The sequence below is a fragment of the Spirillospora sp. CA-128828 genome, assembly GCF_050945415.1.
Lineage (GTDB): Bacteria > Actinomycetota > Actinomycetes > Streptosporangiales > Streptosporangiaceae > Spirillospora.
Genome location: NZ_CP191986.1, coordinates 4,191,909 through 4,305,788, shown reverse-complemented (window position 1 = coordinate 4,305,788; position 113,880 = coordinate 4,191,909). Strand labels below are relative to the sequence as shown.

Below are 113,880 nucleotides of genomic sequence, written 5' to 3'. Positions count from 1 at the left end.
GTCGTCGGACCACGCCGCCACCCAGTCCGCGTACCCCTCCGGGCCTTCCGTCTTGCCGTCGACGGAGATCTTCATCGCTGCGATGAGCTTGCGCATGTCACGCCTCCTGGCGTTCGTTGGTAGGTCACCCCACCGACGAACGGCCGCCGGAGAAATCGACAGCCCACCGGACAGACTTCAGCGGGCCCTGAGCTCGGCTCGCCGGGGACGTGGGCGTCGTGGCAGTGACCGCGGCGCACGACTTCTAACAACCTCCGTGTTTCTCAATATCTGAGTGCCTGGCTCGCGGCGACATCTCGCTCACCCACGAGTGCCTGTAGGAGCCGGCACGCAGGCCGCGCACCTGCGCGACCTGCTCGGGGGCACCGACGTGCGATACCTGCTCGAGCCGGACGGCCTTCGCGGCGAGGCGGTCTCCCTCGCCGACGGCGACCAGGTCGCCGCGCAGGCCGACCACCGCGATGCACGCGCCGGCCAAGCGCGGTTCCGCACTGTTGACTGCGCCAAGTACCACTAACCCGGGCAGAGATTGTCCAGCGGTCGGGAGGCTCGGTGGCGTGTCGGAGCTGCGACGGGCGTTGATGGAGGGCCGGGCGAGTACCCATCGGCTCGGAGGAGGCGACCGAGCACGGCGAGCAGCTCACTCTCGTCGGCGAACGCGTCCTGGACCCGTCCGCTCGTCCTATCAACGACCCGGCTCGCCCGACCCGCTGATCTGCGCAAACGCAGAGCGCTCTTGGGGTCGCCGTGAAAGGCGCCTCCCTAGGCTGGCAGAAGCCGCAGCGTATAAGGGAGGTTCCGATGACAACCGGTGTCGCGTTTCTGAAGTGGACAGAGCAGGGCGTAAAGAACTACCGGGACACGCTCGACCGCTACGAGCAGGCCACGAAGACGGCAGGCGAGCACGGCGTGCAGTTCAAGGACATCTACTGGACTCCGGGCGGTCCCTACGACATCGTCTGCGTCATGGAAGCCGGCGAGGAGAAGGAACTCGCGTCGTTCATCCTGTCCATGGAGTCGATGGGCAACCTGCGCGGCACCTGGTGCGACGCATACGGCCCCGACCAGATGCGAGAGATCATCCAGGCCAACCGCTGACCGACCGGCTCTCCCAGCTCATCCAAGGACGCCCTGATCGAGGTCGGCGACCCGGCAGCGTGCGCCGACCGGCTGCTCGGCTTGGCGCTTGAGCATGCCGGCCGGGACAACGTCACCGTGATCGTCATGGACGCAGTCGACTGAGCTCGACCGAGTGAATGCAGCCCCGGCGCATACCGGGGCCTGCTGCGTTGTGGGGGGAGCCGGAGACCGCCTCACCTGAACGTCGAAGGGCTCACCGAGACCGTGTTCGACCAGGGCCCCACGTCGTAACAGCCAGCAGGCGGACGCCACATCACAGCGCCTGCCTGCCCTTCAACAAGGTAGTCCGGCTATGGCAACGCGTACTTGTGACGGTGCAGAGACGCATCACACGGCATGGGCAGCTGGTGACGTACTGCTGAGCCGCTCGAGCTTGGCGGCGGGGAGTGCGGGTGCGCATGAACGCCTCTAAGACCTGCGTGGCGTGGGTGGCCTGGTCGGGAGCATCTTGGACGATCTGTTCCAGTGCCAGCACTCCGCCAAAGCGGACGTACATCTCGTCTGAGCGCAATCGCTCCAGGCTTTGACGAAACAGTCGGTCACCTGTCCGCGGTGGGTCAGCCGGTAGCTGCGCGCGCTGTAGAGCAGACCAATCAGCACGATGATCCCGCCGCCGACCGACACCACAAGGAGGCGGGCGTTGTGCCGGTCCTTCGGGTCGGTCAGTTGCATCCGGTCGGGCATCTTCCACAACACCACCGTGTACCCCGCCAACCCCAACAGAGCCGTCGCCGCAGCACGCCCCTTTCGTCCTGACGCATGCCGCCACGCCCATCGTGTCGCCTTTCCCGTCCGTGATAGTCCGTGCCGGAGCCGCCTCACGAATCACCCCGTTGTCCTGGTCCCGCTGTTGACGGAGGTTGACGGTAGGTAGTCCCGCCGCCGGCCGCTAGGAGTGTGTGGAGATCGGCCCATTGCGGTCAGGCTTCGGTCAGTGGGAGTCCAGCACGCGCGCATGTGGAGCCGGCCCGCCGAACCATTCCTTTTAGCTGTGAACGCGACCGCTTCTCCATCAACCTGGCCGCACTGCTGGAAGCGACGAAGACCCTCGCCCCTGAGTCCCTGCCGACGGGCCGCTATACCGCCAGCAGATCGACGCACTGGCGCGCTGGGCCAACGACCCGGCCAAGGCAAAGTGAAGCCCACCGGGTTCGGCGGTCTGCCACCAGTGCGGGACACCGACCGCCCGGCGGCACAGCCGATACCCTGGCGGCTTCACGATCTGACCGTTGATGCCTCGCAGGCGCTCCCCCGCAACACGTCAAGATCACCATCCACTCACCCCTGGGATAGCCAACCGTTAGGTATCAGCACGAACTCAGCACGGGGCTGGGTGACAACGGGAACGATCGGGTTTGACGGGCATTCGGGGACGGGGGCGCAGGTCGCAGCCGGGTGCCATTGGTGGGGCCGGGATTGTGGTGGTGGTACCGCTGACCTGCGGGGACGTTAGCGGACGGGCAGAGTCGAGTGGGGCGCCACCGCTTCCCGGGATGATCGGGAGCGCATCGCCGAGTTCGTTGAGACTCTCGCGGACGGAAGTTGGGTGGGGCGCTGGTACCGCGATCCCGCGCAGGAGCGGCTCAGCGTCCAGTCGAACCCGCACCAGTACATGCCAGCGCCAGAGTGGACGCAGGTTGAACCGGCCGAGGGCCTGGTCGTGTCGATGCAGATCGAGGTGCAGCCTGACGCGGCCGAACTGCGCGCGGAGTTGTGGGTCGAGGAGATCCGGATCACGAGGGTCCGAGGAAGGACCGAGGACGGCCTGGGGCTACGGCTGCCGCCTGAGCAGATCCCCTAGCGTGGGACGCCGGTTGGATCACAGCCGGTCGAGGAGGTCTTTCTTCTTGGCCTCGAACTCCTCGTCGGTAACGACGCCCGCTTCGCGGAGTTCCCCGAGCTGTTTCAGCAGAGCCATGACCTGCTCGGGTGTGGTGGCCTGCACCGCAGGGGCGCCATGCAAGGTGCCGGGCTGTTCGGCCGGCAGGGCAGGCTGCGGCTGACCGCCGGTGTTGAACCCGCCCGGGATTTGCGGGAGCTGGGACGGCGCGGTCTGTTCGAACCGGTGAGTGCCGAGGTCGCGGGCCTCATCGACCTGCCGTTGATGTGCGGCGGCCCGGACCTGGTGGACAGTCTGGTTGATCAGGTCCCGGACCTGGACAGGTTCCACGATCGAGTCGAGCACAGCGGTTTCGTGTTGCCCGGTCGGCCGGATGATGTGGACGAGCACGTTCCCGACCTTCTGGGTCTTCTGGATCAGGGTCTGGGAGACGTCGACGTCCTGAATGTTGATCAGAGGGATCTGTTCCTGCCTGGTAGCGCCGATCCCGCCGGTCTCGAAGTACAGGTAGTGGGTGGTGAGCCGGTAGTGGAGAGTGAAACGTCCGCCGGTGGCGCGGGCGGTGACGTTGCGGGACTCGCCTTCCCAGATGATCTGTTCGTGGCCGGAGTGGACGGTCATCGGCTTTGCCTTCGCGGTCGGCGCCCGGCGGGGGTAGGCGGCGTGGACTCGAAGGTAAAGGCTACGAGGAGTGCCCTGCTGGGAGGCGGTGAGTTGCCGGTTGCGGACGGTGGGTTGACAGTTCAACCGGTGGCAGGAGCTGGCGACACTAGAGTGATGGTCCTGCTTGGCTGGTACCCATGAGGTTCTTCTGTCGGCCGCAGCCCTTGCCTGACCGTCCTGAGCAGGAACACGAGTGCAGGTGTTCCTGGACGAGGGGCAGCGGCTCCTGGATTTTCACTGGCGTCGGGGCGACGCGTTTGAACGCAAGTCGCTGGGTGTCCTCGCCTTCACCAGCGTAATTGTCGCGCTCCTCACCACGAACCTGAAGATCGTCCTCGATCTGCCCGGCCACTACCGGATTGCTGGCCTCGTTGTGGGGGCGGCGGTGCTAGTCGCGCTCATTGGGAGCGCCGGCGCGGCGGCCGGTGCGCTGCGTGCCCGCGACACCAAGAGTGTCAACATCGAGGATGTCCGGAAGTTCTGGCAGGAGTACCTGGACCGCGTCGAGCAGGGCGGCGACCACACCGACGCTTGGCATGCCACCGGGCTGAAGCGGAGCTTGGTTGAGATGTTGCTGCACGGCAGGGCAGCCGATATCCAGAGCCCGGTTCAGTCGATGCAGGCCGACGCCGATAGCCGTGGCCGGTGGTTCGTCTGGGCGATCCGGCTGAACCTGGCCTCGCTGGTCTTTATCCTTGCGCTGACCGTGACGACGACCGTTGGGAAACTTTCGTGACCGGCAGCCCTCGCCTTCCTCAGCAGCCCGATCCTGCGCCGAAGATGCCAGCGCAGCCGCATCCGCAGACCGAGAAGAAGGGCGGGGAGCCCGGCGGGGTTGAGCGGCGCGGCTGATCACCCGATCCAGGTGACGCCGTGGATGGTGACGGTGCGGGCCTGGTCGTCGACGCGGACGTGGACGATGCCGTCGCCGTCGTCGAAGAGCACGAACCGGAACGCCTCGTCGTCCACCAGCGGGTCCGGCCTGGTCACGTCCCACGGGGTGCGGGCAACAGCGACGAGCACGTCCCACAGCGTCTTCCCAGCCCGCTCAGGGAGCCCCCGCACCTCGGCTGCGGCCTTAGCGTGGAAGACCGTCTCGAAGGCGCTCACACGTTACGGTGGCCGAGGACCTCATCCATGGAGACATACTCTCCAACGCCGCCGCGGATGTCCTGGTAACGCTGGTGAAAGTCGGGCTTGGCGTAGGCGGTCGCAAGGAGCGCCCATGTCTGCAGCAGCTCGCGGAGCTTCCGGTAGCCGGCGAGGTCATGTGCACCATCGACGGCGGCGTGGTACTCGGTAAGGAACTTGGCGCGCACCTGTTCGGGAAGCCGGTCGTGGATGACCTGCGGGTCCCGCGGGTCCGACGCTTCATGCACGGGCTGCGCGCTCATGGCTCCTCAGCCTTTAGTCCAGGTACTTAGCGAGACACTAACCGTACCCACAACATGCATGGTGTGTGTATGGGTCGTGTACGCCACTCCAGGGCACATTGGCTAGGTGGAGGGCACCTGCACACGGTTGGCCTGGACGGGATCCAGGTCGAAGCCGTGGAGCTCGCGGCGGAGGATCTGGCGTATGCCACGCCGGCGCCATCGTGGGGAACGGGCCCGGCATCTCCAACTCGACCCCGACCCGCCACGGCACCGCGGCGGCCTCACCCGCCTGCGCGCAGGGGCACGCCGCCGGCATCCTCGTGACCCTGCACGCCCGTGTCCTGGCCCATCGAAGCCAGGCCCTGCTCTAGGGAGTAGCGGGCGGAGGCTTCGGGATGCGACCGGTCAGCTTGTGAACTTCTTCAGAGAGCGCCTCTGTCCGGCGCTCAATCTCCGCTAGTCGCTCGTCGAGGTCGTCGGGCAGCTGGTCCATGATGCCCATAGTGAGGTCGTAGACCTGGTCTTCCTGCTCGCCAAGGCCGCCCTGGATGAGGTGCAGTTCTGGTGGCTCGGCGCTCGAGGTCGTCCTCGCCCACAGTGAACCATGCGATGAACCGGCGCGGTAAGGATGTGTTTGCTGTTCTCGGAGTCGTCGTCGGCGTACGTGACACCCGGCGTGACCTTCAGACCCCCCGGGTGCGGGGCTTGGTGGTCGACTGCGTCGGGACCGGGGCGCCGTACCGCTGGATCGCGGACTCCAGCATGACCCGCTGCCAGACGTCCGACGAGTACTCGATCGGGATCCAGTCGTCGATGTCCGCCGCTGCGGCACCGGCCCAGGCGTAGACGGGGGTCCCGTCGGATCGGATGGCGATGAGGAGTTCGCGGGTGCCGGGGGTGTCGTCGTCGATGGCCCACGTCGGCCTGCTGCGCGTGGGGCGCTGGGGTGTGGCAATGCGGGACACGAGAGACCTCCTGGCTGGCCCGCTGGACGGTTGACGTGCCCTCACGGGCTTGCCTGGTGGCCTCTCGGCCCGCCTGCCCTCTCGGGCCGTTCCCTGTCCTCACGGACGTGCCAGCGGTCCCTTGAAGGGGTCCGCGTCGTGTCAACGATAACCGCGTCAGTGCGAGTTGGCGATCACCCTGCGTGTTTCCGGGCCTGTCCGAACAGCTCCTTCATGACGTCGACCGCAGGCTCGTTGAAGCCCTCGGGCCGGATCTTGAACGAGTGGAGCCGGAGCTGACCGCCCTTGCCGTAGTCCTTCACCTTGCCGTCCATGTGGCGGTTTTCGTCCTCCTGGACGTGCAGCAGGCCGAGAGCCTCAAGGGTCTTGTGGGCGCTGCTGTATGCGTCCCGGCCGATCCCGTAGTTCAGAAGCCGGACCGAGCTCTCGATCTTCACCCACTCGCCCTGGGTGCTGAGCTGTGTCACCGCGAGGATCATCATCAGGACGGCCAGCTCGGTGTCGTCCAGCAGGTGAACCCAGCCGTTGCTGAACAGGCCGGTGGGCAGGCTGAACGTTGTTTCGGAAGTCGTCGGTATGACGTAGGGAGGGACGTCCCCCGTCTCTCGAACACCGCCTTCGTCCAGGAGTTGGAAGTCCTCGTACTTGCGGGACCTCATGCCCCTGTTGGGGAGGTGGACCAGCTGTACGCCGGGAGCGGACAGTGACCGGAGAGCTGTGGTGATCTGGCGCAGCTTCTTGTCGGACGGCAGCACGGCGACCTTGCCGGCCATCTGGGCTTCGACGGGGACGGCCACCAGGTCGATCCAGCCCGTGTCGTCCCCGCCTGCCCGCAGGTGCATGTCGTTTCTGGGGGTGCCCGATCTGGTCTGGATCTGGGCCTTGCACAGCGCGATCAGGTAGAAGCGGAGGGCGAGGCCGGACGGGGAGAGGATGCGGGTGGCGGGCGGACGCTCGTGCAAGGGTGGCAGGACGCGGTCTGATGCGTCGGCCGTGGACGGCCCCCGCCGATGGATGAAGCGGAGCCGCACCTTTACGCTCCGTGGCCACCTCTCCCCGGAGAGTTTCAGGCTGGATACGGCCCCGTCGATGTACCGCTCGACGATGAGGAGCCGTCCGTACCGGCGGGCGACGCGCTGGAGCTCCTTCTCCGTGGGCGTGAAGAACAACGAAGGCGGCAGTTGCGGCACGACTTTTGACCCCCTGGCCTGAACGTCTTAACCCGCCTGTAGATGCTTCCTGACATCGATCCATCATGGGTCACGTTCTGGCGGGTTAGCGCGTTCTCGCAGTGTACTCGCCTTCCGGGCGTTCCATCCGAATCATGGTGGAAGAGGCACCGCCGGTCATGAAGGACATGGCGGGCCCGGCCCCCGGATGCCCCCGGAGGACGGGCCCAGTGCGGTGCTGATCACTTCCTGCGAAAGGATCCGCGATGACAACACTAGATGCACCCCCAGGCGAGGCTCCGAAGCCCCCGTTCTCACGCGCACACTGCTGATCACGATCCTGTCCCTGACGGTGGCCGTCATCGTCGGGCTCGGCACCGGCATCTCGACGGCCGTCGCCGCCGTCGAGGTGTGGGGCGTCGAGCCCGCGCCCGCGATCGCGATCGGCTGCGTCCTCGGTGCAGGTGCGGCGATCATGACGGCGCTGAAGGCCGCCGTCGCCCTGAACCAGCTCGTGGCGGACAAGTCCGGCTAACCTCACGGACGGAGCTCGTGCCGCTGTCACGCGTCGAGTGGCCAGCGGCACGCGCCCTTCACCCTGCCGTGCTTCTCGGAGCGCAGAGGCTGGGCTCCGAGAAGGTCCGGCTTCCCGTAGCGTCTGCTCTCGGGCCCGCCTCTCGTGCTCGCCGGGCCGGGCCACCTCGCACAGCCGCACCCTGTCGTCCGGCGTCCGCTTGGCTGCCTCGGCCTCCCGCTCCCGGATCTCCCCCGACGTGCTGACCGCCCGCCCGATCCAGTGCCGTAGGTCGCGGGCAGCAGCGCGGCGAGGATGTTCCCGTGCGCCGAAGTCGTCGATACCGTAGCCGTAGGCATCGTTCGAGCTGGCGGTGATCGCCGCGACCAGCTCATCCGGTACGTCGTAGCGTTTCACCTGCTCCTCCTCGGGGCTCCGTATTCGCCGCGCTCGAGGCGGTCGCAGAGGATCCAGACGTCCCCGTACAGCGAGCCGTCCGAGGTAGCGAAGTACTGCTTGACGTCCCTGGCGATCGTGGCGCGTTCGGCCTCGCCGACTCGCCGCTCGATCTCGGGGACCACGGCGCGGAGCGTGCGGGCCATGGCGTCCCGCTCGTCGCCTGGAGCGGTGGCGTGCCGAGAACTGGTCGCACGCCAGGTTGAGCACCCCGTTCGGCAGGTCCGGGCGGGGCTCGGGCTGTCCGGCGCCCATTGAGGTGGAGAGCGGCGACCCCTGGGCCTTCTGCGCGCCCATGATGCGGACGCCGCCGCGGATCTCGTGCGCGTCGCCGCGGGGCGTCGAGGGCGTCGAGCCAGCCATGGCCGCCCCCGTCCAAAGGCGGTCGCCGGTCCACCGCCCCCGGCCGGCCTGCGTCGTGCCGGTGGCGTGGAGCGCCGACACGAGGATCGAGCGGGGCCGCTTCCCGGTATCGGCGTCGACGACGTCCGCGCTGCCTGCACCCGGCGTGTACGCGGTGACGCGGATCCGCAGCCGGTAGCCCCGCTCCCCGCACCGCTCGTACACCTGGCCGACCTTCACCGGCTGTGCGGAATCGGAGTCCTCGTCTGAGGCGCATTCCCCGGTCTCGTCGGACAACCAGATCAGGCCGCCAGCGCACTCCCACTGGTACTCGTCGCCCTCCCGGCGCTCCTCACCGGTCCACGCCTCACAGCCCTCGTGGTGCGGGCACGCCGCGATCACCGGCACTCTCCCCCGGTCGCGCGCTGGCCGGCCGGTCCGGTGACCGAGTCGACCCAGGTGCGGGCCGCAGAGGCACCCCCAAGGGCCGGGTCGGCCGTCTGAGAATCCTTCATCGTGGCTCCACGGACTTGCAGGGGCTGCTGTGCGGCTCGGGTGTGGCGGCGGGCACGTCCTCGCCCTTCACGGCCCACACCGTCAGCGTGATGATCGTGACCACCACGCAGATGCCGAGGATCCAGAACTCCCACCACGGCCGCCGGTCATCGTCGTCATGGTCGCGCGGCACTGAGGGCGTCTCTGCGGTCTTCGGAGGGTGGTCGCCTTCTCGCGGTGCGTGATCGGCCGTGTTCGTGGCGTGGTGATCGAATCCGGGGCGGCCAGCTCCACCCTCGTTCCGTCGGGCCTCCTCCCCCATCACCGGCCCGCCTGACCGAGCGCCTGGATCGCCTCCGCGATCAACCGCTGCCCTTTGCGCTCCTCCGCGACCTCCATGCGGGTGAGGTAGCCGTCCGCGTCGAACTCGGCGGCGATGTGCCCGGCCTTGGCCAGCGCGGCGAGGAGGTCCCCAGTCCCAGCCGGAGTTCCCGAACGGCCGCTTCCCCGAGAACCCCTCACCCTGGTCCCACACGACGACCAGGAGCGCCGTCAGGTACTCGCGGATCGTGGCCGCGCCGGCGTCGACGCTCTGGGAGACCACGCTGGACGAGCGGATCGCGATCGCGCCGCGCTCCCCCGTCCGGGTCCTGGACGAACTGCTGGTGGCCCGGGCAGCATGATCCGCTCCCAATCGGCTCCCAATCTTGGGTGCAGGCACCATGACGAATGGCAGGGGGGCCAGGTCGCCAGAGGACGCCGCGGCTGGAAGACCCGACTGTTTGTGCAGGTCAGCTACTATCTGACCGGTAGACCCGTGATGGTGCGGCCGATGACGAGGCGCTGGATTTCGGAGGTGCCCTCGAAGATGGTGAAAATCTTGGAGTCGCGGTGCATGCGCTCGACCGGGTACTCGCGGGTGTAGCCGTTGCCGCCGAGGATCTGGATGGCCTCTTCGGTGACGTGCACCGCCATCTCGCTCGCCATCAGCTTGGCCATCGAGCCCTCGGCGTTCGCGAAGTCCTTGCCGGTGCGCGCCATCCACGCGGCCCGCCACACCATGAGCCGGGCGGCGTCCAGGCGGGTCTTCATGTCGGCCAGCTTGAAGGCGATGGCCTGGAAGTCGCCGATCTTCTTGCCGAACTGCTCGCGCTCCCGCGCGTACTGCAGGGCGTAGTCGTAGGCGGCGCGGCCGACGCCGAGCGCCATCGCGCCGACGGACGGGCGGGTGGTCTCGAACGTCTTCATCGCGGCCTGGCCCTTGGCGCTCTTGCCCTCGCGGGACCGCGCGATGCGCTCGTCGAACTTCTCCTTGCCTCCGACGATCAGGTGGGAGGGGACGCGCACGTCGTCCAGGATCACCTCGGCGGTGTGGGAGGCGCGGATGCCGTGCTTCTTGAACTTCTGGCCCTGCCTCAGCCCGGGGGTGTTCGGCGGGATGATGAAGCTGGCCTGGCCGCGGCTGCCCAGTTCGGGGTGCACCGAGGCCACGACGACGTGGACGTCGGCGATGCCGCCGTTGGTCGCCCAGGTCTTGGTGCCGTTCAGCACCCACTCGTCCTTGGCCTCGTCGAAGACGGCGCGGGTGCGGATCGAGCCCACATCGCTGCCCGCGTCGGGCTCGGAGGCGCAGAACGCGCCGAGCTTGATGTCGTCGGCGGTGCCGAACATCTGCGGCACCCACTCGCTGACCTGGTCCGGGGTGCCCACGGCGGCGACGGACGCGGCGGCGAGGCCGGTGCCCACGATGGACAGCGCGATGCCCGCGTCGCCCCAGAACAGCTCCTCGAACGCGACCGGGATGCCGAGGCCGGTCGGCTCCAGCCACTGGGTGGCGAAGAAGTCGAGGGAGTAGATGCCGACCTTGGACGCCTCCTGGATCAGCGGCCAGGGGGTCTGCTCGCGCTCGTCCCACTCCTCGGCCGCGGGACGGATGACGTCCTTGGCGAACTCGTGGACCCAGTCCCTGACCTCGCGAACGTCCTCGCTGGGCTCAAGGGAGAACGGCGTCTGCTCGGCGGTCGTCATGATTAATTGACCCTCTCTCCAATAAACAGCTGTTACCAACGGTAGCACCAAGGTGCGTTACCACGGGTAACACCGTGGCCGGAGTCACAGCGGGAGAGGCGGTCATCCGGCGGCGTGCCGGTCCAGGAATTCGTAGACGTCCGCCTCGTCCACGCCGGGGAACGCCCCGGGCGGCAGCACCGACAGGACGTGCGAGTGCGCGCGCGCCGACGGCCAGGCCATGCCCTCCCACCGGTCGGACAGCGCCTTCGGCGGCCGCTGGCAGCAGTCGCCGTCCGGGCAGGCCGACTTGACCCGCCGGGTGGTCTCCCGGCCGCGGAACCAGCGGGAGTCTTCGAACCGGACGCCCAGCGTGATCGCGAAGTCGCGCTCGTGGCTGGGGTCGATGTGCGACAGGCACCAGTACGTCCCGTTGGGGGTGTCGGTGTACTGGTAGTAGACCGAGAAGCGGTCCGCAGCGCCGAACACGTGCCGGCCGGCCCATTCCCGGCACATCCGCTGCCCCTCGATCGCGCCGTCCTCGTCCTGGGGGAAGGCCAGGCCGTCGTTGGCGTACGCCTTGTAGATCGTGCCGTTCTCGTCGTTCTTGGTGAAGTGCAGCTCAAGGTCGAGGTGATGGGTCGCGACGTTGGTGAAGCGGTGCGCGGCCATCTCGTAGGAGACGGAGAAGACGTCCGCGAGGTCCTCCACCGACAGTTCCCGCGCGGCCTTGGCCTCCTGAAGGAAGGGGACGACGGTTCGCTCGGGCATCAGGATCGCGGCGCCGAAGTAGTTGGCCTCGACGCGCTGGCGCAGGAAGTCGGCGAAGTCGCGCGGCTGGTCGTGGTCGAGCGCGATGTGCCCGAGGGTCTGCAGCAGGATCGTCCGCGGCGTGTGCATGCCGAGCTGCTCGCGCTCCAGATAGATCCGCCGGTTGCGCAGGTCGGTGATGGACCGGACGGAACGCGGCAGGTCCTGGACGTACTGGAGGCTGAAGCCGAAGTGGCCGACCAGCGTCATCAGCAGCCCCTGCGACACCGCGCCGCGCCGGTACCCGACGGCGTCGAGGGTCCGGGACGCGACCTGCTCGATCTCGGCGAAGTGGTTGCCGCGTTCGTGCATCTGGCGGCGCAGCTCGGCGTTGGCCTTGCGCGCCTCCTCCGGGCTCGCGGTGGGCTTGGTGCGGCTGCGCTTCAGCTCCCCGTACAGCGCGAGGATGTGCTCGATGACCTCGTTCGGCATCCGCTTGCCGACCTTGAGGTGCGAGAGGCCGAGCGTCCGGTAGAGCGGGTCGCGCTGCGCCTCCTCCAGCTCGATCTCCAGCTGGGCGCGCCGGCTGGGCGGCTGGCGGCGCAGCAGCTCCTCCACCGGGCACTCCAGCGCGGTGGCGAGGGCCTGCAGCAGCGACAGCTTGGGCTCGCGCCGGCCGTTCTCCAGCAGCGACAGCTGGGACGGGGCGCGCCCGACGCGCTCACCGAGGTCCGCCAGCGTCATGCCGCGGGCGCGCCGCAGATGGCGGAGCCGCTGCCCGAACGTCACGAGATCTACATCACTCGTCAAGTTGAGGGGTTCTTCTGGCCGCAAGGTCGTCACCGCTTCATCATAGCGGAAATTTCGCAGTTCTTTCGTTACCCGCCAGTTCATATTGGGGTTGCGACCCGGGCATAGTCGACCACAAGCACCCAGGGGACGACACGGAAGGGCAAGACGATGAGCGACAGTCGCCTCAAGGGCGCAGCCGAGGAGCTGCAGCGACAGTGGGACACCGACCCGCGATGGAAGGGCGTCGAGCGGACCTACACGGCCGAGGACGTCATCCGGATCCGCGGTTCGGTCCAGGAGGAGCACACCCTCGCGCGCCTAGGCGCCGAGCGGCTCTGGACGCTCCTGCACGAGGAGGACTACGTCCACTCCCTCGGCGCGCTGACCGGGCTGCAGGCCGTCCAGCAGGTCAAGGCCGGCCTCAAGGCCATCTACCTGTCCGGCTGGCAGGTCGCGGCGGACGCCAACCTCGCCGGCCAGACCTACCCGGACCAGAGCATCTACCCGGCGAACTCGGTCCCGGCCGTCGTGCGCCGGATCAACAACGCGCTGCTGCGCGCCGACCAGGTCCAGTGGGCCGAGGGCCAGGGCGACACGCACTTCCTCGCCCCGATCGTGGCCGACGCCGAGGCCGGGTTCGGCGGCGTGCTGAACGCCTTCGAGCTGATGAAGGGCATGATCGCCGCGGGCGCCGCGGGCGTGCACTGGGAGGACCAGCTGGCCTCCGAGAAGAAGTGCGGCCACCTCGGCGGCAAGGTCCTCATCCCGACCTCGCAGCACATCAAGACCCTCAACACCGCCCGCCTCGCCGCGGACATCTCCAATGTGCCGTCACTGATCATCGCGCGGACCGACGCAGAGGCCGCGACCCTGATCACGACGGACGTGGACGAGCGCGACCGCGAGTTCACCACCGGCGAGCGCACCGCGGAGGGCTTCTACCGGGTCCGCAACGGCATCGAGCCCTGCATCGCCCGCGCCAAGGCGTACGCGCCGTACTCCGACCTCATCTGGATGGAGACCGGCACCCCGGACCTGGAGCAGGCCCGCAAGTTCGCCGAGGCGGTCAAGGCGGAGTACCCGGACCAGATGCTGGCCTACAACTGCTCGCCGTCCTTCAACTGGAGGGCGCACCTGGACGACGCGACCATCGCCAAGTTCCAGCGCGAGCTCGGCCACATGGGGTTCAAGTTCCAGTTCATCACGCTGGCCGGCTTCCACGCGCTCAACTACGGCATGTTCGACCTGGCGCACGGCTACGCCCGCGAGGGCATGACGGCCTACGTCGACCTGCAGGAGCGTGAGTTCGCGGCGGCCGAGAAGGGCTTCACCGCAGTGAAGCACCAGCGCGAGGCCGGCACCGGCTACTTCGACATGGTCAGCACCGCGATCAGCCCGGACTCGTCCACCACGGCGCTGAAGGGTTCCACGGAAGAGGGCCAGTTCCACTGACCCTCGGCGGCCGGTTCCACCGGCCCGTCCCTCCGGCCTGATCCCCAGGACCCCGAAAGGCCCCCGCGTCCCTACACCCGCGGGGGCCTTCCGGTATGCCCGGGCCCCCTCCCCTGACCCCTCCCAGGCTCCTCCCACGCCTCATCCACCCCGGCCACATGCGGCGATGGATCTCGACAACTCCCAATAAAAGGAGCATCGTGGGCGCGCTAGATGATCACTCGGAAAGGATCTCTGATGGCGCGTCACCCCCGGTCCATCCGGTCCCGGGCGATCCCCGGCCGGATGCTCCCGCTCGCCGTCGCCGCCGTGAGCGTCGTCGCGCTCGCACCCGCCGCCTCCGCGGACGGGCACAGCCAGAACGGGCGCTTCACCCCCGGCGCCTCCGGTGTCGGCGACTCCTACTTCCCGCTGGAGGGCAACGGCGGCTACGACGTACGCCACTACTCGCTGGATCTGCGCTACGACCCCGACTACGACCAGCTCGACGGCACCGTGACCGTCACCGCCCGGGCCACCCAGAATCTGTCGCGGTTCGACCTGGACCTGTCCGGCATGGACGTCGACAAGGTCTGGGTCGACCGGCACCAGGCCCGCTACACCCGGCGCGGCCAGGAACTGGTCATCACGCCGCGCGAGGGCCTGCGGAAGGGACGGACCTTCACCGCGGTGATCAGGTACGGCGGAGTCCCGCAGACCATCGTGGGCTCGCCGATCGTGTTCGGCTCCCCGTACGGGTTCCTGCACACGCCCGACGGCGCGTTCGTCGGCGGTGAGCCGAACGGCGCCAGCACGTGGTTCCCGGTCAACGACCACCCGAGCGACAAGGCCACCTACGACTACACCCTCACGGTGCCGAAGGGCCTGACGGCCGTCGCCAACGGGCGTCCCACGGGGCACCGTTCCGACGTCGCCTCGTTCAGCCGCCGCAGCGCGAAGACCCGCGCCGAGGTCTTCAAGTGGCGCGAGGACAGCCCCATGGCGAGCTACCTCACCACGATCGACATCGGCAAGTGGGACGTGAAGCAGGGCCGCACACCCGGCGGCGTCCCCAACTACACGGCCGTCGACCCGGTGCTCCTCGCGAACCAGCCGGATGCGGTGAGCTTCTTCTACGACACCACCAGCGAGGTCACCGACCTGTGGTCGAAGACGTTCGGCAAGTACGCGTTCAGCAGCACCGGCGCGATCGCCGACGACGCCCGCTTCAACGGCCAGCCGCTCGGGTTCTCCCTGGAGACGCAGAGCAAGCCGGTCTACTCCGCGGTCCGGAGCACCGGGACGATCGCCCACGAGCTGGCGCACCAGTGGTTCGGCGACGCGGTGTCGCCGGAACGCTGGAAGGACGTCTGGCTGAACGAGAGCTTCGCCACCTGGGCCGCGTGGTACTACACGGAACTGCACGGCGGCCGCAGCGTTCACGACGCGGCCCGCGCCACGTACGCCGCCCGTCCGTTCCCCGACCGTGAGGGCAACCCGTACTGGTCGGTGCTGACCGCCGACCCGCAGCGCGACACCATGTTCAACGACCGCGTCTACAGCGGCGGCGGCATGATGCTGCAGTTCCTCCGGGAGAAGATCGGCGACGAGAAGTTCCTGACCCTTCTCCGGACGTGGTACGCGCAGCACAAGTACCGCAACGGCAACACCGCGCAGTTCACGTCCCTGGCGCAGCAGATCTCCGGGCAGGATCTGAGCGGGTTCTTCAAGGACTGGCTCTACTCCCCCATCAAGCCCGAAATTCCGCAGGGCTGACCCCACCTCGGAAGCGGGGCTCCGGCGCGACGCGCTGGAGCCCCGCTTCTGTGCGAAATTACGTGGTCGCCCTTGCGCTGTCTGGCTAGGCTCCTGGCAAGTGGGCGTTCTTCCGTGGGTGTGGTGGTACGGCCTCCGCCGCCACACCGCGTACCCCCTCGGCTCCCTGACCGAGTCGCTGACCAACACGGCGTTCGGCTTCATGCGCGCCTACGTCCTGCTGGCTCTGTGGGAGGTCCGTCCGTCGCTCGGCGGCTACGAGGCCGCCGACGCCGTCACGTTCTGCTTCATCACCCAGGCCCTGATCGGGCCGGTCCAGATCTTCGGCGGGATGGACCTCACCGAGCGCATCCGCAACGGCGACATCGCGATCGACATGCACCGGCCGGTGGGCCTCCAGGGCTGGTGGCTCGCCGACGACCTGGGCCGCGCCGCCGGTTCGCTGCTGCTGCGCGCCGGTCCCCCGCTGCTGGCAGGGGCACTGGTCTTCCCGTTCCGGTGGCCGGCCCCGCAGGCCCTCGCGGCGTTCGCGGTGGCGCTGGTCCTGGCGGCCGTCGTCGGCTTCGCACTACGGTACCTGGCGGCGATGGGGATGTTCTGGCTGCACGACGACCGGGGCCTGAACGCGGTCACGTTCGTCATGTCGGTGTTCTTCTCCGGGATGATCCTGCCGCTGGTCGTGTTCCCCGGGTGGCTCGGCAAGGTCGCGCGGGCGCTGCCGTGGTCGGCGCAGATCCAGGTGCCGGCGGACGTGTTCCTCGGCCGGTACACCGGCGCCGCGCTGCCGGGGGCGCTGGCGTTCCAGGCGGCCTGGGCTGTGGCCCTGCTCGGGGCCGGAGCCCTGGTCACGCGGGCGGCCCGGCGGAGACTGGTGATCCACGGTGGCTGACCCCGTGCCGGCAGGACCGGCGCGCATGTACGGGCTGCTCGCCTGGACGTGGATCCGGGCGGCGGCGCAGTACCCGGTGTCGATGGCGCTGCTGGCCCTCGTCACGGCGGTCGTCTCCACCCTGGACGCGGCCGCGATCCTGGTGCTGTTCTCGCGGGCGCCGCGCATCGCCGGGTTCGGCTCGTCCGAGGTGCTCTTCCTCTACGGCACGTCGGCCCTGTCGTTCGCGTTCTCCGACATCGCCCTCGGAACGACCGAGCGGCTCGGGTACCACGTGCGGGAAGGGTCGCTCGACGCGATGCTGGTGCGCCCGGTGAGCCCCCTGGTGCAGATCGCGACGGAGGGCTTCACTCCCCGGCGCATCGGCAAGCTGGTCCCGGCGGTGATGGTGCTCGCCTACGCGATCAGCCGGCTGGACGTCGCCTGGACGCCCGGCCGGGTGGCGATGGTCCCGGTCATGGTGCTGTCCGGGACGGCGATCTTCGGCGGGCTGTGGGTGCTGACCGGCGCGGTGCAGGTCGTGCTGGTCGACAGCCACGGGGCGAGCAAGTCGCTGACCTACGGGGGCGCGTTCCTCACCCAGTACCCGATGACCATGTTCGCCCGCGACTTCGTCCGCGGGGTGACGTTCGTCGTCCCGCTGGCGTTCGTCAACTGGCAGCCCGCGCTGTACGTCCTGGACCGTCCCGACCCGCTCGGGCTGCCGGGCGCGGTCCGGTTCGCGTCCCCCGCGGTCGCCGCCGTGCTGGGCGCGGTCGCGGCGCTGGCGTGGCGGGCGGGGCTGCGGCACTACCGGTCGACGGGGAGCTGATGCCGATGGCGATGATCGAGGCCGAGAACGTCGTCAAATCGTTCACCGTCCGGACGCGTGCGGGCCTGCTGCGGCGGACGCGGACGTCCCTGCACGCCGTGGACGGCGTGTCGTTCACCGTCGAGCCGGGCGAGTTCGTCGGGTACCTCGGCCCGAACGGCGCCGGGAAGTCCACGACGATCAAGATGCTGACCGGGATCCTCACCGCGTCGTCCGGCACCCTGCGCGTGTGCGGGCTCGACCCGTCGCGGCGGCGCACGACGCTCGCCCGCCGCATCGGGGTCGTCTTCGGGCAGCGCACGACGCTGTGGTGGGACCTTCCGCTGCGCGACAGCCTGGCCCTCGTCCGCCGGCTCTACCGGGTCGAGGCCGCGGCGCACCAGGCGCGGCTCGCGGAGCTGACCGCGCTGCTGGAGCTGGAGCCGTTCCTCGGCACCCCGGTCCGGCAGCTCAGCCTCGGCCAGCGGATGCGCGGCGACCTGGCCGCCGCGCTCCTGCACGACCCGGAGCTGCTCGTCCTGGACGAGCCGACGATCGGCCTGGACGTGGTGAGCAAGGCGACCGTCCGCGACTTCCTGGAACGCGTCAACGCCGAACGCGGCACCACGATCCTGCTGACCACGCACGACCTCGGCGACATCGAGCGGCTCTGCCGCCGCGTCATGATCATCGACCATGGCCGGCTCGCCTACGACGGCGGCCTGGACGAGCTGCGCCGCACCGTGGACGCCGACCGGCTCCTGGTCGTGGAGCTGGCCCGGCCGGGCCCGCCGATCACGCTGGACGGGATCGTGGCCGAGCGGGTGGAGGGGCCGCGGCAGTGGCTGCGGCTGCCGCGCTCGGCGAACGCGGCGGCGGTCGTGGCCGAGCTGGCACGCGACCATGAGGTCCGCGACATCTCCCTACGGGAGGCCGGCATCGAGGAGGTCCTGGCGGGCCTCTACCGCGGCGACCACGCGTACTGGTGCTCGGGACGCCCGGTCGCGCCGTAGCGGAGCGTCACCACGACCCGCCCGGCCTGGGCGAGGGCGGCGAGGTAGCGCTGGGCCGTGGCGCGGGAGATGCCGACCTGGTCGGCGATCTCGGCGGCGGACCGCGGCTCGTCCGCCCGCCGCAGCGCGTCGGCGATCAGCCGTGTCGTCACCGGCGACTGGCCCTTCGGCGCGGGCGGCTGGCCGTGCAGCGGCGCGTACAGGGCGCGGACCGCGCCGTCCAGGGCCACCTGGGACAGGTCGTTCTCGCCGGACAGCGCCTCACGGTACCGGGCGTAGGCGGTGAGCCGCGCGTTCAGCGCAGCGGCGGTGAACGGCTTGACCAGGTAGTGCAGGGCGCCGTGCCGGAACGCCTCCCGGACGACGGCGGGGTCGGCCGCCGCGGTCGCCATGATGACGTCCGCGTCCAGCTCGGGCAGCAGGGTCAGGCCCGAGGCGTCCGGCAGGTAGACGTCCAGCAGGACGAGCGCGGGCGCCAGCTCGGCGGCCTTGGACCTCGCCTGCGCCGCGGTGTGCGCGAGCCCGGCGACGGAGAACCCGCGCAGCGCCGCCACGAAACCGGCGTGCACCTGCGCGACGCGGAAGTCGTCGTCCACCACCAGCACGTCGATCATGGCCTCGCCTCATTCATGCCCGCCCCCGGTGGGAGGCCGGGCCCCCACACCCCCCGGTTCACTTCGCTCATCGCATCGCCTCCGCACCGAGCACCCCGGGGAGCCGGGCGACCGCGACGGCACCGCTGCCGGCCGACCCGTCCGAGCCGGCCTCCACGAACCGCACGTCGCCCTCGCGGGCGCGGGCGGTGCGGCGCGCCAGCCCGAGCCCGAGCCCGCGCGACCGGCCCGCCGCGATGTCGCGGGTCGAGACGCCGTCGTCGAACACGGCGTCGCGGAGCCCGTCCGGCAGCCCGTCCCCGGAGTCGGTGACGGTGACGTGCAGGTCGCGGCCGTCGCCGAGCAGTTCGACCTCGACGCGTGCGGGCCGCCGCCGCCCGAGCCGTGCCGCCTCGACGGCGTTGTCGACGAGGTTGCCGACCACCGTCGTCACGTCCAGGGGGTCGGCGACGCGGCCGGGGACGAAGCTGCCCGCGCCGATGTCGAGCCGGACGCCCTTCTCCGCGGCGACGGCTGCCTTGGCCGACAGGAACGCCCTCAGGTAGGGGTCCGACAGTGGGTCGGGCAGGTTGTCGGGGGCGGGCGCGCGGCGGGCGGCGTCCTCCATCAGCGTCCCGATGTAGTCGGCGGCCTCCTCGCTGTGGCCCAGCTGGAGCAGGCCGGAGAGGGTGTGCAGGCGGTTGGCGTACTCGTGCCGCTGTGCGCGGAGCGCGTCGAAGAGGGTGCTGACCGAGTCCAGCTCGCGGGCGAGGGTCTCCAGGTCGGTGCGGTCGCGCAGCGTGATCACGGCGCCGAGGTCGCGGCGGTGCCGGCGGACCTCGCGCCGGTTGACGACGAGCACCCGCTCCCCCGCGGTGACGAACAGGTTCGCGGCCTCCCGCTCCCCCGTCAGGACGTCCCGGAGCGTCCCCTCGGGGGCGAGGTCCCCGGCGGGCGTGCCCGCCTCCGGCGTGACGCCGAGCAGCCGGGACGCCTCGTCGTTGCAGACCGCGATCCGGCCGGCGGTGTCCACCGCGACGACGCCCTCGCCGACACCGTGCAGCACCGCCTCCCGCTCATGGACCAGCTCCACCAGCTCGTACGGTTCGAAGCCGAGCGTCTGCCGTTTCAGCCTCCGCCCGATCGCGGCGGACGCGAACACCCCGAGCAGGACGGCCCCGGCCACGAACAGCGACATCTCCCGCAGCAGCTGGCCGAGTTCCTGGTCGATCGCGCGGGCGTCGAACCCGACGCTGACCTCGCCGAGGATCCGCCCGTCCCGCCCGTACAGCGGGACCTTGCCGCGCGCGGACAGGCCGAGGGTGCCGCGCTCGACACGGACGACCTCCCGCCCGGCGAGCGCGTCGGAGGGGTCGGTGCTCACGTGCCGGCCGAGCTCCAGGGGATTGGGGTGGGAGAAGCGGATGCCGCGGTTGTCGGTCACGACGACGAAGAGCGCCCCCGTCCGGACGCGGACCCGCTCGGCGCGGTCCTGGACGATGTGGCCGGGATCGCCGTCGGCGACCGCGTCGGAGATCTCCGGGTCGACGGCGACGGTGCGCGCCACCGTGAGAGCCCGCTGGCCGTACTGGTCGCGGAGCCTGCCGTCGAGCATCCAGGCCACCAGCCCGTATCCGAGGACCGCGACCACGACGACCACGCCCACCTGCAGGATCAGCACCTGGCGGGCGAAGGAGATGCGCGGCCGGACGGACATGTCGTGCACGGTAATCGATGCCGGGCCGCCCGCCCACCCGGGCCGCGAGCAGAACGCGCAAAACTCGGGCTAACGCGCGCAACGTGGGGTTTCGCGACTTGCGAGCACATCGCGGGCAAGGGTTCCGGTGACGCGCGCCACATTCGTACGGTTCCGGCGTGTCCAGAACAGCATCGCCCAAGCGAGACAGCACCGAGCGCACCCCCGGCGCGCCCGTGATCGAGCTGGAGAGCGCCACCAAGCGCTTCCGGTCGGCGGGCGGCGTCCACACGGCCGTCCGGGACCTGAACATGTCCGTGGGTCCCGGCGAGTTCGTCGCCGTGGTCGGCCCGACCGGCTGCGGCAAGTCGACCACCCTCTCCCTGGTCTCCGGCCTGGAGCCGGCGTCCGAGGGCCGTGTCCTCGTCCAGGGCCGGCCCGTCGACGGGATTCCCGACCGCGTCGGCTACATGTTCCAGAACGACGCCGTGCTGCCCTGGCGGTCCGTCCTGGACAACGTGGCGGCAGGCCCCCGCTACCGGGGCGCGTCCAAGCGGGCGGCCCGCGACCGCGCCCGCGACTGGGTCGAGCGGGTCGGCCTCGCCGGCTTCGAGGGCTACTACCCCCACCAGCTGTCCGGCGGGATGCGCAAGCGCGTCGCGCTCGCGCAGACCCTCGTGAACGAGCCGTCCGTGCTGCTCATGGACGAGCCGTTCTCCGCCCTCGACGTCCAGACCCGAGGCCTCATGCAGGACGAGCTGCTGCGCCTCTGGTCGGGATCCGGCGCCGCCGTCGTGTTCGTCACCCACGACCTGGAGGAGGCGCTCGTCCTGTCCGACCGGGTCGTGGTCATGACCGCCGGCCCCGCGACGATCAAGGGCGTGTTCGACGTGCCCCTCGACCGGCCGCGGAACGCCGAGGAGGTCCGGCTCACCGGCGAGTTCCTCGACATCTACCGCGAGGTGTGGGACTCGCTCCGCGAAGAGGTTCAGATCACCCGCGAGAGAGGGGCCGGCCATGCCGCGTGACGCGGAGACGACCACGACCGAGGCCACGGTGACCATCGACAAGGCCGCTCCGGCACCCGGGACCACCGCGTCCGGCGGGGCGGGCGACCGCGGCGAGCTGGCGGCGATCGCGCGGGCGCGCACCGCCGGGCTGCGCCGCGCCCTCGGCATCAACGGCGTCCGGATCGTGCTCGTCCTGGTGTGGCTCGGATCGTGGGAGCTGGCCGCCCGGCACCTGATCGACCCGTTCTACTACTCGATGCCGTCCAAGATCTGGGAGCGGCTCGTCGGATGGTTCACCGAGGGCACCGCGCAGGGGTCGATCTGGGAGCAGATCTCGGTCACCCTGCAGGAGGCCGTCGCGGGCTTCGCGCTCGGCGCGGCCGGCGGCGTCGTCCTCGGCATCGTGCTCGGCCGCAGCCGTTTCCTGTCGGACGTGTGCGCGCCGTTCATCAAGGCCGTCAACGCGATCCCGCGGATCATCCTGGCCTCGCTGTTCATCATCTGGTTCGGCCTCGGCATGCAGTCCAAGATCGCGACGGCGTTCGTGCTGGTGTTCTTCGCGGTGTTCTTCAACGCGTTCCAGGGCGCCCGCGAGGTCGACCGGAACCTCGTGAACAACGCGCGGATCCTCGGCGCCGGCCGGTTCCAGGTGCTCTGGACGATCGTGGTGCCGAGCGCGACCTCCTGGATCCTCGCCTCACTGCACTCGGCGTTCGGGTTCGCCATCATCGGCGCGATCGTCGGCGAGTACACCGGCGCCGACAAGGGCCTCGGTCTGCTCATCAACCACTCGCAGGGCACCTTCGACTCGGCCGGCATCTACGCCGGGATGATCATCATCACGGTGCTGGCCCTGCTCGCCGAGTACCTGCTCACCCTGCTGGAGGGCCGGCTGCTGCGCTGGCGTCCCGCCGCGTCCGGTCACGACGTCCAGATCTGACCCCTCCCCCAAGACGTCCGGACCCGCCCCGGACCCTCCCACCCCGCATTCCGCACGACCAGGAGAAACCGTCATGCCCAGCACACCCTTCCGAGTGGGCGCCGCCGCGCTCGCCGCGCTCACCGCCCTGTCGTCCCTGTCCGCCTGCCGCGACTCCCGTGCCGGATCCGGCGGGGACGGCGGCTCCGGCGGCACCGTCAAGATCATGGTCGGCGGGATCGACAAGGTCATCTACCTGCCCGCGAAGCTGACCGAGCAGCTCGGCTACTTCAAGGAGCAGGGGCTGAACGTCCAGCTTCTCACCGAGCCCGCCGGCGCGCAGGCCGAGAACGTCCTCATCTCCGGGGACGTCCAGGGCGTCGTCGGCTTCTACGACCACTCCATCCAGCTGCAGACCAAGGACAAGTGCGTGCAGAGCGTCGTGCAGATGGCGGACGTGCCCGGCGAGGCGGAGATGGTCTCGACGTCCAAGGCGGGCTCGCTGACGTCGCCGGCCGGGTTCAAGGGCAAGAAGCTCGGAGTCACCAGCCCGGGCTCGTCCACCGACTTCATCACCCGCGCGCTGGCCGTCCGCAACGGCGTGAAGACGTCCGACTACACGACCGTCAAGGCGGGCGCGGGCCAGACGTTCATCTCCACCATGGAGAACGGCGGCATCGACGCGGGCATGACGACCGACCCGACCATCGCCAAGCTGGTCAGCACCAACAAGGCCAAGGTCATGGTCGAGATGCGCACCGAGGAGGGCACCCGCAAGGCGCTCGGCGGGCTGTACCCGTCCACGTCCCTCTACATGGACTGCGCGTGGGTGAAGTCCAACGGCGAGACCGTGCAGAAGCTCGCCAACGCGTTCGTCAAGACGCTCGGCTGGATCAAGCAGCACAAGCCGGCGGAGATCGCGGCGAAGATGCCGAAGGACTACGCGGGCGGCGACCCGGCGCTGTACGAGAAGGCGGTCGGCGACTCGATCAGCATGTTCAACGGGGACGGCGTCATGAAGCCGGACGCCGCCGAGAACGTCCTGAAGGTGCTGGCGCAGTTCTCGCCCGAGGTCGCGGAGAAGAAGGACAAGATCGACCTGAGCAAGACCTACACCACGCAGTTCGTGACCAAGGCGAAGCAGGGATGACCGGACCGGAGAACGCCTGACCGGACGCGGTACGCGGGCCGGGCCTCGCGCGGAGGCCCGGCCCGTCAGCGTGCCCGCCGTCAGCGGGCCATGCGGTCGCGGTGCATGGCACTGTAGAAGTCCCGGTCGGCGGCGTCGTCGTCGCGGTCGGCGCCCCAGCGGCGCGGCGCCCACGAGGGCATCAGCAGCGCGAGCCCCATCATCGCGTAGATCCCGGAGCCGAGCAGCATGCGCAGCCCGAAGTCCAGGTCGCCGGCCGGCGGCACCTTGCCCGGCAGATCGAGGACGCGGCCGGGGTCGACCAGGAAGTAGCCGGACAGTCCCAGCAGCGCCAGCGCCGGGACGAGGGACACCAGCGGCGACGCCCACCGGGCCACGATGATCACCCCCGTCACCAGGCCCACGGCGGCGAGCAGGGCGAACGCGCCGTAGATGCGGGTGCGGTCGGTGATCGCCTGCCCGGTGCCGTCGAAGGACTGGCCGGCCTGGACGTACCCCCAGGCCGCGCCGTACACCAGCGCGGGTGTCAGCAGGACGCCGAGAACGAAGCCGAACGCATGGCGCACCGCGCATCACATCCATTCGAACGCGCCCGCCGCCGGGCGCGCATGGTTCCGGTAGCGCCTCAATCAGAACACGCACGCCAGGGATGGCGCATGCAAATCCGTACCGTTTTGTGGTGGTTCGTTTTGACGGCCGTTACCCGGGCATCGGCGAGTCATCCGATCCGACGCACGTTGGAGGAACGACATGTCGACCGCGATATGGGTCGTCATCGCCCTTGTCATCGCCGCCGTTCTCGTCGCCGCCGCCTACCTGGCCCGGGCCAGGTCGCGCTCCGCGCGGCTCCGGCGGCGGTTCGGTCCCGAGTACGACCGGACCGTGGAGCGCGCGGGCGGCCGCGCCGCCGCCGAGCGGGAGCTGCGCTCCCGCGAGCAGCGCCATGAGCGGCTCGAACTGCACGACCTCGACCCCCGCCGCCGCGAGCAGTACCGCGAGCAGTGGGTCCGCGTCCAGGAGCGGTTCGTCGACACCCCGGAGGCGGCGGTCGAGCAGGCCGGCGGCCTCGTCACGGTGGTGATGGGCGAACGCGGCTACCCGACGCACGGCTTCGAGGACAAGGTCGCCCACCTGTCGGTGGAGCACGGCCGCACGATGGACCACTACCGGAACGCCCACGCGATCAGCGGCAAGGCCTCGTCCAAGGAGGCGTCCACCGAGGAACTGCGGCAGGCCATGGTGCACTACCGCGCCCTCTTCGAGGAACTCCTGGCACCGCACGACGGGCGGCGGCCCGCAGGCCACGCCGCCGAGGAGCGCACCGCAGGAAAGCACACCGCGCGAGAGCACACCGTGGACGAGCCCAACGGCGAGGCGCCCCGCGTGCCTCCCGCCGGGCCGCCTCCTGCCCCTCCCGCCGCGGCGGCCGGCCCTGTGGGCGGTCGCCGGGACGACCGCACGCCGAGGAGCTGATCCCCGATGCAGCACAGGCGAACCGACGAGAGCGCGGCGGAGGCCGGCGAGCGCGGCCGGGCGGCCGGAACGACCGAGCCTGGCGTACCCGGTGACCTGCGCGTCGCAGGTCCTCCCTCCAGGCCCCCGGTGATGGACGCGCCGGAGCCGGTCCCGGACACGATCCCGGACCCGATCCCCGTCCCGGACGCCGGACGCGGCGAGGCGGCCACCGGGTCCCCCGCCCCCTCGGGCGGTCCGGAGAAGCTGATGGACCTCGCCGAGGCCGAGCGGTTCCGCGAGCGCTGGCACGCCGTGCAGTCCGCGTTCGTGGACGACCCGGGCGAGTCGGTCCGCAGGGCGGACGACCTCGCGTCCGAGGCCGTCGACGCCCTCGGACGCGCGATCGCCGCACACCGGCGGAAACTCTCGGAGGCGCTGGGCACGGGTGAACGCGCCGACACCGAGCGGCTCCGCCTGGCGTTGCGCGGCTACCGCGATCTCCTGGACCGCATCTTCGCCGCCTGAGAGCGGCGGACGGGCGCCCACGGATCCGCCGTGGGCGCCCGCCGGTGTCCGGATCAGCCGTTCAGGAACCTGACGACCGCCTCGCGGCCCTGGGTCCCTCGTTCGCGGTTCTGGATGGAGTGGGCGGCGCCCTTGACCACGACGAGCTCGCCGCGCGGGGCGTAGCGGAGTGCTTCGCGCGCCCATTCGAGGGGCGTGGACAGGTCGTGGTCGCCGTTCAGCAGCAGGACGGGAACCGGCAGCCTCGTCCGCCGGGGCTCGGCGGTGTGCCGCGCCCACGGCCAGTGCAGGCATTCCTGGATGAACCCATTGCCGACGGCCGTCTCCGAGGTGAACGGCCAGGTGGCACGGGCGGGGAGGTGCTTGCGCGTCCGGTCCAGCGCGGCCCGGCGGCGAGCGGGAGAGGTCTCGGACGTCCCCCATGGGAACTGCCCGTCCCCGCAGATGGTGGCGATGTGCAGTCCCGAGCTGTACTCCGCTGGGTCGCCGCCGCCCGAGTCGAGCGCCTGGAGGAGCCGGTCCAGGTGTCCGGGGTTCCCGTGCCGCGCGTCGTGGATCGCCGTGACCACGTCGCCCAGGCCCCCGACGGCGCTCGCGTCCCGGTAGGTCGGATCGAGGAACTCGTAGGTCACCAGCATGTCCCAGATGCGGACGGCGTCCTTGCGGGTGCGGGCGAGCCAGGCCAGGTCCTCGGCAGGGTCGAAGGCGCAGGCGGGTGCGGCCCGGCAGGCGTCCCGCAGAACGCGGGCGGTGGCGCGCAGGCCGGTGAGGTAGAGCATGTCGTCGTGCTGCGGGTCCACGTGCGGCAGCACCGAGTCGAGGACGAGCCTGGTCACGTTCTGCGGGTGGGACGCGGTGTAGGTGGCACCGGTCATGGTGCCGTAGGAGACGCCGTCCACCGTCCATTTCCGGATGCCGAGAGCGCGGCGCAGCAGGTCGAGGTCGCCGACGGTCTGCTCGGTGGTGAAGTAGTGGCGCCGGTCGCCGAGCACGCCGGCACATTCCCCGACCGCCGCGGGCGTGGGCGGCTCGATGTCGCTGCCGTCGACCTCCGCCTGCAGCCGCGGGCAGTCGATCGCGCCGGACTCGCCGGTGCCGCGCTGGTCGATCATGACGAACCGGTGGCTCTTCGCCAGCTCCGGCATCCGCTTGGAGATGCCGTCGATGAACGGGACGCCTGGCTGGCCCGGACCGCCGGTCAGGAACAGGAGCACTCCGTTCGGCGCACCGGCGTTGTCGGCGATGGCCACCTGGAGTCTCAGGGTGTCCTTCCTCCCCGGATGGCGGTGGTCGAGGGGAACGGTCAGGAACGAGCAGGTGAAGCCCGGCTTGCCCGCGCACGGGTGCGGATCGGCCAGCCTCGGGGCGGACGTGGGCGCCGTGTGCGGCGACTGGGGTGCAGCGGCCGCCGTCGTCCCGCCGGATGCGGCGAGGGCGAGGGTGAGGGCGAACACCGCTGTGAAACGTGATCGCATGCGGAGATCATCGCCCGCGAGACGCGGGCCGGCCGGGATCTCGCCGGAACCGGCCATGTCTCCGGCCACCGCCGCCCGCGTCCTCCGGCTCGGCCCGCTCGTCACGAAGGGCGGCGAGGGTGAATACTGAATCCCGTTCGGTAACCCCGTGAGCGGAGGATCAAGGTGTCCGAGAACTTCTCGATGACCATCGACGGCCTGGCCGTGACCGCACCCCGCACCTTCGGCGTGATCGACCCGGCGACCGGCGAGGTGGCCGAGCAGGCGCCCGACGCGTCCAGGGAGCAGCTGGACGCGGCGATGGCCTCGGCGCAGGCCGCCTACGCGGAGTGGCGCCGCGACGAGTCCGCGCGCCGCAAGGCGCTGCTCGCGGCGGCCGACGTCATGTTCGCCAAGTCCGAGGAGATCGGCCGGATCCTCACCCTGGAGCAGGGCAAGCCGCTGTCCGACGCGACCATGGAGGTCGTCGGCGCCGGCGTGTGGCTGAAGTACTTCGCGGATCTGGAGCTGCCCCGCGAGGTCATCCAGGACGACGCCAACGCGCTGGTGGAGGTCGTCCGCCGCCCGATGGGCGTCGTCGCCGCGATCACCCCGTGGAACTACCCGCTGCTCCTCGCGGTCTGGAAGCTCGCCCCGGCCCTGCTCGCGGGCAACACGATGGTCCTCAAGCCGTCCCCGTTCACCCCGCTGTCCAGCCTGAAGCTCGGCGAGGTGCTGCGGGACGTCCTGCCGCCCGGCGTCCTGAACGTCGTCACCGGCGGTGACGACCTCGGCGCCTGGATGACCGCGCACGACGTCCCGCGCAAGATCAGCTTCACCGGCAGCGTCGCGACGGGCAAGCGGGTGGCCGCCGCGGCGGCGCCCGACCTGAAGCGCGTCACGCTGGAGCTCGGCGGCAACGACCCGGCGATCCTGCTGGACGACGCCGACCCGGCCGCGGTCGCCGACCGGCTGTTCGGCGCGGCGTTCCAGAACAACGGGCAGGTCTGCTCGGCGATCAAGCGCGTGTACGTCCCGGACGCGCTCTACGGGGACGTGGTGGACGCCCTCGCCGAGCGCGCGAAGGCCGCCAAGGTCGGCAACGGCATGGACGAGGGCGTCCAGTACGGGCCGATCAACAACAGGCCGCAGTACGAGCGGGTCGGCGAGCTGGTCGCCGACGCGATCGCCGGCGGTGCCCGCGCCGCGGCGGGCGGCAGGCCGATCGACGGGCCCGGCTACTTCTTCGAGCCCACCATCCTCGCCGACGTCTCCGACGGCACCCGGATCGTGGACGAGGAGCAGTTCGGCCCGGCGCTGCCGGTCATCAGGTACACCGATGTCGAGGAGGCCCTCGCCCGCGCCAACGGCACCCACTTCGGGCTGTCCGGGTCGGTGTGGGGCGCCGACGCCGACCGGGCCGCCGAGGTGGCCGGGCGGCTGGAGTGCGGCACCGCCTGGGTCAACACCCATCTGGCCCTCGCCCCGAACCAGCCGTTCGGCGGGTTCAAGTGGAGCGGCGTCGGTGTCGAGAACGGGCCGTGGGGCCTGTACGGGTTCACCGAGCTCCAGGTGATCCACCGCTCGAAGAGCTGAGCGAGCGCGCGCACGGGGCCCGGCGGCCGGCCGCCGGGCCCTCCCCGTTTCCGGTGCGTACGACAAGAGCGGAAAGTCACGACTTCGAGTCCGGAAAGTGACATCGCCACTACTGGTGGTCGGTCCCCGGAATGGGACACTTTCTGAACAGGGGCGTGGACCACCGCACCTACCGTGGAGGGCCGGATGCAAACCTGGGACGTCACGCGCCAGGACGACCTCGGCAACACGTTCCACGTAGCGACGCACGACTCGCGCATCTCCGCGCTGGCGCAGGTCATGGTGTTGGAGAGCGGCGTCCCGCACAAGCAGACGTACCGGGTGGACGGCCCGCCGGGGCCCGCCGTCCGCACCAACCGCGACCTGTACCTGGTGTTCCTGCAACTCGGTCAGGAGGCCAGGGCGGCGTCCTGGTCGCTGTCGGCGTTCCTCCGGTCGCTGTGGAAGGTCAGCGTTCCACTCGGCGGCCAGGAGCGGCTGGAGCCCGACGACGTGGCGGCGATGTTCGCGGCGGCGTCCACCACACCGCCCCCCGACTTCGACCCCGCGTGGAGCGGCAAGGACCTCTCCCTGCCCGGCGAGGAGCCGGACGGGTACGCCGACTGGGAGCGGGTCCTGCTCTCCCAGATCGCCGACCTGGAGGACTTCCTGGTCACGCCCCCGGGCCCGCAGGCCCGCTTCGGGGTGGACGCGCCGCGCCTCCCCGGCTCCGGGCCCCGCGCCACCCCGGCCCGCTGGTACAACTTCGATCCGGCGACGTACCTGGAATGCGCGGTCGCCGGCAGCCTCGGCGGCTGGGACGCGGCCGACGGCGCCCGGGTGCCGCTGCCCACCGGCCCGGGTGAGCCCCCGGCCCGCTCCTACGTCCGCACGATCACCACCATGAGCTGGACCGACCTGGCGCGCATCGCGGTGTGCGGGCAGATGTACGAGTAGCGGGTTTCGTCCTTCCCGCGTGGTAGGACTGGGGCATGAGCGGCAGGCCGGTCGAGATCAGCGACCGGGGCGGCTGGTGGCTCGCACTGGGGCGCCCGCACCCGGCGCTGCGGCCGTTCCTGCACTCCTACCACGGCTACTGGGAACCGGAGATCGTCCCGACCCGGATGCGGACGCTGCCCACCCGCACCACCGTCGTGATCATCAACCTGGGTCCGCCGCTTCTCCTGCGGGTCCCTGACCCCGGGGCCCGCGACCGCGAGTACGGGTCGTTCGTCGCCGGGATGCACGACGGGCACGGCATGTACCTCAGCCCGGGCGGGCAGCGCGGCATCCAGCTCGACGTGACCCCGCTCGGCGCCTTCACCCTGCTCGGCGTCCCGATGGGCCGCCTCGCCAACGCCGCCGTCGAGCTGCCCGACCTGATGGGGCGCGAGGCGCGCACGCTGGTCGAACGGCTCGCCGACGCCCCGGGCTGGGGCGCGCGCTTCGACATCCTGGACGGCTTCCTGCTGCGCCGCCTCGACTCCGGCCCCGTCCCCGACCCGGAGGTGACCCGGGCCTGGCGGCTGCTGAACGGCGATCTCACCGTGTCGGTCGCCGACATCGCCGCCGACGTCGGCTGGAGCCGCAAGCACCTGACCAACCGGTTCCGCGACCAGGCGGGCCTGCCGCCCAAGGTGATGGCGCGGGTGCTGCGCTTCCAGCGCGCCGTCGACCTGCTGACCGGCGGCGCCGGGTTCGCCGAGGCGGCGTTCTCCTGCGGCTACTGCGATCAGGCCCATCTCAACCGCGAGTTCCGCGCCCTGTCCGGGTGCACGCCGACCGAGCTGATCGGCGGCCAGCTGGACCAGCAGCGCGTCACCACCCTCGCCGAGATCCCCGCCTGATCCCCGCCCGCCCGGGCTGGACGCGGGACGGGGGCGGGGTGACGATCGGGACATGCCGCGCCTGATCCTGCTCGGCACCGGAACGGCCAGCTCGCCGGCGCACGCCCCGGCAGGGCTGCTGGTCGAGTACGGGCACGCCCACGTCGGGCTGGACGGCGGGCCGGGCTCGGAGCCGCCGGAGATCTCGGTGGCGTGGCTGGTCCGCGACGAGAAGGGCGCCTGCCAGCCCGCCCGCCGCCGGATCGCCAGGGAGTGCGGGATGCCCGAGCCCGTCCTCGCCCCGTTCCGGCATGGCGCGCTGCGCATCGAGCCGCTGCCCGTCCCGCATCGCGGCGGCGCCATGCACGGCTACCGGATCGCCGCCGGGCACCGGACGTGCGTGTGGGCGCCGGAGTTCTCCGAGCCGCCCGGCTGGGCGCGGGACGCCGACCTGATGTTCGCGGGCGTCCCCGGGGACGACGCGGAGGGGACGGCCGGCGCGGTGCGGCGGCTCGGCGTGGCCAGGCTCGTCCTCGTCCGGCCGCCGGCGGCCGGACGCGGCGACCCGCCGCCGTTCGGCGAATGGGGCGTGGCGGGCGCCCTGTACCGGATGTGACGTGCCGGCTCCCGGGACGGCCGCTCAGCCCTGGTGGACGCCGCCGCCGAAGTTCATCACGATGACGCCGATCACGATGATGACGGCGCCCGCGATGGTCACCGGCTTGACCGGCTCGTCGAACAGCAGCACGCCGCCCACGAACGCGCCGATCGTGCCCAGCGCGGACCAGATGGCGTAGACGGGCCCGACGTTCAGCGACGTCAGCGCCCTGGCCATGAAGACGAACGAGATCAGGTACCCCGCCACCACGATGGCGATCGGCACCGGCTTGGTGAACCCGTCGGAGGCGCGCATCGCCAGCGTCGCCGTCACCTCGAAGGCGATGGCGAGCCCGAGCAGCACGAACGGCATCAGCGTGCCTCGCCGTACTCGGCGGCGATCGCCTCGAAGACCTTCATGTCGGCCTCGAACCGGGTGCCCGGACGGGGCCAGTGCAGCGCGATCTCGGTGATGCCGAGTTCGGCGTACCGGCCCGCGAGGTCGGCGAACGACTCGTGCGACTCCAGCCACGGCTCTTCGGAGAAGCCCGTCAGCAGGATGAGGTCGGCGAGTTCGCGTCCCTCCGCCTCGCACGTGGTGCGCAGGGCGCCGAGGCGGGAACGCACGGTGTCCAGCGGCTCGCGGCCGCCGCCGTGGGGGCTCGTCACCCAGCCGGTGCCGTACCGGGCCGCGAGCCGCATGCCCCGCGGCCCGTCCCCCGCGATGACGAACGGCACGCGGGGCCGTTGGACGCAGCCGGGCTCCTGCACCACCTCCCGCGCGGTGTAGTACGTCCCCTCGAAGGACGTCTCCGGGGCGGTGAGCAGACGGTCGAGCAGCCCGACCCATTCGGCGAAGCGGGAGGCGCGCTCGTCCGGGGTCCAGTCGTCCCCGCCGAGGATGCCGGCGTCGGAGTTGCGGCGGGTGCCGCCCGCCCCGATGCCCACGGTCACGCGCCCGCCGCTCACGTGGTCGATCGTCCTGATCGCGTGCGCGGCCGGGACCGGATGCCGGAAGTTCGGCGAGGTCACCAGCGTGCCGATACGGATCCGGGAGGTGACCGCGGCGGCCGCGGCGAGCGTCGTGTACGCGTCGTACCAGGGTGTCGTCCCGCGCCACGCGATGTGGTCGTACAGCCAGGCGTGCCGGAACCCGAGGTCCTCGGCGCGCCGCCACAGCCCGCCGGCCTCCGGCCAGGACTGCATGGGCCACATCAGGGTCCCGATCCTCGGTGTGGTCACCGGTTCCTCCGTTCTGGTGCCGGACGTCCCGTCGCCGGTCGTCCCTAATAGATCATGACGTGGCGTGGGCGAGCCACCGGTGCAGGGCCCACCACCAGTTCGCGGTGCGGGACACCGCCGCGCCTCGCGCCGGGTCGAGCAGCGGGCGTCCGGTCAGCTCCTGGAAGCGGCGGATCCGATACTTCACCGTGTTGCCGTGGACGTGCAGCGCGGCGGCCGTCGCCTCGATCCGGCCGCCGTGGTCGAGGTAGGCGAGCGCCGTCTCCGCCAGCTCCAGGTGGAACGGTTCGTCCGGGTCGAGCCCGGACAGCAGCCCCGCGGCGAGGACGCCGCCCAGCTCCGGCTCGGCCTCGGTGACGGTGAGCAGCGCGAGGTCGGCCAGCTCCCGCATCCCGGTGAGCCCGGCGGCGGCGCCCGCCCGCAGCGCCCGCCGGCCGAGCGCGTACATCGGGGCGACGCCGCCGGGACGGGCGGGCGGCGCGGCCACCAGCAGCGGGCCGGGCGGCGGCGGGTCGGGGAGCCGGGCCACCAGCGCCGCGAGCCGCCCGTCCACCAGCCCGCACAGGCCCGGCCCGGCGGCGGTCAGGCCCGCCTCCAGCCGCGCGGCCACCGCCGGGTCGCTGACGTCGGAGACCACGCAGTGGTAGGCGCCGAGCGGATCGAGCGGGGCGAGGACGGGGACGGTCTCGCCGTGCAGCAGCTGCCGGAGCATCTGGACGCGGCCCTCGTGGACGGTCCGCGCCATCTCCAGCTCGGCGACCCGGTGCGCGTGCACCATCCGCTGGACGAGCGCGGTGGTGATCTCGTCGATGCGGGTCACGCCGTCCAGCAGCGCCGCGTCCGGGACGCCCATCCGGCGGCCGTCGGCGACCAGCGTCCGGACGAGGTGGGCGCGGCCCGCCTGGAAGCCGTCCAGGAACGCCGCGACCGGCACCCCTTGCCGCGCCCGGTCCGACCCGAGCCGCTCCGCCGCCGCGAGGACCTCCTCGCTCGGCCCGCCGTCCTCCAGCGCGGCGAGCACCCCGCGGACCAGCGCGCGGGTGTGCCGCCTGGTCTCCTCCTCGGGCAGCGCCGCCACCAGCTCCGACCTGCTCCGGGCGGCGCGGACCGTCGCCTCCAGGAGCACCGGGTCGTCGCTGTGCTCGATCAGCAACCGCAGGAACCGGTCGCCTGTGCTGGGCTCCATCCCCACATTCTGCGTCCTGGTTGTCCCTTCGGGACAATCCGCTTCTCAGGCGTTGGGTCCGGCCGGTCTAGCCGGGGCCCGGAGAATGGTGTTCGGTGGTGGCAGACGAGTCCAAGGAGTACCCGATGTCCGACGATGAAGAGTTCCTGGAGAAGCTGCCGACCGACCTGATCTTCCGGCTGCCGCCCACGTTCGACGACGTCGCGGACGAGCGCCGGCACCGCAAGGAGCGCCTGGCGGCCGCCCTGCGCATCTTCGGCAAGTTCGGCTTCGAGGAGGGCGTGGCCGGGCACATCACCGCCCGCGACCCCGAGCACACCGACCACTTCTGGGTCAACCCGTTCGGCATGTCCTTCAAGCACATCAAGGTCAGCGACCTGATCCTGGTGAACCACGAGGGCAAGGTCGTCGAGGGCCGCTACCCGGTCAACGAGGCCGCGTTCGCGATCCACTCGCAGGTGCACCAGGCGCGCCCGGATGTGGTGGCCGCCGCGCACAGCCACTCCACCTACGGGCGGGCGATCTCGGCGCTCGGCCAGAAGCTGGAGCCGATCACCCAGGACGTCTGCGCGTTCTACCAGGACCACGGCCTGTTCGACGACTACACCGGCGTCGTGACCGATCTGGAGGAGGGCAAGCGCATCGCCGCCGCCCTCGGCGACAGCAAGGCCGTCATCCTGCGCAACCATGGCCTGCTCACCGTCGGCGACACGGTGGACGCCGCCGCCTGGTGGTTCATCACGATGGAGCGCTCGTGCCAGGTGCAGCTCCTCGCGAAGGCCGCCGGGCAGGTCGTCCCCATCGAGCACGACAACGCCGTCCTCACCCACGGTCAGATCGGCAACGACCTGGTCGGCTGGATCAACTACCAGCCGCTCCACGACCAGATCACCCGCGAGCAGCCCGACCTGTTCGAGTAGGTCCCTCCTCCGCATGTCCCGGCGCCCCCGCGGGCGCCGGGGCGTTCGCGTGTCCGGGATTCGCGTGTCCGGGACGGGCCCGCGGGTCGTGGTGCGCGAGCAGGATGCGGGCGATGCGCTCGAAGGCGGCCCGGTCCTCCGGGGTGAGCGGCGCCAAGAGCTCGGCGTCGAGCTCGGCGGCGCGCCGGGTGACCTCGTCCAGCTCGGCGCGTCCGCCGGGGGTCGGCTCGACCACGTAGCGGCGGCGGTCGGACGGGTCCCGCTCGCGGCGGACGAGCCCGGCGGCCTCCAGCCGCCCGACGACCTCGACGAGGTCGCTCGGGTCGATGCGCAGGCGGACGCCCAGCTCGCGCTGCGAGGCGGGCGCCGAGTCGTCCAGTGCGGCCAGGACGGCGAAGTGCCAGAGCCCGAGGCCGTGCTCGTCCATCATGCGGCCCATCCGCACGCGGCCGGCGCGGCCGACCTGGGCCAGCACGAAGGTGGTGATCCCGAGCAGGCGGGGCGGCAATGGCCCGGCGGTCTCGTCCATCCGCCTATTGTAGGGTTACCCCAATCATTGGTGAGCACCCATGAATAGGGAGACCGCATGGACGCGCTGTATCCGCGCCTTCTGGTGGACGACTTCGGCGCCTGCGCCCGCTTCTACGAGGCGGCGCTGCGCGAGCTGCTCCGCATCGAGCCGGTCAAGCTGATACCCGAGGCCGAATACGCGAACTGGGACCTGAAGGGCGAGGGCGTGCTGGTCCTCATGGGGCGGGCCCGGATCGCGGACGCCGTGGGCACCGCGGATCTGCCCGCCCCGTCCGGCCAGGACGGCTCGATGCTGGTCTTCCGCGTGGACGACGTGGACGCCGCCGCCGTGACGCTCCGCGGGCTCGGCGCCGTGCAGGTCACCGGCCCGCAGGACCGTCCCGACTGGGGTCCGGGGCTGCGCACCGCCCACCTGCGCGACCCCGGCGGCAACCTGCTGGAACTCCAGTCCTACTGATCGGGCTCCTCGGCGGCGGGCTCGGTCAGGGGCAGCAGGACCTGGAAGCGGGTGTCGCCGGGCAGCGACTCCACCCGGATGTCGCCGCCGTGCCGGTCGGCGACGATGCGCCAGGAGATGTCGAGGCCGAGACCCGTGCCCTGCCCGACCGGCTTCGTCGTGAAGAACGGCGTGAAGATCCGGTCGAGGTTCTCCTCGGGGATGCCCGTCCCGGTGTCGGCGATCTCCACGAGCGCGTTGTCGTTCTCGCGGGCGGTGCGGATCGTGAGCGTGCCCGACCCCTGCATCGCGTACAGCGCGTTCACGATCAGGTTCGTCCACACCTGGTTCAGCTCGGCCGCGTAGACCGGGACGGGCGGCAGCGTCTCGTCGTACACGGTCTTCACCGTCACGCCCGGGCCGATCTTGCGCCTGAGCATGGTGAGGGTGCTGTCCAGCAGCTCGCGGAGATCGGTGCGCCCGTAGGGGGCGCGGTCGAGCTGGGAGTACTGGCGGGCGGAGTCCAGCAGCGCGGTGATCCGGCCCGTCGCCTCGGAGATCTCCGCCTGGAGCTGGGTCACCTCCATCACCTCGGCGAGCCACCGCATCGCCGCCGGCAGGTGCTCGCCCGCGGCCCGCGCGACCTCCTCGGCCTGCTCGATCCCGACCCCGCAGGCGACAAGGCCGGGCGCGAGTTCCCAGGCGTCGCCGACGCCGCGCTCCTCCAGCCAGTCGCCCAGTTCGTCCTCGGCGTCGCTGACCTCCAGCGGGCTGCGGCGGGTGCCCGGCCCGGCGGGCAGCGCCGGGCGCAGCGAGACCAGCGCGCTCAGATGGGTGCAGTCGACGCCCTGCGCGGCGAGGTCGGCCAGGCTCTTCTGCGCGCCGAGCAGCCGGTCGCCGAGCTCGGCGCTGGCCCGGGCGGCGGCCGCGGCCGGGTTGTTCAGCTCGTGGGTGAGCCCGGCGGTGATCGTGCCGAGGGCGGTGAGGCGCTCGCGCTGGTCGACGGCCCGGCGCAGGTTGGTCATCCCGAAGAAGATCCCGGCCAGCAGGTGCGTCGCCATCGGGAACCACTTGCGGACGGCCTTGCCGAACTTGCGGGCCGGCAGCACGAACAGCCGCGACGGGCGCGTCGCCCTGAGCGTGTGCTGGTACTTCTGCTCGATCTGGTCGCCCAGGTACGCCTGGACGGCGCCGCCGTAGGTGCCGGGGCGGTCGGTCCGGGTGGCCTCGACCGTGTGGCCCCGGACGTTCTGGCTCATCGCCATCTCGCCGTCGAGCAGCACGTACAGGAACTCGGCGGGATCGCCCTGCGCACAGATGATCCCGTCCACGGGATACTCCTCGACCGTCCCGCACAGCGACAGCCAGCCGAGCTTCTCCTCGTCGAGATCCTCGAAGAGGAACAGCTCCCGCAGTTCTTCCGGTGATGCCGTGTTCATGCCTGCCTCTCGCGGGGGGACGACCCCCCGCACCCCCCGGTTCGCTTCGCTCATGCCTGCTCCAAGTAGCGATGGACCAGCGCGACCGCCATCGCACCGTCGCCGACCGCGGACGCGACGCGCTTCATCGACTCAGAGCGAACGTCGCCCGCCGCGAACACGCCCGGAACGCTGGTCTCCAGGTGGTAGGGCTGGCGGGCGAACGGCCACCCGGCCGGACGGCGGCCGCCGGCGACGAGGTCGGGCCCCGTCACGACGTAACCGCGTCCGTCCCGCTCGACGAAGCCGTCCAGCCATTCCGTGCCCGGTTCGGCGCCGATGAACACGAACAGCCAGTGCGCGTCGATGGTCTTCTTCCCACCGGGCCAGGCGAAGGTGAGCCGCTCCAGCCGGTCGGCGCCCTCCGCCGCGCACACCGTCTTGCCGGTGTGGACCTCGATGTTGGGCGTCGCGGCGATCTGCTCGATCAGATAGTGCGACATCGACTTCTCCAGACCGTCCGCCCGGACGATGATGTGCACCTTCTTGGCGTATCCGGCCAGGTACACGGCGGCCTGCCCGGCGGAGTTGGCGCCGCCGACCACGGCGACCTCCTCGTCCCTGCAGGACGGCGCCTCGGTGAGCGCGGCGCCGTAGAAGACGCCGCGCCCGACGAAGTCCTCCACGCCTTCGGCGTTGAGACGCCGGTAGGAGACGCCGGTGGCGAGGATGACGGCGTGCGCGGCGATCTCCGTGCCGTCCGACAGCCGCGCCACCCGGGCCGTGCCGCGCGACTCCAGCGCGGTGACCTCGCCGGCCTGCAGCAGCTCGGCGCCGAACCGGTCGGCCTGCCGGCGGGCCCGCTCGGCGAGCTGCGCCCCGCTCACCCCGTCGGGGAAGCCCAGGTAGTTCTCGATGCGGGAGCTCTGCCCGGCCTGGCCGCCGAGGGCGCGCCGCTCCACCACGACGGTCTTCAGGCCCTCGGACGCGCCGTACACGGCGGCGCCGAGCCCGGACGGCCCGCCGCCGACGACGATCAGGTCGTAGAAGCCGGTGGACGGGGTACTCGGCAGCCCGATCACGTCCGCCAGCTCGGCGTCGGACGGGGCCGACAGCGTCGCCCCGTCCGAGGTCACCACCAGCGGCAGCTCGGGCGAGCCGGCGGCCGCGACCAGCTCGGCGCCGTCCGGGTCGGCGTCCATCAGCCAGGTGTAGGGCACCTGGTGGCGGGCCAGGAAGTCGCGGACCTCGTAGCAGCGCGACGACCAGCGGTGCCCGACGACGCGCAGCTCGCCGGGCACCCGCCGGTCGGCGCGCGACCACGCGTCCAGCTGCTCGTCGATCACCGGGTAGAACTTCTCCTCCGGCGGGTTCCACGGCTTCAGCATGTAATGGTCGAGGTCGACGTCGTTGATCGCGCGGATCGCCGCGTCGGTGTCGGCGTAGGCGGTGAGCAGCACCCGGCGCGCGAACGGGAACAGGTCCATGGCCTGCTCCAGGAACTCGACGCCGTCCATCCCGGGCATCCGGTAGTCGGCGAGCAGCACCGCCGTGTCGTCGCCGCGCAGCCGCAGCTCGCTCAGCGCGTCCAGCGCGTCCCCGCCGGACTCGGCGCGCACGACCCGGTACGTCTCGGCGTACCTGCGGCGCAGGTCCCGGGCCACGGCCCGGGAGACGCCCGGATCGTCGTCGACCGTCAGCAGCACTGGTTTGGACAACGCGTCCCCCTCGATCCAACAGATCCCGGACGAAAGCCTACGTCGATCCGCGGTGTTCGCGCCTGCGCCGGACCACCGGATCCGGACCCCGCTCCCCGGCCGCCGCCGCGCCATCGGTCATGATCGGGGGATGGATCTGCGTGTTGCGCTCATCGGATACGGCACCGGCGGCTCGGTGTTCCACGCCCCGCTGATCTCGTCCGTCCCGGGGATGCGGCTGGCCGCGGTCGTGACCGGCTCCCCGGAACGGCAGCGGGCCGTGCGGGAGCGGTACCCGGAGGCGGAGGTCGTCGAGAACGCCGACCGCCTCTGGGGTGCGTCGGGCGCCTGCGACCTGGTGGTGATCGCCGCGCCGAACCGGCAGCACGTGCCGCTCGCCCGGGCCGCGCTGACCTCGGGCGTCCCGGTCGTCGTGGACAAGCCGGTCGCGGCCTCGGCGACCGAGGCGCGGTCCCTCGCCGCGCTGAGCGCCGTGCGCGGCCTGCCGGTCTTCCCGTTCCACAACCGGCGCTGGGACGGGGACTACCAGACGGCGTGGCGGCTGGTCACCTCGGGCGCCCTGGGCGACGTCCAGCGCTGGGAGTCCCGGTTCGAGCGCTGGCGGCCCGAGGTCAAGAAGAGCTGGAAGGAGAGCGCCGACCCCCGCGACGCGGGCGGCATCCTCTACGACCTCGGCTCCCATCTCATCGACCAGGCGGTCGCGCTGTTCGGCCGCCCCACCCGCGTCTACGCCGAGATCGACACGCGCCGCCACGGCGCGACCGCCCCCGACGACGCGTTCGTGGCCCTCACCCACCCGGGCGGCACCCGCTCCCACCTCTGGATGAGCGCCACCGCGGCCCAGCTCGGCCCGCGCTTCCGCGTTCTCGGCAGCCACGCGTCCTACACGGCGCCGGGCATGGACGGGCAGGAGGAGCAACTGCGCGCGGGCCTCACCCCGAAGCACCCCGGATACGGCATCGCCCCGCCCGAGTCGTACGGCCTGCTCGGCACGCCCGGACACGAGGCCCCGGAGGCCACCGCCCCGGGCGCCTACCAGGACTTCTACGCGGGCGTCCTGCGCACCCTGCGCGAGGACGCCCCGCCCCCGGTCACGCTCACCGACGCCATCAACGGCCTGGAGGTCATCGAGGCCGCCACCCGCTCCGCCCGCGAGACCACGGTCATCGAACTCGATCAGTAACGCGGGTCAGAGGACTGAGACGTGTACGTGGTCGAAGTGGTTCTGGGTGACGCTGCCGCGGTCTTCCATCTGGCGCCAGCCGCCGCTGCCGCGCATGTCGTAGATGCGCTGCTTCCAGATGACGTACTTGATGCCAAGGCGGGAGGCGTTGTCGATCACGTACTGGGCGACGCGGTCGCCGTGGGCCTGGGCGGAGGCGCTCGGCATCTTGCCGCCGGTGCTCTCCATGAAGTCGCAGGCGGTGCCGGAGCCGTGGTCCTGCGGGTCGCCGGGGCGCGAGCAGCCGATGGTGGGGAACGGGCCGAACTTCCCGTCGATCGCCAGCAGGGCCGTGCGCATCCGCGCGGTCATCGAGTTGCCGACGATCGGGGACTTGGTGCCGCTCACCCCGTCCGGACGGCCGCCGCCCGCCGGGGCGCTCGTCCTGGTCACCTCGGGCTTGTACTTGGCGAGCAGCTTCTTGACCCGGGCGCGCTGGCCCTCCAGGTCGTCCAGCTCCTTCTTGACCTCGTCCAGCTTCTGCTTCGCCGTCGCCTGCGACTGCGTCGCCTTGTCGTTCAGCGCCTGGAGGGTCTGGATGCGGCGGCCGTTGTTGCGGCTGATGTGCTCGACGACCGCGGCGTCGCGGACGGCGGCGCCCGGCTCGGCCGAGGAGATGATCGGGACCACGTCGAGGCGGCCGGTCATGTAGGTGGTGGACGCGATCCGGGCCACGGCGACGCGGGCGGCGTCGTACTCCCGGCCCGCCTTCGTGGCGTCGGCGCCGGCGCGTTCGGCGGCCTTCTTCGCCTCCTCCAGGGAGACGAGCTCGCCCCGGTACTCCTTGGACAGCTTGTCGGAGCGCGCCTTGAGCTTCGCGTACTCCTTCTTCAGGTCCTTCGGCTCCTGCGGGAGGCTCGCGGCGCTCCCGGACACCGGCGGAAGGGCCGCCGAGACGCCCGCCGCGAGGGCCAGCGCCGCGAGGCGCTTCGCCGTCCTGCGCCCGCGCGAGAAGCGGGGCGTCCTGCCGAGTGGATCGAGGGCCGCCACAGATCTCTCCTAGATAACAAAGCTCAAGATTGGCGGCACGCTACCACAATCACCCATTTCGCCTCAGAAGCTTCAGAAAACACACAGAGTCACCCGTAGGCTACCGAAGGGCCACGCGGCACAAAATTCAGGGGCCGGACCGCTCGATGCGGTCCGGCCCCTGTCCCCTGCGCGCCCGGGCGTCCCGGACGTTCGCGTCACGGCCCGACGAGCTCCTCCCAGCGCGGCACCCGCGGCTCCGACAGCAGTCGCAGGCCGGCCTGGGAGACCGTCCGGTCCCCCTTGCGGTTGTTGCACTTCCCGCAGGCCAGGACGGTGTTCTCCCAGGTGTCGCCGCCACCGCGCGACTGCGGGTGGACGTGGTCGATCGTGTTCCCGCGTTTCCCGCAATAGCTGCAGCGGCCACGGTCGCGCAGGTACACGCCGCGCTTGCTCCAGGGCGGGCGCCTGCCGTGCCGCCAGCGCATCGCGACGTACCGGACCAGCCGCAGGACCCGCGGCACCGGGAAGCTGCCGAAGGTGCGCCCTTCCTCCGCCTCCTCGACGACCGCCACCTCGCGCACCAGCATGCGGATGGCGTGCCGCAGGTCCACCCTTTGTAAGGGCTCGTACGACGCGTTCAGGACGAGCACGTTCACCGGGTCACCTCCCTAGCCCGTGTGCCGCTCCCCCGCCAGGATTCGAACCTGGATATCCGCATTAACGGTGCGGCGTTCTGCCGTTGAACCACAGGGAAATGCTTCGGCAATTCTCCGCCTTCCGGGCATTTCCCGGAAGACCTCCATTAGAGTGCCGATCCACGGGCGGCGGGGGCAACGTATTTTCGGCCCGTCCGCTCCGGGACGGGCCGGGAGGCGGGGACGCGGCGGTCCGCGGGCCGGTGCGGGTCAGGCGCCGGACGCGGGCAGGGCGCCGGTGGCGGCCTGGTATTCCAGGGACTCGCGCTCGACGCGGAAGCCGAGCTCCTCGTTGACGGCGAGCATGTGATCGTTGTCGCCGGAATTGTCCGTTTCGATTTCCCGGACCTCCGGGCGTTCCTCCGCCAGCCAGCGCAGCATCTCCGCCTTGACCAGGATGCCGAGGCGCCGGCCGCGGTGCTCGGGCACGACCGCCGTGTCGTACTGGGCCGCGCGGCCCGCGCACCCGGACGGCACCACGACCTCGGTGAACCCGGCGATGGCGGCGCCGGAGAGCGCGGCGACGGTGTACAGGTCGTCCCCGCGTTTGGCGACGATCTCGGCCATCTCGCGGACGCGGAGCGCGTCCCAGAGCGTCCCCTCGTACTCGGAGAAGTCCGCCATGGCGTGCTTGGCCCGGGCGAGGGCGGCGGCGAGCTCGTCGGGCACGACGCCCCGCCAGCGGACGAGGCGGTAACCGGCGGGCGCCTCGGCCAGCAGGCGCGCGACGCGTTCGGCGGGGACGTCGTCCAGCCGCAGCAGCATGCCGCGCAGGGTGAGCACGCACTCGAAGCCGTGCGACTCCAGGAACGGCACGGCGGGGGTGCCCGCGAGCACCTGGGCGATCACGCTGGAACGTCCGTCGGCGCGCAGTCCCTCGGCGGCGACGGCGAGGAGCCGGCCGCCGAGTCCGCGGCGCCGGTGGTCGGGGCGGACCTGGATGTCGATCTCGGCGGGACGGTCCGCGCCGGGCTCGCCGGGCAGCCGGAGCGCGGCCACCGCGAGCAGCCGGGCCCCGTCGCTCGCCGCCCACAGCCGCCGCCGCGCGCCGGGCTCGGCGCCGAGCAGCCCCCGCGCCGTGCGCTCCAGATCCGGCGCGGGGTCGCCGGCCGGGTCGCCGGCGTGGACGGCGGCGACCACGTCGTGCCATTCCCGGATCTGTGCCTCCGTCGGATCGTCGAGCGCGATGACGTCCATCCGACTTTTGTACCTGATCCCCGTCCGCCGCGACCGGGACCCTGGCCAACCCGTGGTTTCGGACACAGGGAAACGGGGTTCAGCGGTCCCGCGAGAACGCCTCCAGGATGCGCTCCGCGGCGAGCGCCGGCGTGAGCACGCCGTCGGCGACCTCCCGCTCCAGCCCGGGCGCCAGCTTCCGCACGGCGGGATGGGAGTGCAGGTCGGACAACAGCCGCTCGCGGACCATCGCCCACGTCCAGCCGACCTGCTGGCGGCGCCGCCTGGTCTCCAGCTCGCCGGACTCGCGGAGTCGTTCCTGATGCTCGACGAGCTTGCCCCACACCTCGTCGAGGCCGGTTCCCTCCTTGGCGCTGCAGGTAAGGACGGGGGTGTCGCGGACGCGTTCGTCGCTGCGCAGCAGCCGCAGCGCCCCCGACAGCTCGCGGGCGGCGCGCCTGGCCTCCATCGTGTGCTCGCCGTCGGCCTTGTTGACGGCGATGACGTCGGCCAGCTCCAGGACGCCCTTCTTGATGCCCTGGAGCTGGTCGCCGGTGCGGGCGAGGGTGAGGAAAAGGAACGAGTCGACCATTTCGGCGACCGTCGTCTCGGACTGCCCGACCCCGACCGTCTCGACCATGACGACGTCGTATCCGGCGGCCTCCATGACCACCATCGCCTCGCGGGTCGCCTTGGCGACGCCGCCGAGCGTCCCCGCGGTGGGCGAGGGCCGGATGAACGCGTGCGGGTCGGCGGCGAGGCGCTGCATGCGGGTCTTGTCGCCGAGGATGCTGCCGCCCGTCCGGGTCGAGGACGGGTCCACGGCCAGGACCGCGACCTTGTGGCCCTCGCCCGTCAGCCGGGTGCCGAGCGCGTCGACGAACGTGGACTTGCCGACGCCGGGCACGCCGGTGATCCCGACGCGGCGGGCGTTCCCGGCGTGCGGGGTGAGCTCGACCAGCAGCTTCTGCGCCAGCTCCCGGTGGTCGGGACGGGTCGACTCCACGAGCGTGATCGCCCGGGCGATCCACGCCCGAGACCCGTCCCGTACCCCGGCCGCGTAGTCGTCGAGGCCCGGTCTCACTTGGCCTGGTGCCCGAGCTTGGCGGTCAGCTCGTCCAGCAGGCCGGCGGCCGCGTCCGCGAGGACGGTGCCGGGCGGGAAGATCGCCGAGGCGCCGGCGGCGCGCAGCTCCTCGAAGTCCCCGGGCGGGATGACCCCGCCGACCACGATCATGATGTCGTCGCGGCCCAGCGCGGCCAGTTCCTCGCGCAGCGCGGGCACCAGCGTGAGGTGGCCGGCGGCGAGGGAGTTGACGCCGACGATGTGCACGTCGGCCTCGACCGCCTGCCGGGCGACCTCGGCCGGGGTCTGGAACAGCGGGCCCACGTCGACGTCGAAGCCGAGGTCGGCGAACCCGGTCGCGATCACCTTCTGGCCGCGGTCGTGGCCGTCCTGCCCCATCTTGGCGACGAGGATGCGGGGGCGGCGGCCCTCGGCGTCCTCGAAGGCGGCGGTGGCGGCGCGCGCCCTCTCGATGCTCGTCACCCGTCCCGCCTCTTCCCGGTACACCCCGGAGATCGTACGGATCTGCGCGGCGTGCCGCCCGTAGGCCTTCTCCAGGGCGCCGGAGATCTCGCCGACGGTGGCCTTGGCGCGGGCGGCGCCGATCGCGAGCGCGAGGAGGTTCCGCTCCAGGCCGGGCGGGCGGGTGCCGTTCTCGGCGGCCTCGGCGGCGCGGGCCAGCGCGTCCAGCGCGGACATCGCCGCGGTCTCGTCCCGCTCCTCCCGCAGGCGGCGCAGCTTCTCGATCTGCTGGGCGCGGACGGCCGCGTTGTCGACCTTCAGGACCTCGATCTCCTGCTCGGTGTCCGGGCGGTACCTGTTGACGCCGATGACCGGCTGCCGCCCGGAGTCGATGCGGGCCTGGGTGCGGGCGGCGGCCTCCTCGATGCGGAGCTTGGGCAGCCCCTCGCCGATCGCCTTCGCCATGCCGCCGGCCTGCTCGACCTCCGTGATGTGGCCCCAGGCCCGCCGGGCGAGGTCGTAGGTGAGCCGCTCGACGTAGGCGCTGCCGCCCCACGGGTCGATGGTCCGGGTCGTCCCGGACTCCTGCTGGAGGACCAGCTGGGTGTTGCGGGCGATGCGGGCCGAGAAGTCGGTCGGCAGGGCCAGCGCCTCGTCCAGCGCGTTGGTGTGCAGCGACTGGGTGTGGCCCTGCGTGGCGGCCATGGCCTCGACGCAGGTGCGGGCGACGTTGTTGAAGGCGTCCTGCGCGGTCAGGGACCAGCCGGACGTCTGCGAGTGCGTCCGCAGCGACAGCGACTTGGGGTTCTGCGGGCCGAACGTCTTCACGAGCCGCGCCCACAGCAGCCGGGCGGCGCGGAGCTTGGCGACCTCCATGAAGAAGTTCATCCCGATCGCCCAGAAGAACGAGAGGCGGGGGGCGAAGGCGTCGATGTCCAGGCCGGCCTCGCGTCCGGCGCGGATGTACTCGACGCCGTCGGCGAGGGTGTAGGCCAGCTCCAGGTCGGCGGTGGCCCCGGCCTCCTGGATGTGGTAGCCGGAGATCGAGATGGAGTTGTACTTCGGCATCCGCTGGGACGTGAAAGCGAAGATGTCGGAGATGATTCGCATCGACGGCTGCGGCGGGTAGATGTAGGTGTTGCGGACCATGAACTCCTTGAGGATGTCGTTCTGGATGGTCCCCGCGAGCGCCTCCGGCTTCACCCCCTGTTCCTCCGCGGCGGCGATGTACAGCGCCAGGACGGGCAGCACGGCGCCGTTCATGGTCATCGACACGCTCATCTCGTCCAGCGGGATGCCGTCGAAGAGCTGCCGCATGTCGTAGATGGAGTCGATCGCCACCCCGGCCATGCCGACGTCGCCCGCCACCCGGGGGTGGTCGGAGTCGTAGCCGCGGTGGGTGGCCAGGTCGAACGCGACGGACAGGCCCTTCTGCCCGGCCGCGAGGTTGCGGCGGTAGAAGGCGTTGGACTCCTCGGCGGTGGAGAACCCGGCGTACTGCCGGATCGTCCACGGCTGCGTCGCGTACATCGCCGGGTAGGGGCCGCGCAGGAACGGCGCGATGCCCGGGTAGGTGTCGAGGAAGTCGAGCCCGGCCAGGTCGTCGCCCGTGTAGAGCGGCTTGACGCCGATGCCCTCCGGGGTGTCCCAGGTCTGGGCGTCGGGGTCGGTGCCGGTGGTGTCGGCGACGGCCGCGCGCCACCGCTTGGCGGCCTCGTCGGCGGGGGGCGCCGTCCCGAGGTCGATCTCGGTGAAGTCGGGGATCATTCGTTCACTCCCAGATCGCGGAGGGTGGTCTCCAGTACCTCGATCGCGTCGCAACCCGCGTACACGTGAGCGTCGACTCCCTCATAGGTTCCTTTACCCGCCAGCCAAACCTTCACAGCACCCGCGTCATGGAGAACTCGCGCGGCCTCCGCGGCCCGCTCCTCGTACAGCCTGTCGCTGGAGCAGACGCAGGCGACGGTGGCGCCGGACGTCCCGAACTCCTCGGGGGCGCCGCCGACCGTCTCGATCCCGCCCGCCTGGAACAGGTTGGCGGCGAACGATGCGCGCGCCGTGTGGGCCGCGATGGGCCCGAGCGTCGCGAGGAAGACCTTGGGACGGGCGCCCGTCGCCTCGGCGTGGGCGTCGGACCGGTCGCGGAGCGCCTCGAAGTCCTGTGCGTACGTGACGACCGGCAGACCGCCGCCGGGCAGGCGCGGCGCCGGGTCGCGCCGGGGCGGCGATTCGGCGAGGTTGGGGAACTCGCTGACGCCGGTGATCGGGGCCTTGCGACGCGCGATGTCCTTGCGGCGGCGCGCCCAGGTCGTGGCGAGCCGGTCCGCGACGAGGCCGGATTCGAGGGCGGCGGCGAGGCCCCCGGCCTTCTCGATCTCGGTGAACCAGGCCCAGGCGGCCTGGGCGAGGCCCTCGGTGAGGCTTTCGGCGTACCACGAACCTCCGGCCGGGTCGACGACGCGGGCGAGGCTCGACTCCTCCAGGAGCAGCGTCTGGGTGTTGCGGGCGATGCGGCGGGCGAAGTCGTCCGGCAGCCCGAGCCGGGCGTCGAACGGCTGCACGGTCACCGCGTCGGCCCCGCCGACCCCGGCCGCGAACGTCGCGATGGTGGTGCGGAGCATGTTCACCCACGGGTCGCGGCGCGTCATCATCGCCGACGACGTGACGGCGTGGATGCGAGCGGCCGTGCCGTCCGCGGCGCCGCTGACCTCGGCCACACGGGCCCAGAGGCGGCGGGCGGCGCGCAGCTTGGCGATCGAGGCGAACTGGCCGGCGTTGACGGCGACGCGGAACTCGATCTGCCCGAACGCCTCGTCGACGCTCAGCCCGGCGCCGGTCAGGGCGCGCAGGTAGGCGACACCGGCGGCGACGACCGCGCCGAGTTCCTCGGCGTCGCCGCCGCCCGCGTCGTGGTACGGGGTGCCGTCGGCGACGATCGCGCGCAGCTTCGGGAACTCGCGGGCGCAGCGGACGGCCAGCGCGGCGGCCTCGTCCATCGATCCGGGCGTTCCGGTGCGTGCCGCGAGCCCCAGCGGGTCGGCGCCGAGGTTGCCGGCGGCGTCGGCCGCGTTCTCCCGCTCGATGATCAGGGAGAGGAAGGCGTCCGCCGCCTCGCCCGTCGCCGTGCCCGCATCCAGCACGACGGGCGCCAGGTCGAGCAGGACTCCGCGCAGCGCTTCGGTCAGCCCGGTGACCGGCAGGCCGCCCTCGCCGAGCAGCAGCCAGACCGATGTCGCGCCGTTCTCCAGGTCGGCCAGGACGGCCGCGCGGGTGACGGCGGGGTCGGGGTGCGCGTGCCGCTGCCGGACGTCCCAGCCGGCGATGCCCTCGCCCTCGGGGCGCACCTCCCGGACGTACGGCGCCAGCCCCGGACGCCCCGCCGGGGCGTCGTCCCGCGTGTAGAGCGCGGCGACCGGCACTCCGTCGTAGGACGCGCGGGTCAGCAGACCCTCGACCTCTTCGAGGGGGGTGTCCTCGCCCGCCGCGCCGGACTTGCGCAGCACCCCCTTCACCATCTCCCGCCACCGGTCGCGCTCGGCCGGGGGGAAGGCGGCGGCCAGTTCGAGTTCCTCAGGCGGCACCGTCATGTCCTGGATCGTAGGTGAGCGACCGAATCCCGCTCGAAACCGGGTCCCGCTGACCAGAACCCAGGGTGCGGAACCGGCCGCCGGCCGGCCCCCTGCCAGCAGGCACCCCGGAAGCCCCTGTGGCAAAGGGCGTTGCTAGAGTTCGGCGTCGTAGGCCCCCAACCCGAACCTGTGAAGAGGGAAGACGAACGCATGTCGAGTGGCAGCCACGCCGGGCGCCCGAAGTCCTGGGTCGCCGTGGCCATCATCTTCATCGGTTTCGCCATCGGCGGCGTCGGCATCACCTTGGGCCCCGACTGGGTCGTGTTCGGAGTGGGCGCCGCGGTCACCGTGATCGGCGGCATCATCGCGCTCGCCGTGGACATCATGACCGACGTCGTCGTCGACGATCCCCGCCAGTAGCGATGTTCGGCCGTCCTCCGATCGAGGAGCGGATCGCCGCGCGGCAGCGCGAGCGCGGCCCCCTCAAGCCGGGGAGGGTCTTCCCGCACGGCCCCGCGAAGATGCTGTTCTTCTTCGGCATCGGCGTGGTCGTGGTCACGCACATCATCGCGCTGTCGATGTACTTCGTGGATCCCGGGCCCTGACCGCGGACGAGCGAGCACGAGGACGGGTTTTCGGGCCGTCCGGCAGGTGCGAACAACGCGTCGGCCACGTACGGTCGAAGTGACCGTGGCCGCCTGCGTCGCCCCCGAGCCCGAGGTGGTGGGATGGCCCTGCGATTCGGAATCGAGGAAGAGTACTTCGTCGTCGATCCCGTCTCCCGGGAGGTCGTCCCAGGCGCCGGTGCCGTGGTGCGGCGGGCGAGCGCGGCGCTGGGCGAGCGAACCTCCACGGAACTGGTCGAGTTCCTCGCCGAGGCCAAGACGCCGCCGTGCGACGACCTCGACAAGCTCGGCGAGCAGATCCACGCGATGCGGACGGCGATGGCGGCCGCCGCGGCGGCGGAGGGCGTCCGGCTCGCCGCGACTGGAACCCCGGTGCTGGGCGAGGTGGTGCCCGCGCCCATCGCCGCCGGCGCCCGCTACGCCGAGAGCCGCGCCGTGTACCGGGGCCTGGACGACGAGCAGAGCATCTGCTCGTGCCACGTGCACGTCGAGATGCCGGACCGGGAGCGCGCCGTCCAGGTCAGCAACCACCTGCGGCCCTGGTTGCCGACGCTGCTGGCCCTGACGGCGAACTCGCCGTACTGGGCGGGACGCGACACCGGGCACGCCTGCTGGCGCGTGCTGGCCTGGTCGCGGTGGCCCGTGGCGGGGCCGCCGCCGTTCTTCGAATCGGCCGCCCACTACGACGACCTCGTCGGGACGCTGCTGGGCTGCGGCGCCCTGATGGACACCGGGACGATCTTCTGGGACGTCCGGCCGTCCGCGCGGCTGCCCACGGTGGAGATCCGGCTCGCGGACGTGGCCACCACCGCCGCCGACGCCACGGTGTTCGCCGCGCTGGTCCGGGCCCTGGTCCAGGTCTCGTCCGACGCCGTTGAGGCGGGCGAGCGGGCGCCCGACCCGTCCCCGGAGACGCTGCGCGCCGCGTACTGGCTGGCGGCGCGGGACGGCCTCACCGGGCGGGGCATGGACGTGCGCACCGGCCGTCCCGCGGGCTTCGGAGCCTTGGCGGGCGACCTGCTGGCGCACGTGCTGCCCGCGCTGCGCGAGGCCGGCGACCTCGACGTGGTCGCCCGCGGCGTCCGCCGGCTGCTGGCGGGCGGGACGGGCGCGGAACGGCAGCGCCGCGCCTACCGCAGGCGCGGGCGGTTGACCGACGTGGTCGACGCCGCACTCCTGCACGACCGGTGAGGGTGGTGGCCGGGCCGGGGGACGCGGTTCGACGGCTCGAAACCGGTTCTTCCGGATTTCATCCGTTTCGTCGCGTGCGACGCGGGTAGCGGAAGGGCTGGACGGCAGTTCAGCCGACCTCGGGGGATGTCCGGACGGGTCCGTCTCACACGGCGACCGTCCTGCGCGTACCCTCGATCGGATGCAGGTGACGGCAGTACCGGACGGAGCGACCGCGCGATGAGCCTCAGGCCGGGCGGACCGGAGGTCGCGCCACGGGACGCGTTCGTCCACCCGGCGCTCTTCTACCACGGCGACGAGGAGTATCTCGCCGGGACCGTGCCGTTCATCCGGGTCGGCCTGGACGCGGGCGAACCCGTCGCGGTGGCCGTGCCGGGCGCCCGCCTCACTGTGCTGCGGGACGCCCTGGGCACTGCCGCCGGCGGGGTGACGTGGCTGGACATGTCCGAGGCGGGACGCAACCCCGGGCGCATCATCCCCGGCGTGCTGCGGCGGTTCGCCGACCGGCACACCGCCGGACGGGTGCGGATCATCGGCGAGCCGATCTGGCCCGGCCGCTCGGCGGCCGAGTACCCCGCGTGCGCCCAGCACGAGGCGCTGATCAACCTCGCCTTCGAGGGACGCGAGGCCACGATCCTGTGCCCCTACGACCTCGCGGGGCTGGACGCCGTGGTGATCGAGGACGCCCACGCCACCCATCCCGTCGTGATCGACCGGAACGGCGAGCGCGCGAGCGGCGACTACGCGCCCCACCGCGTCATCCGCGACTACAACCGCCCGCTGCCGGAGCCGTCCGGCGCGGTGACGATGAGCTTCGACCTCGACGCGCTCCCGCTCGTCCGCGAGTTCGCCTGCCGCTGGGGCGCGCGGTTCGGCCTCGGCGCCGACGCGGTGGGCGACCTGGAACTCGCCGTGAACGAACTGGCCGCCAACTCGTGCCTGCACGGCGGCGGCACCGGTACCGCGCGGCTCTGGACCGAGGGCGGCCAGGTCGTCTGCGAGGTCCGGGACACCGGGACGATCACCGACCCGCTCGCCGGCCGCCGTCCGGCGGGCATGAGCCCGTTCGGCGGCCGCGGCATCCTCATGGTCAACCACCTGGCCGACCTCGTCCGCGTCCACACCGGCCCCGGCGGCACGACCATCCGCGTCTACCTTCGCACCTGACGCGCTCCGTCACTCTCCGACGGCGCGGCGGAGCCCGGCGAGCGACTCGGCCAGCAGCCCGTCCCGCCCGGTGGACGCCGCGTACTCGGCCAGCGTCGCGCTGAGGTTCAGCGCCAGCGTCCGCGCGGCCGCCGTCCGCTCCGCCGGGACCTGCCCGTACTCGCCCAGGAACGCCGCCCGCGCGGCGCCGGTGAACCCGGCGTAGGCGAGCGAGAGGTCCACGGCCGGGTCGGCGAGGCACACGTCGCCCCAGTCGATCACTCCGGCGGCCCGGCCGCCCGGGTCGAGCAGGAGATGCCGGACGTGCAGATCCCCGTGCACGATCACCGGATCGCCGCCCGGCGGGCGCCAGCCCTGCGCGGCGGCGACGAACTCCTCCACCGCCGGGTCGCGCTCCCACACCCCGAGCGCGGCGAGCGCGTCGAGGCGGCCGACCGTCCGGGAGGCCCGCACCGCCGGGTCGGCGCGTCCCATCGGGTCGACCGGCAGCCCCTCCCCCGCCGCGGGGACGAGCGCCGGATCATGGAGGGCCCGCAGGAAGGCCCCGGCCTCGGCGGCGAGGGCGACCCTCCGGTCCTCCGGGGGCCGGACGTCGGCGAGCTCCCTGCCAGGGAGCCGTCGCGCACCCCAGAACGGCCACGGGAAGTCGTCCGACGGCTCGCCGGCGAAGCACGGCACGGGCACCGGCAGCGGCAGCCGCGGCGCCAGGACGGGCAGGACCGCGAGTTCGCGCTCGACCCCGGCGACCGCGATGCGGCGGCGCGGGAAGCGGAACACCCACTCGCCTCCGACGAGGAACACGGTGTTGTCCCAGCCGGTGGCGAGCCGCTCCACCGGCACGCCGCGAAGCTCGGGGAAGCTCCGCCCGATCAGGGTGGCCGCCAGCTCCGCCCCGACCTCGTGTTCGGGGGCCCATTCCGGGACCGCCGGCGGCCCGTCCGGTGGAATCGTCACGCGGACGAACGCTACCCGGCAGGCCGAGACCGGAGGAGCCCATGCGGCCGCGTGCCGAACGCCGCGGCCGCTGCTGACATGCCTCCTTGATTTCCACAGCGGATCGGTCCCTTCGGTCAGATCCCTGTCATGGCCGGAAACGGTCACGTGTTCGAAGGGGTGGAGCGGCGCGACTCGCACGCGGCGACCACCCGTTTCCTTGCCGCGTTCCTGATATCCGCAACCTGCGGCGTCCGATGCCGGCGTGCGCCGCCAAACGCGATTGGCCCCATGCGGCCATACGGGAGGCGGGTTTCGGTCGGTCCACCGCCCCCATCCGAGCCACGGCGGCCCAGGCGGCCTAACGTCGGGAGGGAGCCATTGCACCACTCCCCTCCGGTGGAAGGCGATAGGTGAAGGACCATGACCAGGGCCGGCATGAGGGCGCCGGAGACGCCGCTCGCCCTGCACAGGCCGGGTCCGGCGCGCGTCCAGGACTTCCTCCTCGGAGGCAAGGACAACTACGCCTCCGACCGCGATCTCGCGCAGCGCGTCCTGCGGGTCCTCCCGCAGGCTGCGGGCACCGCCCGCGCCGCCCGCGGCTTCCTCGCCCGGTCCATCGCGCTCCTCGCGGAACGCGGCGTCCGGCAGTTCCTCGACCTCGGCTGCGGGCTGCCCCGGGCCGACAACGTGCACGAGATGGCGGCACGCCATACCGACGGCACGCGCGTCGTCTACGTCGACCATGACCCGCTCGTCATCGCGCATGCCCGCGCGCTCCTCATCGACGGCGGCAACATCGCGGCGCTCCTGGCCGACCTCCGCGACCCGGACACGGTCCTGCGCAGCCCCGAAGTGCGGCGGCTGATCGACCCGGCCGAGCCGGTGGCACTGGTGTTCTCCTCCGTCCTGCACTTCCTGCCCGGAGCCGGCGAACTCGTCGCCGCTCTCGCCGCGACGGCCGTGCCGGGCAGCGCCATGGTCGTCTCGCATGCCACCGCCGACTTCGCGCCGCGAGCGGTCGCCGAGGCCGCGCGCCTGTACCGCGAGGGGAGTTCCGTGCCGATCCACCCGCGCGGCGGCGCCGAGATCGCGCGGCTCCTCGGACCGTTCCGCCCCCTGCCGCCCGGCCTGACGCCGATCGCCGCCGAGGGCTCCGCCGGCCCCCCGGGCGATCCGATCATGTACGGCGTGGTCGGCGTCCGCTGACCCCGCCCCAGGCGCAATGTGGGGTTGATCACATTCGTCCGTCCCGGACCGGCTTCTCCGCCCGCGCCGCCCGCCGCACGGCGGCCCTGCTCCCACCGGCGCTCCGGCGGCCGGGCCGGTCACGCTGAGTCCGTTCGCCCGAGCACGGCGTTAAGGGAAATCTCATTCAGTCGTTAGAAACGGTAACGGTTCGGCCCCTATGGTGGCCCGGATGCCGACGAACACCCTGATCCCCCCGGAAACGAAGATCGGCGCTCCCACGGCGAGGGCGCCCCGGATGAGCTGGCTGGACGCCCTGCGCGGCCTCGCCGCCATGGTAGTGGTGTTCGAGCATTCCCTTGACGTGCTGCTGCCCGAGGTCCGCCGGACGGCCAGCCCGTGGTTCGACTTCGGCCGGTACGGGGTGTTCGTGTTCTTCCTCGTCAGCGGCTACGTGGTGCCGTTCTCCCTGGAACGGCGCGGCAGCGTCCGGCAGTTCTGGGTCGGGCGGTTCTTCCGGCTGTACCCGGCGTGGTGCGCATCGGTCGCGCTGGCGCTGGTCCTCGGGACGGCCGGCCTGTCCTACGGGATTCCCGGCGGGATCGGCGACCGTCCCTGGGCCTCCGCCCTCGCGCACCTGACGATGCTCCAGGACCTGCTGGGCGTCCCGAACGTCGTCAACGTCTTCTGGACGCTCTCCTACGAGATGGTCTTCTACCTCCTCGTGACGGCGATGTTCGTCGCCGGAGTCCACCGCTCCAGCGCAAGGGTGGCGCTGGGGTTCGGCGTGGGCGCCGCGATCATGGGCGTCGCGCTGCCGTCCGGGCTGCTGGCCTCCCGGTGGCCGGGCGGCACGGTCCTCGCCGCCGCGCTGTGCCTCGCCGGCGGGCTGGCCGCCATGGTCAGCCGGCGGCGGGCGGTGCGCCGGACCGGCGTCGCGGTCGTGGCCGGGCTGGCCCTCACCCTCCTCGTCCTGAACAGCCGCATCGGCGCCATCGAGAGCCTGTGCATCATCGCCACCATGTTCGCCGGGACCGCCATCCGCGGCATCCAGGACGGGCGGCTCAGGCCCTGGCCCGCCGCCGCGATGGTCGCGGTCGTCCCCGCCCTGTCGCTGGCGGCCGGCATGCGCGCCCCGACCAGCTGGGCCCTGCACGCCAACCCGAACCCCCTCGGCCGGGACTGGTCCCTCGCCGTGGCCGCCGCGTGGCTGACCTTCCTGGCCGGTCTCGCGCTGCGGCACCGTGCCATGCCCCGGTTCCTGGTCTGGCCGGGCCTCGTGAGCTACTCGGTCTACCTGCTGCACCCGATGATCGTCCAGGCGGTCTGGCACGCCGCCGGTAAGGACACCTGGGGCCTGCCCGCGCCGCTCCGGGCGGCCTGGGGGGTGGTGCTGCTCACGACCGTCCTCACCTCCGCCGCGCTCACGCACCGCTACGTCGAACGTCCGGCCCAGAACCTCGGCCGCCGCCTGACCGCGCGGCGCCGGCGCGCACCCGGGGCGGCGGCCCCGCAGCCCACGCAGGCCTGACGGGCCCGGCGCCCGGGTGATGACACCGTTCGCTTTCTTGCCTAAGGTGAGGCCGATTCGCCCGAGCCCGCCCCCGGCCGAACGGACACCGGATGACCGATGGGCCCATGCCCGCCGAACTGCCCGACGTGCTGCGGCAGCATCTTCAGGCCGCCGTCGAGGAGATGGAGCGGGAGATCCGCGACCAGGTGCCCGAGTACGCGGGCGCGGACGGCGGCGAGTACGCCCGGAGGGTGGAGCGGACGGTCAGCGACACCGTCGCGTTCTTCGTCGACTCCGTCGACCATCCGAAGGCCGACGCCCGGAACATCACCGAGCTGTACATGCGGCTCGGCGAGGAGGAGGCGCGGCACGGCCGGAGCCTGGCCGCCCTGCAGAACGCGATGCGGGTGAGCAGCCAAGTCGCGTGCCGCCGGTTCATCAAGGACGCCTACCGGCTCGGCTGGTCACGCGAGACCCTGGGCCGGTTGACGGACTCGCTGTTCCTGCTGCTGGCGCGGGTCGCGGACGCCGCCGCCCAGGGGTACGCCCGCGAGCAGGGGCAGCAGGCGACCGAGCGGGAGCGCCGCCGCGACCGGCTCCGGGATCTGCTGGTCGCCGAGCCGCCGCCCGGGCAGGAGGCCATCGCCGAGCTGGCGGTCGCGGCCCGCTGGGAACTGCCGAAGAGCATCGGGCTGGTGGCGCTGCCCGCCGGGGCGCCCGCGGGCGCGCGGATCCTGCCGCCCGCCGTGCTGGCCGACTGGGACGCGCCGATCCCGTTCCTCGTGGTGCCCGATCCGGAGGGCCCCGGGCAGGACCGGCTGTGGCCGGCGCTGCACAGGCTCGGCACCGCCGCGATCGGCCCGACCGTCCCGATCGGGCAGGGCGCCCTCTCGCTGCGCTGGGCCCGGCACGCCCTGACCCTGGCGGAGCGGGGGCTGCTCCCGGACGACGTCCCGGTCCGCTGCGTGGACCACATCGCGTCGCTGGCCACGCTCGCGGCGGACGAGCTGGTCGGCGCGACCGCCGGGGCCGTCCTCGGCCCGCTGCTGGAGCTCGCTCCGGCGCGCCGCCAGCCGCTCGCCGAGACGCTGCTCACCTATCTGCAGAGCGGCGACAACGCGGTGATCGCCGCGGAGCGGCTGCACATCCACGAGCAGACCGTCCGGTACCGGCTGCGCCGCATCGCCGAGCTGACCGGCGGGCGGTTCACCGAGCCGGACGGGCGGCTGGACGTCATGCTGATGCTGAGCTGGCTGGTGCGGACGGGCCGCGCCGAGCAGCCGGCGTAGCCGCCGCGCACACCGGGCAGTCCGGGTCCTCGGCGAACGGCTCCCAGCGCGGGACGAGGCCCGTCTCCAGATCGAGGACGATATGGGCGCCGGCGGCCCGCGGCGGTTCGAAACCCGTCAGATAGCGGAGCGCCTCATAGGCCACCAGCGAGCCGAACTGCATGGTGAGAGGTCCGATGAGCGCGTTGACGAACGGCCGGGACCGGACGAGCCGCTGCGCGGCGGCGCCCGCCGGGTCGTCCGGGCCGGGCAGCCCGGCCTCGTTGCAGCGCAGGCAGCGGCTGCGGCCTGGATCGACCGAGCAGTACAGCAGCTGCGTGCGGGTCATGCCGCCGGTGACGAACGGGACGCCCGCCCGCACCGCGACCTCGTTGATCCACAGCTGGGAGCCGGGCTCGCCGTCGAGGCCGCCGACGATCACGTCGGCGCCCTCGGTGAGGTCCGCGAGGTCGTCCGGGCCGCCGATCCACCGGTCGACGGCGCGCACCTCGATGGACGGATCGTACTCGCGGACCCACTCGGCCGCCCGCTGCACCTTCGACCGCCCCACATCGCCGTGCCGGTACAGGAACTGGCGGGTCAACCACTCGGCCCTGAAGGCAAGGCCGCGTAGTTAGGCGGTGGAGGGCGTCCGTCAACTCACTTGTTTTCGTGGCGGTGTGGCGCCGTGCAACAGGAACGGGACCTCTGATAGTCGCGGTGAAGCCGACCAAGGTCTTCACTGCTCGTATGAGAGGTCCCGTTGTCCCGCCAGTCTGCCATCTGCGTGGTCACCCGTGCCGTTGAAGCTGCCGCAGGTCTGTTCGCGCCTGGTCATCTGGGCGAATTGACCCAGCACATCCCCTTCGAACTCGTCGACGACGTGCTGGAACGCACCGGCCGTACCGAGCGCCGGCTGCGACGACTGCCCTCGCGGGTCGGGGTGTACTTCGTGCTCGCTCTCGCGCTGTTCCCTGCCCTGGGGTACGCCCGGGTGTGGAGCAAACTGGTGGCGGGCCTGGGCCCGGCCGCAGGCGCGGCCCCATCGGAGAAGGCGCTGCGTGACGTGCGCCGACGCATCGGCGCGGCACCTTTGAAGCTGCTGTTCGAAACGCTGGCAGGTCCGGTGGCTCAGCCGGGAACCCCGGGCGCCTGCTACCGGCGCTGGCGGACCGTGGCCCTGGACGGCTGCTCCTCGATCAAGGCTCCTGACCAGCCGCGGGTCATCGGCTGGCTGGGCAAGGTCTTGCGGCCCAACGGCTGGGACGGCTATCCGATGCTGCGGCTGATGGTCTTGTGCGAGACCGGAACCCGCGCGCTGCTCGGCGCCTGCTTCGGCCCCACCGACCGCGGCGAGCGCCACTACGCCCAGTCCCTGCTGAACCTGCTGGATGCGAGCATGCTGGTGCTGGCCGACCGCGGCTTTGACTCCGATGACTTCCTCGCCCAGGTGACCGACACCCAAGCTCACCTGCTGATCCGCCTGAACGGACGACGGACCCCGGCCGTGCTCGCCCGCCTGCCCGACGGGTCGTTCTTGACCCGGATCGGCGGCCGGCACCTGCGGATCATCAACGCCGGCATCACTGTCACCTGCGCCGACGGCCAGCCCTTCACCGAGCACTACCGGCTGGCCACAACCCTGCTGGACCACCGCACCGACCAGGCCGCAGCCCTGGTCAAGCTCTACCACGAACGCTGGGAGGTCGAATCCGCCTTCTACGCCCTGCGCCACACCCTCCTGGACGGTCTCGTCCTGCGCTCACAAGACCCGTTCGGCATCGCCCAGGAACTGTGGGCCCAGCTGACCGTCTACCAGGCCCTGCGGCGCGCGATGTCCGAGGCCACCGGCACCGTTCCCGGCATCGACCCCGACCGGGCCAGCTTCACAACCGCCCGTGAGGCCGCCCGCGACCAGCTCGTCACCGCGCAAGGCATCCTCCCCGGCTCCCCGGGCAGCGGGGCCCTCACCGAGGCGGTCCTTTCCAGCCTGCTGCCCAGGCGCCGCACCCGCACCAGCGCCCGAAAGGTCAAGGCGTTCACCTCCCGCTATCGCGGCAACTCCGCCGATCCCAGGCCGCTGACCAGCCGGAACATCACCCACCTCGCCATCACGATCACAAAACCACCCCAAGACATCACCTCCTCTCCCAGCACCAGCGGCCAAGGGCGACGCGATCGCACCGTCCGCCTCCTAAGGACCGACAGCGACCGCGACTGGACCGCGCACGAGATCGCCAAAGCCCTCGGGATCGACCACTACCGCAGCCTCTGCGCGCAGCTTGGGCACTGGGTGAAAGAAGGCGTCCTTCACAGGACAGCCCGAGGGCTCTACCGGCTGACACCGACCTGGCAAGCACCAGAAACGATCACGGACTTGCCACTGCCCCCCACCGCCTAACTACGCGGCCTTGGCCCTGAAGGACCGAGCTTGCCGATTCGGTCCTTGTGGGCGTTGTTTACGCTCCCGACTGCCCGCTACGGCGGGGCGGTCACGGGTCGCATCCACCAGCCCGACGCTAGGCGGGGGCCGGATCGGGCATGTTGACGAATACCCACGCCGAGCGTGCGCGGTCGCGCACGTTGACCCCGGCGACGACGTCGGCGGGCCCAGCGAGACCACACCGACGACAGCAGAAGCGATCCCGAGCGGGCCGGTTGGCCTGCGCGATGTGGCCGCAGCGCGGGCAGCGCTGCGAGGTGTAGGCCGGATCCACCGTGATGAACGGCACACCGGCGCGACGGGCCTTGTAGGCGATGAACGCGCCGAGTTGGTGGAAGGGCCAGGAGGACAGGCATGCCCGCTGGTCGCGAGGAACCGTGACCCGTGCGCGTATCCCACTCAGCTCTTCGAGTGCGATGCCGCGTCCGGTGTGTGCCGCGACGGCGACGACCTGCTTGGAAATCGTGTGATTGACATGCCGGGCGTGCCGCGCCTCCCGGCGGGCGCGCTTCTTCAGCCGCCGGGCCGCCGCGCGGGTGCGTTTGGCCTGGAGTTCGGCGCGTTTGCGGGCCTGCCACCGCCGGTACCGAGCCAGGCGGCGGCCCCGGTGGTTGTCGCCATCGCTGGTGGTGGCCAGGTTGACGATGCCCCGGTCCACCCCGACCCAGTCGACAGGCTCGAACACCTCCGGCTCGGGGACCTCGCAGGTGGCCAGCAGGAACCATTTCCCGTCCCGGTGGACCAGGTCTGACTCGCCTTTGCGGTGCGCGGCGAGCGTTTTGGCCTGGTCGGGTGAGCAGGTGAACCGCAGGTGCTTGCGCCGCCCGGCCACCGTCCAGATGCTGACGGTGCCCGCGTCCACCTGCCACGACAGGCACCGGTCGTCGTAGGTGTGTGCGGCGTCGGGGCGGAAGGCGATGGGTTTGGACTCGGCTTTGCGGCGCCGCTTGAACCTCGGGCCGCCCAGGCCACCGTTGCGGATGCCGGCGCGCAGGGTGGTGTAGGCGTCCACGACACGTTTGATGACATGCTGGGCGGCCTGCGCACCCAGCCCGCCGGCTTTGAGGTCTCCGTAGCACAGCGTCCGCAGGGGGAGTTCACGGCCGCGGAGCCCGAACTTCTCGAAGGCCAGGGCCGCGACATGGTTAGCAGCGATGTTGACCTGGTGCAGGGTGTCGGTCAGCGCCGCCGCCTGCTCGGGCGTCGGCAGCAGCTTGACCTGTACCACCAGTTTCACAGTCCGTGACTGTATCATTACGTTACCCAGGCGGGCGGGACGCCGGCGGCGCGGGCCGCCAGCCAGTGCCAGCACTCGTGCACCGCCATCACCGCGAGCGCGAACGGCGTCAGGACGAGCGCGCTCAGCCCGACGTCGTCGAAGACGAAGGCGTCCGTCCCGGGGTCGGGACGCAGCGGCGGCCGGACGGCGAGCACCGCGAGGTCGAACAGGACGCAGGCGCCGTAGACCGTCCACGCGACACGGCCGAACAGCGGCCGGGCACGCTCGGGACGCACTCCCCGGATCCACGGGCGCTTCGCGGCGGCCCGCCCGCCCGCGGCGGGTTCTCCCGGGCCCGGTTCGACGAAGCCCAGGCCACGGAGGGTGCCGATGAAGTCGGGGACGTCCACGGGCTCGCCGACGAACTCCTCGGCCTCGCGCGCCGCCTCCGCCACGGTGGCGCCGCGGCGCAGCGCCGCGATCACGACGGCGCCCACCGCGGGCATCGCCACGAACGTCCCGGTCTCGGGGTCGCCGACGAGGACGTCGTCGCCGTCCGCGACGACGCTGAGCGGGCGAAGGCGGACCGGCCCGCCGCCGGAGACCGCGCCGGTCACAGGAAAGCGGCGACGCGGGCGGCGAACTCCTCTGGCGTGACGACCTCGACGCCGAGCTTCTCGGCCTTGGCCTTCTTCGACCCGGCCTTCTCGCCCGCGACGAGCAGGGACGTGCGGGCCGAGACCGACGAGGACGCCTTTCCCCCGGCGCGTTCGATCAGCTCGTTGACCTGGTTGCGGGACAGCCCGTCCAGCGCGCCGGACATCGATCCGGTGGCGACCACGGATATCCCGGCCAGTGGCAGGTCCGAAGCTCCGGATTCGGCCGTTTCGGCGGGGCCGGTGGCTCCCGGTTCGGTCATCGTGACGCCGGCGGCGACGAGCTTGTCGATCAGCGGGGCCAGTTCGGCGATCTCGGCCACCAGGATCGCGGCGCGTTCGGGGCCGACGCCCTCGACCTCCTGGAACCCCTCGGCGTCGGCGGCGCGGATCGCGTCCATGGTGGCGAAGTGCCGGGCGATGCGGCGGGACATGGACCGGCCGGTGCCCCGCACGCCGAGCGCGCAGAACACCTTGTTCAGCGGCTTGGCCTTGGCGCCCTCGATCGCGGCGAGGAGCGCGGCGGTGCTGGTCTCGCCCATCCGCTCCAGGGCGATGACCTGGTCGTGGGTGAGGGTGAACAGGTCGGCGAAGTCGCTGATCAGGCCGGCGTCGACGAGCTGGTCGATGCGGTTCTCGCCGAGCCCCTCGATGTCGAGCTGGTCGCGGCCGACCGCGTACCGGACGGACGCGACGGCGCGGCAGGCGCGGCCCCGCGCACACCGCCACCGCTGCTGGGACGCGTCGATCCCGTCGCCGCAGCGCGGGCACGCCGACGGCACCTCGATCGGCCGCTCCTCCCCGGTGCGCAGGTGCACGACCGGCGCCTCGACGCGCGGGATCACGTCGCCGGCCTTGTAGACCGTGACGTGGTCGCCGAGCTTCAGACCGCGCCGCTCGATGTCGGCGGCGTTGTGCAGGGTCGCGTAGGTGACGGTGGAGCCGTCCACCTCGACGGGTTCGAGAACGGCGCGCGGTGCGATGACCCCGGTGCGGCCGACGTTCCACTCGACGTCCAGCAGCCGGGTGATCTTCTCGACCGCCGGCAGCTTGTAGGCGATCGCCCAGCGCGGCGCGCGAGAGGAGATCCCGGCGTCGGCCTGGTCGGCGGCCGCGTCCGCCTTGATCACGATGCCGTCGATGCCGAAGTCGAGTTCGGCGCGCAGCCCGGCGATCTCCTCGACCCGCTTCCGCGCCTCCTCGATCGTCGTCGCGGTGATCGCCGGCACCGGCGTCGAAGCGGTGGTGTCGGCGCCGAGACCGGCGACCATCTCCATGATCCCGCTGTGCGGCAGTTCCCGCAGGCGGGCGGCCGTCGCGTCGTCGGTGCCGTCCATCGGAAGGGCGCCGTAGGCGAAGAACGTCATCTCCACCTGGTACGGGCGGTCCTTGGCGCGCAGCGACCCGGCGGCGGCGCTGCGCGGGTTGGCGAAGGCCGCTCCCCCGGCGCCGGTCCGCGCGCCGTTGGCGGCCTCGAACTGCGCGCGGGTCATCAGCACCTCGCCGCGCAGCTCGACGGTGACCGGCTCGGCGAGCCGCCCCGGCAGGCCGAGGACCATGCCGATGCCGTGCGAGACGTCCTCCCCGGCGGCGCCGTCGCCGCGCGTCACCAGCTGGACGAGCCGCCCGCCGCGGTAGCGGGCCGAGATCGCCAGGCCGTCCAGCTTCGGCTCCACGCTCCAGACCCCGACCTCGCGGCCGAGCCTGCGGACCAGGCCCGCGGCCCACGACTCCAGCCCCTCGGCGGAGAACACGTTGTCCAGGCTCAGCATCGGGACGGTGTGCGGCACGTCGCCGACGACCGCTCCCCCGGCCACCTTGCCCGTCGGGGAGTCCGGCAGTACCTCGTCCGGGTGCCCGGCCTCGTAGGCGGCGATGCCGCGCACCAGCCGGTCGAAGTCGTCGTCGTCGAGCGGCGAGTCGCCCTCGCCGTAGTAGGCGGCGGAGGCCGTGACGGCGGTCTGGACGGCGGCGGCGTAGGCGGCCTGGTCGCCGATCTCGGTGCGGGCCGGTGTCTCGGTCATGACCACATCATGCCTGGTACCACCGACATTTCCGGGTCTCAGCGGGCGGCCAGATGGTGCCCCAGGAAGGCGAGCTGCGGGCGCAGACGAGGCCGCCAGAAGGCGCCGTCATGGCAGCCGCCCTCCAGCCCGCCCTCCGGATGCACCCGGTCGCGGAACTCGCGCACCCGGTCGGCGAACGGGTCGCTCGTCCCGCAGTCGACGCGGAGCGGGACGCCCTTCAGCTCGTCCAGGGCCGCGAAGATGTCGTTGCGGGCGTAGTCGGCGGCGCTGTCGAACGAGCGGGGGTTGGTGGCGAGCGCGTCCTTGTAGGAGGTGAACAGAGCCGGGGACGAGGCGACGACGGCGGCCATGCGCCTGGCGCCGAGCCGGCGGGTCAGGAGCAGGGCGCCGTAGCCGCCCATCGACCAGCCCATGGCGCCGATGCGGTCCGTGCGGGCGCCGCGCCGGTGCAGCCGCGGCAGCAGCTCGTCCACGATCATCCCGATGGGGTCGTCGCCGTTCGCGCGGTGGTGCCAGTAGGTGTCGGGTCCGCCGTCGACCGTGACAAGGGCGAACGGGGGAACGCCGCCTTTCGCGACGGCGTCCGGCAGGTAGTGGTCCAAGGCCAGGTTCCGCACGACGGAAGGCCCGGTGTCGCCGCTGCCGTGCAGCGCGACCACGACCGGCAGCCCGCGCAGGGAACGGCCGTCGGCCGGCGGCACGATGGTCGCGGTGACGGTGGTGCGGCGACGCGCCGAGCGCCACGTCATCCGCTCGACGCGGACGGACGCGGCGGGCGGCGCCGGCAGCTCTCCGCACTTGCCGAGCGCGCGGTCCAGCCGGACCTTGCCGGGCACGACCTCGTTCTCCACCAGGGCGTACCCGGTGCCGCCCATGGCCGCGGCGGCGCCGATGCCGCCGAGTCCGCCGAGCAGGAGCGTGCGTCTGCTGATCAAAACCGGGGTCCTTCCTGGGAGGAGCGTTCGGGTCTTGGACGCCGCCGGGGCGGCCGGGTTCCATCGGGCGAAGGTAGCGGGTCAGGGCGCCGCTTCACTCCCGCGGGCGGCGTGCGCGGAGCGGGAGAGCAGCGCGACGCCGCCGGTGAGCAGGACGACGCTGAACGAGACGGCCACGAAGGCCGCGGCCGTCCGGGGCGGCAGCGTGTGGAAGGCGAACGCCGCCACCAGGTAGGACGCGATGGGGTTGGTCATCGTCATCGCGGTCATCGCGGCGGGCAGCGACCCGGCCGCGAACGCCCGCTGCTCGATCACGAGGCCGAGCAGCGTGCTGCCCGCGAGCGCGTAGCCGGGCCAGTCCGCGGCGGTGGCCGCGACGCCGCGGTTGACGAGGTCGGCGGTGGTGAGCTTGATCAGCACCGCGGTCGCCGCGAAGCACAGCCCGGCGCAGACGCCGAGCAGCGCGGCCCGCACCGGGCCCTTGCGCAGCCACGCCGCCCGGGACAGCACGACGACGAGCGGCGCGGCGATCAGCCCAGCGAGGAGGATCCGGGGACGCGACGGCGCCCCCTCGGGCGGGATCGCCCCCGGCACCGTGAACAGGACGGCCAGGCCGGCCGACACGGCGATGCCGCCGAACAGGTCCATCCGGGCAGGGGGCCGGCCCGTCCCGATCGTGCCGAGCGCGATGGTGAAGACCAGCTGGGTGACCAGCAGCGGCTGGACGATGGCGGTCGAGCCGAAGTGCAGCGCGATCGCCTGCGCGCAGAACCCGGCGAGGTTGACCCCCCACCCGGTCAGCCACACCGGGTCGCGGAGCAGGCGGCGGAGCAGCCCGTGCACGGCCGAGGCGTCCGATACGCCGTGCACCGCACGGCGGGCGGCCCTGTACTGGAGGGCGGCCGCCCCGGCGAACAGGAACGCGGCGAGCAGGCTGAAGCAGACCGACCACCCCATCAGACCGTCCCGCTCTGCGCGCCCATGGTGGCGCGTTCCCCGCTGAAGGCATGGGTGACCAGGTACACGACGAGGGCGGTCTGCGCGGTCGCGATCTCCCGCGCGGCCGACGCGGCCCGTCCCCCGTCCTCGTCCTCCGTCCCGGACGCGACCGCTTCGCTCCGGATCACGACGCCCTCCCGCCTCGCGCATCGCACCGCCCTACCGATCATCCTCCCCACGATCGGGCGGGACGACCATGCCGGCCTGTTCTTCCGGGTTCCGCCTCCGGAACGGGTTTTCCTGCGGAAACTCCCGCCCAACCCTTGACCACGGCGCCAAACGGGCATAAAAACAAGAGAATCAAACCCAAACAGGAGGGAAACCACATGGAGCGCGGAACGGCCCGCACATGATCGTGACGGTGACGCTCAACCCGAGCCTCGACCGGACGATCGAGGTGGACGTGCTGACCCGCGGCGCGGTCATCCGGGCCAGGTCCGCGCGGCTCGACCCGGGCGGCAAGGGCGTCAACGTGTCCCGGGCGCTGCTCGCCAACGGCGTCACCTCCACCGCCGTGGTCGCGGTGGGCGGCGCGGACGGCGACCAGCTGCGCCGGCTGCTGGAGACCGAGGGCATGCGGGTGCACGCCGTCCACGTCGCCGGGCGCACCCGGTCCAACGTCACGATCGTCGAGCCCGGCGGCGTCGTCACCAAGCTGAACGAGCCCGGCGGCCCGCTGTCGCCCGCGGAACTGGACGAGGTCGGCGCGGTCGTGGCGGCCGAGGCCGGCGCCGCCAGCTGGGTCGTCGGCTGCGGCAGCCTCCCGCCGGACGTCCCGGAGACCACCTACGCCGAGATGTGCCGCCGGTTCGCGCCGGACGGCATCCGCGTCGCGGTCGACACCAGCGGCCCCGCGCTGCGCGCCGCCGTCACCGCCGCGCCCGACCTGATCAAACCGAACCGTGAGGAGCTCGCCGAGGCGGCCGGCGGCCCGGTCGACACCGTCGCCGACGCCGTCGAGGCCGCCGGGGAGCTGCGGGCGCGCGGCGCCCGCGCCGTCCTGGTCAGCCTCGGTGCGGAAGGAGCCGTGCTCGTCGACGACGACGGCGTCCTCACCGGCGAGGCGCCCGTCGCCCAGCCGCGCAGCACGGTCGGCGCGGGCGACGCCCTGCTCGCCGGGTTCCTCGCCGCCGGAGCCCGCGGCTCCCGCGCCCTCGCCGAGGCCCTCGCGTGGGGCGCCGCGGCGGTGCGGATGCCCGCGAGCCGGATGCCCGGCGCGGCCGACGTCCGGCGCGACATCGTCCGCATCCATCCGCGCCCCGACCTCACCCGTCCCCTCCTCACCTGACCCCTGTCCACCCGACCCCTGCGAGCAGTCCCACCCCCGATCGACAGGAGGCCCGAGATGGCCACCACGTACACCCCGGAGCCCACCGGGAGCGGGTTCCGCGCGAACATCCAGCGGCTCGGCGGCAAGATGGCCGGGATGGTGATGCCGAACATCGGCGCGTTCATCGCCTGGGGCCTGATCACCGCCCTGTTCATCCCGACCGGCTGGCTGCCCAACAAGGATCTGGGCGAGCTGGTCGACCCGATGATCAAGTTCCTGCTGCCGCTGCTGATCGGCTACACCGGCGGCCGGATGGTGCACGGCCAGCGCGGCGCCGTCGTCGGCGCGGTCGCGACCGTGGGCATCATCGTCGGCGCCGAGGTGCCGATGTTCTTGGGCGCGATGATCGTCGGCCCCCTGGCGGCGTACCTGCTCAAGCTGTTCGACGGCCTCGTCGAGGACCGTGTCCGGACCGGGTTCGAGATGCTCGTCGACAACTTCTCCGCCGGGATCATCGGCGGCGCCATGGCGGTCGCGGGCAACCGGGTCATCGGCCCGGTCATGAACACCTTCACCGAGTGGGCCGGGGACGGCGTGAGCTGGCTGGTCGACCACGACCTCCTACCGCTCACGTCGCTGCTCATCGAGCCCGCGAAGGTGCTGTTCCTGAACAACGCCGTCAACCACGGCGTACTCGGCCCGCTCGGCGTGCAGCAGGCCGCCCAGCACGGCAAGTCCGTGCTGTTCATGCTGGAGTCCAACCCCGGGCCCGGCCTCGGCGTCCTGCTCGCCTACTGGTTCTTCGGGCCGCGGCGGCTGCGCCCGAGCGTCCCGGCGGCCGCCATCATCCACTTCTTCGGCGGCATCCACGAGATCTACTTCCCGTACATCCTGATGAAGCCGCGGATGATCCTCGCCGCGATCGCGGGCGGCATGACCGGCGTGGCGATCTTCGTGGCGACCGGCGTCGGCCTCGTCGCGACCCCGTCGCCCGGCAGCATCTTCGCCTACCTGGCGCAGACGCCCCGCGGCGCCGGCAACTGGATCGGCGTCTACACCGGCCTGTTCGCCTCCGCCGCCGTCTCCTTCGGTGTCGGCGCGGCGCTGCTCGGCTTCGGCAGGCTCGCCGAGGCGCGCGCCGGCGGCGACGACGGCGCGGACGGGGAGACCGCCGATACCGCCTCGCAGGACGCCGCCCCGGGCGAAGCGTCCGCGAAGGACGCCGCCGCCCCAGAGAGCGCCGAGGCGAAGGGCTCCGGCGACGGTGCCGCCAAGGAAACGACCGCCCACTGACCACCCACCATCGGAAGGCACACCCACGATGAACGGCAAGGACATCCGCAAACTCGTCATCGCCTGCGACGCCGGGATGGGCAGCAGCGTCATGCTCGCCGGGCAGCTCCGCAAGGCGCTGAAGAAGAGCGACGTGACGGTCGAGCACACGCCCGTCGACGCGATCCCCGGCGACGCCGACGTGGTCGTCTGCCACACCGGGCTCGCCGCCCGCGCCCGGCGCGGCGCCGGGGACACCCCGGTGATCCCGTTCGAGGTCTACCTCGGCGACCCCGCCGTCGACCGGCTGGTCAAGGCGATCAAGGACGGCGGTGAGGTCGGTGCCTGACCGGGCCGCCGGCCTGCTCGCCCCGGAGGCGATCCGGCTGGACGCCCGGGCCCGCGGCCGCGACCACGCCATCCGGATCTGCGGGCAGGTGCTCGTGGACGCCGGCGCCGTCGAGCCCGCCTACGTCGACGCGATGCTGGAGAGGGAGCGCTCCATCTCCACCTACCTCGGGGAGGGCGTCGCGATCCCGCACGGCACGTCCGGAGGCCGCGACCTCATCCACCGCGACGCGCTCGCCGTGGTGAGGTTCCCCGACGGGGCGGACTGGGGCGGCGACACCGTCACCGTCTGCATCGCGATCGCGGCGCGCGGCGACGGCCACATCGAGATCCTCGCCGAGCTCGCCCAGGTCCTCATGGACCCGGACCGGGCACGCGCGCTCCGCGAGGCCACCGAGCCCGAGCAGGTCCTCGCCCTGCTCTCACCGCAAGAACAGCAACCGACAGAACAGGAACATCCCGTATGAAGGTCGCCCGTTTCTACGCCCCCGGCGACATCCGCCTGGAGGACGCGCCCGAACCGGCGCCCGGGCCAGGCGAGCTGAAGATCCGCGTCCGCAACTGCTCGACCTGCGGGACCGACGTCAAGATCTCCCGGTTCGGGCACCACCACATCGTCCCGCCACGGGTGATGGGCCACGAGATCGCCGGCGAGGTCACCGAGGCCGGGGCGGGCGTGGAGGGCTGGACGGCGGGCGACCGCGTCCAGGTCATCGCCGCGATCCCCGACGGAACGTGCGCGGAGTGCCGCCGCGGCAGGATGACGGTCTGCACCGCGCAGGAGTCGATGGGCTACCACTACGACGGCGCGTTCGCCGAGTACATGATCGTCCCGGCGAAGGTGCTCGCGGTGGACGGGGTGAACCGCATCCCGGACGGCGTCTCGTTCGCCGAGGCGTCGGTGGCCGAGCCGCTCGCCTGCGTGCTGAACGGCCAGGAGCTGGCGCGGGTCGGCGAGGGCGACGACGTCGTGGTGTTCGGCTCCGGCCCGGTCGGCTGCCTGCACGTGCGGGTCGCGCGGGCCCGCGGCGCCGCCCGGGTGTTCCTCGTGGAGGTCAACGCCGAGCGGCTGCACCAGGCCGCCGCGATCGTCAAGCCCGACGCCGCGATCGACGGCGGCGTCACCGACGTGGTCGAGGAGGTCCTCGAACGCACCGGCGGACGCGGCGCCGACGTCGCGATCACCGCCGCCGCGTCGGGCGCCGCGCAGGAGCAGGCGCAGCGGCTGATGGCGCCCGGCGGCCGGGTGAGCCTGTTCGGCGGGCTGCCGAAGGACGCCCCGGTCATCTCCGTCGACGCCAACCGCGTCCACTACCGGGAGCTGTCCCTGGTCGGCGCGAACGGGTCGAGCCCCGCGCACAACGCCCGGGCGCTGGAGCTGATCGGGTCCGGCCGGGTGCCGGTCGAGGACCTCATCACCCACCGGCTTCCGCTGGACGCCCTGCACGACGCCCTCGACCTCGTCACCAAGGGCGCCGCGATCAAGGTCACCATCGAACCCTGAAGGAGACGGCCATGGCCGAACGGAACGTCGTCATCGCCGCGGCGCAGGGCCTGCACGCCCGCCCGGCGCAGCTCTTCGTCCAGGCGGCGGCGCGGCAGCCGGTGCCGGTGTCGATCCGGGTCGGGGACGGTTCACCCGTCCCGGCGAACAGCATCCTCGGCGTGCTGTCGCTCGGCGCCCGCCAGGGCACCGAGGTGACCCTGTCCGCCGAGGGCGACGCGGCCGGCGGGGCGCTGGAGGAGCTGGCCGGGCTCCTCGCCCGCGACCTGGACGCCGAACAGCCCGCCTGACCGCCCGCGAAACCGGCAGAATGGACACGCACCGCGACACGGACGGGACGGGTGAGACGACGGTCATGTACGCCGAGGAACGACAGCACGCGATCCTCGCGCTGGCTCGCTCGAAGGGCCGCGTGGACGTGGTCGCTCTCGCCGAGGAGTTCTCGGTCACGACCGAGACGATCCGCCGCGACCTGACCGTGCTGGAACGCGCCGGGACGATCCGGCGGGTGCACGGCGGCGCGATCCCGGTCGAACGGCTCGGCTTCGAGCCGGAGCTGGCGGCTCGGGACGCGGTGATGACCGAGGAGAAGCAGCGCATCGCGAAGGCGGCGCTGGAGGAGCTGCCCGCCGACGGGTCGGTCATCGTGGACGCGGGGACGACGATGGCCCGGTTCGTCCAGCTGCTGCCCACCGACCGCGAGCTGACCGTGATCGTCAACTCGCCGCCGCACGCGGCGGTGCTGGCGACCCGGCCCAACCTGACAGTGATCATCCTGGGCGGCCGGGTGCGCGGCCGGACGCTCGCCACGGTGGACGACTGGGTGCTGCGCCCGCTGGCCGACCTCTGGGTGGACGTGGCGTTCATGGCGACGAACGGCTGCTCGGTGGAGCGCGGGCTGACCACGTCCGACCAGGCCGAGGCGGCGGTGAAGCGGGCGATGATCGCCTCGTCCCGGCGGCGGGTGCTGCTCGCCGACCGCACCAAGATCGGGCACGACCATCTGGTGCGGTTCGGCGACCTCGCCGACATCGACGTGCTGATCACCGACACCGGTCTGGACACCGACCTCGCCGCCGACCTCGCCGCCGAGGGCCCCGAGGTCGTCCGCGCCTGACCGGACGGGGCCGGGGGGCCGCCGTCCCGCGCCCGGGGGCTGCGCGGGACGGCGGCGAGCTCCGTCAGCCCGCGGCCGGGACGCCGTTGGCCGGCGCCTGCGGCTGCGTGCCCGTGTAGGGCTGGATCGGGCCGTCACCGTCGTCGGTGGTCATCGGCTGCCCCTGCGGCACGACGTTCTCGCCCTTGATGGTGCCGATCACCGCCCCGGTGTAGCCGGCGTGCGACCCCGCGCTGTAGGCGAACGGGACGACGCCCGGCCCGGTGAAGTGCGACTTCTCCAGCGCCTCCACGATGCCCTTGCGGGTCGGGTTCTTGCCGGCCGCCTGGAGCGCCTGCACGAAGGCGTAGGCCACCGACATCCCGTAGACGATGTTGCCGTTGAACGGCAGCTTCGGGAGGTACTGGTCGTGGACCTTCTTGAACAGCGCCGTCCAGCTGTTGGAGGTGTCGCCCGGTGCGGACAGGTAGCCGTCGGTGACCATGCCCTGGATGAGCGGGCTGCCCTTCACCTCGCTGCCGCCCTTCTTGGCGAAGCTCTCCAGCAGCCCGGTGAGGGTGATCGGGTCGGACCCGACGTTGCTGACGGCGAACGTCGGCTTGTAGTTCAGCTTCAGCGCGGCGAGCCGGAACAGCGCCGTGTAGGTGGGGATGCTGAACAGCACGACGACGTCCGCCTTCGACTGGGCGATCGCCTGGGCCTGCGCGCCGATGTCGGTGTTGCCCGGCTGGTAGGACTGCCGGGACACGACCTGGTCCTTCGGGATGTACTTGTCGAGGCCCTTCACCCCGTCCTGCCCGAAGTCGTCGTTCTGGTAGAAGTAGGCGACCTTCTTCCCGGCGTAGGTCTTCTTGATGTAGTCGCCGAGGATCTTGCCCTCGCGGATGTAGTCGACCTGCCAGCCGAACGTCTGCGGGTGCTTCTTCGGCTCGTCCCAGCAGCCGCAGCCGGACGCGACGAACAGGTCCGGGACGCGCTGGGCGTTCAGGTAGTCGACCACCTTGGAGTGGGTGGGCGTGCCCAGCCCGTTGAACATCGCGAAGACCTTGTCCTGGAGGACGAGCTTCTGCGTCACGCTGACGGTCTGGGTCGGGTTGTAGGCGTCGTCCACGTACTTGTAGACGATCTTGCGTCCGTACACGCCGCCGTTGGCGTTGACGTAGTCGAAGAACGCCTTGGACGCCGCGGAGTTGGCGCTGTAGCCGGGCGCGGCCGGCCCGGTCAGCGGCTGGTGGCTGCCGATCGTGACGGTGGTCGCGGTGACGCCGGGCGCGGAACCGCCGCCGTCCCCGCCGTCACCGCCGCAGCCGCTCGCCGCGACCGCCAGCGTCGCCGCGGTCATCAGGGCGAGCGCCCGCCTTGTCCGGGGTCGCTTCATCTGCTCCTCCTGGGTGCGTTGTGGTAGGCCCCGATGGTGATGCGCCCGGCCCGGGGGCCGGGTCGCGTCTGTTGCGTGTGCGGCGCCGGACGGCGCCGCCGATGTCGCGCAGTCCTCCCTGGAGGCCGCGCGGGAAGGCCAGCGTCACCACGATGAGGACGAGGCCGTAGATGGCGAGGGGCAGATTCGACGCGATGTTGTGCGAGAAGCCGGACGAGGAGGACAGGTCGGACGCCCACGTCGGCACGTACACCAGGATCAGGGCGCCCCAGACGGCGCCGGACAGGCTGCCGAGGCCGCCGATGATGATCGCGGCGATGAGCTGGAGGGACAGCGTGAGCGGGAACGCACCCGGGGCGGCGAGCGTGGCGACCACGGCGAGCAGCCCGCCGGCGAGGCCGGCGCAGGCCGCCGAGACGACGGTCGCGGCGATCCGCAGCCGGGCCACGCGGACCCCGTTGAGGGCGGCGGCGATCTCGTCGTCGCGGCTGGCGCGCAGCGTCCGGCCGAACCGGCCGCGGGTGAGGTTGGCGAGCAGGAACAGGGTGACGACGGCGCCCAGGCAGGAGATCCACGCCTGCCAGCGCTCCAGCGGGAACGTCTCGCCGAGCCCCGCGGGCGGGACCGGCGGGACGACCGTCAGCCCGTTCTGCCCGCCGAGCTCGTCGGTGAGCGGCTTGTAGTTGGCGAGGCCGGGCAGCCCGACGGCGAAGGCGAGGGTGGCGCCGGCCAGGTAGGGGCCGTGCAGCCGGGCGGCGACCGCGCCGACCACCACTCCGGCGACGGCGGTGACGCCGGCCGCCGCCGCGAGGACCGCCGCGAGCGGCCAGCCCCAGTGCCCGATGACCAGCGCGGCGGTGTAGGCGCCGACCGCCATGAAGGCGCCGTGCCCGAGAGAGATCTGCCCGCCGAGCCCGGTCAGCACCGTCAGGCCGGCGACCGCGCAGGTGAGGTAGGCGGCCTGCGCGATCTGCAGGTCGCGGTAGGGGCCGACGGCCGTGGTCAGGAAGTACAGCGCGACGATCGCCGCGAGGGCGCCCGCCGTGTGGCGGGTCAGGGTCGATCGGCGCAGGACGTTCAGCGCAGCGGTGCTCACCGTGTCACACCCTCCGTCCGGTGCTCGCCGCGAACAGGCCGTTCGGTCTGATCATCAGGACGGTGATGAGCGCGGCGAGCGCGCCGAAGGTGACCAGGTCCGAGCTGACGTACCCGGACACGTAGCTGAGCGCGCAGCCGAGCAGCAGCCCGCCGACGACGGCGCCCACCGGGCTGTCCAGCCCGCCGATCACCGCGGCCGTGAATCCGAAGACGAGCATCGAGTCGAACTGGGCGGGCCCGACGAACACCGACGGGGCGACCAGCACCCCGGCGAGCGACCCGACGAGCGCGGCCAGCGCCCACCCCAGCGTCAGCATGCGGCCGACCCGCACGCCCTGCAGCCGGGCGATCTCCGGTGCGAACGCCGACGCCCGCAGCCGCAGCCCGAGGTCGGTGCGGACGAACAGCAGCGTCAGCAGCACCATCACCGCGGCGACCGCGCCGATGACGAACAGGTCGAACGGCGACAGCAGCAGCCGTGTCCCGCCCACCGACAGGCCCTCGATGGTGAAGGCGGGCGGATAGGAGTGCGGCGTGTCGCCCCAGATCATGCCCGCGCCCGACTGCAGCAGGACGAACAGCCCGAGCGTGACGATGACCGCGTTGAGCGGCGGCTTGTTCTCCACCGGGCGGACCACGACCCGCTCCACGACGGCGCCGATCACCAGCCCGGAGGCGAGCGCGACACCGAGCGCGAGCCAGTAGGAGCCGCCCTGGTCGATGACGCTCCAGGCGAGGAACGTCGTGAACATCAGCATCCCGCCCTGCGCGAAGTTCACGATGCGGGTGGAGCGCCAGATCAGCACCAGCGCGAGCGCGACCGCCGCGAACACCGCGCCGGAGGTGATGCCGGCGAGCGTGAGATTGATGAAACGGACCATCAGAACCCCAGGTATGCGTGGCGGAGGCGGTCGTCGGCGGCGATGGTCGCGGCGGCCTCGGCCGCCACCACCGCGCCGAGGTCCAGGACGATCGCGCGGTCGGCGACGGACAGCGCGCTGCGGGCGTTCTGCTCGACGAGCAGGACCGTGCGGCCGTCCTCGTCGCACAGGCGCCGCAGCACGGCCATGAGCTGCGCGACCACGCGCGGCGCGAGGCCGAGGGACGGCTCGTCCACCAGCAGCAGCCGCGGCCCGCCGGTGAGCGCCCGGGCCAGCGCGAGCATCTGCCGCTCGCCGCCGGACAGCGTGGCGGCGGTGCGGGCGCGCCGCTCCGCGAGCGGCGGGAACAGCTCGTACATGTCGGCGACCCGCCGGTTGAGGGCCGCCCGGTCGCGCCGCCACAGCCCGCCCAGCCGCAGGTTGTCCTCGACGGTGAGCTCGGTGATGACGCCGCCGCTCTGCGGGACGTGCGCGACACCGAGCCGGACGATGTCCTCGACCGGCAACCGGGTGAGGTCGCGGCCGTCCAGCTCGACGCGTCCGGCACGCGGCCTCAGCAGCCCGGAGACGGTGCGCAGCAGGGTGGTCTTCCCCGCGCCGTTCGCACCGAGCACCGCGGTCACGGAGCCTTCGTCAACCGACAGGTCCACGCCGCCGAGCGCGCGGGCGGCGCCGTAGTGGACGGTGAGGTCCTTCACCTCAAGCACCGGCGACCTCCTCACCGAGGTAGGCGTCCAGGACGGCCGGGTCGTCGCGGACCTCGTCGGGCGTCCCGGTGGCGATGACCTTGCCGAAGTCCAGCACGACCACCTGGTCGCAGACGTTCATCACGAGGTCCATGTGGTGCTCGACGAGGACGACGGCAGGCCCGCGGCGCAGGCCGCGGATCAGTTCGGCCAGCTCGTCCATCTCGGCGGAGGACAGGCCGGCGGCCGGCTCGTCCAGCAGGAGCAGCTCGGGCTCGGCGACGAGCGCGCGGGCCAGCGCGACCCGCTTCTGCACGCCGTAGGGCAGCTGCCCGGGCAGCCGTCCGGCCTCGTCCGCCACGCCGAGCTCCGCCAGCCGCGTCATGGCCCGCTCCCGCAGGGCCGCCTCGTCCCGGTCGGCGCGCGGCAGCGCGAACAGGCCGGACCAGAACCCGGTCTTCGCGTGCGGGTCGGCACCGACCATCACGTTCTCCAGCACCGTCAGCCCCGGGAAGAGCCCGAGCCCCTGCAGCGTGCGGGAGATGCCGAGCCTGGTCAGGTCGTGCGGCCGATGCCGGCCGAGCACCCGGCCCCGCCAGCGCACCTCGCCCGACCTCGGCCGGACGAACCCGCACACCACGTTGAAGAGCGTCGTCTTGCCGGCGCCGTTCGGCCCGATCACACCCGTGACCCGGCCCTGCGGCGCCGTGAGAGACACACCGTCCAATGCGACGAGCCCGGCGAAGCGGACCGTCACATCTCGAAGTTCAAGTAGGGAAGAGGAGCCGGGCATGTCGCCTCACCTCGCCGCCGAATCATCGCGAATCCCCCGAGGCCAGAATGCACATACCGACTGGTCGGTTCCATGAAGATAGAATCACTGGGCGGCTCCGGTCAACAGCCAAATCGCAGGTCCCGATACCTAGCGCGCCGAATCACCCTCGGCCCGGTAGGCTGATCGGCGATCTGCGGGCGGCCGCGCCGGGGCGGCACGAGACCCGGGGGCATTCCCCGGCTGGAGGTGGAGTGATGACGCAGGCGCCCGCGGGCCGGGTATCCGGCAACCTGCCGCTGCCGGACCGGCTGCTGGCCGTGGCGACCCGGATGTTCGCCGAGAAGGGCTTCGAGAGCACCTCGGTCCAGGAGATCGTGAACGCCGCCGGCGTCACCAAAGGGGCCATGTACCACTACTTCGGCTCCAAGGACGATCTCCTCTACGAGATCTACCACCGGCTCCTCGGCCTGCAGATGTCACGCCTGGAGCAGATCGCCGACGGCCCCGGAACCGCCGAGGAACGCCTCCGCGCGGCGGCGGTCGACGTCCTCAACACCTCGTTCCTCTACCTGGACGACTTCACCGTCTTCTTCCGCTCGACGCATCTGCTCCCCCGCGACCGCCGCGAGGCCGTCCGCGCCGAACGGCGCCGCTACCACGAGCGCTTCCGCGCCCTGGTCGAGGAGGGCCAGCGCGAGGGCACGTTCCGCGGCGCGACCCCGGCCGACATCGCCGTCCACTTCTTCTTCGGCACCGTCCACCAGATCGGCACCTGGTACCGCCCCGGCGGCCGCCTCAAGACGGCCGCCATCAGCGAGCACTACGTGGACCTCTTCCTTAACGGCCTGTCCTCCCAGGGGTAGCGCCCCCTTACGGGGCGCTCAGCGTTCTATGTGCTCGATCTTGAGTGCCTCGTCCTTGTGGCGGGCGCGGAGGGGCTTCTTGTCGATCTTGCCGACGGTGGTCTTCGGGATCTCGTCCATGAACGTCCAGTACTCGGGGACCTGCCAGCGGGCGACCTTGCCCGCGAGGAAGGACGCGAGCTCTCCGGGCGTGGCCGCGGCGTCCGGGCGCAGGACGACGCAGGCGAGGGGGCGCTCGTCCCAGCGGGCGTCGGGGATGCCGATGACGGCGGCCTCCGCCACCGCCGGGTGCGCCATCAGGTGGTTCTCCAGTTCGACCGAGGAGATCCACTCGCCGCCCGACTTGATCACGTCCTTCGCCCGGTCGGTGATCTGGTAGAAGCCGCGGTCGTCGATGGTGCCGATGTCCCCCGTGCGCAGCCAGCCGTCGTCGAACTTCTGCGGCGCCGGGTCGCGGTGGTAGGCGCCGGTGATCCACGGCCCGCGGACCTCGATCTCGCCGACGGCCTCGCCGTCCCAGGGCAGCTCGGCGCCGGAGTCGTCCACGATGCGCATCTCCACGCCGGCGGCGACGCGTCCCGACTTCAGCCGCCAGTACATGTCCTCGTCCGTCCCGGGCTCGACGCCGGGCGGCGGGAACGCCATGCCGCCGAGCGGGCTGGTCTCGGTCATTCCCCAGCCCTGGATGATGCGCAGGCCGTACCGCTGCTCGAACCGCTCCAGCAGGACGCGGGGCGCGGCGGCGCCGCCGGAGGTACCGGCCCGCAGGGACGACAGGTCGATCTCCTGCTGCTCTCCGAGGGTGAGGATGCCGTTCCAGATGGTCGGGACGGCGGACGCGAGCGTGCTGCGCTCCTCCGCGATGAACGTCGTGAGGTGCTCCGGCTGCATGAACGGGCCGGGCATGTGCAGCGTCGCCCCGGACAGGAACGCCCCGTACGGCAGGCCCCAGGCGTTGACGTGGAACATCGGGACGATCGTCAGGACACGGTCGGCTTCGGTGATGCCCACCAGCGACGCCGACTGCACGGCCATGGCGTGCAGGAACGTGGAGCGGTGCGAGTACACGACGCCCTTGGGGTCGCCGGTGGTGCCGCTGGTGTAACACATGGACGCGGCGGAGCGCTCGTCCACGTCCGGCCACGTGTAGCCGGGCTCCTCGGCTGCGAGGAGCTCGTGGTAGCGCAGGACGGGCGCGCCGTTGCCGTTGCTCTCCAGCGGTGAGGCGTCACCGTCGCCGACGACCACGAACGCCTCGACTGCCGGGAGTTCGTGGACGACCCGCGCCAGCAGCGGGACGAGGCTGTCGTCCACGATGACGACCTGGTCGTCGGCGTGGTTGATGATGTGCGAGAGCTGCTCGGGGAACAGCCGGATGTTCAGCGTGTGCAGCACCGCGCCCATGGCGGGCACCGCGAAGTAGGCCTCCAGGTGCTCCTGGTTGTTCCAGCAGAAGGTCGCCACCCGGTCGCCCTCCCGGACGCCGAGCCCGGCCAGGGCGGACGCGAGCCGCTCGGCGTTCCGGGCGATCTCCGCGAAGGCGGCCCGCCGGGGCGTGCCGCCGCCCGTCCACGTGACGCACTCGCTGCGGCCGTAGACGCGCGCCCCATGCCGCAGGATCGCGGCGACGGACAACGGAAAGTCCTGCATCGTGCTGAGGATCATGGCAATTCTCCGAGAAGACCCGTGACGCCGTAAGAAGTACCGGCCCGCACGATTCTTCGCACATACCGACCGGTCGGTTCACCATATTTTCAGCCCGGCCGTTCGTCAACGCTCCGGCGGCCCGCCGCGGTCAGTCGACCAGGACGGAAAGGATTTCGGCGACGCAGACGGGCTTGTCCCCGTCCGCGCGCTCGATCGTCACGCGGACGGTGGCGCGGGCGCCGGCGGGGCCGCGTTCCAGCGACAGCAGCTCCGCGCCCGCGCGGACCCTGGATCCGACCGGCACCGGCGCGGGGAAGCGCACCTTGTTCGCGCCGTAGTTCACGCCCATCCGCAGCCCTTCGACGCGGTAGATCTGCGCGGCGAGCATGGGGATCAGCGACAGGGTGAGGTAGCCGTGCGCGATCGTCCCGCCGAAGGGCCCCCGCGCCGCCCGCTCCGCGTCGACGTGGATCCACTGGTGGTCGCCGGTCGCGTCCGCGAACAGGTTCACCTGCTCCTGCGTGATCGTGTGCCACGCACTGTGGCCGAGGTGGGTTCCGACGGCCTTCTCGTAGTCGTCAACGCCGTTGAACGTCCTCATCCGGGTGACCTCCGTGCGCTGGGCGCCCGCGCGGCGGACGCGCGTCCTTCCGGGAACGCCACGATGACAACATACCGACCGGTTGGTATGCAATGGGGATACGGAGCCCGGATCGGAGAGGCCGGCGGGCTGGACGGTTCCGCGGCGTCCGCCCCGGCGCCGCGGAACCGTCCAGCCCGCCGGCAGATCACCGGCATGCGGCTGACGCACGGGCTCCCCTCCTGCACGCCCGCCGGCAGGTCCGCGATCCGGCTCTCATCATGCACAGCGCCTACAGGGCGTGAAGTGTCACCCGCTCGGCCGGCACCATGGTCTACCTGCGAGGACGTGATGGAGCGGTCCGGGGCGGACCAGTTCCTAGACCCGCCCGTCGAGGGCGGCGAGGCCCGAGCGCAGCAGGGGCTCGACGGCGGCGCCCACCGTCTCGAACCCCTCCCCCACGGTCTGCCCGTGGATGTACCGGTAGTGGATCCCCTCGGAGATGACGGCGAGCTTGAAGCACGCCAGCCCCACGTAGAAGCCGATCGCGGACACGTCCCGTCCGCTCCGGCGGGCATAGCGGGCGAGGATGTCGTCCGGCGCGGGGAAGCCTGGCGCGCTCGACGCGTCGGCCGTTCCCGGGACGGGGGTCTGGCGCCGCATGTAGACGAGCAGCAACGCCAGGTCGGTCAGAGGGTCGCCGAGCGTCGCCATCTCCCAGTCGAGGACGGCGGCGATCCGGTCTCCGGAGTCGACGAGCAGGTTGTCTAGCCGGTAGTCGCCGTGCACGATCGCGGACGCGGCCCCCGCCGGGACGTTCGCCTCCAGCAGCGCGTGCAGCTCGGCGGCGGCCGGGAGGTCACGGCTGCGGGACGCGTCGAGCTGCCTCTTCCAGCGCCGCACCTGCCGGGCGAGGAACCCCTCCGGGCGCCCGAAGTCCGCGAGGCCGACCTGCTCCGGGTCGACGCGGTGCAGCTCGACCAGGGTGTCGATCATGCGCTCGGCGATCCGCCCGACGCGCTCCGCGCCGAGGGGCTCCAGCTCCGCCGCGCTCCGGTACGGGACGCCCTCGACCATCTCCATCACATAGAACGGCGCGCCGATGACGTCCGGGTCCTCGCAGAGGGCGTAGGTCGCGGGAACGGGCACGCCGGTTCCGGCGAGCGCCGTCAGTACCCGGTACTCGCGGTCCATGTCGTGGGCGGTGGCGAGCACGTGGCCGAGCGGCGGCCGCCGGACGATCCAGGAGCTCCGCCCGTCGGTGACCTCGTAGGTGAGGTTGGACCGCCCGCCCTCGATGACCCGCGCGCGCAGCCGCCCGGCGGCGGCGCCCGGGCGGGCGCGGGCGAAGAAGTCGCGGAAGCGGTCCAGCGCGAGCCCGGGGACATCGCCGTCGTCGAACACCCGCAATGTGTCTCCTCAACGATCCAAGCCCTTGTACCGTCCGGTCGGTATGGCGCAGGATGCCGGGGCGGGCCTGCGCGCGAGTGCGCCCGGCCGGGTCCCCGGCGCGCGCCGCCGCCAGGCGGGTATCCGCATGTAGATGAGACCATACCGACTGGTCGGTTTTCAATGGCGAAAGTCGTCGCCATTTCGGCCGACGGCCCGGCGTCGCTCCTCGGCGATCACGAACCCGCACTTCGCCGCCGCGGCCCGCCCTCCGGGAGCCTGGCGCCCAAGAGAGCCGTCCGTGGCGGACACGGGAGGCCGATGGGGCTCGGGTTCGTGGCGGCTGCGCGTCCGGTGCCAAAAGAAGCCGATCTTTTGTGGGTGCGGGTGCGTAGCCCGGCGGGTCCCGCGGGCGTTAGATCGCGCTATGAAGATCGCCGCGCGGGCGGCGGTGATCGCGGCGGTGATCGCGGCGCTCATCGCCCACCCCCTGCCCGCCGGGGCGTCCGAGGACGCCCCGGGGACGACCGAGCACACAATCGCCATGGGCGACTGGGATCGCGCCTACCTGCTGCACGTCCCACCGGGCAGGCCCCGTGAACCGCTGCCCCTGATCGTGGCGCTGCACGGCGGCCTGAACGACGCCGAGTACGTCCGCGAACAGAGCGGGCTCGACGAGGTCGCCGACCGCGATGGGTACGCCGTCGCGTACCCGGACGGGTTCCTCGGCACGTGGAACGCGGGGGCCTGCTGCTCGTTCGCCCGCTGGGCGGGGATCGACGACGTCGGGTTCCTCGACAAGCTGATCGGCACGCTCGTGGAGCAGGGCGTCGCCGACCCGCGCCGGGTGTTCATGACCGGCTTCTCCAACGGCGGCGGCATGGCCTACCGCTACGCGTGCGAGCGGTCCGGGCGGCTCGCCGGGATCGCCGTGGTGTCGGGCGCGCTCGCCATCGGCTGCACGCCGGAGACGCCGGTGTCGGTACTGGCGTTCCACGGAACGCTGGACCCGTCCGTCCCCTACACGGGCGGGGGGAACATGGACGCGGACGTCCATTTCCCGTTCATCGCCGTCCAGATCGTGATGGAGTTCTGGCGCTGGGTCGACAAGCTGCCTGCGCTTTCGTGGCCGGTGCCGGGCGGTCCGGACGGGTGCGTCGGGACGGGCCCGGGCCCGCTCGCCGTCGCGTTGTGCACGAAGCAGGGCGGCGGACACGAATGGCCCGAGTACGCGAGCGGGCTGATGGCCCGCTTCTTCGCCGCCCGGCCGTCCCTGCCGAAGACGTGACCCGGGTCAGGCGGGCAGGCTGCGCGGGCGGATGTCCTTCCAGTTGGCCGTGACGTAGCCGATGCAGTCCGACCGTGACTCCGGGCCGAAGACCGTCGTCCAGCCGGCGGGCACGTCGGCGAACGCCGGCCACAGCGAGTGCTGGCCTTCGACGTTGACGAGGACGCGGAACGTCCCGTCGGGGTCGTCGAACGGGTTGGTCATCATGCCTCCCTCTCTCTTCAGGCGACCGGGGTGACGCGGGCGGAGGACCGCAGGGCCATGGACCGGACGATCTCGCCGGTGCGGACGGCCGTCATGGACAGCAGCGACGAGGCGATCCCGTGGCTGTGCTCGGTGGCACCCTGCAGGTAGACGCCCCATTCGCGGCCGGGCTCGGTGGCGATGCGGTAGTCGCGTTCCACGACGGGACGTCCGCCGGGGCCGGTGCGGCAGTGCGCACCCGCCTCGCCGAGCAGGTCGAACGGGTCGCGTTCGCGGTAGCCGGTGGCGTAGACGACGGCGTCGGCGTCCAGGTCCTCGACCTCGCCGGTGGGCAGGAACGCGATCCTCGCCCGCACGCCGTCCGTGTCGTCGCGGATGTCGAGGACGCGGGAGGCGTTGAGGATGCGCAGCCGTTCGGCGCCCGCGACCTTCTCGGCGTAGGCGCGCCGGTACAGCTCGTCGATGAGATCGAGGTCCACCACCGAGTAGTTGGTGTTGCGCGAATACTCGAACAGCATCTGCTTCACGTCGCCGGGCGCCGCGTAGTAATGGTCGACGGCCTCCGGGTCGAAGATGCGGTTGGCGAACGAGCTGTCGTCCGCCGGCGAGTACCCGTACCGGGCGAAGACCGCGCACACCTCGGCGCCGGTGAACGTCCGGTGCAGGTGTTCGACGGCCTCGGCGGCGCTCTGGCCGGCGCCGACCACGATGAGCCGCCGCGGGTCCCAGTCCTTCCGCTCGCCCAGCCGGGTGAGGAGGTCCTCGGTGTGCCAGATCCGCTCCCCCGGCCTGATGCCCTCGGGCAGGACGGGTTCGAGCCCCGCGCCGATGACGACGTTGCGGGCGAGATGCGTCTCCAACTCGTCGTCGCGGCGCACGACGACTTCGAGGGTCTCGTCGTCGTGCGGGCGGAGCGCGACGACCTCCGTCCCGTAGCGGACGCGGCCGGCGAACGCGGCGGCCGCCCATTCGAGGTAGTCGTGGAACTCCAGCCGGGTCGGGAACATCGTCTTGTGGTTGACGAAGTCGACCAGCCGCCCCTTGGCGTGCAGGTAGGCGAGGAACGAGAACGGGCTGGCGGGGTTGCGCAGCGACACCAGGTCCTTGAGGAAGTGGACCTGCATCGTGGCGCCGTCGATCAGCATGCCCCGGTGCCAGCCGAACCCCGGCTGCTTCTCGAAGAACACCGCGTCCGCGCCGGGGCCGTGCTCTTCTTCGAGCGCGACGGCGAGCGCCAGGTTGGACGGGCCGAATCCGATTCCGGCCACGTCGTGGACGGGTGTGTGCATGCGCTCCTCCGGCATCAGGCGGGCTTGGCCGCGCTCGCGGCCTTGGCGATCTTCGGGACGACCTGGTCGACGACGTAGGGGATGGCGAGCGGCGTGGGGGTGCGCAGCGGCCAGAAGGACCTCAGGTCGAGCGGCACGTAGGAGCCGCGCTTCACGACGTCCAGACCGGCGAACAGCTTGTTGCCCTCGATCTTCTTCTGCGTGGCGGGGTCGTCGTTGTAGTGGCTGAGCAGGACGTCCACGTCCAGGACGGAGACCTTCTCGATGCTGATCTCGGCGGCGAACCCGTCGCCGGGCAGCTTGCTCAGCGAGTCGGGCAGCCTCATGCCGAACTGCTGGAGCAGCTTGACGCTCGTGTCGTCCGCGGACTTCATCACGCCGATGTTCCCGTTCGGGAAGACGCTGGTGAACGCGAACTCCTTGCCGTTCAGCTCCGGATGCTCCGTCTTGACCTGGGCGATCTTCGCCTCGGTGCCGGCGACGAGCTTCTTCCCGTCCTCGGGACGGCCGATCGCGGCGGCGGTCTGCTGGGTGATCTGCTGCCAGGTGTCCTCGGCGGGCCCGGTCTGGTAGGCGACGGTCGGCACGAGCTTGGAGAGCTTGTCGTATTCCTTGTCGATGGAGAAGTCACCGCCGGCGAGGACGAGGTCGGGCCGCAGCGCGGCGATCTCCTCCAGGTTGAAACCGGCCTCACCGGCCTTGAGGAGCTTGGGCTTCGCGCCGGTCAGCTTGGGCGCGCTCCACGGGGCGAGGCCGTCGGGCTGGACGCCGGTCAGCTCCGCCATGCCGACGGGCGTGACGCCGAGGGCGAGCAGCGCGTCCTGGTCGACCTCGCCGAGGGCGACGATCCGCTTCGGCGCGGACTCGATCTTCGTGGTGCCGAGCTTGTGGGTGACCGTGACCGGGAACGTCCCGGCGTTCGTGCCGCCGGAGCCTCCGTCGGCGGGCTCGTCGTCGCCGCACGCGGCGGCCGTGCCGAGGCTCAGGACGAGCGCTGCGGTGACGGCGAGGAGCCGCATCGTGGTGCGCATAGCGGACCTTCCACTTTCAGGGGCGGGGGTTCCCGGGCTGTTGATCAGGGATATTAGGTTAGCCTAACCTAACTTTGCAATGGGGGTCCGGGTATGAGCCGCCTCACTCCAGCCGGGCGAGCAGACCGGCCACGGTCGGCGCGGTCATCAGGGTCGCGATCTTCAGGTCGGCGCATCCGGGTTCCCGCCGGATCCGCCGGACGAGCTTCATGGCGAGCAGCGAATGGCCGCCGAGGTCGAAGAAGTCGTCGTCCGGGCCGACCTCGGGGACGCCCAGCTCGTCGGCGAAGATCCTGCACAGCGCCGCCTCCCGGTCGTCCACCCGGTCGTCTTCCGGGCGCGCGGCCGCGGCGGTCGTCTCCGCGGTCACGGCCCGGGCGGTCAGCACGGCGGGCAGCGCGCCGACCTTCATGCCGGGATCGTCCGCGACGGCCGTGAGCAGCGCGGTCAGGCCGTCCGCCAGCGCGGCGGCGGTGCCGCGGTCGAAGAGGTCGGCGGAGTAGTCGACGATCAGCCGGAGACCGTCCGGGCCCTCGCGGAAGATGAAGTCCAGGTCGAACTTCGCCGCGCCCGGCCCGAACAGGGCCTCACGCTGCTCCAGGCCGGGGAACCGCACATCGCCGACGCCCTGGTTCTCGTACCCGACCATCACCTGGAACAGCGGGTTGCGCCCGGGGACGCGGCGCGGCCGCAGCGCCTCGACGACCGCCTCGAACGGCAGGTCCTGGTTGGCGAGTCCGCTCAGGGCCGCCGCGCGGACGCGGGCGAGCAGCTCCGCGAACGTGGGATCGCCGGACAGGTCGGCGCGCAGGACGAGCGTGTTCACGAAGAACCCGACGAGGTCGCGGGCGGCCTCCTCGGTGCGCCCGGCGACGGGGCTGCCGAGCGGGACGTCGTCGCCCGCGCCCGTCCGGTGCAGGAGCGCGGCGACGGCGGCCTGGCACACCATGAACATGCTGGCGTTCGCGTCGCGCGCGACCCGGCCGAGCCGCCGGGACAGGCCGGGCGGGAGGTCCGCGGTGAGCGTCCCGCCGCGCTGGCCGACGGTGCCGGGACGCGGCCGGTCCACGGGCAGCGGGATCTCCTCGGGCAGGTCGGCGAGCGCGCCCGTCCAGTGGGCGAGCTGCCGGGCGTGGACGCTGCCGGGGTCGAGTGGGTCGCCGAGCAGTTCCCGTTGCCAGAGCGCATGGTCGGCGTACTGGACGGGCGGCGGCTCCCAGGCCGGCGCGGCACCGCCCAGCCGGGCCGCGTACGCCTCGGCGACGTCGCGGGCGAACGGCCCGAACGACCATTCGTCGAACGCGATGTGGTGGAAGACGGCGAGCAGCAGATGCTCGTCCTCGCCCTCGGGGAACACGGCGACGCGCAGCGGGACGTCCTTCGCGAGGTCGAACGGCCTGGCGATGACGTCCTCGGGCGCGCAGGTCGCCACTTCGAGGACGGGCCTCGCGTCGTCCGGATCGATGATCCGCTGGTAGGGGGCGCCGTCGTGTTCGGCGAAGACCGTCCGGAGGCTCTCGTGCCGGGCGGTCACGTCCGCGATCGCCGCTTCGAGGGCGGCGAGGTCGAGGCGGCCCCGGAGCCGGACGGCGAGCGGCAGATGGTATCCGTCGCGCGGCCCGTCGTCCTCGCGGAGCAGCTGGTCGAGCATCCACAGCCGCCGCTGCGCGGACGACAGCGGGACGCGCCCGGGCCGTTCCCTCGGCTCCAGGACGGGCCGGGGTTCCGCTCCGGCGCCGCGATGCAGGCGGCCGGCCAGTTCCGCGACGGTCGGCGCCTCGAACAGGTCGCGGATGGCCAGTTCCGCGCCGAGTACCGCGCGTGCCCTGCCGACGAGCCGCGTCGCGAGCAGCGAGTGCCCGCCGAGATCGAAGAAGTCGTCGTCGATGCCGGCGCCGGGCGCGTCGAGCACCTCGGCGAACAGCGTGCACAGCAGGCGTTCGACGGGTGTGCGGGGCGGGCGTCCCGTCCGGCGCGGCCCGTCCCGCCCGGGATCGGGGAGCGCGCGCCGGTCGAGCTTGCCGTTCACCGTCAGCGGCAGCGCGTCCAGCGTCATGATCGCGCTCGGGACCATGTAGCCGGGCAGGCTCGCCTTGAGGCTCTCCCGCACCCGCGCGGCCAGCACCCCGTGGTCGCGCGCCGCGACCGGATTGTTCGCATACGAGGCAGGTGCGCGCCCCGGCTCGGCCGGGAGGAAGGCCGCTCCCCCGCCGAACACGGCGTCGTAGCACCCGGTCTCTGCGGACGGCGTGAGCACGACGTCCGGGAACAGCGCGTAGAGCGTCTCCGGCTCGATCCCTTCGGGCGAGGAGAACAGGGCCTCCCGCGCCTCGTCCGCCGATGCCCCCTCGCGCAGCATCCGCAGTGCGGCGACCTCGCCCGACAACCGCGGGTCGGGAATTCCCCGCACCCGCAGGACGCCTCCGGACCCGGCCGGCGACGCGCCGCGCATTTCCTCCGGCGACGCGCCGTCGCGCAGTGCCGGCACCACGGCACGCGTCTCATCCGCCGTCGCGCCGCTGACCTGCTTCTGGCCGGTTCCGGGACGCGCGATGAAGTCGTCCAACGTGTCCCAGTCCACGACAGGTGCGACCGGGGCGGGCGGAGCGTCCTTGTGGAGGACGACGTCGTAGCGGTGGCGGGTCAGTTCGTTGTGGTGGATGCCTCGCCTTGTCAGGACGTCCACGCAGCCTGGGCCGTCGAGGGCGGCGAAGAAGGCGGGGTCCAGGAGGAGTTCCTTCTCCATCCGGACGGCGCGGTCGACGGCCTCCAGGTCACCGCCGCCACGGCCGAGCTGGATGGCCGCGTGCAGGCAGCGGACGGTGCGCAGGTCTCGGACGTCCCCGATGAACAGGGCGCCACCCGGCGCGAGCAGCCGCATCGCCTTGCCGATCACGTCCTGGAGATAGGCGGCGCCCGGGAAGTACTGGACCACCGAATTGATCACGATCGTGTCGAAGTGGTTCTCGGGCAGCCCGCCGATGTCGTGCGCGGGCCGGCAGCTCAGCCGGACGGCCGGGTCCGCACCGAGATCAGCGCGGAGTTTCGCTATGACCGGTTCGGAGAAGTCGGTTCCCCAGTACTCCTCGCTCCCGGGGGCGAGGCGGGTGAGGAGGAGGCCCGCGCCGACGCCTATTTCCAGGACCCGGCGGGGATCGAGCTCGCGGATGCGCTCGACCGTCGTCTCGCGCCACTCGCGCATGTCGTCGAGCGGGATGGGGGCGCCGTCGTAGCTGCTGTCCCAGCCGGCGAACTCCTCGTTGTGGACGACCGTGCCGACCTCGCTGTACTCGGCGTCGTAGATCTGCCGCCATTCGGCGAGCTGCTCGTCGGCGGCGCCCTCGCGGGAGCCGTCCGGGACGACGTAGCCGACGAGGCGCTTCACGCCGGGGACGTCCGTCTCGGCGGCCACCACCGCGGCCTGCCCGACGCCGGGTTCGGCGGCGAGCGCGGTCTCGATCTCCTCCAGTTCGACCCGGTAGCCGCGGATCTTGACCTGGTCGTCGGTGCGGCCGAGGAAGTCGATGTTGCCGTCGTCGCGGACGCGCACGAGGTCGCCCGTCCGGTACATGCGCCCCCCGGAGAACGGGTCGGCGACGAAGCGTTCCGCGGTCAGGTCCGCGCGGCCGAGGTAGCCGCGCGCCAGGCCGGCGCCCGCGATGTAGAGCTCGCCCGGCGCGCCGGGCGGGACAGGACGCAGCCACGCGTCGAGCACGTGGCCGCGGGTGTTCCAGATCGGCCTGCCGACGGTCGGGGTCGCGCTGTCCTCGGTGCCGCCGCCCAGCGTGTTGATCGTGTACTCGGTCGGTCCGTAGAGGTTGTAGCCGAGGACGCCGTCGGCCTGCGCGAGCCGGTCCCACACCGACGCCGGGACGGCCTCCCCGCCGAGGAGGACGAGCGGCGGGCGGTGCTCGCCGTCCAGGATGCCCTCGTCCAGGAGCTGCTGGGCGTAGGTGGGCGTCACGTTGATGACGTCGATGCGGTGTTGCCGCAGGTAAGCGGTCAGCGCTTCGGCGTCGCGGCGCAGGTCCTCGTCGCAGACGTGCACCTCGTGGCCCTCGATGAGCCAGAGGAGTTCCTCCCACGACATGTCGAAGGAGAACGAGACGGTGTGCGCGATGCGCAGGCGGCGCCCCGCCGACGCGACCACCGGGTCGAAGATGTTGGCGCGGTGGTTGAACTGCATGTTGGTGAGGCCCCGGTAGGGCGTCACGACGCCCTTGGGACGTCCCGTCGAGCCGGACGTGTAAATGACGTAGGCGGGATGGTCGAGCCGGCCGGGGGCGCCGGGGGCGAAGCCGGGCAGTTTGTCCGGGGCCAGGTCGGCGCCGGGCTGCGCGGCGAGGGCCGTGGCCGTTTCCGGGTCGTCCAGCGCGAGGACGGCGCCGGAGCAGGTGAGGCCGGCGGCGATGTCGCGGTGCGAGACCAGGCAGGTCGGCGCGGCGTCCTGGAGCATGTAGTCGAGGCGGTCGGCCGGGTAGTCGAGTTCCAGCGGCAGGTAGGCGGCGCCCGTGCGCAGGACGGCGAACAGCGCGACCACCATCTGCGCCGAGCGGGGCAGCGCCAGCGCGACGACCTTCTCGGGACCGGCGCCGTTCGCGAGCAGGAGCCGCGCGAGCCGGTTGACCTCGGCGTTCAGTTCCCCGTAGGTGAGCCGGACGCCGGGGAGCGAGACGAGCGCGAGGTCTTCAGGCTGTTCCGCGGCGCGTTCGGCGAGCAGTTCGGCGACCGTCAGCTCGGGCACGGGATGCCACGCCTCGTCCCAGTCGCGCCGGCGCCGGTCGTGCTCATCCGGGACGAGCAGGTCGACGCGGTGGCAGGGGCTCCCGGGGGTCTCCGCGAGCTGCCGGAGGACCTGGACGTACCGGTCGGTGATGCGTTCCGCCTCGGCCTCGGTGAACGCGTCGCCCCGGTACATGACACGCAGAGAGGTGCCCGGCTCGACGACCATCGTGATCGGGTAGTGGGTGGCGTCGCGGACCTCGCGGCCGGTGACGCGCAGTGCGCCGTCCGGGCCGAAGCCGCGGCCGGTCGGCATGCCGGGGAAGTTCTGGAAGACGAACAGCGTGTCGAAGAGCGTGCCGAGACCGGTGGCGCGCTGGACGTCGGCGAGCGCGACGAAGGAGTGGTCGAACAGCTCCGACCGGGCGGCTTGGACGCGGTCGAGCACGGTGGTGAGAGCGTCCGCCGGTCCCGCCTGCACCCTCACCGGGACCGTGTTGAACAGCAGGCCGACCATGGATTCGACGCCGTCCACGTCCGGGTGGCGTCCGGAGACGGAGGCGCCGAAGACGACGTCGTCCCGTCCGGTCAGGCCCATGAGGACCATGCCCCACGCGGTCTCGAAGAGCGTGCCGGGCGTGACGCCTTGCTCCCGGGCGACCTCGTCGAGACGCTCGGCGAGATCGGCCGGCAGCGCCCGGTGCACTTCGCCGGCGCCGGTGAGGTCGGCCGGCTTGTCGACCAGGCCCGGACGCACGAGGGCGGGTTCGTCGAAGCCGTCGAGGGCGCGGCGCCAGGCGTCCACGGCGGCCGCACGGTCGCGGCCGTTCACCCAGTCCAGGAAGGCGCGGAAGGGCGGGACGGGACGGGCGGCCTCGGCGGCGGCGTCGGTGTAGGAGTCGAGGAGCGAGGTGACGAGGAGCCCGCCCGACCAGCCGTCGAGCAGGATCAGCTCGGAGGTGAGGATCAGCCTGTGGTCGTCCTCGGCCAGGGTGGCGAGGGCGAATCGGATCAGCGGCGGTTCGGCCGGGTCGAACGGTTCCGCGCGCTGGGTGTCGACGAACGCGTCGAGTTCGTCCGCCGACACCTCGGCGTGCGTCCACGGGACGTCGAAGTCGTCCGGGACGAACTGGACCGCGCGGTCGCCGTCCGTCCGGAACCCGGCGCGCAGGTTGGGGAACTTCTCCAGCGTGGCGCGCAGCGCGTCCGCCATCCGCCCGGGATCGATCGGCCCGGACAGCGTCACCACGGCCTGCTGCACGTAGATGTCGCGGCCTTCGCCGGCCAGCATCAGGTGGAAGAGCAGGCCCTCCTGGAGCGGCGAGAGCGGAAGCTCACCGGCGGGGTCCGATGCTTGGGCGCGCTCCCTCTCCTCGGGGGGTGCGGCCGCGCAGGCCAGGGCTTCGACAGTCCGCAGCCGGAAGACGTCCCTGACGGTGAACGACAGTCCGGCGCGGCGGGCGCGCGCGACCAGGAGCGCCGCGCTGATGCTGTCCCCGCCGGCGCGGAAGAAGTCGTCGTCGGCTCCCACGGCGTCGCGGCCGAGGACGTTCGAGGCGAGCCGGGCGAGGACGCGTTCCGCCTCCGTGGACGGGGCTCGTCCGGCGGCCGGGCGCCCCGGCTCGGGCAGTGCGCGCCGGTCGACCTTGCCGTTCGGGTTGAGGGGCAGTTCGTCCAGGACGACCAGCTCGGACGGGACGAGGTAGCCGGGCAGCAGCGCGCGCAGCGACTCGTGCAGCGCCTCGGTGTCGACGTCGCCGACGAGGTAGCCGACGAGGCGTGATCCGTGGGCGGCGACGGCCGTCCGCCGGACGCCGGGCCGCGCCGCGATCACCGCCTCGATCTCGCCCGGCTCGATCCGGAAGCCGCGGATCTTGATCTGCTCGTCGGCGCGGCCGAGGAAGTCCAGCCCGCCGTCCGGGCGGCGCCGCACGCGGTCCCCGGTCCGGTAGAGGCGGGAGCCGGGCGGGCCGAACGGGTTCGCGACGAACCGCTCGGCGGTCCGCGCCGGGTCGCCGAGATATCCGCGCGCCAGCCCGTCGCCCGCGAGGTAGAGCTCGCCGACGGGGACCTCGCGGAGCGCTCCGTCGAGGACGTGGGCGCGGGTGTTGGCGATGGGTCGCAGTCCCCCGGCTTCGGCGATGAGGCTGTCGCCCGCGGCCTCGGAGCACCCGTAGAGATTGACGAGCCGCGCCGGGACCTGCTCGGCGAGCGCGGGCGCCAGCGCCTCCCCGCTGCTGATCCAGGTGGTGACGGACGGGGGGAGCCCGTTCTCCACGAGCGCCGAGAGCAGGCTCGGGACGAGCGTGACGAGTCCGGCACCGTGCCGTTCGATGAGGTCGGCGAGCGCGACGGCGTCGGTGGCGGTCGCGTCGTCGGCGATGACGACCGTGTCGCCGGCGACGAGACCGCCGAGCAGCTCGGTCGTGCCGTCGATGAACGCGGGCGAGCTCTTGGCGACGCGGACGCCGGGCGCGGCGAGGCCGGCGCCCCACGCGAGCCGGTTGGCGAGGGCGCGCTGGGTGCCGGCGACGGCCTTGGGCGTCCCGGTCGAGCCGGACGTGAAGATGACGTAGGAGGTGTGGTCCGGGTGGACGTCCGGCCGTTCGCGGGGCGGCACGTCCAGCGGCGGCTCGTCCCGTCCGAGGACGAGCAGCGGCCGGGCGGTGTCCAGCATCGTCCGCACGCGGGCGGGCGGATACGCCAGGTCGATGGGAAGGTAGGCGGCGCCCGCCTTGAGCACGGCGAGCAGCGCGATGGCGAACTCGTCCGAGCGCGGGAGGGCGAGCGCGACGACCTGTTCGGGGCCCGCACCGGCGGCGGCGAGGCGGTCGGCGAGAGCCTCGGCGCGGCGGTCGAGGTCGGCGTAGGTCAGTTCGGTGTCGCCGAACACGAGCGCGGTCTTGTCCGGGGTCCGGGCCGCCTGCTCCTCGATGAGGGCGGCGACCGTCCGGACGGGGAACTCACGGACGGTGTCCGGGTGCTCGACGGGCGCCCCGAGGGACGACAGGCGCCGGCCCGCGTCTTCGGTGACCTGCGTGAGGAGTTCGCTCAGGTCGTCCAGCATCCGCTCGACGGTCGCGGCGTCGAAGAGGTCGGCGGCGAACGCGGCGAACCCCTCGACCTCGCCGTCCCCTTCCGCGAAATAGAGGTCGAGGTCGAACTTCACCCCGCCGGTCTCCGGGAGGAACGGCTCGGCGCGCGCGCCCGGGAGGGCGAGGCGCACGTCGTCCAGCCGCTGGTGAACGATCATCACCTGGAACAGCGGGCTGCGGGCGAGCGACCGTTCGGGCGCGAGCCGGTCCACGACCCGCTCGAACGGGACGTCGGCGTGGGAGAACGCGGCGAGGTCGGCGGCGCGGACCCGTTCGAGCAGCTCGGCGAACGTGGGGTCGCCGGACAGGTCGGTGCGCAGGACGAGCGGGTTGACGAAGACGCCGACCAGGTCGGCGAGGTCCTCGTCGGCGCGTCCCGCGATGGGCGAGCCGAGCGCGATGTCGTCGCCCGCCCCGGTCCGCTGGAGCAGTGCCGCGACGGCGGCGTGCAGGACCATGAACACGCTGGTGCCGGTCTCGCGGGCCAGCCGCCGCGCCCCGGCGACCGGCAGCCGGAACGGGACCAGCCCGCCCCGGTGGCTCGCCTCCGCCGGCCGCGGCCGGTCGAAGGGGAGGACGGTCTCCTCGGGCAGCCCGGCGAGGGTCTCCTCCCAGAAACCCAGCTGCGGCGTCGTGTCGGGCGCGGCCTCACGCTGCCAGGCCGCGTAGTCGGCGTACTGGACGGGCAGCGGCTCCCAGCCGGGTTCGCGTCCGGCGCGACGGGCCTCATAGGCGTGGGCGAGGTCGGCGAGCAGGGGCGTGAACGACCATTCGTCGGCGGCGGCATGGTGGAGCAGGATGATCAGCGACCACTCGTCTCCGGCCGTCCGGACGAGGGTGCCGCGGACCGGCAGGTCGCGTCCGACGTCGAAGACGTGCGCGGCGGCGTCCCGCTCGATCGCCGCGCGCCGCGCCGGGGTCTCGCCCCGCGCGTCGACGACGGTGAAGTCCGCGCGGACGCCGGTGTCCAGGACGCGCTGGACGGGCAGGCCGTCCGGCCCTTCGACGAGAAGCGTGCGCAGCGCCTCGTGCCGGGCGACGACGTCTCCGAACGCCCGGTCGAGCGCGTCCGCGTCCACGGAGCCGTGCAGGCGCAGGCCGAGCGGCAGCGCGTAGGACGCGGACGGGCCGCGGAGGCGTTCCTCCAGCCAGAGCCCCCGCTGCGCCGCCGACGCGGGCACGGTCTCGGGCCGCTCGACGTCGCGGACGCGCACGGTGTCGGTTCCGACCAGCCTGGGGGCGAGCGTGGCGACGGTCGGCGCCTCGAACACGTCCGCGATGGACAGCGAGCCCCCGAGAACCGCCCGGGCCTTGGCCGCGACGCGCGTCGCCAGAAGCGAGTGCCCGCCGAGCGCGAAGAAGTCGTCGTCGATGCCGATGCCCTCGACCCCGAGAAGGTCCGCGAAGATCGCGCAGAGGGCGGTCTCGCGGGCGTCGCGTGGTGCCCGCCCGGAGACCTCGGCCTCCGGCGCGGGCAGGGCGGCGCGGTCGAGCTTGCCGTTGACCGTCCGGGGCAGCGCGTCGAGGGCGATGAGCGCGGCCGGAACCATGTACTCCGGCAACGCCCTGGCGAGCGCGCTGCGCAGGCCGGCCTCGTCCAGCTCCCGTGTGGGGACGTAGTAGCCGACCAGCCTGGCGTCCCCAGGACGGTCTTCCCGGACGACGACCGCGGCCTGCGCGACGCCCGGCTGCAGGGCGAGCACCGCCTGCGCCTCGGCCGGCTCGATCCGGAACCCGCGGATCTTCACCTGCTCGTCGGTACGGCCGAGGTACTCGATGGACCCGTCGCGCGTCCACCGCGCCAGGTCGCCCGTCCGGTACATGCGAGATCCGGGCGGACCGTACGGGTCGGCGACGAACCGCTCCGCGGTGAGGTCGGGACGTCCGACGTAGCCGCGGGCGAGCTGCGCGCCCGCCAGGTACAGCTCGCCCGGCACGCCCGGCGGGACGGGCCGGAGCCCCGCGTCCAGGACATGGGCACGGGTGTTCCAGAACGGGCCGCCGATACCGTGCGCGGGCAGGTCCGCCGAGGTCGCCCAGATCGTCGCCTCGGTGGGCCCGTACATGTTGGTGGCGAGCGACGCCGCGCCGGCCAGCGACTCGGCGAGCGCGGGGGGCAGCGCCTCACCGCCGACCAGGACCCGCAGGCCCTTGAACGCGGCGGGGTCGAGCGTGCCGAGCAGCGACGGGGTGCCCTGGACGATCGTGGCATCCTCCAGCAGCGGGGCGAGCGCGGCCGGGTCGCGGACGGTGTCGCGGCCGGCGAGGACGACCGTCGCGCCGCTGATCAGCGGCGCGAACAGCTCCAGCGCGGCGATGTCGAACGCGATCGTCGTGACCGCGACGAGCCTGTCGCCGGGGACGAGTCTCAGCCGGGCCTTCGTCGTGATCAAGAAGTTCGCCAGCGCCCGGTGCGGGATCGCGACGCCCTTGGGGCGGCCGGTCGAGCCGGACGTGTAGATGAGGTAGGCGAGGTCGTCCGGACGCGGGTCCGTCGCCCGCGCCGTGCCGGCGTCGCCGACGGGGCCTTCGAGAACGAGGAGGTCCGTGTCGTCCGGCAGCAGACGCACTGTCCCGGCGGTGACGATCGCGCAGAGCGGGGCCGCGTCGTCCAGCATGTAGGCGAGCCGGTCGGCGGGGTGGTCGAGGTCCAGCGGCAGGTACGCGGCACCCGACTTCAGGATGCCGAGCAGCGCCGCGACGAGGTCGGGCGTGCGCGGCAGCGCGACCGCGACGACGGTCTCGGCACCGGCCCCCCGCCTGCGGAGCTCCGCCGCCAGCGCGGTGGACCGTTCGTCCAGCTCGGCATAGGTGAGGGTCTGGTCCCCGGCCTCGATCGCGGTCTCGTCCGGAGTGCGGGCCGCCTGCTCCTCGAACAGCGTGACGACGTTCGCTTCCGGGAGGGCACGTCCGGTGGCGTTCGCCCTCTCGATCAGGGCCCGCTCATCCGCGTCCATGATCTCCAACGCGCCGACCGGGCGGTCAGGGTCGGCGCAGGCGTCCCCGAGCAGGGCCTCCAGGTGCCCGAGCAGCGCGTCGATGCGCGCGTCGTCGAACAGCTCGCGGCGGAACGTCGCCTCGACCGTCATGCCGTGAGCCCGGACGAACGCCTCCAGCGACAGGTCGAAGTGCGTCGTCCCGTTGTGGATGTGCGTCCAGCTCGACGTGACGCCCGGAAGGTCCAGCTCGCCGATCTCCTGGGCGAGGAACAGGAGCATCGTGTCGAAGAACGCCGATCGTCCGCGTCCTCTCGCCGGGCGGAGCTCCTGCACGAGGCGGTCGTACGGGAGCGCCTGATGCGCGAAGCCTTCGGTGACCGTCCGGCCGACCCGATGCAGGGCCTCACGGAACGTCGGCGCGCCGGACAGGTCGGTGCGCAGCACGAGCGTGTTCCCGAAGTTGCCGACGAGCCGCTCGACCTCGGTGTGCTCGCGGTTCATCACCGAGGACCCGATCGCGATGTCGTCCACTCCGGCGTAGCGGTGCAGGAGGACGGCATAGCCGGCCGTCATCACCATGTACGGGGTGAGGTTCTCCTCGGCGGCGAGCTTCCGCATCCCCTCCGTCACGGAGTCGTCGAAGCGGCGCGCTCTCCGTCCGCCGCGCTCGGACACGACGGCGCCGCGGGGCCGGTCGGCGGGAAGGTCGAGCGGCGCGGGCGGCGGGTCGAGACGCTTCCGCCAGTAGGCGAGGTCGTCCTCGGAGAGGGGGCGCTTCTGCTCCCATTCGGCGTAGTCGGCGTACTGGACGTCCAGCCGCGGCAGTCCGTCCGGCTTTCCGTTGACGGCGGCGCGGTAAAGAGCGGAGAGGTCGCGCGACAGTGAACCCCAGGTCATGCCGTCCCACGCGATGTGGTGCACGACGAGGACGAGCGCGTGCTCGTTCTCGCCGAGCCGGAGCAGCTCAAGCCGGATCGGCCGCTCGTTGCGAAGATCAAAGGGCACCGCCGCCAGTTCCGCCGCCCGCGCTTCAGCGTCCTCGCAGTCGGCCGGCGTGAGGTCGAGCGAGTCGTCCGCACCGACGATCTGCACGGCCGCACCGCCGGCGGGCGCTTCCGTGTGACGGTCCGCATAGGTCGTCCGGAGGATGGCGTGGCGGCGGATCAGCCCGCGCAACGCCTCCCGCAAGGCCCCCGCATCGAGCGTTCCGGACATGCGGACGAGCAGGCAGACGTTGTAGGCGGGACTGTCCGGGAAGGCGCGATGGTGCAGCCACATGCTCTGCTGGGCGGAGGACAGGGGCGCCGGCCCGTCCGATCCGCGGGGGTTGAGCCGGGCGGTGTCCGAGCCGAGCCCGGCCTCCGCCATCATCCGCCGCATCAGTTCGCGTCGCCGTGCCGCCGTCGTCTGCTCCTGCACGCTCAACTCTTTCGTTGTCGGCTTCGCCACCGCGGGTTAGGTTAGCCTTGCCTGAGAAAATCATGCAAGGTTAGCCTTACCTAAGTTTGACCTTCCGGTCGCGAAAGGGAGTTGGCTGCCTTGTCCTCTGGTCTGCGCACCGATGCGAAACCCGCCGAGCTGGTCGTCGAGCACGCCTCGGACCCGCTCGCGCTCATGGCCCGGCTGGCCGGATCCGGACTGTTCGGCGACTACGTCGTCTACGAACGCCCCGGCTCATGGACGTTCGCGGGCGGCATTCTGGGCGAGGTAGTCCTGGACGCGAGCACCGTCCAGGCCCACTGGCCCGGCCACGCGCCGACCACTCGCCAGTGGACGGGACGCCCCGCCGACGCTTTGCGCGACACCTTCGCCTCAGCCCCGCTCCCCACGTGGAACGCCTACGGCTGGATCGCGTTCGAGTTCGCCGCGCCCCCTTACGCCGGACGCCTCGCGCACCTGATCGTCCCCCGCACCGAAGTAAGGGTCGAGCAGGGCCGTGCCACCATCACGGGCGTAGACGAGACCGACACCGACCGGATCGCCGAGTTCCTGGCGAGGCCCGACACGCCTGTCATTGGAGCGCCCTCGCCCGTCGACGTCCGGGTCGACGGCGACTCCTACCGGACGCGCGTCGCCCAAGCCGTGGCCGAGATCAACGCGGGCCGCTACCAGAAGGTCATCGTGTCCCGCCGCCTGGACATCCCCCACCCCGTCGACCTGGTCTCCACGTTCGTCCGAGGCCGCGAGGCCAACACGCCCGCCCGCTCCTTCCTGCTCGACCTGGGCGGTTTTCAGGCCACCGGCTTCAGCCCCGAGGTCCTCGCCAGCGTGGACGCCGCCGGCCGCGTCATGACCCAGCCCCTCGCCGGCACCCGTGCCTTCGGCTTCGGCGCGGACGCCGACGCCCGCACCCGCCACGACCTGGAGACCGACCCCAAGGAGATCTACGAGCACGCGGTCTCCGTCCGCACCTCGCAGGACGAGCTGTACCGGGTGTGCGAACCGGGAACCGTCCAGGTCACCGGCTTCATGACGGTCAAGGAACGCGGCAGCGTCCAGCACCTCGGCTCCAGCGTCAGCGGGACCCTCTCCCCCGGCCGCACCGCCTGGGACGCCCTCGACGCCCTCTTCCCCGGCGTGACCGCCTCCGGCATCCCGAAGCCCGAAGCCATCGACGCCATCACCCGCCTTGAAGAACACCGCGGCCTCTACTCCGGCGCCGTGGTCACCGTCTCCCACACCGGCGCCCTCGACTCGGCCCTGGTCCTCCGCGCCCTCTACGCCGAGAACGGCCGAGCCTGGCTACGCGCCGGCGCCGGCATAGTCAGCGCCTCGACCCCCGACCGCGAATACGAAGAGACCTGCGAAAAGCTCTCCAGCATCGCCCCCTACGTCGTCCCTCGAACCTGACCGCCAGAGCAGTTCGACGACGCATCGATGCTGCCCGGTGGTGACCGCCCATTCCCAAAATCGCATCGGAACGGCGGCTCCGAGTCCTGCTGTTGCTGGACCGCGGGGCCAAGGGACGGTCCCCCCTGAAGGGAGGGCTGGTGCCTCGTCAACCCCCGCGGGAAACGGGGTGGGCTGCCAGCCGTTCGAGCAATGCAAAACAAAACAGCAGGATTGATCGCAGGAGCGGTCCTCGTCTTGATAGTCGGCGGCACCGGGAGGACCGGACTTCCCGAGTCCGATTCCACCCCGAGCCCCACCGGTCCGAGCAGCCCGGCCAGTCCGAGCAGCGAGGGGCTGCATGTCGAATGGCGTGCCCCCTGGACAACAATCGCTGGAAGATCACTCTGAGTGACCGCAGCACGGTCTATCTGTCATCGAGTGAGGGCGAAGACTGCAGTCTCAACGCGGCCTTTCCCGCATGCAAGAAGAAGGGATAGGCCCTAGAGAAGAACAGGGAGTCCCCGGAGCGGCGCACCACCGCTCCGGGGACTCCTACTCCGCGCTGGTCGCGGGCATCCCTGAGACATGTTGCAGGATGGTGGGATGCGCGCACGGCCGATCGCACCCGGGCTCGTCGTCGGGGAACTGGTGGGGCAGATCGACGGCGCGCCGCGCGACGCGTGGCGCCGGGTCGCGATCGATGGCCCGCCCGCCGCGGAGCCCTGGGCGCTCGCCGACGCGCTGGTAGAGCCGGTGCGCGAGGCGGGCCGCGACGTGGTCCGAGTGTCGGCCCGCGACTTCCTGCGGCCCGCGTCATTGCGGTACGAGTTCGGCCGGCACGACCCGGATGTCTACTACGACCACTGGCTCGACATCGCCGGGCTCGCCCGGGAGGTGCTGGCGCCGCTGGAGCCGGGCGGCACCGGGCGCGTGCTGCCGAGTCTGTGGGACAGCGCCTTGGACCGCGCGACGCGGGCCGAGTACACCCGGCTCGCCACCGGCGGCGTCCTCCTGCTGGACGGCTCCCTCCTGCTTGGGCGGGGTCTGCCGCTCGACCTGACCGTCCACCTGACGTTGTCGCCCGGCGCGCTCACCCGCCGCACCCCGGACGCCGACGCCTGGACGCTCCCGGCATTCGCCCGCTACGAACGTGAAGCCGATCCCGTGCGGACCGCCGACGTCGTCATCAAAACCGACGACCCACGCCACCCCGCCCTTATCGAAGCCGTGTAGCCGGGCGCCGTCACGTGGGGGCGGTGGTCGCACAACGCGGGCCCATGACCTGCGAATTCACGATGGCATTTCCTCAGTGGCCGGGGCGTGGCATCCCTCCCAGGACGGGGAAGGGTCAGCAGTGAAGGGGATGTGGCCAACCGGGGGGCTGTCATGGCGACACCCGAGAGGAACGACCTGATCGGACAACGAGCACCGTTCGACGTCGCCGATGCCGCGACCGTGCTGCTCGATGCGCAGGGAGTCGTCACGAGCTGGTCGCGGCGCGCTGCGGACCTGCTCGGCCACCCGGCGGCGAACGTCCTCGGACGGCAGGTCACCGCCCTGCTCACCCCCGCCGACGCGGCGCGTGTGCCCGCCATTGCGGAGCGGTGCCGGGCGGTGGGCAGCTGGTCCGGACTGCTCACGGCACGGCATCGCGACGGAGGCTCCGTCGGTGCGGAGGTGCACGTCATCCCTTTGAAGGATGCTCAGGGGCGCATGATCTGGCTGATTCTGGGAGTCGACGCGGCCTCGTCCGCAGGATCCACCATGGAACGGTCCGTACTGCTGGAGCGGATGGTCACCCAGTCGCCTGTCGGTCTCGCCGTCCTGGACACCGAACTGCGGTACGTGTGGTCCAACCCCGCTCTGGAGCAGTTCGGCGGTGGCACGGCCGAACAGCGTCGCGGACAGCGTTTGGAGGAGATCCAGCCCGGTGTGGACTCCGAGTTGCTCACGGCGTTGATGCGCCAGGTGCTGGAGACCGGGGTACCGGTTCTCGACTACGAATTCCTCGGCCGCATTCGCTCCCGCCCGGACCAGGAACGTGCCTTCTCCATGGATTTCATGCGCCTGGACGATGAGAACGGACGACCTCTGGGCGTGTGCTATTTCGTCGTCGACGTCACCGACCGCTACCGGTCGAAGCAGCGCCTGTCCTTACTGGATCGTGCCAGTGAGCACATCGGCCGTAGTCTCGACGTCATGCAGACGGCGCAGGACCTGGCCGACGTCGTCGTGCCCGACCTCGCCGAGTTCGTCGCCGTCGACCTGTTGGAATCAGTGCTGAGGGGCGCGGAGCCCACCCCCGGGCCGGGCGGCGACGCGGACACGGTCTCGCTTTACCGCGCCGGGCAGCAGTCCATCCACTCAGGTGTTCCGGAGGCCGTGGTCGCGGTCGGGAGCGTGGCGCACTATCACGCCTGGTCTCCTCCGATCCACTGTCTGACCAGCGGCACGTCCTGGCGATCACCAGAACTGGACCCTCTTGCCATGGAGTGGGCGGCCGACCTCGCGGAAGGCCGGGCCTCTCGCTTCGGCGAACTGGGCCTCCACACGTCGATGGTGGTGCCGATCCGCGCGCGGGGCATCACGCTTGGCATCGCCACGTTCTTCCGGCTGCGTGCCGAGCCCTTCGAGGACGAGGACCTCCGCCTCGCCGAGGACACCGTCGCCCGGGCGGCCGTCTGCATCGACAACGCCCGCCGCTACACCCGGGAGCGCGACGCCGCCCTGACGCTGCAGCGCAACCTGCTGCCCCGGCACATCCCCGAGCAGGACGCCGTAGAGGTCGCCTCCTGCTACCTGCCCGCGGACGAACTGACCGGCGTGGGAGGCGACTGGTTCGACGTCATTCCGCTGTCCGGAGCCCGGGTCGCGCTGGTGGTGGGCGAGGTCGTGGGCCACGGCATCGATGCCGCCGCCACCATGGGACGGGTGCGAGCCGCCGTACAGACCCTCGCCGATCTGGACTTCCACCCCGAGGAGGTGCTGGCCTACCTCGACGATCTGGTGGGCCGCGCCATGCGCAAGGAGCCGACCGGTCCATCGGCCGACGGCCCCTCGGCCAAGGGCACCAGTTGCCTGTACATCGTCTACGACCCGGTCAGCCGGCACTGCAGCATGGCCAGCGCGGGGCACCCCGCACCCGCCACCGTCGCGCCTGACGGCATCGTCAGCTTCCCCGACCTGCCGATCGGACCGGCACTGGGAGTCGGGGGCCCGCCTTTCGAGGCCATCGGACTCGAGTTGGAGGAGGGCAGCATGCTCGCCCTCTACACCGACGGCCTCCTCGCCGCCGGCGATGCGGGGCCGGATCGAGAGCGCCTGCGTCCTCTGCTGGAGGGAAGCCACCTGCGGCTCGACGGCCTGTGCCAGGCCGTCGTCGGCGGCCTGGCCCCCGCCCGTCCGCACGACGATGTCGTACTCCTGCTGGTCAGGACGCGCACCCTGGCAGCCGAGCGGGTCGCCTCCTGGGACCTGCCCGCCGACCCGGCAGTGGTCTCGCATGCCCGGGAGAGGGTCAGCCGGCAGTTGGGTGCGTGGGGGCTGGAGGAGCTCGCCTTCACCACAGAACTCGTCGTGAGCGAACTGGTCACCAACGCGATCCGGCACGCGACCGCGCCGATCCGGCTGCGCCTGATCCTGACCGGCACGCTGATCTGCGAGGTTTTCGACGGCAGCAGCACCTCCCCCCACCTGCGCCACGCGCGGGCGACCGACGAGGGCGGCCGGGGCCTGTACCTGATCTCGCAGTTCACCGACCGCTGGGGCGCCCGCTACGCCACCGAAGGCAAGATCATCTGGGCCGAGCAGCGCCTCACCCCCGACGGCTCTGACCCGGAAACCGAAGCGAAGACCGCTCCGGCCGCTCCCACCGGAAGCGCGCCGTGAAGTGATGCGGCGCGGTTGCGGGCCTGTGCGGCGTGCGCTGATTCGGTGAGGGGCGCCGCCGCGAAGAACTTGAAGCAGTGCAGGTCCCGATCGAGCAGGGCGAGGCCGTCCGCCAGGGTCTGGACGACGACGCACCAACTATCCGGGCACAGGGCCGCGCGGAGGCAGGCGTGGCATTAGGTCTAAGCGCTGCGACTGGTCCGCAAGGCCGCCCCAGGTTCGACATCAAGGTGGCGGACGGTCATCGCGGATCGCACCTAGGTGGCCGTCCGCCCCCGCAAAGTCGTGGGAGCTCACGCCGCCTCGCGTAGGGCAGCGCCGAACAGGGCGGTGACGGTCCGGGAGCGGTCGTTGCCGAACCAGCCCCATCCGGCGGACATGAGGGAGACGGTCCGCAGGCCGCGGCCGGACTCGGCGTCGTCGTCGGCGTCGGCCACGGCGGGTTCGGACGGTGCCCCCTCATCGGTTACGGCGACTACGACTGCACCGTCCCATCGGGTGATCTCGACGGTGAACGTCCCGCCGGGCTGGCCCGACTTGGTGTGCCGCAGGGCGTTCACCACCAGTTCGTCCACCGCGAGGAGCACATCGTCCAGTTGCGGGCAGCCTTCGAGAAGCGCCGTCGTGAAGCGACGGGCCGCACTGGCCTGGGAGAGTTCGCCGGGAAAGTCGCGGCGCCAGCGCTGCGCACTGACCGGGACGGACATGACGGATACGGGACAGGACATCAGATTCCTCAGCGCGTAGTGACCGGTTCGTCATCGTGCGTGTTCATCGTCACAGCACGCACCGGGACGCACACACAAATCTTCACGTCAGGCAGTGGATTCGCACGCTCACGACGCGTGAGTTGCCACTTCACGCGTGCACTGCACGAACGTCGCCCGAAGTGAACGTTCACGGACTCGGACGATGAACGCGGGGGCGCGCGAGGAGAGCCCCCGACAGAACCGATCCACCACCTCGATCAAGAACCTTGCAGATTGATGCGATGTTCGCGTCCCGACAATCCGTACGGCGAGAAAAGAGGACGTTCGGAGACAAAGGGCCATCACAGCGGCTACTGGCCCACCGACTCGCAGGAACATGAGGCGCATGCTTCGGACGGTGAACGTGCAAAGACTGAACGTTCGCGATTACATGGGCGATGGCGCCTCCAGAGGTCGACCCCGCACGCCCCTCGGATGCATGTCCGACATGTAGCAGAAAGGGCGATAGGTCCGCTATCGGGTTGATTGCGGATGGCAGGCCCCCGTCCCCCGGCGGAAAGGACCGAAAGCGTGGGCATGGACCGGCCCGGCACCGACACCCGCGTGGAGAACGCCGACAATCCCCAGCCCCCTGACCGTCCGCCGGCGCCCCCGCCCGACCGGCCCGGGGCGCCCGGCTCCCGGTCCCGCATCGCGGACCGCCGCGCGGCGAACGAGGGCGCGCTGGCCGAGACCGAAGCCCAGCAGACCGCCTCGCAGGAAAGCGGCACCGAGGAGAACGACGAGCAGCGGCAAGACGAGGCAACATCGTCCTCCGAGTCCACTGGCGAGGAACAGGACGCCGCAGCCGACGCGGAGACCACCGACGAGGATCGGGAGGTCGGCGAGAGCGAGGCCGAGCCGAGCACCACCACGGGCAAGGTGAAAGGGCAGGACGAGCGCGGCGAGGACCCCCGCGACCAGGAGGACGGCGAGCCCCTCGAAGAGACGCGCGACGACAGCAACCAGCCCGAAATCCCCAAACAGGACGGCAAGGACTCCCAGGATCAACAGTCACTCCCCGGCCAGGACGACCAGACGTTCGAGACCGGCGAGAAGCCCGAGGCCCTAGCCGAGCCACAGACCACCGAGGCCCCACCGGATAGCGGCGAACATGAGACCGCAGAGGCGGGACGAACTGACAGGCCCGGCGAGAAGCCAAGCACCAGCGAGGAACCCGCCACCGAAGACGCCTCCCGGACCGAGGTAGAGCCGACCGATCAGAACGAGCCCGCCCCCGCCCCGGCCGATCAACAGGACGGTGGCGCGGACCCGCAGTTGCCCGCCGAAGGCGGCGACCACCAGATCCCCGAGGACCTACCCCGTGCCGACGAAACGACAGACCAGCCCAATACACAGCAAATCCAGCTCCCATGGCCACCAGTCCAAGAAGGCATCACACGCTTGGCGACGCCGGTCCTCCACTTCGATGAGGCAAGGCTGCGCAACCTGCGCGAGAACCGTGATAGGAATGCCGAAGAACGGCCGGAAAGCCCGGCCACCACGAACAACGAACCAAACAAATACAGCTCCCTACCCGACATCCCTCGAACCGGAACACCCGGACGAGGTGAACTCCGCCCACCTGAGGAAGACCCTGAGGGTGACGAGTATTTCGAACCCGATCCCGAGAAGAGTCGCCGACGAGATCGGCTCGGACGAAGATTTGCCAGGTCATCCAATGATACCGTCGATGTCGGCAAGAAACTAAGCGACGGGATCGGTCGATTTCTCGACGACAATCCTCCCGGCCCACTAAAAACCGAAACGGGGAAAAGTACTCCAATCGAATTTCATTCCGCACATTCACAGATGAAATTCGGGGATGCGACTATCGGCGGAGTGGTCGGTGTAGTGGTGCTAGCAAAAGCCACTATGCGGACGTATAGTGCCGCCAAGGAAAAGATAAGAGCAAGTCAAGGAAGGCAAAATGCCGGTAACGGATGAGCAGATAGCCACACTCGAAGCTCAACTGGCGGGGCGCACCGACGAGCACCGCCGCCTGCTCGATCAGCTTGACCGAGCAGAGGCCAGCACCGGCTACTCCGCGCTGGTCGCGGCCGGCGTGTTCGAGGCTGCCGATCGTCGCTTCATGCAGGGCGGAACACCTGCGCCAGATTCAGACGTCATCGACTTTGTCGCCACCGTGCGCGCCTCCTCCCAAGCCGCAACGGAGGCACTGGACCCGCAGATCGCCGAGCGTATCATTCTCGCCGCGCTAGGAAAGGGCGAGATCGATGACATCGACGACAACACTGTGATTGGGCATCAGATGTTCCTGCTCGCGGCATTGGTCGCCGATGAGCATTTCAATGCCGAAGAACTCAGCACCTTCCTGACGCAGGCTCGGGAGACGGCAGACCATTGGCTCGCACAGTAGTCGACTGTTCAGGAGTCCAAATTGGGGACGAGCATGTTACGGCATTACGCTCACTCCTCAACGGCGAACCCGATGCCTGGGAGCCATTTCGGGTCGCGACATCCGAGACAGAGGCCATCCCATATACCGTGATGCTGTATGCAGCGTTCGGCGTTGCGGTACGGCGAAAGTTCTCGGCGGGCTACTCAATTCCGGACGTGATCCGCTTCGTAGCGGACATGCGGATCGCTTATGGACGGGACGTAAGCCCGATCCATCCTGGGGTAGCCGAGGGAATGATTCGTGAAGCGCTGGGCGACCCGAGCTTTGAGGACTTCGATCCTCAAGACGTCGAGGCTGTCATGGGTGCTGAGGCCGCCATCCTAGACACCTTGCTTGACGAGGCGAACTTCGATGAGGCAGGGCTTGAGGAGTTCATCAAGGACGCTGCCCAGTTCGCCAGCGGCTGGGTCGCAGCTCGGCAGGGTTGAGCGCCGGAAGATTGACTGAAAGTGAAAGTGGGACCGGCGCCCACGATGGACCTCCATCGGCCGAGCGCGCCGGTTGTACCAGTGTCGGCATGTATGGCCCGAACGTCTGGTCAATGTGGCAAGAGTTTGCCGGGGTGAAACCTGAACGTTCACCTGTCGGGATGACTGAGCACTTGTGGGCACGACACAGGGACAATGGAGCCGTAGCCAGGACGCTCTGGGACTACCCCAAGGTCGACTGAGCCACACCCCTGACCAGGTAAGCCAAGCCTAGGAAATCCGGCTCGGAGGGACACGCGCGTACCGATTCACATAGTCGAGGCTCATCGGACACTATGTTCCCTGAACAGGTTGACATGTTCGATACAGAAATGTAGCTACGTTCGGCCCGAACGACCCACTCATTCTCCGGTCCGGGATCACGATCATCGTGTACACAAAGTAGTGACACGATCACGTTCCTGCTCCCCGGGGGTCGACATGGTCAGCCCGTTCATACGACGCCGGCGTCTCGCGGACGAACTCCGCACACTCCGCGAAGAGCGTGAGATGACGGCGGATGAACTCGCTAAGCGCATCCACTACTCACGCATGAAGGTCAGCCGTCTGGAGAACGCCCACGGCCGCCCCGATGTCGCCGACGTCATCACGATCCTCAACACACTTGAGGTCAACGAGAGCAAGTGGACGGAGGTCGTCCGCCTCGCCCATGAGGCAACGAGAAAAGGGTGGTGGGACGCCTACGGCAACGCGATGGGGGCTAGACACCGGCTCTACGCCGACATTGAGTCAGGTGCGGCCACCATCCGCGAGTACAACCTCAGCGCGATCCCGGGCATCCTTCAGACGCCCGAGCTCACATCCAGCCTCATCGAGATTACAAAGAGGGAAGGAAGGCTCGACTTCAATCCAGCGAAGATGGTAGAGGCTCGTCTCAGGCGACAGCAGGAAATTCTCCGTCCCGGTGGGCCAAAGTACGAGTTCATTATCGACGAGGGGGTCGTCCGACGTCGCACCGTCCCACGGGACGTCATGGCGGCCCAACTTCAGCACATCGTCACGGTGATGATGGCCGAGCCGCAGCTCACCACGCGGGTACTGCCCATCAACGCCGATATGGAAGGAGCATTGCTCCCTAAGGCCACCTTCGCGCTCTACACGTTCCCGGATCCCATCGATCCACCCATGGCCATCGTGGACACGATCACCACTGACCTCATTCACACCGAGCGGCGTGAGGTAAGGCGGTATATACAGAGATACGAGGACCTCACCCGAGGAGCGCTTTCACCAGAGGACAGCCTAGCGCTCCTCACCGAGGCCGCTGAACTGCTGATAGACGAGGTGGGACCCCCGAATGACGAATGAGTACACCCGGTGGCGCAAGTCTCGGCACAGCGAGCCCAACGGTTCGTGCGTAGAGGTGGGGAGGGCAGCGGACGGCACGATCGGCGTCCGCGACACCAAAGAACGAGGAAGCGGCCCGATCCTGGAGTTCACCCGGCCGGAGTGGGCGGCCTTCCTCGAGTTCCTTCGGTCCACCTGACATTCCGTAGCAGGATGTGCCGGAGCGGTACCGGCTGTGGGACCGGCTGCATGACCCGTTCCGTCGCTGGCTGCGCACGGCGCCTGGTACCGGATCTTCACGCGGCTCCAGCGCCTCGGTCGACACCAGGGGCCCCGAACAACGGGTCATCAATCGGCTCTGCCCTCGTGCGCCCGTCGGCATGGGCCGGAGTGCAGAACAGGGATGTAAGAGCGGCTGACCTGCGGCGTCGTCACCTGGCCAGCCGGCGAAGCGTCCACACTGCCGGTGTCAAGGGTGCTGACTAGGATGGTCGGAACAGCGTGTCCGGAAGGGCCGGTCCGTCTACGGCTCTGGCATGAACATGCTGGTGGAGGCGAGGCAGCGATGGACTTCGAGTCCGCGCACGGCGGCAGAGCCGGCCGGTCGGCGGACGACGATCTGCGGCGAGGGTGGGTGGCCGACCTGCCCTCCGATGCGGACGTGACCAAGGTGCTCGCGCTGGCCCTGTCGCATGCGGTCGCCGGCGTCGGCGGCCTGGGCGGGCTGGTCCACCTGGCCGGCCGGGAGCCGGGCAGCCTCGACCTTGCCGCGGCCATCGGCCTGCCCCCGGACCTGATCGAGGAGTGGGACCACCTCACCGACAACGCCGCGCCTGGACTGGCGCCGGCCCGCGCCGTCGCCACCGGGCGCCCCTTCTGGTCACAGGCCCGTCCCCATGCCGCGGCCAGGACGTGGAAACACCCGCGGGGCGTGCTGTCCGTCCCCCTCATCGCGGGCGGAGCGCCGATCGGCGCCCTTTCGGTTCTGGCCGATCGTGAACCGCCGCAGGACCGCACCGATTACCTGCGCGAAATGGCCGGGCTCGTCGGGGAGCGGCTGGGCGGCGCCCGGCGCTGGCGCAGCGCCGAGACCCGGTGGTGGGAGATCGGCGCCGACGAGACCCCCGCCGCCCGCCGGATGATGCGCTCGGTGCAAGCCGGCCGCTGGTCCCGGGACCTGGCCACGGACCTGATCGACACGGACGACACCACAGACGGATTGCTCATCAAGGCCGGCATCGATCCGCACGGCTGGGATCACCACATGCAAACCTGGCTGGCCCACGTCCACCCGGCCGACCGCGACCAGGTCTTGCGGGAGTCCGCGCGCGCCCAGCGTGAGGAGGCGCCGTATGTGGTGGAGTACCGCGTCCAGGACTCCTCCGGACGGCTCTCCTGGCTGCTCGTCTGCGGCTGGTGGGAGCACGACGACACCGGGCGGACCGTCCGGATTACGGGCTATGCCTGGGACATCACGGACCGCCGCAGCTCGGAGACGTGGCTGGCGGCACTGACCGACTCCTATCCGCTGCCCACCTACGTGATCACCGCGGACAACCGGGTGACGTGGGCCAACGCGGTCGCGCGAGAGGTGGCGGCCCGGCAGCGCGCCGACATCGTGGGCCGGGCCCTGTGGGAGGTGTTTCCTTCGCTCCGCGAACAGGGGGCGCCTGACCTCCTCGCCGCCGCCCGCGCCGCTCCCGGCCGGCCCGCCGTCAAGACCGTGACGTTCTGGGACGAGTTCCGCGGCGAGGGCGGCGGCCTCGGCCATTACGAGATCGCCGCCGTAGGCATCGCCGACTACACATCCGTCACACTCACCGACGTAACGGAAAAGGCGGAGGCCGCCGAGGCGGCCGCCGAGCGCCGCGAGCGCCTGACCGGCCTCAACGCCGCTCTGATCCACGCACGCTCCCCGCGGAACGTCGTGGACGCCGTCCTCGCCCACGTCGTGCCCCTGGTCGCCGCCGACGGCGCGCTGATCCATTCCCTGACCGGGCCGGAACCGGAGGTCGCCGGCTCCTACGGCTACCCCCCGGAGTTCCTGGAGAAGATCGCCACCCACCGCTGGCCGGAGCTCATGGGGGCGACCGCCGTCGCCGACGCCCGGATCCAGTTCGTCGGCTCCCCCGACGCTCTGCATGAGCGGTGGCCGCACCTGGTGCCGCTGGCCCGTATGGGCCGTAAGAAGGCGTGGGCCGTCATCCCGTTGGTGACGGCCGACGCACAGGTCGGCAGCCTGGTCCTGAGCTGGGATGCCCCCCGCGTCTTCGATGCGGACACCGAGGCCCTGCTGGGCACCATCGCGGTGGCCCTGGCCCGGGCCGCCGAGTACGAAGAGGCGCGAGCGCGGGTCGAGCGATTGCAGCGCGATCTGGTGCCCGGCCGGCTGCCGGCGCTCACCGCCGTGGCCGTGGCCGCGCAGTACCGCACCGCCACCGGCACGGGTCTTGGTGGGGACTGGTACGACGCCATCCGGCTGCCCGGCGGCCGCACCCTGGCCGCCGTGGGAGACGTCAGCGGGTACGGCGCGGACGAGCCGAGTGTGATGGGCATCCTCCGCCAGGCGATCACCGCGATCGCGGCGCTGGATCTCCCGCCGGACGAAATCCTCGCCCACCTCAATGACGTGGCACTGCGGCTGGGGTCACAAACCCTCGATCCGGTCCGGGCCACGGTCCTGCTCGCGCTGTACGACCCGACGACCGGCGTCGTGTCGATCGCCAGCGCCGGCCACCCGCCCCCGCTGTTGATGACCCCCGGCCGGCCTCCGACCGTGCTGGACGTGTCCATCGGTGCGCCCCTGGGGCTGCCGCACGTTCCGCCGGAGACCACCGATGTCACCCTGGCTGCGGGGACGTTGCTCGCCCTGTACACAGACGGGCTGCTCGGCGCCGACCCGGATCCCGCACGCCTGGGAGCGGTGATCACCCGCCACGCGGCCACGGCCCCTCCGCCAGCGGATCCTGCCCAGCGTACAGCGTGGCTGGGGGATCTGTGTGACACCGCGATGACCACCCTGCTGCCTGAGACGCGCGCCGATGACGCTGCCCTCCTGGCGCTGGTCGCCGACCGTGTACCGGCCGAACACATCGCCTCCTGGGACATGCCGCGTGAACCCGAGTCCGCACCGACCGCCCGCGCCGCGGTCGACGACCACCTGGCCCACTGGGAGCTGGACGATCTGGCCTGGCCCATCGATCAGGTGATCAGCGAGCTGGTGGGCAACTCCGTCCGTCACGCAGCGGGGATCGGCGTCTCCGCGTCGGACCCCGCCGCCGGCGACATCCGCGTGCGGCTCCTCCGCCTGGAGGACGAACTGATCGTTGAGGTGTACGACGGCTCGGAGGCGGCACCGCACGTCAGACATCCTGCATACGATCAGGAATTCGGTCGTGGTCTGCCCATCGTCAGCTTCCTTTCCAACCGCTGGGGCGCCCGCCATACCGGATCCAGGGACCCGGACGTGGACGACTCCGCCCGCCGGAATGCCAGCAAATGCGTATGGGCCGCCTTTGCTCTCGGCACAGGCGACTGAAGCGCGAACGTCGCTGCGAACCCGGCGGCCGCGTCCAGTGAGCCGGATGAACCCCGCACCCGGCACCGTTTCAAGGTGTTGGTGAAGGAGGCTCGTCAAAGGCGGTGAGCCAGGAAGTTCCGCCGTTGCGTTCGGGGCGGTGTGGGTGGATGCCGACGACGGCCAGCGACGGCAGGTCTCCGAGTTCGGACAGCTTCCGCCATTGATCCTGGGTCACTTCCAGGAATCGCAATCCGTCCAGTTCGGTTACCGTGGCGATGTCGGTGACGGGTGCCGCCGAGATGTCCAGCGCCCACAGGTTGAGCGCCGAACGCAGTGGAGCCAATTCGACGGGCCGCGCGCAGGTGACCGACAGCGGCGCCTCATCCGGGTCACCAGCGGGAATTGCAGCCTCCGGCCCTTCCTGATCGTCACCCCGATCGGGCAGAACGAACTCTTCATCGATCACATAAAGGACCGGCGGCTTCCGCCGGGAGGATATCGCCACGCCACCGGAACCTACCGGACGTGCCCAGTGAGGTGATCTCACTGGTTTAGCGGAGTCGGGTGCCGTGGATCGGCGAAGTGCGGCGGGGAGGACAGTTCCTCCCCGCCGCACATGAGGTCAGCCAGACCCTTGTGGCTGCCGAGCCGTTTTCTGGCGGTGTAGCTCCGATCGCGCGCCACCGATGCTCGACAGCACGATCAAGGCTATCCCCACAAAAGCCGGCCACGGCAGTGCTTGCCCCGCCAGTGTTCCGACGAGGGCGGTTATTGCAGGGGCGAGCGGGTTGAGCATGGACTCAGCAAGCGCCCGAACCCCCTTTTTCCATGCGGTGTTTCTGACGATGTTGATGACCGATCCCACCACTCCTGACCAGAGGCAGATCAGGAGATTGCTCCAGCCCATGCTGACGATGGCCGCCGCCCCATCTCGGAAATAGATGAGAAGGGCGATGTGGATCGGCACCATCGGCAGCCTGGCCAGGGCAGAATAGGTGTCAAGATCTTCGTCCGGGAGATCACTCCTGAACTTCTGCCCCACATGGTAGGCCACCGATGAGGCGCCGACCAGCAACAATCCCTTCGGTGACATCGCTCCGGGAGGCGACAGCAGTAAGACGCCACACAGTGAGATCCCCAGCCATCGAAGATCACGGAGGCTGCGACGCGTCGGACCGGCCTTGGAGCGTCGGTCCTTCCGCCATTCCACCACAATTCTGCTGGCAGCGGAAAGGTGTGAATTCGCGACAACCGACAAGGCGACCACGGTTGCCACCTCCATGACCCTGAATGCCGAGTCTCCAGCGTAGGCGCACCCGACGATCAGGATTCCTATTGTGATCGATCGCCACCATAGCGCCCAGCCGGGTTTCTTGGGCTTCACTACCCGGCCAGTCTTTTCGCGCTCCTTTTCGCGCTCCTTTTCGCGCTCCTTTTCGCGCTCATTCTTGCGCTTCAATGGGACGATGCCCCACAGTGTCACCGACATGACTATACCAGTGAGACAAGTTGTCGTGAGGGCGTCAGTCTCCTCCAGAAACCCTGTTTTGATGCTCACGAAATTGCCAACCTGACCCAGCAGCATTGTCATGATCACCATCAGGATGGGGAGCACGACGCCAGCGGATATCCAGGCCTTTGCCTTGGCCAGAATTTCGCGAGGAATTTTGCCGGCACTGGCGATTTCTCGCCATGGCCTTCGTTCTTTGAATTTTTCCTTCAAGGGACTCCCCTTTGAAGTGCGGGGGCGCACCAAGGAGTCCCAGGAATATCCCCCGGCTCCTCGGTTGCGCCCGGTTAGGGACACGACTCGAGTGAGCCGGAGTCAGCTCTGTTTTTGTTCTTGTCACAAGTCTGACAGATGGGATCACGTCCCACGCCAGTGGGGTCTCGCCGACCAGCGCAGAGGTGCACCGGCCGCGCCCGCTCGTTCTCGTGCCCAGTGAGGTGATCTCAGAGGTCTCGACTCGGACAGCAAGGCATGGTGAGGAACAAACGGTGCCACCCGGGGAGACACACAAACAAATCACGCCTGCGCAGATAGGCGTGGAGCCCCCAAATAGAAGCGGTCTCACCACAAGAACTGCTTCAGCCTGGAAGGCTCCACGTGATCCCTTGGCGTGCCACGCTCGACGTCTCACGCGAACTCGCCCAGTACCTCGCGGGGCTGCTGCAGGCCGAACGCCATCGACGCGGCACTCCCAAGGCAAGCAGGGCGCTGACCTGCTTCTGGCACGCCGTACTGGTGCTGCGCTGGTTCAGAGACCGTGCCGATCCCACGACGCTGGCCCTCGACCACGGCGGGTCCAGAACCACCGCCTACCGCTACATCGACGAAGCAATCGAGGTGCTGGCCGGTCAGGCACTCGACCTGCACCAAGCGCTCCGGCAGGCCAAGGACCAGGGCGCAGCCCACCTGGTCCTGGACGGCACGCTCATATCCTCCGACCGATGCTCCGAGCAAACGATCAGCGTCAGGGGGCGGCCTGTCGACCTGTGGTACTCCGGCAAAGTCCGCCGGCATGGCGGCAATTCCAGGCATTGTCGGCACCCGGCGGATTCCCTGTGGATCAGCGCGGTCGAGCCCGGTTCGATCCACGACATGACCGCCGCCCGCAAACACCTCTTGGGCGCGCTCTACAAGGCCGCCGCCGAAGGGCTCCCCACACTGGCCGACCTGGGCTACGAAGGCGCCGGCATCGGCGTGTTCACCCCAAGCAAACCCCTCACCAGCGGCCAGAATCCCGACATCGATACCCGCACACGTGACCTGCCGCTACGCGCTCTGCGTTGCCAGGGCGAACGCGGATTCGCTCTCCTCACCCAGCGGTGGCGCGTCCTGCAGCACATCACCGCCAGCCCTAGCAAGATCGGCGATATTGCCAATGCCGCGCTCGTCCTCACCCATTTCGAGCACGACCGACTCCGCTACCACTGAGATCACCTCAGTGAGTCTGGCCCGACCGCTCCGTGACTCGTCATCAGACGGACAACCGGATCGCCGAGCACAACCCAGACCGTGCCCATTACGACGGACTCCGCGACGCCTTCGGCCAACTCGAACCGGTGAAGGCGCCATGTCGTGTTCCAGGCTCAGCACCCCAAGTTGATCAGGGGGCCGCTTCCTCGTATCAGACGTCCTTTGCGGATGGACGAGCTGACGAATCCGCCCTCGTTGCGGGGCGTTCCGATTCACGCCGGGTGAGCACCAGGGGGCCGTCCTCGGTGATGGCCACCGTGTGCTCGGAGTGGGCCGTGCGCGAGCCGTCGGCCGACCGGATGGTCCAGCCGTCAGGGTCGTAGACGATCCGGTCGGTCGTACGGGCGAGCCAGGGTTCGAGCGCGAGGGTCAGGCCCGGCCGGAGCGTGAGGCCGCGCCCCGCCTTGCCCTTGTTCGACACGTGGGGCCCCTCGTGCATGGTGCGGCCGAGGCCGTGGCCGCCGAACTCGTCGTTGACCGGATAGCCGTAGTCGCGGGCCACCGCCCAGATCGCCGCCGAGATGTCGCCCAGGCGGTTGCCCGGGCGTGCCATCTCGATCGCCGCCTCCAGCGCTTCCTCGGTGGCGCGAATGATCCGCAGGTCCTCCTCGGCGGCGGTCCCGACGACGACCGTGCACGCCGAGTCCGCCACCCAGCCGTCGATGCCGACCGCGAGGTCCGCGCTGAGGACGTCCCCGTCGCGCAGCGTGTAGTCGTGGGGCAGGCCGTGCAGAACGGCGTCGTTGACCGACAGGCAGATGACATTGCGGAACGGACCGTTGCCGAAGGACGGCGCGTAGTCCCAGTAGCACGACTCCGCACCGCGTCGCTTGATCATGGCGCGCGCGTGGTGTTCCAGGTTCAGGAGGTTCACGCCCACTTCGGCGAGTCCGCGGACCTCGGAGAGCACCTCGGCGACGAAACGCCCGGCCACGTGCATGCGCTCGATCTCCGCGGGCGTCTTCAGTTCGATCACAAGTACCTCACGTACAGGAGTGTCGGTATTTCTATACCAACACTTTAGTGCTTGACGGTATAGAAATACCAGTCCTACCCTGTGGACATGGTCCGCCAACCGCTCACGCCCGAACAGATCGAATCCGGCAGGCGTCTTGGTGCCCTGCTGCGTCAGGCGCGGGCAGGACGCGACCTCGCGGAAGTTGCGCACGCGGCCGGCATCTCGCCGGAGACCCTGCGCAAGATCGAGACCGGGCGCCTGCCCTCCCCCGGGTTCGGCACCATCGTCTGCCTCGGGCAAGCGCTCAACGTTCCGGTGCAGGAGCTGGCGGCCACCTGGCGTGGCAGCGGCGACCCACCGCTGGAAGCCGTCTCGTAGCGACTGGACCGCCCGTCCACGAAGTCTCGGCGAAGGCGACGCAGCTCGTGGCCCACTCCTCTTGCCGAACGAACGCGGGGGCGCTCGCCCCCAACAGCACGATTCGGCAACACATCTCTTCGCCTGTCGTCGCCCCCTGGTGCGTGAGTCGACTCGCGACCAGCCACAGCACGGCCCTTGATACAACCGGTCATCCAGGCGATGACCAGCGTCAATGCGAAACCGCGGGTCGCACCGGTGATCGCCGATGGTCGTGAGGTCGGCTCTTGGGGGTTGACGGGAGCCTGGCCGCCGCTGCCGCACCTCCGGTGGACATGGCAGCGCGCGCGTCGCGGTGGGGGGCGTATAGGCGGTTTCGCCTTCCGGCAAAGGGCTCCCGGCCCCCTGCGAGCCTCGCGATTCCGGCCGTCTCGCCGTGAAATGAAACGTCCGTAATTACACACTGTGCATGACGAGATGCGCAGGGATGATCTTGCAATTGCCGCGGATGGTGTGTTGACTTGGGCACCCTCTCCGGCCGGAGCGTCAGCGCAACCTCGATGAGGCGAACCGCGACCCCTGACAGTTACTCAACGTAGTCGATTATGGTCCATCCGACCGGCTGCGTTCACAGCACCGCTCTTCTCAAGAAGAGGGTTTGGAGCACGCCTTGGGCCACATGGAAACTGGAATGGGGCACTGGACGTACGCCCCTCTGCTCGCCTATCTGGTGTCATGCCTCGGCTGCGGACTCGGCCTGGTGTGCACGAGCCGGGCATGGGTGGGTACCCGCGCCGTCCGCAACCTGTGGCTGGCTTGGTCAGCGGTGTCGATCGGCGGCACCGGAATCTGGGCCATGCACTTCACCGCGATGGTGGGCACCACCGTCGAGGGCTCGGAGGTCGGCTGGAACATCCCCCTGACCGCTCTGAGCCTCCTGATGGCGGTCGGCATAGTCGCAGTCGGCATGTTCGTGGTCAGCTACAGCCGGGCGAAGCTGCTGGCGCTGCTGCTGGCCGGCCTGCTCACGGGCGTCGG

Annotated in this window: 102 protein-coding genes, 1 tRNA gene and 1 pseudogene (2 of these 104 running past the window's edge); 52 read left to right on the top strand and 52 right to left on the bottom strand. The window is 71.3% G+C overall.

Translation table 11 applies throughout. The annotated features are described in order from the left end of the window. On the bottom strand, positions 1–96 hold the start of the coding sequence (locus ACQPXG_RS21110; protein WP_433469412.1) for a dihydrofolate reductase family protein. 483 nt of this gene lie to the left of the window's left edge; only the first 96 of its 579 coding nucleotides appear in the window; it begins with the start codon at positions 94–96; its stop codon lies off the left edge, out of view. Between the two features lie 214 nt (positions 97–310). Between ACQPXG_RS21110 and ACQPXG_RS21105 the strand changes: the two genes are divergently transcribed. The 3 genes from ACQPXG_RS21105 (at position 311) to ACQPXG_RS21095 (ending at position 2,941) form a co-directional block, all read left to right on the top strand. After that, positions 311–517 (top strand): hypothetical protein, encoded by a 207-nt coding sequence (locus tag ACQPXG_RS21105; protein WP_433469411.1) that lies wholly within the window; start codon positions 311–313, stop codon positions 515–517. A 284-nt stretch (positions 518–801) separates the two neighbouring features. Then, positions 802–1,098 carry a GYD domain-containing protein gene (locus ACQPXG_RS21100; RefSeq protein WP_433469410.1) on the top strand — a complete coding sequence of 99 codons (297 nt, stop codon included), beginning with the start codon at positions 802–804 and terminating at the stop codon, positions 1,096–1,098. Positions 1,099–2,686: 1,588 nt separating this feature from the next. After that, positions 2,687–2,941: a hypothetical protein gene (locus ACQPXG_RS21095; RefSeq protein ID WP_433469409.1), complete on the top strand. Its 255-nt coding sequence runs from the start codon at positions 2,687–2,689 to the stop codon at positions 2,939–2,941. Positions 2,942–2,959: 18 nt separating this feature from the next. Here ACQPXG_RS21095 and ACQPXG_RS21090 read toward each other — a convergent pair whose 3' ends face one another. Then, positions 2,960–3,601: an SHOCT domain-containing protein gene (locus ACQPXG_RS21090; RefSeq protein WP_433469408.1), complete on the bottom strand. Its 642-nt coding sequence runs from the start codon at positions 3,599–3,601 to the stop codon at positions 2,960–2,962. Between the two features lie 235 nt (positions 3,602–3,836). Between ACQPXG_RS21090 and ACQPXG_RS21085 the strand changes: the two genes are divergently transcribed. Further along, positions 3,837–4,379 (top strand): hypothetical protein, encoded by a 543-nt coding sequence (locus ACQPXG_RS21085; protein WP_433469407.1) that lies wholly within the window; start codon positions 3,837–3,839, stop codon positions 4,377–4,379. A gap of 116 nt (positions 4,380–4,495) precedes the next feature. Here the strand turns inward: ACQPXG_RS21085 and ACQPXG_RS21080 are convergent, their stop codons facing one another. Next, a complete protein-coding gene (locus tag ACQPXG_RS21080) occupies positions 4,496–4,753 on the bottom strand; it encodes a hypothetical protein (protein ID WP_433469406.1) in 258 nt (85 codons plus the stop codon). Beyond that, on the bottom strand, positions 4,750–5,037 hold the full coding sequence (locus tag ACQPXG_RS21075) for a DUF6247 family protein (RefSeq protein WP_433469405.1): 288 nt from the start codon (positions 5,035–5,037) through the stop codon (positions 4,750–4,752). Before ACQPXG_RS21075 ends, ACQPXG_RS21080 begins: the two co-directional genes overlap by 4 nt. A gap of 203 nt (positions 5,038–5,240) precedes the next feature. Between ACQPXG_RS21075 and ACQPXG_RS21070 the strand changes: the two genes are divergently transcribed. Then, entirely contained in the window at positions 5,241–5,390 is a 150-nt protein-coding gene (locus ACQPXG_RS21070) for a hypothetical protein (protein WP_433469404.1), read from the top strand. Between the two features lie 312 nt (positions 5,391–5,702). Here the strand turns inward: ACQPXG_RS21070 and ACQPXG_RS21065 are convergent, their stop codons facing one another. Next, on the bottom strand, positions 5,703–5,984 hold the full coding sequence (locus ACQPXG_RS21065) for a hypothetical protein (RefSeq protein WP_433469403.1): 282 nt from the start codon (positions 5,982–5,984) through the stop codon (positions 5,703–5,705). Positions 5,985–6,157: 173 nt separating this feature from the next. After that, positions 6,158–7,174, bottom strand: coding sequence for a hypothetical protein (locus ACQPXG_RS21060; RefSeq protein WP_433469402.1), 1,017 nt, complete (start codon positions 7,172–7,174; stop codon positions 6,158–6,160). A gap of 331 nt (positions 7,175–7,505) precedes the next feature. Between ACQPXG_RS21060 and ACQPXG_RS21055 the strand changes: the two genes are divergently transcribed. Beyond that, positions 7,506–7,688, top strand: a complete 183-nt coding sequence (locus ACQPXG_RS21055; RefSeq protein WP_433469401.1) for a hypothetical protein — start codon at positions 7,506–7,508, stop codon at positions 7,686–7,688. 392 nt (positions 7,689–8,080) lie between these two features. Here ACQPXG_RS21055 and ACQPXG_RS21050 read toward each other — a convergent pair whose 3' ends face one another. The 5 genes from ACQPXG_RS21050 to ACQPXG_RS21030 all read right to left on the bottom strand — a co-directional run bounded on the left by ACQPXG_RS21050 (position 8,081) and on the right by ACQPXG_RS21030 (position 12,527). After that, on the bottom strand, positions 8,081–8,269 hold the full coding sequence (locus tag ACQPXG_RS21050; protein WP_433469400.1) for a hypothetical protein: 189 nt from the start codon (positions 8,267–8,269) through the stop codon (positions 8,081–8,083). Positions 8,270–8,976: 707 nt separating this feature from the next. After that, on the bottom strand, positions 8,977–9,153 hold the full coding sequence (locus ACQPXG_RS21045; RefSeq protein ID WP_433469399.1) for a hypothetical protein: 177 nt from the start codon (positions 9,151–9,153) through the stop codon (positions 8,977–8,979). A 128-nt stretch (positions 9,154–9,281) separates the two neighbouring features. After that, complete coding sequence (locus tag ACQPXG_RS21040; protein WP_433469398.1) at positions 9,282–9,482, bottom strand: hypothetical protein; 201 nt, start codon at positions 9,480–9,482, stop codon at positions 9,282–9,284. A gap of 276 nt (positions 9,483–9,758) precedes the next feature. Beyond that, positions 9,759–10,988: an acyl-CoA dehydrogenase family protein gene (locus ACQPXG_RS21035; RefSeq protein ID WP_433469397.1), complete on the bottom strand. Its 1,230-nt coding sequence runs from the start codon at positions 10,986–10,988 to the stop codon at positions 9,759–9,761. Positions 10,989–11,090: 102 nt separating this feature from the next. Further along, positions 11,091–12,527 (bottom strand): helix-turn-helix domain-containing protein, encoded by a 1,437-nt coding sequence (locus ACQPXG_RS21030; protein WP_433469396.1) that lies wholly within the window; start codon positions 12,525–12,527, stop codon positions 11,091–11,093. Between the two features lie 150 nt (positions 12,528–12,677). On the opposite strand from ACQPXG_RS21030, the gene aceA reads away from it, so the two are divergent. From aceA to ACQPXG_RS21005, 5 genes are all read left to right on the top strand, one after another. After that, positions 12,678–13,961, top strand: coding sequence for an isocitrate lyase (gene aceA, locus ACQPXG_RS21025; RefSeq protein ID WP_433469395.1), 1,284 nt, complete (start codon positions 12,678–12,680; stop codon positions 13,959–13,961). Positions 13,962–14,198: 237 nt separating this feature from the next. Further along, positions 14,199–15,716 (top strand): M1 family metallopeptidase, encoded by a 1,518-nt coding sequence (locus ACQPXG_RS21020; protein ID WP_433469394.1) that lies wholly within the window; start codon positions 14,199–14,201, stop codon positions 15,714–15,716. Between the two features lie 100 nt (positions 15,717–15,816). Further along, entirely contained in the window at positions 15,817–16,605 is a 789-nt protein-coding gene (locus ACQPXG_RS21015; RefSeq protein ID WP_433469393.1) for an ABC transporter permease, read from the top strand. 25 nt (positions 16,606–16,630) lie between these two features. Next, complete coding sequence (locus tag ACQPXG_RS21010; RefSeq protein WP_433470021.1) at positions 16,631–17,416, top strand: ABC transporter permease; 786 nt, start codon at positions 16,631–16,633, stop codon at positions 17,414–17,416. An 11-nt stretch (positions 17,417–17,427) separates the two neighbouring features. Beyond that, positions 17,428–18,408: an ABC transporter ATP-binding protein gene (locus tag ACQPXG_RS21005; RefSeq protein WP_433470020.1), complete on the top strand. Its 981-nt coding sequence runs from the start codon at positions 17,428–17,430 to the stop codon at positions 18,406–18,408. On the opposite strand, the gene ACQPXG_RS21000 is transcribed toward ACQPXG_RS21005, so the two are convergent. Both ACQPXG_RS21000 and ACQPXG_RS20995 read right to left on the bottom strand, forming a co-directional pair. Further along, positions 18,357–19,022 (bottom strand): response regulator, encoded by a 666-nt coding sequence (locus tag ACQPXG_RS21000; RefSeq protein ID WP_433469392.1) that lies wholly within the window; start codon positions 19,020–19,022, stop codon positions 18,357–18,359. The two genes, ACQPXG_RS21005 and ACQPXG_RS21000, sit on opposite strands and share 52 nt — an antisense overlap. A gap of 67 nt (positions 19,023–19,089) precedes the next feature. Next, entirely contained in the window at positions 19,090–20,718 is a 1,629-nt protein-coding gene (locus ACQPXG_RS20995) for a sensor histidine kinase (RefSeq protein ID WP_433469391.1), read from the bottom strand. 158 nt (positions 20,719–20,876) lie between these two features. On the opposite strand from ACQPXG_RS20995, the gene ACQPXG_RS20990 reads away from it, so the two are divergent. The 3 genes from ACQPXG_RS20990 (at position 20,877) to ACQPXG_RS20980 (ending at position 23,776) form a co-directional block, all read left to right on the top strand. Continuing rightward, positions 20,877–21,725 carry an ABC transporter ATP-binding protein gene (locus tag ACQPXG_RS20990; RefSeq protein WP_433469390.1) on the top strand — a complete coding sequence of 283 codons (849 nt, stop codon included), beginning with the start codon at positions 20,877–20,879 and terminating at the stop codon, positions 21,723–21,725. Beyond that, positions 21,715–22,647 carry an ABC transporter permease gene (locus tag ACQPXG_RS20985; protein WP_433469389.1) on the top strand — a complete coding sequence of 311 codons (933 nt, stop codon included), beginning with the start codon at positions 21,715–21,717 and terminating at the stop codon, positions 22,645–22,647. Before ACQPXG_RS20990 ends, ACQPXG_RS20985 begins: the two co-directional genes overlap by 11 nt. 73 nt (positions 22,648–22,720) lie before the next feature. Beyond that, positions 22,721–23,776 (top strand): ABC transporter substrate-binding protein, encoded by a 1,056-nt coding sequence (locus ACQPXG_RS20980; RefSeq protein WP_433469388.1) that lies wholly within the window; start codon positions 22,721–22,723, stop codon positions 23,774–23,776. Positions 23,777–23,856: 80 nt separating this feature from the next. On the opposite strand, the gene ACQPXG_RS20975 is transcribed toward ACQPXG_RS20980, so the two are convergent. Further along, entirely contained in the window at positions 23,857–24,342 is a 486-nt protein-coding gene (locus ACQPXG_RS20975; protein ID WP_433469387.1) for a hypothetical protein, read from the bottom strand. Between the two features lie 184 nt (positions 24,343–24,526). Here ACQPXG_RS20975 and ACQPXG_RS20970 point away from each other — a divergent pair, with 184 nt between their 5' ends. Together ACQPXG_RS20970 and ACQPXG_RS20965 are read left to right on the top strand one after the other, a co-directional pair. Beyond that, a complete protein-coding gene (locus tag ACQPXG_RS20970) occupies positions 24,527–25,249 on the top strand; it encodes a hypothetical protein (protein WP_433469386.1) in 723 nt (240 codons plus the stop codon). 6 nt (positions 25,250–25,255) lie between these two features. Then, positions 25,256–25,756 carry a hypothetical protein gene (locus ACQPXG_RS20965; protein ID WP_433469385.1) on the top strand — a complete coding sequence of 167 codons (501 nt, stop codon included), beginning with the start codon at positions 25,256–25,258 and terminating at the stop codon, positions 25,754–25,756. 53 nt (positions 25,757–25,809) lie between these two features. Here ACQPXG_RS20965 and ACQPXG_RS20960 read toward each other — a convergent pair whose 3' ends face one another. Next, a complete protein-coding gene (locus ACQPXG_RS20960) occupies positions 25,810–27,231 on the bottom strand; it encodes an alpha/beta fold hydrolase (protein WP_433469384.1) in 1,422 nt (473 codons plus the stop codon). A gap of 165 nt (positions 27,232–27,396) precedes the next feature. On the opposite strand from ACQPXG_RS20960, the gene ACQPXG_RS20955 reads away from it, so the two are divergent. The 4 genes from ACQPXG_RS20955 (at position 27,397) to ACQPXG_RS20940 (ending at position 31,227) form a co-directional block, all read left to right on the top strand. Beyond that, positions 27,397–28,806, top strand: a complete 1,410-nt coding sequence (locus ACQPXG_RS20955) for an aldehyde dehydrogenase family protein (protein WP_433469383.1) — start codon at positions 27,397–27,399, stop codon at positions 28,804–28,806. A 186-nt stretch (positions 28,807–28,992) separates the two neighbouring features. Then, a complete protein-coding gene (locus ACQPXG_RS20950) occupies positions 28,993–29,742 on the top strand; it encodes a hypothetical protein (protein ID WP_433469382.1) in 750 nt (249 codons plus the stop codon). Positions 29,743–29,777: 35 nt separating this feature from the next. Continuing rightward, a complete protein-coding gene (locus ACQPXG_RS20945; RefSeq protein WP_433469381.1) occupies positions 29,778–30,632 on the top strand; it encodes a helix-turn-helix domain-containing protein in 855 nt (284 codons plus the stop codon). A gap of 52 nt (positions 30,633–30,684) precedes the next feature. Further along, positions 30,685–31,227 (top strand): hypothetical protein, encoded by a 543-nt coding sequence (locus tag ACQPXG_RS20940; RefSeq protein ID WP_433469380.1) that lies wholly within the window; start codon positions 30,685–30,687, stop codon positions 31,225–31,227. Positions 31,228–31,251: 24 nt separating this feature from the next. On the opposite strand, the gene ACQPXG_RS20935 is transcribed toward ACQPXG_RS20940, so the two are convergent. From ACQPXG_RS20935 to ACQPXG_RS20925, 3 genes are read right to left on the bottom strand one after another with little or no spacing between them, the layout of a single operon-like run. Then, positions 31,252–31,581, bottom strand: coding sequence for a DMT family transporter (locus tag ACQPXG_RS20935; RefSeq protein WP_433469379.1), 330 nt, complete (start codon positions 31,579–31,581; stop codon positions 31,252–31,254). Beyond that, positions 31,581–32,450: an LLM class flavin-dependent oxidoreductase gene (locus tag ACQPXG_RS20930; RefSeq protein ID WP_433469378.1), complete on the bottom strand. Its 870-nt coding sequence runs from the start codon at positions 32,448–32,450 to the stop codon at positions 31,581–31,583. Before ACQPXG_RS20930 ends, ACQPXG_RS20935 begins: the two co-directional genes overlap by 1 nt. Before the next feature lie 52 nt (positions 32,451–32,502). Next, complete coding sequence (locus ACQPXG_RS20925) at positions 32,503–33,636, bottom strand: helix-turn-helix domain-containing protein (protein ID WP_433469377.1); 1,134 nt, start codon at positions 33,634–33,636, stop codon at positions 32,503–32,505. Positions 33,637–33,761: 125 nt separating this feature from the next. Here ACQPXG_RS20925 and ACQPXG_RS20920 point away from each other — a divergent pair, with 125 nt between their 5' ends. Then, positions 33,762–34,556: a class II aldolase/adducin family protein gene (locus ACQPXG_RS20920; protein WP_433469376.1), complete on the top strand. Its 795-nt coding sequence runs from the start codon at positions 33,762–33,764 to the stop codon at positions 34,554–34,556. Here the strand turns inward: ACQPXG_RS20920 and ACQPXG_RS20915 are convergent. Beyond that, entirely contained in the window at positions 34,525–35,085 is a 561-nt protein-coding gene (locus ACQPXG_RS20915) for a MarR family winged helix-turn-helix transcriptional regulator (RefSeq protein WP_433469375.1), read from the bottom strand. The genes ACQPXG_RS20920 and ACQPXG_RS20915 overlap by 32 nt on opposite strands. A gap of 57 nt (positions 35,086–35,142) precedes the next feature. On the opposite strand from ACQPXG_RS20915, the gene ACQPXG_RS20910 reads away from it, so the two are divergent. Further along, a complete protein-coding gene (locus tag ACQPXG_RS20910) occupies positions 35,143–35,544 on the top strand; it encodes a VOC family protein (protein ID WP_433469374.1) in 402 nt (133 codons plus the stop codon). Here the strand turns inward: ACQPXG_RS20910 and ACQPXG_RS20905 are convergent. Together ACQPXG_RS20905 and ACQPXG_RS20900 are read right to left on the bottom strand one after the other, a co-directional pair. Then, positions 35,538–36,962, bottom strand: a complete 1,425-nt coding sequence (locus ACQPXG_RS20905; protein ID WP_433469373.1) for an ATP-binding protein — start codon at positions 36,960–36,962, stop codon at positions 35,538–35,540. The genes ACQPXG_RS20910 and ACQPXG_RS20905 overlap by 7 nt on opposite strands. 50 nt (positions 36,963–37,012) lie before the next feature. Continuing rightward, positions 37,013–38,659 carry an FAD-dependent oxidoreductase gene (locus tag ACQPXG_RS20900; RefSeq protein ID WP_433469372.1) on the bottom strand — a complete coding sequence of 549 codons (1,647 nt, stop codon included), beginning with the start codon at positions 38,657–38,659 and terminating at the stop codon, positions 37,013–37,015. 130 nt (positions 38,660–38,789) lie between these two features. Here ACQPXG_RS20900 and ACQPXG_RS20895 point away from each other — a divergent pair, with 130 nt between their 5' ends. Continuing rightward, positions 38,790–39,842 carry a Gfo/Idh/MocA family oxidoreductase gene (locus ACQPXG_RS20895; RefSeq protein ID WP_433469371.1) on the top strand — a complete coding sequence of 351 codons (1,053 nt, stop codon included), beginning with the start codon at positions 38,790–38,792 and terminating at the stop codon, positions 39,840–39,842. Positions 39,843–39,848: 6 nt separating this feature from the next. On the opposite strand, the gene ACQPXG_RS20890 is transcribed toward ACQPXG_RS20895, so the two are convergent. The 7 genes from ACQPXG_RS20890 to ACQPXG_RS20860 form a co-directional block, all read right to left on the bottom strand. Beyond that, a complete protein-coding gene (locus ACQPXG_RS20890; protein ID WP_433469370.1) occupies positions 39,849–40,871 on the bottom strand; it encodes a coiled-coil domain-containing protein in 1,023 nt (340 codons plus the stop codon). A 197-nt stretch (positions 40,872–41,068) separates the two neighbouring features. Next, entirely contained in the window at positions 41,069–41,509 is a 441-nt protein-coding gene (locus ACQPXG_RS20885) for an HNH endonuclease (protein ID WP_433469369.1), read from the bottom strand. Between the two features lie 27 nt (positions 41,510–41,536). Next, positions 41,537–41,607, bottom strand: a tRNA-Asn gene (locus tag ACQPXG_RS20880). A 151-nt stretch (positions 41,608–41,758) separates the two neighbouring features. Further along, positions 41,759–42,745: a GNAT family N-acetyltransferase gene (locus ACQPXG_RS20875; protein ID WP_433469368.1), complete on the bottom strand. Its 987-nt coding sequence runs from the start codon at positions 42,743–42,745 to the stop codon at positions 41,759–41,761. Positions 42,746–42,824: 79 nt separating this feature from the next. Then, on the bottom strand, positions 42,825–43,808 hold the full coding sequence (gene meaB, locus ACQPXG_RS20870) for a methylmalonyl Co-A mutase-associated GTPase MeaB (protein WP_433469367.1): 984 nt from the start codon (positions 43,806–43,808) through the stop codon (positions 42,825–42,827). Then, the gene (scpA, locus tag ACQPXG_RS20865; RefSeq protein ID WP_433469366.1) at positions 43,805–46,018 is read right to left on the bottom strand and encodes a methylmalonyl-CoA mutase; all 2,214 of its coding nucleotides are present in this window, start codon (positions 46,016–46,018) and stop codon (positions 43,805–43,807) included. The genes meaB and scpA overlap by 4 nt, the downstream gene beginning before the upstream one ends. Beyond that, positions 46,015–47,838 (bottom strand): methylmalonyl-CoA mutase family protein, encoded by a 1,824-nt coding sequence (locus ACQPXG_RS20860; protein WP_433469365.1) that lies wholly within the window; start codon positions 47,836–47,838, stop codon positions 46,015–46,017. Before ACQPXG_RS20860 ends, scpA begins: the two co-directional genes overlap by 4 nt. A gap of 192 nt (positions 47,839–48,030) precedes the next feature. Between ACQPXG_RS20860 and ACQPXG_RS20855 the strand changes: the two genes are divergently transcribed. The 4 genes from ACQPXG_RS20855 to ACQPXG_RS20840 all read left to right on the top strand — a co-directional run bounded on the left by ACQPXG_RS20855 (position 48,031) and on the right by ACQPXG_RS20840 (position 50,804). Beyond that, positions 48,031–48,240, top strand: coding sequence for an HGxxPAAW family protein (locus ACQPXG_RS20855; RefSeq protein ID WP_433469364.1), 210 nt, complete (start codon positions 48,031–48,033; stop codon positions 48,238–48,240). Positions 48,241–48,242: 2 nt separating this feature from the next. Beyond that, positions 48,243–48,425: a hypothetical protein gene (locus ACQPXG_RS20850; RefSeq protein WP_433469363.1), complete on the top strand. Its 183-nt coding sequence runs from the start codon at positions 48,243–48,245 to the stop codon at positions 48,423–48,425. A 123-nt stretch (positions 48,426–48,548) separates the two neighbouring features. Further along, positions 48,549–49,637 (top strand): carboxylate-amine ligase, encoded by a 1,089-nt coding sequence (locus tag ACQPXG_RS20845; RefSeq protein ID WP_433469362.1) that lies wholly within the window; start codon positions 48,549–48,551, stop codon positions 49,635–49,637. Positions 49,638–49,856: 219 nt separating this feature from the next. Next, entirely contained in the window at positions 49,857–50,804 is a 948-nt protein-coding gene (locus tag ACQPXG_RS20840) for an anti-sigma factor RsbA family regulatory protein (protein WP_433469361.1), read from the top strand. 9 nt (positions 50,805–50,813) lie between these two features. Here ACQPXG_RS20840 and ACQPXG_RS20835 read toward each other — a convergent pair whose 3' ends face one another. Beyond that, a complete protein-coding gene (locus tag ACQPXG_RS20835) occupies positions 50,814–51,758 on the bottom strand; it encodes a phosphotransferase (RefSeq protein WP_433469360.1) in 945 nt (314 codons plus the stop codon). A 402-nt stretch (positions 51,759–52,160) separates the two neighbouring features. Here ACQPXG_RS20835 and ACQPXG_RS20830 point away from each other — a divergent pair, with 402 nt between their 5' ends. The 3 genes from ACQPXG_RS20830 (at position 52,161) to ACQPXG_RS20820 (ending at position 55,727) form a co-directional block, all read left to right on the top strand. After that, the gene (locus ACQPXG_RS20830) at positions 52,161–52,946 is read left to right on the top strand and encodes an SAM-dependent methyltransferase (RefSeq protein WP_433469359.1); all 786 of its coding nucleotides are present in this window, start codon (positions 52,161–52,163) and stop codon (positions 52,944–52,946) included. Positions 52,947–53,157: 211 nt separating this feature from the next. Next, a complete protein-coding gene (locus ACQPXG_RS20825; protein ID WP_433469358.1) occupies positions 53,158–54,456 on the top strand; it encodes an acyltransferase family protein in 1,299 nt (432 codons plus the stop codon). Between the two features lie 92 nt (positions 54,457–54,548). After that, the gene (locus ACQPXG_RS20820; RefSeq protein WP_433469357.1) at positions 54,549–55,727 is read left to right on the top strand and encodes a PucR family transcriptional regulator; all 1,179 of its coding nucleotides are present in this window, start codon (positions 54,549–54,551) and stop codon (positions 55,725–55,727) included. Here the strand turns inward: ACQPXG_RS20820 and ACQPXG_RS20815 are convergent. Next, the gene (locus ACQPXG_RS20815) at positions 55,672–56,310 is read right to left on the bottom strand and encodes a HesA/MoeB/ThiF family protein (protein WP_433469356.1); all 639 of its coding nucleotides are present in this window, start codon (positions 56,308–56,310) and stop codon (positions 55,672–55,674) included. The genes ACQPXG_RS20820 and ACQPXG_RS20815 overlap by 56 nt on opposite strands. Positions 56,311–56,469: 159 nt before the next feature. Between ACQPXG_RS20815 and ACQPXG_RS20810 the strand changes: the two are divergent. Then, positions 56,470–58,127, top strand: a pseudogene (locus ACQPXG_RS20810) (IS4 family transposase). A gap of 98 nt (positions 58,128–58,225) precedes the next feature. Here the strand turns inward: ACQPXG_RS20810 and ACQPXG_RS20805 are convergent. The 6 genes from ACQPXG_RS20805 to ACQPXG_RS20780 form a co-directional block, all read right to left on the bottom strand. Further along, a complete protein-coding gene (locus tag ACQPXG_RS20805; protein ID WP_433469355.1) occupies positions 58,226–59,386 on the bottom strand; it encodes an RNA-guided endonuclease InsQ/TnpB family protein in 1,161 nt (386 codons plus the stop codon). Positions 59,387–59,403: 17 nt separating this feature from the next. Beyond that, on the bottom strand, positions 59,404–59,985 hold the full coding sequence (locus tag ACQPXG_RS20800; protein ID WP_433469354.1) for a hypothetical protein: 582 nt from the start codon (positions 59,983–59,985) through the stop codon (positions 59,404–59,406). Continuing rightward, positions 59,982–62,048 carry an NAD-dependent DNA ligase LigA gene (gene ligA / locus ACQPXG_RS20795; protein WP_433469353.1) on the bottom strand — a complete coding sequence of 689 codons (2,067 nt, stop codon included), beginning with the start codon at positions 62,046–62,048 and terminating at the stop codon, positions 59,982–59,984. The genes ACQPXG_RS20800 and ligA overlap by 4 nt, the downstream gene beginning before the upstream one ends. A 38-nt stretch (positions 62,049–62,086) precedes the next feature. Continuing rightward, entirely contained in the window at positions 62,087–62,986 is a 900-nt protein-coding gene (locus ACQPXG_RS20790; RefSeq protein ID WP_433469352.1) for an alpha/beta hydrolase, read from the bottom strand. 81 nt (positions 62,987–63,067) lie between these two features. Continuing rightward, the gene (locus tag ACQPXG_RS20785; RefSeq protein WP_433469351.1) at positions 63,068–63,943 is read right to left on the bottom strand and encodes a DMT family transporter; all 876 of its coding nucleotides are present in this window, start codon (positions 63,941–63,943) and stop codon (positions 63,068–63,070) included. Further along, on the bottom strand, positions 63,943–64,113 hold the full coding sequence (locus ACQPXG_RS20780) for a hypothetical protein (protein WP_433469350.1): 171 nt from the start codon (positions 64,111–64,113) through the stop codon (positions 63,943–63,945). The genes ACQPXG_RS20785 and ACQPXG_RS20780 overlap by 1 nt, the downstream gene beginning before the upstream one ends. Positions 64,114–64,346: 233 nt before the next feature. Here ACQPXG_RS20780 and pfkB point away from each other — a divergent pair, with 233 nt between their 5' ends. The 7 genes from pfkB (at position 64,347) to ACQPXG_RS20745 (ending at position 69,496) form a co-directional block, all read left to right on the top strand. Then, entirely contained in the window at positions 64,347–65,273 is a 927-nt protein-coding gene (gene pfkB / locus ACQPXG_RS20775; RefSeq protein ID WP_433469349.1) for a 1-phosphofructokinase, read from the top strand. 57 nt (positions 65,274–65,330) lie between these two features. After that, on the top strand, positions 65,331–66,548 hold the full coding sequence (mtlA, locus tag ACQPXG_RS20770) for a mannitol-specific PTS transporter subunit IIC (protein ID WP_433469348.1): 1,218 nt from the start codon (positions 65,331–65,333) through the stop codon (positions 66,546–66,548). 28 nt (positions 66,549–66,576) lie between these two features. Beyond that, positions 66,577–66,876: a PTS lactose transporter subunit IIB gene (locus ACQPXG_RS20765; RefSeq protein ID WP_433469347.1), complete on the top strand. Its 300-nt coding sequence runs from the start codon at positions 66,577–66,579 to the stop codon at positions 66,874–66,876. Then, positions 66,869–67,342 carry a PTS sugar transporter subunit IIA gene (locus ACQPXG_RS20760; protein ID WP_433469346.1) on the top strand — a complete coding sequence of 158 codons (474 nt, stop codon included), beginning with the start codon at positions 66,869–66,871 and terminating at the stop codon, positions 67,340–67,342. Before ACQPXG_RS20765 ends, ACQPXG_RS20760 begins: the two co-directional genes overlap by 8 nt. After that, positions 67,339–68,379 carry a zinc-dependent dehydrogenase gene (locus ACQPXG_RS20755; protein WP_433469345.1) on the top strand — a complete coding sequence of 347 codons (1,041 nt, stop codon included), beginning with the start codon at positions 67,339–67,341 and terminating at the stop codon, positions 68,377–68,379. The genes ACQPXG_RS20760 and ACQPXG_RS20755 overlap by 4 nt, the downstream gene beginning before the upstream one ends. A gap of 11 nt (positions 68,380–68,390) precedes the next feature. Continuing rightward, positions 68,391–68,669, top strand: a complete 279-nt coding sequence (locus ACQPXG_RS20750; protein WP_433469344.1) for an HPr family phosphocarrier protein — start codon at positions 68,391–68,393, stop codon at positions 68,667–68,669. Positions 68,670–68,734: 65 nt separating this feature from the next. Beyond that, the gene (locus tag ACQPXG_RS20745) at positions 68,735–69,496 is read left to right on the top strand and encodes a DeoR/GlpR family DNA-binding transcription regulator (protein WP_433470019.1); all 762 of its coding nucleotides are present in this window, start codon (positions 68,735–68,737) and stop codon (positions 69,494–69,496) included. A gap of 64 nt (positions 69,497–69,560) precedes the next feature. Here ACQPXG_RS20745 and ACQPXG_RS20740 read toward each other — a convergent pair whose 3' ends face one another. From ACQPXG_RS20740 to ACQPXG_RS20720, 5 genes are read right to left on the bottom strand one after another with little or no spacing between them, the layout of a single operon-like run. Then, entirely contained in the window at positions 69,561–70,874 is a 1,314-nt protein-coding gene (locus ACQPXG_RS20740; RefSeq protein ID WP_433469343.1) for an ABC transporter substrate-binding protein, read from the bottom strand. Further along, positions 70,792–71,970: a branched-chain amino acid ABC transporter permease gene (locus tag ACQPXG_RS20735; RefSeq protein ID WP_433469342.1), complete on the bottom strand. Its 1,179-nt coding sequence runs from the start codon at positions 71,968–71,970 to the stop codon at positions 70,792–70,794. The genes ACQPXG_RS20740 and ACQPXG_RS20735 overlap by 83 nt, the downstream gene beginning before the upstream one ends. A 4-nt stretch (positions 71,971–71,974) precedes the next feature. Next, a complete protein-coding gene (locus ACQPXG_RS20730) occupies positions 71,975–72,853 on the bottom strand; it encodes a branched-chain amino acid ABC transporter permease (RefSeq protein ID WP_433469341.1) in 879 nt (292 codons plus the stop codon). Then, the gene (locus tag ACQPXG_RS20725; protein WP_433469340.1) at positions 72,853–73,575 is read right to left on the bottom strand and encodes an ABC transporter ATP-binding protein; all 723 of its coding nucleotides are present in this window, start codon (positions 73,573–73,575) and stop codon (positions 72,853–72,855) included. Before ACQPXG_RS20725 ends, ACQPXG_RS20730 begins: the two co-directional genes overlap by 1 nt. Next, positions 73,553–74,332: an ABC transporter ATP-binding protein gene (locus tag ACQPXG_RS20720; protein WP_433469339.1), complete on the bottom strand. Its 780-nt coding sequence runs from the start codon at positions 74,330–74,332 to the stop codon at positions 73,553–73,555. The genes ACQPXG_RS20725 and ACQPXG_RS20720 overlap by 23 nt, the downstream gene beginning before the upstream one ends. A 236-nt stretch (positions 74,333–74,568) precedes the next feature. Between ACQPXG_RS20720 and ACQPXG_RS20715 the strand changes: the two genes are divergently transcribed. Continuing rightward, positions 74,569–75,177 (top strand): TetR/AcrR family transcriptional regulator, encoded by a 609-nt coding sequence (locus ACQPXG_RS20715; RefSeq protein ID WP_433469338.1) that lies wholly within the window; start codon positions 74,569–74,571, stop codon positions 75,175–75,177. A gap of 18 nt (positions 75,178–75,195) precedes the next feature. Here the strand turns inward: ACQPXG_RS20715 and ACQPXG_RS20710 are convergent, their stop codons facing one another. The 3 genes from ACQPXG_RS20710 to ACQPXG_RS20700 form a co-directional block, all read right to left on the bottom strand. After that, the gene (locus ACQPXG_RS20710) at positions 75,196–76,842 is read right to left on the bottom strand and encodes a long-chain fatty acid--CoA ligase (RefSeq protein WP_433469337.1); all 1,647 of its coding nucleotides are present in this window, start codon (positions 76,840–76,842) and stop codon (positions 75,196–75,198) included. A gap of 130 nt (positions 76,843–76,972) precedes the next feature. Continuing rightward, entirely contained in the window at positions 76,973–77,425 is a 453-nt protein-coding gene (locus ACQPXG_RS20705; protein ID WP_433469336.1) for a MaoC family dehydratase, read from the bottom strand. 357 nt (positions 77,426–77,782) lie between these two features. Further along, entirely contained in the window at positions 77,783–78,814 is a 1,032-nt protein-coding gene (locus ACQPXG_RS20700; protein WP_433469335.1) for a phosphotransferase family protein, read from the bottom strand. Positions 78,815–79,220: 406 nt separating this feature from the next. On the opposite strand from ACQPXG_RS20700, the gene ACQPXG_RS20695 reads away from it, so the two are divergent. Then, on the top strand, positions 79,221–80,081 hold the full coding sequence (locus ACQPXG_RS20695; RefSeq protein ID WP_433469334.1) for an alpha/beta hydrolase family esterase: 861 nt from the start codon (positions 79,221–79,223) through the stop codon (positions 80,079–80,081). Positions 80,082–80,087: 6 nt separating this feature from the next. Here the strand turns inward: ACQPXG_RS20695 and ACQPXG_RS20690 are convergent, their stop codons facing one another. From ACQPXG_RS20690 to ACQPXG_RS20675, 4 genes are all read right to left on the bottom strand, one after another. Beyond that, a complete protein-coding gene (locus tag ACQPXG_RS20690; protein WP_433470018.1) occupies positions 80,088–80,285 on the bottom strand; it encodes an MbtH family protein in 198 nt (65 codons plus the stop codon). Positions 80,286–80,302: 17 nt separating this feature from the next. Beyond that, a complete protein-coding gene (locus ACQPXG_RS20685; RefSeq protein WP_433469333.1) occupies positions 80,303–81,574 on the bottom strand; it encodes a lysine N(6)-hydroxylase/L-ornithine N(5)-oxygenase family protein in 1,272 nt (423 codons plus the stop codon). A gap of 14 nt (positions 81,575–81,588) precedes the next feature. After that, entirely contained in the window at positions 81,589–82,605 is a 1,017-nt protein-coding gene (locus ACQPXG_RS20680; RefSeq protein ID WP_433469332.1) for an ABC transporter substrate-binding protein, read from the bottom strand. Positions 82,606–82,708: 103 nt separating this feature from the next. After that, a complete protein-coding gene (locus tag ACQPXG_RS20675) occupies positions 82,709–94,810 on the bottom strand; it encodes an amino acid adenylation domain-containing protein (protein WP_433469331.1) in 12,102 nt (4,033 codons plus the stop codon). A 90-nt stretch (positions 94,811–94,900) separates the two neighbouring features. Here ACQPXG_RS20675 and ACQPXG_RS20670 point away from each other — a divergent pair, with 90 nt between their 5' ends. The 3 genes from ACQPXG_RS20670 (at position 94,901) to ACQPXG_RS20660 (ending at position 100,081) form a co-directional block, all read left to right on the top strand. Then, positions 94,901–96,211, top strand: a complete 1,311-nt coding sequence (locus ACQPXG_RS20670) for a salicylate synthase (RefSeq protein WP_433469330.1) — start codon at positions 94,901–94,903, stop codon at positions 96,209–96,211. Between the two features lie 585 nt (positions 96,212–96,796). Beyond that, positions 96,797–97,426 carry a uridine kinase gene (locus tag ACQPXG_RS20665; RefSeq protein WP_433469329.1) on the top strand — a complete coding sequence of 210 codons (630 nt, stop codon included), beginning with the start codon at positions 96,797–96,799 and terminating at the stop codon, positions 97,424–97,426. A gap of 153 nt (positions 97,427–97,579) precedes the next feature. Then, entirely contained in the window at positions 97,580–100,081 is a 2,502-nt protein-coding gene (locus tag ACQPXG_RS20660; protein WP_433469328.1) for a SpoIIE family protein phosphatase, read from the top strand. A 293-nt stretch (positions 100,082–100,374) separates the two neighbouring features. Here the strand turns inward: ACQPXG_RS20660 and ACQPXG_RS20655 are convergent, their stop codons facing one another. After that, the gene (locus ACQPXG_RS20655; protein ID WP_433469327.1) at positions 100,375–100,788 is read right to left on the bottom strand and encodes an ATP-binding protein; all 414 of its coding nucleotides are present in this window, start codon (positions 100,786–100,788) and stop codon (positions 100,375–100,377) included. Between the two features lie 573 nt (positions 100,789–101,361). Here ACQPXG_RS20655 and ACQPXG_RS20650 point away from each other — a divergent pair. From ACQPXG_RS20650 to ACQPXG_RS20625, 6 genes are all read left to right on the top strand, one after another. Further along, positions 101,362–102,777, top strand: coding sequence for a hypothetical protein (locus ACQPXG_RS20650; protein ID WP_433469326.1), 1,416 nt, complete (start codon positions 101,362–101,364; stop codon positions 102,775–102,777). Then, positions 102,761–103,210, top strand: a complete 450-nt coding sequence (locus tag ACQPXG_RS20645) for a hypothetical protein (protein ID WP_433469325.1) — start codon at positions 102,761–102,763, stop codon at positions 103,208–103,210. Before ACQPXG_RS20650 ends, ACQPXG_RS20645 begins: the two co-directional genes overlap by 17 nt. Positions 103,211–103,341: 131 nt before the next feature. Beyond that, complete coding sequence (locus ACQPXG_RS20640; RefSeq protein ID WP_433469324.1) at positions 103,342–103,680, top strand: hypothetical protein; 339 nt, start codon at positions 103,342–103,344, stop codon at positions 103,678–103,680. Positions 103,681–104,160: 480 nt separating this feature from the next. Beyond that, on the top strand, positions 104,161–105,048 hold the full coding sequence (locus tag ACQPXG_RS20635) for a helix-turn-helix domain-containing protein (protein WP_433469323.1): 888 nt from the start codon (positions 104,161–104,163) through the stop codon (positions 105,046–105,048). Further along, the gene (locus ACQPXG_RS20630) at positions 105,038–105,226 is read left to right on the top strand and encodes a DUF397 domain-containing protein (RefSeq protein ID WP_433469322.1); all 189 of its coding nucleotides are present in this window, start codon (positions 105,038–105,040) and stop codon (positions 105,224–105,226) included. The genes ACQPXG_RS20635 and ACQPXG_RS20630 overlap by 11 nt, the downstream gene beginning before the upstream one ends. A gap of 366 nt (positions 105,227–105,592) precedes the next feature. Beyond that, positions 105,593–108,565 carry a SpoIIE family protein phosphatase gene (locus ACQPXG_RS20625; RefSeq protein ID WP_433469321.1) on the top strand — a complete coding sequence of 991 codons (2,973 nt, stop codon included), beginning with the start codon at positions 105,593–105,595 and terminating at the stop codon, positions 108,563–108,565. A gap of 70 nt (positions 108,566–108,635) precedes the next feature. On the opposite strand, the gene ACQPXG_RS20620 is transcribed toward ACQPXG_RS20625, so the two are convergent. After that, on the bottom strand, positions 108,636–109,052 hold the full coding sequence (locus ACQPXG_RS20620; RefSeq protein ID WP_433469320.1) for a hypothetical protein: 417 nt from the start codon (positions 109,050–109,052) through the stop codon (positions 108,636–108,638). Positions 109,053–109,169: 117 nt separating this feature from the next. Continuing rightward, a complete protein-coding gene (locus ACQPXG_RS20615; protein WP_433469319.1) occupies positions 109,170–110,270 on the bottom strand; it encodes a hypothetical protein in 1,101 nt (366 codons plus the stop codon). A gap of 384 nt (positions 110,271–110,654) precedes the next feature. Here ACQPXG_RS20615 and ACQPXG_RS20610 point away from each other — a divergent pair, with 384 nt between their 5' ends. Further along, positions 110,655–111,485 carry a transposase family protein gene (locus tag ACQPXG_RS20610; protein ID WP_433469318.1) on the top strand — a complete coding sequence of 277 codons (831 nt, stop codon included), beginning with the start codon at positions 110,655–110,657 and terminating at the stop codon, positions 111,483–111,485. Positions 111,486–111,678: 193 nt separating this feature from the next. Here ACQPXG_RS20610 and map read toward each other — a convergent pair whose 3' ends face one another. After that, positions 111,679–112,503: a type I methionyl aminopeptidase gene (gene map, locus ACQPXG_RS20605; RefSeq protein ID WP_433469317.1), complete on the bottom strand. Its 825-nt coding sequence runs from the start codon at positions 112,501–112,503 to the stop codon at positions 111,679–111,681. 87 nt (positions 112,504–112,590) lie between these two features. Between map and ACQPXG_RS20600 the strand changes: the two genes are divergently transcribed. Continuing rightward, the gene (locus ACQPXG_RS20600; protein WP_433469316.1) at positions 112,591–112,863 is read left to right on the top strand and encodes a helix-turn-helix domain-containing protein; all 273 of its coding nucleotides are present in this window, start codon (positions 112,591–112,593) and stop codon (positions 112,861–112,863) included. Between the two features lie 670 nt (positions 112,864–113,533). Next, on the top strand, positions 113,534–113,880 hold the beginning of the coding sequence (locus ACQPXG_RS20595; RefSeq protein WP_433469315.1) for an MHYT domain-containing protein. The gene runs 475 nt beyond the window's last position; the window shows 347 of its 822 coding nt (coding positions 1–347); its start codon is at positions 113,534–113,536; its stop codon lies beyond the right edge, outside the window.

Bases quoted from the DNA above. Each gene is read 5' to 3' on its own strand.
- ACQPXG_RS21100 (WP_433469410.1), top strand. From the start codon at position 802: ATGACAACCGGTGTCGCGTTTCTGAAGTGGACAGAGCAGGGCGTAAAG.
- ACQPXG_RS21090 (WP_433469408.1), bottom strand. From the start codon at position 3,601: ATGACCGTCCACTCCGGCCACGAACAGATCATCTGGGAAGGCGAGTCC.
- ACQPXG_RS21075 (WP_433469405.1), bottom strand. From the start codon at position 5,037: ATGAGCGCGCAGCCCGTGCATGAAGCGTCGGACCCGCGGGACCCGCAG.
- ACQPXG_RS21050 (WP_433469400.1), bottom strand. From the start codon at position 8,269: ATGGCCCGCACGCTCCGCGCCGTGGTCCCCGAGATCGAGCGGCGAGTC.
- ACQPXG_RS21035 (WP_433469397.1), bottom strand. From the start codon at position 10,988: ATGACGACCGCCGAGCAGACGCCGTTCTCCCTTGAGCCCAGCGAGGAC.
- aceA (WP_433469395.1), top strand. From the start codon at position 12,678: ATGAGCGACAGTCGCCTCAAGGGCGCAGCCGAGGAGCTGCAGCGACAG.
- ACQPXG_RS21020 (WP_433469394.1), top strand. From the start codon at position 14,199: ATGGCGCGTCACCCCCGGTCCATCCGGTCCCGGGCGATCCCCGGCCGG.
- ACQPXG_RS21010 (WP_433470021.1), top strand. From the start codon at position 16,631: ATGTACGGGCTGCTCGCCTGGACGTGGATCCGGGCGGCGGCGCAGTAC.
- ACQPXG_RS21005 (WP_433470020.1), top strand. From the start codon at position 17,428: ATGATCGAGGCCGAGAACGTCGTCAAATCGTTCACCGTCCGGACGCGT.
- ACQPXG_RS21000 (WP_433469392.1), bottom strand. From the start codon at position 19,022: ATGATCGACGTGCTGGTGGTGGACGACGACTTCCGCGTCGCGCAGGTG.
- ACQPXG_RS20995 (WP_433469391.1), bottom strand. From the start codon at position 20,718: ATGTCCGTCCGGCCGCGCATCTCCTTCGCCCGCCAGGTGCTGATCCTG.
- ACQPXG_RS20985 (WP_433469389.1), top strand. From the start codon at position 21,715: ATGCCGCGTGACGCGGAGACGACCACGACCGAGGCCACGGTGACCATC.
- ACQPXG_RS20980 (WP_433469388.1), top strand. From the start codon at position 22,721: ATGCCCAGCACACCCTTCCGAGTGGGCGCCGCCGCGCTCGCCGCGCTC.
- ACQPXG_RS20970 (WP_433469386.1), top strand. From the start codon at position 24,527: ATGTCGACCGCGATATGGGTCGTCATCGCCCTTGTCATCGCCGCCGTT.
- ACQPXG_RS20965 (WP_433469385.1), top strand. From the start codon at position 25,256: ATGCAGCACAGGCGAACCGACGAGAGCGCGGCGGAGGCCGGCGAGCGC.
- ACQPXG_RS20960 (WP_433469384.1), bottom strand. From the start codon at position 27,231: ATGCGATCACGTTTCACAGCGGTGTTCGCCCTCACCCTCGCCCTCGCC.
- ACQPXG_RS20950 (WP_433469382.1), top strand. From the start codon at position 28,993: ATGCAAACCTGGGACGTCACGCGCCAGGACGACCTCGGCAACACGTTC.
- ACQPXG_RS20945 (WP_433469381.1), top strand. From the start codon at position 29,778: ATGAGCGGCAGGCCGGTCGAGATCAGCGACCGGGGCGGCTGGTGGCTC.
- ACQPXG_RS20940 (WP_433469380.1), top strand. From the start codon at position 30,685: ATGCCGCGCCTGATCCTGCTCGGCACCGGAACGGCCAGCTCGCCGGCG.
- ACQPXG_RS20935 (WP_433469379.1), bottom strand. From the start codon at position 31,581: ATGCCGTTCGTGCTGCTCGGGCTCGCCATCGCCTTCGAGGTGACGGCG.
- ACQPXG_RS20925 (WP_433469377.1), bottom strand. From the start codon at position 33,636: ATGGAGCCCAGCACAGGCGACCGGTTCCTGCGGTTGCTGATCGAGCAC.
- ACQPXG_RS20920 (WP_433469376.1), top strand. From the start codon at position 33,762: ATGTCCGACGATGAAGAGTTCCTGGAGAAGCTGCCGACCGACCTGATC.
- ACQPXG_RS20915 (WP_433469375.1), bottom strand. From the start codon at position 35,085: ATGGACGAGACCGCCGGGCCATTGCCGCCCCGCCTGCTCGGGATCACC.
- ACQPXG_RS20910 (WP_433469374.1), top strand. From the start codon at position 35,143: ATGGACGCGCTGTATCCGCGCCTTCTGGTGGACGACTTCGGCGCCTGC.
- ACQPXG_RS20905 (WP_433469373.1), bottom strand. From the start codon at position 36,962: ATGAACACGGCATCACCGGAAGAACTGCGGGAGCTGTTCCTCTTCGAG.
- ACQPXG_RS20895 (WP_433469371.1), top strand. From the start codon at position 38,790: ATGGATCTGCGTGTTGCGCTCATCGGATACGGCACCGGCGGCTCGGTG.
- ACQPXG_RS20875 (WP_433469368.1), bottom strand. From the start codon at position 42,745: ATGGACGTCATCGCGCTCGACGATCCGACGGAGGCACAGATCCGGGAA.
- scpA (WP_433469366.1), bottom strand. From the start codon at position 46,018: ATGATCCCCGACTTCACCGAGATCGACCTCGGGACGGCGCCCCCCGCC.
- ACQPXG_RS20860 (WP_433469365.1), bottom strand. From the start codon at position 47,838: ATGACGGTGCCGCCTGAGGAACTCGAACTGGCCGCCGCCTTCCCCCCG.
- ACQPXG_RS20855 (WP_433469364.1), top strand. From the start codon at position 48,031: ATGTCGAGTGGCAGCCACGCCGGGCGCCCGAAGTCCTGGGTCGCCGTG.
- ACQPXG_RS20850 (WP_433469363.1), top strand. From the start codon at position 48,243: ATGTTCGGCCGTCCTCCGATCGAGGAGCGGATCGCCGCGCGGCAGCGC.
- ACQPXG_RS20845 (WP_433469362.1), top strand. From the start codon at position 48,549: ATGGCCCTGCGATTCGGAATCGAGGAAGAGTACTTCGTCGTCGATCCC.
- ACQPXG_RS20840 (WP_433469361.1), top strand. From the start codon at position 49,857: ATGAGCCTCAGGCCGGGCGGACCGGAGGTCGCGCCACGGGACGCGTTC.
- ACQPXG_RS20830 (WP_433469359.1), top strand. From the start codon at position 52,161: ATGACCAGGGCCGGCATGAGGGCGCCGGAGACGCCGCTCGCCCTGCAC.
- ACQPXG_RS20825 (WP_433469358.1), top strand. From the start codon at position 53,158: ATGCCGACGAACACCCTGATCCCCCCGGAAACGAAGATCGGCGCTCCC.
- ACQPXG_RS20820 (WP_433469357.1), top strand. From the start codon at position 54,549: ATGACCGATGGGCCCATGCCCGCCGAACTGCCCGACGTGCTGCGGCAG.
- ligA (WP_433469353.1), bottom strand. From the start codon at position 62,048: ATGACCGAGACACCGGCCCGCACCGAGATCGGCGACCAGGCCGCCTAC.
- ACQPXG_RS20785 (WP_433469351.1), bottom strand. From the start codon at position 63,943: ATGGGGTGGTCGGTCTGCTTCAGCCTGCTCGCCGCGTTCCTGTTCGCC.
- mtlA (WP_433469348.1), top strand. From the start codon at position 65,331: ATGGCCACCACGTACACCCCGGAGCCCACCGGGAGCGGGTTCCGCGCG.
- ACQPXG_RS20765 (WP_433469347.1), top strand. From the start codon at position 66,577: ATGAACGGCAAGGACATCCGCAAACTCGTCATCGCCTGCGACGCCGGG.
- ACQPXG_RS20755 (WP_433469345.1), top strand. From the start codon at position 67,339: ATGAAGGTCGCCCGTTTCTACGCCCCCGGCGACATCCGCCTGGAGGAC.
- ACQPXG_RS20750 (WP_433469344.1), top strand. From the start codon at position 68,391: ATGGCCGAACGGAACGTCGTCATCGCCGCGGCGCAGGGCCTGCACGCC.
- ACQPXG_RS20745 (WP_433470019.1), top strand. From the start codon at position 68,735: ATGTACGCCGAGGAACGACAGCACGCGATCCTCGCGCTGGCTCGCTCG.
- ACQPXG_RS20740 (WP_433469343.1), bottom strand. From the start codon at position 70,874: ATGAAGCGACCCCGGACAAGGCGGGCGCTCGCCCTGATGACCGCGGCG.
- ACQPXG_RS20730 (WP_433469341.1), bottom strand. From the start codon at position 72,853: ATGGTCCGTTTCATCAATCTCACGCTCGCCGGCATCACCTCCGGCGCG.
- ACQPXG_RS20720 (WP_433469339.1), bottom strand. From the start codon at position 74,332: ATGCCCGGCTCCTCTTCCCTACTTGAACTTCGAGATGTGACGGTCCGC.
- ACQPXG_RS20715 (WP_433469338.1), top strand. From the start codon at position 74,569: ATGACGCAGGCGCCCGCGGGCCGGGTATCCGGCAACCTGCCGCTGCCG.
- ACQPXG_RS20710 (WP_433469337.1), bottom strand. From the start codon at position 76,842: ATGATCCTCAGCACGATGCAGGACTTTCCGTTGTCCGTCGCCGCGATC.
- ACQPXG_RS20705 (WP_433469336.1), bottom strand. From the start codon at position 77,425: ATGAGGACGTTCAACGGCGTTGACGACTACGAGAAGGCCGTCGGAACC.
- ACQPXG_RS20695 (WP_433469334.1), top strand. From the start codon at position 79,221: ATGAAGATCGCCGCGCGGGCGGCGGTGATCGCGGCGGTGATCGCGGCG.
- ACQPXG_RS20690 (WP_433470018.1), bottom strand. From the start codon at position 80,285: ATGACCAACCCGTTCGACGACCCCGACGGGACGTTCCGCGTCCTCGTC.
- ACQPXG_RS20685 (WP_433469333.1), bottom strand. From the start codon at position 81,574: ATGCACACACCCGTCCACGACGTGGCCGGAATCGGATTCGGCCCGTCC.
- ACQPXG_RS20680 (WP_433469332.1), bottom strand. From the start codon at position 82,605: ATGCGCACCACGATGCGGCTCCTCGCCGTCACCGCAGCGCTCGTCCTG.
- ACQPXG_RS20665 (WP_433469329.1), top strand. From the start codon at position 96,797: ATGCGCGCACGGCCGATCGCACCCGGGCTCGTCGTCGGGGAACTGGTG.
- ACQPXG_RS20660 (WP_433469328.1), top strand. From the start codon at position 97,580: ATGGCGACACCCGAGAGGAACGACCTGATCGGACAACGAGCACCGTTC.
- ACQPXG_RS20655 (WP_433469327.1), bottom strand. From the start codon at position 100,788: ATGTCCGTCCCGGTCAGTGCGCAGCGCTGGCGCCGCGACTTTCCCGGC.
- ACQPXG_RS20645 (WP_433469325.1), top strand. From the start codon at position 102,761: ATGCCGGTAACGGATGAGCAGATAGCCACACTCGAAGCTCAACTGGCG.
- ACQPXG_RS20640 (WP_433469324.1), top strand. From the start codon at position 103,342: ATGCTGTATGCAGCGTTCGGCGTTGCGGTACGGCGAAAGTTCTCGGCG.
- ACQPXG_RS20635 (WP_433469323.1), top strand. From the start codon at position 104,161: ATGGTCAGCCCGTTCATACGACGCCGGCGTCTCGCGGACGAACTCCGC.
- ACQPXG_RS20630 (WP_433469322.1), top strand. From the start codon at position 105,038: ATGACGAATGAGTACACCCGGTGGCGCAAGTCTCGGCACAGCGAGCCC.
- ACQPXG_RS20625 (WP_433469321.1), top strand. From the start codon at position 105,593: ATGGACTTCGAGTCCGCGCACGGCGGCAGAGCCGGCCGGTCGGCGGAC.
- ACQPXG_RS20600 (WP_433469316.1), top strand. From the start codon at position 112,591: ATGGTCCGCCAACCGCTCACGCCCGAACAGATCGAATCCGGCAGGCGT.